The sequence below is a fragment of the Blautia fusiformis genome (assembly GCF_020686995.1).
Lineage (GTDB): Bacteria > Bacillota > Clostridia > Lachnospirales > Lachnospiraceae > Blautia_A > Blautia_A fusiformis.
The window spans coordinates 115,343-230,685 of sequence record NZ_JAJEPT010000004.1; the positions used below are offsets into that span (position 1 = coordinate 115,343).

A 115,343-nucleotide genomic window follows, 5' to 3' on the forward strand; every position below is an offset into this window, starting at 1 on the left:
AGAAGCTTATCAAGCTCTTCAACCGAGAAATCCAATGGACTCATTAAATGTCTCATGTTGTACCTCCAATTATTTACTGGAAATAAGATTCCTTCCAGTTATCATATAATATAACTGTGAGATTTTCAAGAGACTTTCCGAGGATTTTGTCGAAGAAGCCATTCGAAAAAGAGACCGGTAAAAAACCACAGAGGAGCATAGTCCAGCCGGATCACTCCTTTATACTGAAGCGGAACATGAGAATAATCCCAGGGACAGATGTGAAGCTTCTGAAAAAAAGATCCGCTTAAAAATTCCACGAAAAAAATCCCGCAGCTGTAAATGATCCCCCGTACCATAACCGGAAAGCGGGCAAGCTTGTAGTAAGCCGGACGGATCAGTGCTGCAAGTCCGTAAACAGGGAACATCAGAAGAGAGGTTTTGCCCATCATAGTAAAATGTCCGGTGACAAGAGAGTGCAGTCCTGTCCATAAGATCTCCAGACACCAGCCTGTAAAACCACACAGAAAAAAATCCTTCTTTTGCATTTTAAAGCTCCTTCTCATCAGCAGAAATCCTGCGCTTTCCGGAAAAATGTCAGTTTAACTGAATTAAGAAAGTCCCCTGCGGGGCTGCGAATATCCGCCTGGACTTTAAATATATTTAACGTGGAAAAGCGTCTTTAATAGCCTTCCCTGCCTTGAAAAAAATATACACGTGGGTTATAATGAACAAAATTATTACTGCAAAGTGAAAAAGCAGTAATGGATCATCAACACATGCGGAAGGAGAAAACAGACGATGAATTATGAAGAAAGTCGTGCCTACATCAGAGCTGCGGAATTGAAAAAGGGAATTGTTCTGGGACTGGAAAATATGAGAGAACTGATGAGGCGGCTTGGAGATCCCCAGGATGAACTGAAGTATGTTCATGTAGCGGGAACTAACGGAAAGGGTTCTGTGATCGCATATCTGTATTCCGCTTTATCAGGTGCAGGTTACCGGGTCGGAAGATATATTTCCCCGGCGGTCTATTCCTACAGAGAGAGGATGGAGGTTAACGGAGAACCTGTCAGCAGAGAGAAATTTGCAGCATATGTGACAAGGATCGCGGAGGTGATCGATGAGATCGTAAAAGAGGGAAAACCGCATCCGTCAGTATTTGAAATTGAAACTGCAGCCGCATTTCTTTATTTTCGGGATGAGAAATGCGATCTGGTATTAATGGAAGTTGGTATGGGCGGTGATCTGGATGCCACCAACATTATAAGTACTACAGTTCTTTCCATTCTGGTATCCATCAGTATGGATCATACGGCATTTCTTGGAAATACCCTGGGCGAGATAGCAGAAAAAAAGGCCGGCATCATTAAACCGAACAGTCATATGGTAACTGTAAAGCAGCAGCCGGAGGCAGAGGCGGTCATACGAAGAATATGCGCAGAACAGAATGTGCCATACGAGGCAGCAGACCGGGACAGCGCAGAGGTACTGGAAGCATCCATAACCGGCCAGACCTTTCTTTATAAAGGAGAAAAATATACAATATCCCTGGCAGGTGCCTATCAGAAGGAAAATGCGGTGGCAGCGCTCCGGGCACTGGAAATCCTGAATGAACAGGGATATCCCACAACACTGGTCCAGAGACAGGATGGATTGAAACGTACCACCTGGCCGGGAAGATTTGCACTTCTCGGGACAGAACCGGATTTTGTGGTTGATGGAGCTCATAACCCTGCAGCGGCAGACATGCTGGCTGCATCCATTGAACGGTATTTTAAGGGAAAAAGGATCATCTACATCATGGGAATGTTCCGTGACAAGGATTACCGCAAGGTCATCCGGAAAACAGAAAAATACGCAGATACCATCCTGACGATTGCGGCACCGGATAACCCCAGGGCTCTGACCCCGCAGGAGCTGGCAGATGCGGTGCGGGAATTTCATTCTGATGTAAGGCCCTTTGACAACATCGAAGCCGCAGTAGCAGAGGCCTATCAGCTGGCAGGAAAAGAGGATGTGATCATTGCTTTTGGTTCCCTGGCGTTCCTGGGGGATCTTACAGAAATTATCAGGAAACATAACGGAGGAAACCAATGACGGATTTGGAAAGATACAGAGACGAGATCGATGAGATCGACAGTGAGATTGTACGTCTCTTTGAAAAACGAATGAAGGTGAGTGAGGAAGTCGCTGAATATAAAATAAAAACCGGTAAGCAGGTACTGGATCCGGCACGTGAGAGCCAGAAGATCCATACGCTGAAAAACAAGGCCCACGGGGACTTTAACAGCCTCGGCGTGCAGGAGCTTTTCCGTCAGATCATGGCTATCAGCCGTAAGAGACAGTACCAGCTGTTGACAGAGCATGGGATTTACGGAGAGCGCAATTTCACAACTGTGAAGCATGTTCCCCTTGAAAACGCAACGGTTGTGTTCCAGGGTGTAGAGGGAGCCTACAGCTATGCGGCTATGCGGCAGTACTTTGGGAAAAATATCGAAAGCTACCATGTAAAAACATGGAGGACAGCTATGGAGGATGTAACCCATGGCAAGGCCGATTATGCGGTACTTCCTATTGAGAATTCTACTGCAGGTATCGTGGCTGATATCTATGACCTTCTTATGGAGTACAAGCTGTATATCGTAGGCGAGCAGATCATCCGTGTGGATCATGTGCTTCTGGGCATGCCGGATGCACAGATAGGGGATATCAAGGAAGTCTGCTCTCATCCTCAGGGGCTTGCCCAGTGCAAGGCATTTCTGGAGGAAAACCCTTCCTGGAAAAAGAAGGAAGTGGAAAACACCGCAGGCGCGGCCAAAAAGGTCAGTGAGGTGGGGGACAAAGGCGTGGCAGCTATCGCAAGCCGTGAGGCTGGTGAGGTATTCGGTCTGAAGGTCCTTGCAGAAAATATCTGCAGAGAAAAAGCAAACTCTACACGTTTTATTATTGTAAGCAGGAAACCGGAATACGAGGAAAAGGCCGGGAAGATCAGCATCTGTTTTGAGCTGCCTCATGAAAGCGGAACTCTTTACAACATGCTTTCCCATATTATCTACAACGGACTGAACATGACCAAAATTGAATCCCGTCCGATTCCGGGAAAATCCTGGGAATACCGTTTTTTCGTGGATTTCACAGGGAAACTTGGCGAAAGCGCTGTGGAGAATGCGTTAAGAGGAATCGAGGCGGAGGCGAATGTTCTCCGTGTTCTTGGAAACTATTAAGATACAGAGGAGTTAAATTATTATGTTGGCAAGAATTCAGGAATGTATCCTTTACCGTGGATTTTCAAACGGTGAGATACTGGACGATATGACAGAACTTATTAATCTTTATGAAGCAGATGAAGAAGCACTCAAGGCAAGAGAAGACCAGTTTTTCAAAAGTGTCAACGGGCTGGTGGAGCTGGCAGGAATGTACGGTTTTTCCGGAAATATCTGGCATACATATCTTACCTTCCTTTTGGTAAATCATGAGAACGCTTTCAGTATGGCAAGCGAGATACGAGGAGCGATCAAGGGCAGCATTAACGACCTGGCAAAAAATGATTTCCAGATTTTCAAGGAATTGTATGATTTTGACATCACGGTCTTTGATAAAGTGTTCGGAACTGTATGCTGCAGGGTGATCTGTGATTACCAGACACCGGATGAGAACAGCAAGCTCTTTAATACCAGGATCCGTGACCGTATCTGTCAGATGAGCAAAACCCTGGCAGCAGCCACCACAACCGAAGAATTTATGGATGATATGGTATCCTTCTATAAAGATTTCGGTGTTGGCAAGCTTGGTCTCCATAAGGCATTCCGTATCGGTCACGATGAGGAGGGAAAGGTGGAGATCCAGCCTATCACAAGGATCGCACATGTGAAGATCGATGATCTGGTAGGATATGAGATCGCCAAGAAAAAGCTCATTGATAATACAGAGGCATTTGTACAGGGGAGAAAGGCGAACAACTGTCTGCTCTTTGGTGATGCGGGAACCGGTAAATCTTCCAGTATCAAGGGAATCCTGAATCAGTATTATGATCAGGGACTTCGTATCATTGAGGCCTATAAGCATCAGTTCCAGGATCTTAATGAAGTCATCGCCCAGATCAAAAACCGTAACTATCGTTTTATCATTTATATGGATGATCTTTCCTTTGAGGAATTTGAGATCGAATATAAATACCTGAAAGCCGTGATCGAGGGCGGTCTTGAGAAAAAACCGGACAATGTCCTGATCTATGCCACAAGCAACCGGCGTAATCTTGTCCGTGAGCGTGCCACAGATAAGCTGGAGATCGCAGATGACAATGATCTGCATTCCTCCGACACCGTGCAGGAGAAGCTTTCCCTGGTATATCGTTTTGGCGTCCGTATCTACTTTGGCAAACCGGACAAAAAACAGTTCCAGGAGATTGTCCGTACACTGGCAGCTCGTTATGGAGTTACCATGCCGGAGGAGGAACTGCTTCTGAAAGCCAACCAGTGGGAGATCTCTCATGGCGGACTGACCGGACGTGCAGCGCAGCAGTTTATCGATTACATTGTGGGAACAGAGGAAGAAAAAAAGAAATAGTTTACCTGTGTATTGGGGGAAAGGATGAAAAACTATGGCGGTGACAACCTTTGCAGCAATTGATATAGGCTCCTATGAAGTCAGTATGAAGATCTTTGAAATGTCAAAGCGGATCGGCTTCCGGGAGATCAATGATGTCCGTTACCAGCTGGAGCTGGGCCGTGGAACTTATGCTGCAGGACGGCTAGAGATGGAGACTGTGGATGAGCTCTGCGAGATCCTTAATGATTTTAAACGCATGATGGCTGAATTTGGGGTAGAAAGCTGGCGTGCGTGTGCAACAAGCTCTCTCCGTGAGCTGGAAAATCCGGTGATCATCCTGGAGCAGATCTATCAGAGAACTGGTATCCGGGTAGAGATCCTGAGTAATGCGGAACAGCATTTTCTGGGATATAAATCCATTGCTGCCATTGAATCCGGCTTCAAAAAGGCTATTCAGAAGGGGACGGCGATCCTAGATATCGGAGGAGGAAATCTGCAGATCTCTCTCTTTGATAAAGATGCTCTGGTGCTGACCCAGAGTATCCGTATGGGAAGTCTTCGTATCCGCGAACGTCTGAAAGAACTGGAGAAAACAACTCCACATTATGACCGGCTGATAGAGGAATTTATCCGAAATGATCTGATAAGCTTTCAACGTCTTTATCTTAAGGACAAGGAAATCTCCAATCTGATCCTGATGGGAGATTTTCTCACAGATACGATCTTTCAGGACAGATCCGGAGAGAATATCATCACAAAGGAGGAATTCCTGAAGAAATACGAGACCATTGTAAACATGTCCGATCATGACCTTGCCGAATCCATGGAGTTGGAACCGGAATATGCGTCTCTGATCGTGCCGAACATGGTTATCATCCGAAATTTTATAGAAATCTTTCAGGCAGAAGCACTCTGGATCCCGGGTGTTTCTCTTCTGGACGGGATTGCCTATGACTATGCGGAAAAAAATAAATATCTGAAAAGTGTACACAATTTTGAAAATGATATCCTGGTGGCATCCAGGAACATTGCCAAAAGGTATTCCAGTGGAAAGAACCACATTGCAGGAACTACCGATGTGGCACTGGATATTTTTGACAGCACAAGGAAGATCCACGGCATGGGAAAACGTGAACGGCTTCTTTTGCAGATCGCAGTTCTTCTTCATGACTGCGGAAAATATATCAGTATGAGTGAGGTGGCAGAATGCTCTTACCGGATCATCATGGCTACGGAGATCATAGGTCTTTCCACAGAGGAGCGGCAGGTGATCGCTAGTGCGGTGAGGTACAATACCAGAGAATTCGGCTGCTACAAAGAGATCAACCGTGAAACATCCATGAGCAGGGAAAATTATCTCCTGACTGCGAAGCTGACCGCAATTCTCCGCCTGGCCAATGCTATGGACAGAAGCCATTACCAGAAGGTAAAAGCGCTTAATGTAACCTTAAAAGACAGGATCCTTTACCTGGTGGTGGATTCCGCAAGGGATGTTTCTCTGGAGCTGGGGCTTCTGAAAGATAAAAAAGAATTTTTTGAAGAGGTGTTTGGAATCCGGCTTGTAATGAGACGGAAGGGAAGAAGATAACGGAGGAGGTTTTTGTATGAAATTTAAGGAATTTGACAAATCGGAATATTTTGTAAACAGAGAGCTGAGCTGGATCAAATTTGATGATCGTGTGCTCAGTGAAGCCAGAGACAAAAATCTACCTCTGTTTGAGAGACTGAAATTTTTGAGTATCACCTCATCCAATCTGGATGAATTTTATATGGTCCGTGTTGCATCCCTGAAGGATCAGGTTCATGCAGGGTACAAAAAAACAGATATTGCAGGAATGACAGCCAAGGAACAGCTGAAAGCCATCAGCCGGCAGACACATGATCTTGTTCACGTACAGTACAGTACATTAAACCGGTCTCTGGTCCCTGCACTTGAAAAAGCAGGACTTCATGTGATCTTTGAGCACGAGGCATTTTCCGAGAAGCAGAAAGAATTTGTGGATCAGTATTTTGAAGACAATGTATATCCGGTCCTGACACCAATGGCAATGGATTCTTCCAGACCGTTTCCTCTGATCCGTAATAAAACGTTGAATATCGGAGCACTTCTTTCCAAAAAAGATACCAAAAAAGGAAAAGAAGAGATTGATTTTGCCACTGTACAGGTGCCTTCTGTACTTCCGAGAGTAGTGATCATTCCATCTGAGAAAAAAGGCCATACAACCGTAACACTTCTGGAACAGATCATTGAGCGCAACATCGACAAGCTGTTCTTAAGCTATGATGTGATCTGTGCCCATCCGTACAGGATCATGCGTAATGCGGATCTTCCTATTGACGAGGATGAGGCAGAGGATCTTCTGGTTGAGATCCAGAAACAGCTGAAAAAGCGCCAGTGGGGAGAGGTGATCCGCCTGGAAGTGGAAGATAAGATGGATCCGCGGCTTCTGGATATTCTGAAAATGGAGTTTCAGGTTCATGGAGATGATATCTTTTTTATCAACGGACCGCTGGATCTGACCATGCTGATGAAGGTTTATGGTATTGACGGATACGATCAGTTCAAGGAACCGAAATACAAACCGGCAGCAGTGCCTGCATTTCAGAATGATAAAGATATTTTTCAGGTGATCAGGGAGGGTGATGTGTTCCTGCATCATCCGTATATGAGCTTTGATCCGGTGGTGAATTTCGTGCGTCAGGCGGCAAAGGACCCGGATGTACTGGCAATCAAGCAGACCCTGTATCGCGTCAGCGGCAATTCACCCATCATCGCGGCACTTGCTCAGGCCGCAGAAAACGGCAAGCAGGTTTCTGTTCTTGTAGAGCTGAAAGCGCGTTTTGATGAGGAAAACAATATCGTCTGGGCAAAAATGCTGGAAAAGGCAGGCTGTCATGTGATCTATGGTCTGGTGGGCCTGAAAACACACAGTAAGATAACTCTTGTTGTGAGAAGAGAAGAAAACGGGATCCGCAGATATGTGCATCTGGCAACCGGAAACTATAACGATTCCACAGCCAAGCTTTATACAGACTGTGGTATATTTACCTGTGACGAACGGTTTGGAGAGGATGCAACTGCTGTGTTCAACATGCTTTCTGGATATTCCGAGCCGAAGCGCTGGAATCGCCTGATCGTTGCACCGATTTGGATGAAGGACCGTTTTGTAAAAATGATCGAAAGAGAAGCGGAGCATGCGAAAAAGGGAGAAGAGGCTCACATTGCGGCAAAGATGAATTCTCTGTGCGACCCTGAGATCATTGCAGCGCTATATTATGCTTCTTCCTGTGGGGTCAGGATCGATCTTCTGATCCGCGGCATCTGCTGCCTGAAGGTGGGCATTCCGGGTATCAGCGAAAATATCCACGTGCGTTCGATCGTTGGTAATTTCCTGGAGCACAGCCGTATTTTCTATTTCCGCAATGGCGGTTCCGATGAAATTTATATGGGAAGTGCGGACTGGATGCCACGTAACCTTGACCGTCGTGTGGAGATTGTTTTCCCTGTGGAAGATGAGCGGATCAAGGAAGAGATCATGCATGTGCTGGATCTGGAATTCCGTGACAATGTAAAAGCACATATCCTGCAGCCCTCCGGTTTGTATGAGAAGCAGGACAAACGTGGCAAAACGCTGATAAATTCCCAGATGGAATTCTGCAGGGAGGCTACCGAGCGGGCCAAGGCAGCAAAAAAGGAGAAAAAAGAAAAGAAGAGAGTTTTCGTACCGGCTGAACCGGCGGAGGATATTATAAAATAGTAAAAGAAAAGGACAGCCTGTCATATCAATTTATGATACAGCTGTCCTTAAATAATGTTCTCAAAGATTATCCATATTACGTCAATACTGCATGATATTCAGAAAACCTGACAGCATGCGGGCGTTTCTAATAACACTTCTTGCAGGCTTTATACCCTGCAGCTTCAGCCTGGGAGCGTGTCATTTCTGTGGCATTATCCGGATTCATATTTCCACAGTTAGGAATCCGGTGGTACTTGCTTCCGGTAGCGGAGATCCAGACCATATCACCCACTGGCTCCGGATCGGCCTGCACTCCGGTCTGAGGATCTGCAGCAGCCGAATCAGAAGATCCATAGCCGGACGCACCGGAATCCTTATAAGCGGAGGAAGGCTGTGTGCCGGTATCCGATTCATCTCCAGCAGAATAATCATTACAGGGACTCTGGTTCCACTGGATATTGCTTCCGTCGCTGACTGCGATCACCGTACCCTGCTCATCAGTACGAAATACCTGTATTCCCATATCCGCAAGCTTATCCATGGTATCCTTATGAGGATGTCCGTAGGAATTACCGGCGCCGCAGCTGATCACTGCATATTCCGGAACAGTCTGCTGGAGCAGATCCCAGGTGGTGGCAGTGGCAGAACCGTGATGTCCCGGAACGATCACATCGCAGGAAAGATCAAGTCCCAGATTGCAGATCGCTTCCTCCCCGGCAGATTCTGCATCCCCAGTAAAAAGAAAATGGTTATTTCCGTTTTCCAGCCGGATCGCAACAGAATTGTCGTTATCGTTGCTGCTGATCGATTGAGGAGAAAGCACCGTAAATTTCCCGCTTCCGAAAGTAAAATCCGTTCCGGGCTCCGGATGCTGCACAGTTAATCCCTGAGCGGCAACACTGTTTTCAAAAGATTGATAGATCTTTGTATCCTGTACATAATCTGCACCGATCACATTTTTTACGGAAAAGCTGTCCAGGCATCCTACAAGACCAGCCACATGGTCCTCGTCATAATGGGAGGAGATCATATAGTCAATGATGGAAATATTCTGTTTCTGCAGATAGGAAACCACGAAACTGGAATGTCCTCGGTCACCGCCGTCATACAGGAGATTCTGCCCCTGTGACTGGACCAGGATTGAAAGCCCCTGCCCTACATCCAGAAAGTGTACAGCCATTGTTGTGTCAGCAGAAGCAGCCTCGGCTGTGTAAGCAGCAGAGGGAACTCCTGCGACTGTTAGCAGAACAAGCAGCAGAGAAAGAAAAAATGTCTGCAGCTTTCTGCGAAAAGAATGTTTGTGATGCATGAGAAGTCACCCCTTATCTTAAGTATTTTCAGGGGAAATTATAAAACAGAAGAGAAAGAAATGCAAAATAATATATGTGAAAATACAGAAAACAGATAAACAGGAAGAACGAAATTTTTATATGCAATGTTCAGAGCAACGTTTGATAGCGATAACAGGAAAAAGTGAAGTATAACAATCACAAAAAAGCAGTCAGAATAAAAATCCTAACTGCTTTTAGTTGATAGCCAGTACGGGAATCGAACCCGTGTTTCCGCCGTGAGAGGGCGGCGTCTTAACCCCTTGACCAACTGGCCATATTCATTTGTGTCGTTTGCTCTTGATTTCTGTTGTTTCCCGCAACCGACTTCGTTAGTATATAATACTTTCTTACAAAATGCAAGCACTTTTTTTCTTTTTTTGAAAAAAATTTTCACCCTGTTTTTTGACAATTTTTTTGACGGAAAAATCGATTGATGATATGATAGATACAAAACGAAATGGAATAAAAAAATATAAAGAGGAAGAGTATGGATTACAGAAAAAAGAAAAATTTGATATGGAAGGGAGAATCCTTTCTTTTTTTTGTGGTACTGCTGGTTTTTGGCGCGATCTTTGCGGCGATCCACACAGGGGGGCTGATCCAGAAGCAGGACAGTGTACAGCTTCTTAACAAAGGATGGTACTACATAAAAGACGGAAAAAAACAGGAGATCACCCTGCCTGCGGAAATTCCGGCAAAAACAGGTGAAAAGCTGATCCTGTACAATGAAAGTCTGGGAGCGGAAAGCAGAGGAATGACCGTGGTTTCTACAGGAGCCCAGTACGATCTGGTGATACGCCTGAATGGAAAGATCCTGTATGAATATAAGGAGGCCATGTTTTCCAAAAATGTGCAGATGCGTTCCAAGGTGCAGTGCATCGCCGCTCTGGGTAATGACACAGAGGGAAAAGTCCTGACGTTCAGCTATTCTGCGCCTCAGAGAGGAAAATATGTTATAGAGCCGGTATGCATAGGAACTGGAAGTGCAATAGCCTGGTATCAGATCAGAAAAGCAGCCATTCCTTTAGGGGCGGCAACGATCATGATCGTATTAAGTATGATCGCCCTGTGCATCTGCATCTATATGAGAATAAGGCAGATGCCGGACAGACGGTTCCGGGATGTGGCACTGTTCCTTATGATGTGCAGTATCTGGCTGGTGACGGACTCATCACTGGCACAAAGCTACAGTAGATGCCCCGAAGTATTATGTCTCATTTCTTTTTATATGTTCATGCTGCTGGCAGTTCCGATGCTGCGTTTTTTGCAGAATATCGGAAACATGAAAAAATACAGGCTCCTGGATCTTGGAATCTTTACATTTTATCTGAATGCTGTTTTACAGGGAGTTCTGGTGATCCTGGGAGCCTTTGAATTTAAGGATATGCTGTTTGTAACACATATCCTGCTGTTTGTGTGGGTCCTGATATCAGCGGTACTTCTGATCCGGGAGTACCGGAAGCATAAACAGCGTGAGATACATTTGCTTCTCATTGCATATATCATCGTGGGAGCAAGCGGTATCATAGCGCTGATCCTGTACTGGCTGTTCGAGATTTCCTACTATGGATCCATTTTTGAATTGGGAAATCTTGTGTTTCTTGTGCTGGTCATTGCAGACGCAGTCATGATGATGGCAGACAACGTCCGTTACCGTCTGGAATCCCAGGCTTACGAACGACTGTCCAGAGAGGATGGGATGACAGGACTTGAGACGAGAGCCAATTTTGAGAAAAAACTGGAAAGTATTTCCGCAGATATGGGCAGATACCGGGATATCCTTCTTATGTATATCGATATCGATCAGCTTCGCGTGATCAACGAAGAATACGGACGGGCTGCAGGAGACGAGATGGTGGTGATCTCGGCCAGATGTGTGGAGAACGTTTTCCGGGAAAAAGGAACCTGCTACCGCATCGGCGGGGATGAATTTGCGGTTCTGGTCTATGATCCGGAAGTACCGGACGAATTCTGGTCGGAACGCCTGAAAGAAGAACTCCGGAATATCGGGAGAGGATGCAGACATCGTTTTTCGTTGTCCCTGGGATGCAGCCATCTGCGAAATAAGGATGGCTCTCTGAAATCCATGGGAGAATGGAAATATGAGGCAGACAGGAAGCTTTATGAGAACAAAAAGAAGGGGGATTTGAAAAATGGAGTATATTAACTGTTTTCAGATCACATCCCTTGTTTTGGTGACGATGATCGCGATACATTATTTTTCTCATAAAAGACTGAACAATGCGGAAAACAGGAATTTTGTATGTTTTCTGGCTTTCAGCGGCGTTTACGTGCTGCTGGATATGCTGAGTGCGGTGATCGCGGGAGGCGGCAGCAGCGAAGGTTGCAGAATGTCAGCGCTGGTCCTGACGCTCTATTATTTCTGTGATGTCATACTTACCTACGGGCTTTTCTGCTACATTCGGATCATCACCGGAAGACAGAAGGAGAAGTATAAATGGCTGAAAACCGGCTGGGTGGTCCTGCCGGCTGCAATGCTGCTGGCAGTTACAGCAAACTTACGGACGGGATGGCTTTTTTATTTTGACCAGGAAGGTAGATTTATCCGGGGAAGTTTTCATTTTCTGCTCTATGGATATGTATTCATTTTTATGCTGGTGATCGTTGCATTTATGTTACTTTATGGAAAAACAGCAGAAAAAGAAATACGGCGCACCATATGGAGATTTTGGTTTATCGAAGCAGCCTGCCTGTTTCTCCAGATTGCCGCGGAAAGAATACTGCTTACCGGCTTCGGACTTTCTGTAGGACTTTGGCTGATCTATCTTACTATGAACAATCCAGGTGAATATACGGACAGTATGACAGGTTTATTTGACAAACAGTATTTTGACAAATGGATCGGAGAAAAGCTCTATCGAAAAGAAAGCTTTCATCTGCTTGCTGTGGATGCCCGCAATATGAAGCAGATCAACCGGATCTACGGTACCAGAGTAGGAGATCAGCTGCTGATCCGGGCGGCGAAGGGATTTCGGGAGATCACGGATTCAGTGCAGATCTTTCGTATCACAGGCAATTGCTTTCTGGCAGTGCTGGACTCGCTGACAGATTATGAAAAAGCCAGAGACGGCATAGAAGAATTTCTGAAAAAGCCGTTTTTTATCGAAAACGAAAAGGTGTCGTTCCATGCTGCAATCTGCGGGATCATGAATGCGGAAAAACTGGAAAAAGAGGATAGTATTCTTTCTTATATTGAATATATGATCTCTCTGATACAGAACCGTCAGGATACGGTCCTGATCCAGTCGGACAGCAAGATCCTGGAGGGCTTCCGCTATGAGCAGGAAGTGGAGCATTTTCTTCAGAAGGCTGTGAAAGAGGATCTGTTTGAAGTATATTATCAGCCGGTATATTCTATAAAAAACCAGGATTTTATTACTCTGGAGGCACTGAGCCGGCTGAAACATCCTGTTCTGGGAATGATCCCGCCGGATGTGTTTATCGGGATCGCGGAAAAACAGGGAATGATCTCTGCAGTGGGATGTCTTCAGCTTCACAAGGTCTGCCGTTTTATAAAAGAACATGAATATATCATGAAGAAGATCCGGAATGTGAAATTCAATCTTTCTCCTTCCGAACTGATGAAACCCGGATACAGCCATGTGCTTATCGGGATCATACAGGGGTATGGATTAGATCCGGGATATTTTCAGTTTGAGATCACGGAAAACGTAGCAACCGAATACAGCGAAAGCTTCTGCACAGCCATTGATGATTTTGCAGAAGTGGGGATCCACATGTGCCTGGATGATTTCGGTTCCGGTTATGCAAATCTGAACGCAGTTCTTCGCATCCCGTTTTCAGCAGTAAAAATGGACCGTTCTCTTTTGTCCGGGGTCAGCAGCGATCCTCAGACGGCTACCTTTTATCGCAGCATTGTCATGATCCTGCAGCATATGGGATATAAGGTGATCGCAGAAGGCGCTGAGACCGAAAAGGAGGTAAAGCTTCTGGAAAAATGGGGTGTGGATATGATACAGGGATATTATTTTTCCAGGCCCCTGTGCGAGGAGAAGCTTCTGGAAAAAATTTCCTGAAATGATCAGAAACAGGCGGAAAACATGCTTTCATAAAAAGCAGGGGTTTCCGCCTGTTGTATTCAGACAGACACAAATTGCTTGAAGTTTACAGATACTTTTGATAGAATAGATAGGCTGTGGCGGCTGAAGAAAGCGATTTTTCGGAAGACCGGTTCCTTGAACTGCCACGCGTATCTTTTGGAAAAATTGCAGAGAAAAGATGATCATGTGGACTTTACAAGTACATATATTTTGAGTATAATACAAACAAATGTTCGAATATAAAAAAGAAAGGAATCAGTGGAATGGCAAAAAAAGACACTTATGATGCGGGCAGTATCTCTGTCCTGGAGGGCCTCGAGGCCGTGCGAAAGCGCCCCGGTATGTATATCGGAAGCGTATCCAGAAAGGGACTGAACCATCTGATATATGAGATCGTAGACAATGCGGTGGATGAGCACCTTGCAGGGTACTGCAGCCGTATCCATGTAGTTCTTGAGAAGGACGGTTCCTGTACAGTAGAGGATAATGGACGAGGGATCCCGGTGGATATGCATGCCAAGGGAATATCTGCGGAGCGTCTTGTTTTTACAACCCTTCATGCAGGCGGTAAGTTTGACAATTCCGCATATAAGACAAGCGGCGGACTTCATGGTGTAGGTTCTTCCGTAGTGAACGCATTATCTACGTATCTGGATATTAAGATCAGCCGTGATGGCTATATACATCATGACCACTATGAGAGAGGAATCCCTACCATTGAACTGGAAGCAGGACTTCTCCCCAAATTAGGGAAGACCAGAGGTACCGGAACCTGTGTGAATTTCCTTCCGGATCCGGAGATTTTTGAGAAAACAAGATTTGGAGCAGCGGATGTAAAGAGCCGTCTTCATGAGACTGCCTATCTGAATCCGGAGCTTACCATCCATTTTGAGGATCGAAGAGGGGACACTCCTGAGGATATCGAGTATCATGAGCCGGAGGGGATCGTAGGCTTTATCCGTGACCTTAACAAAAATGCACAGCCTCTCCATGATCCGGTTTATTTTAAAGGAGAGGCAGACGGGATCCAGGTGGAGGTTGCTTTTCAGTTTACCAATGAGTTCCGTGAGAACGTTCTAGGATTCTGCAATAATATCTACAATGCAGAGGGAGGAACTCATCTGACCGGATTTAAGACTACCTTCACAACGGTAATGAACACCTATGCACGTGAGATCGGTGTACTGAAGGATAAAGACCCCAATTTTACAGGTGCAGATATCCGAAACGGAATGACTGCTGTAGTCTCCATCAAACATCCGGCACCCCGCTTTGAGGGACAGACCAAGACCAAGCTGGATAACCAGGACGCATCCAGAGCCACCGGCAAGGTAGCAGGAGAACAGCTGGTACTGTTTTTTGACCGAAATCTGGAAACACTGAAGATCGTCCTTTCCTGTGCGGAAAAGGCGGCCAAGATCCGTAAGACCGAGGAGCGTGCCAAGACAAACCTTCTCACCAAACAGAAATACTCTTTTGATTCCAACGGCAAGCTGGCCAACTGTGAGAAAAAGGATCCGTCACTGTGTGAGATCTTTATCGTAGAGGGAGATTCCGCCGGCGGTTCGGCCAAGACAGCCAGAGACCGTAACTATCAGGCGATCCTTCCGATCCGCGGTAAGATCCTCAACGTAGAGAAGGCTACCATCGACAAGGTGCTGGCCAACGCAGAGATCAAGACTATGATCAATGCCTTTGGCTGCGGTTTTTCCGAAGGCTACGGAAATGATTTTGATATCACGAAGCTTCGTTATGACAAGATCGTGATCATGGCCGATGCGGATGTGGATGGTGCTCATATCTCTACTCTGCTTCTGACCTTGTTTTACCGTTTTATGCCGGAGCTTATCTATGAGGGACATGTGTATATTGCCATGCCACCTCTTTATAAGGTAATGCCGAAGAAGGGGCAGGAGGAATATCTCTACGATGACAAGGCTCTTGAGAAATACCGTAAGAGCCATAAACCGGGAAGCTTCACGCTCCAGAGATACAAAGGTCTCGGTGAGATGGACGCCCAGCAGCTCTGGGAGACTACCCTGAACCCTGAGACAAGAATGATGAAGCGTGTGGAGATCGAAGATGCCCGCATGGCCTCCGATGTGACAGAGATCCTGATGGGAAGCGATGTTCCGCCACGTAAGGCCTTTATCTATGAGCATGCAACAGATGCAGAGCTGGATATTTGATTGGGAGAATAAACTATGAATACGAAACAGGACAATATCATCCGCACCGATTATGCGGAGATCATGCAGAAATCATATATTGATTACGCCATGAGCGTTATCATTTCCAGAGCACTGCCGGATGTACGTGACGGACTGAAGCCGGTACAGCGCCGTACCCTTTACGATATGTATGAGCTTGGCATCCGTTACGACCGCCCGTACCGTAAATGTGCCCGTATCGTGGGAGATACTATGGGTAAATATCATCCCCACGGTGACAGCTCCATTTATGATGCGCTTGTAGTCATGGCGCAGGAATTTAAAAAGGGTCGTACACTGGTGGACGGACATGGAAACTTTGGTTCCATTGAAGGCGACGGAGCCGCAGCCATGCGATACACAGAGGCCCGCCTGGAGAAGCTGACCCAGGCGGTTTTTCTGGAAGATCTGGATAAGAACGTTGTGGACTTTATGCCGAACTTCGATGAAACAGAGAAGGAGCCGGTAGTACTTCCGGTGCGTATCCCAAATCTCCTTGTAAACGGAGCAGACGGAATCGCCGTTGGTATGGCTACCAGTATCCCGCCGCATAACCTGGGCGAAGTGGTGGATGCTGTGAAGGCATACATGAAGAATAATGATATCAGCACCCGTGGGCTGATGCGTTATCTCAAGGGCCCGGATTTTCCGACAGGTGGTATCGTAGTAAATAAGGACGACCTTGTAAAGATCTATGAATCTGGAACAGGTAAGCTCCGTATCCGTGGACGGGTGGAAATAGAGAAGCTGAAGGGCGGTCGCCAGCAGCTGGTGATCACAGAGATTCCTTACACCATGATCGGTGCAAACATCGGAAAATTCCTTAATGATATCGCAACCCTGGTAGAGACCAAGAAGACCACAGATATCGTGGATATTTCCAACCAGTCTTCCAAGGAGGGAATCCGTATCGTTCTGGAACTGAAGCGCGATGCAGACGTGGAGAACCTTACCAACATGCTCTATAAGAAGACCCGACTGGAGGATACTTTCGGTGTCAACATGCTGGCAGTTGCAGACGGAAGACCGGAAACACTGGGACTGAAGCAGATCATTGCTCACCATGTGGACTTTGTATTTGAGGTAAATTCCAGGAAGTACACCACCCTTCTTGCCAAAGAGCAGGAGAAACGTGAGATCCAGGAAGGTCTGATCAAGGCTTGCGATGTCATTGACCTGATCATCGAGATCCTCCGTGGCAGCAAGAGCCGTGACCAGGTAAAGAAATGTCTGACCGACGGTATCACAGAAGGGATTAAATTCAAGACCAAGACATCCGAAAAAGCGGCAAAATCCTTGAAATTCACAGAGAAACAGGCCACAGCTATCCTGGATATGCGTCTTTACAAGCTGATCGGTCTGGAAATCGATGCTCTGATGAAGGAGCATGAGGAAACCATGAAGAACATTGCTGCTTATGAGGATATCCTGAATAATTATGACTCCATGGCAGCAGTGATCATGGGTGAACTGGATCAGATCAAGAAGGAATACGGCAGTAAGCGTAAGACTTCCATTGAAAACGCCGAGGAAGCTGTTTATGAGGAGAAGAAGATGGAAGAGACCGAAGTCTGCTTCCTGATGGATCGTTTCGGATATATGCGTCTCATTGACAAGAATGCCTACGAGCGTAATAAGGATGCCGCTCATGCAGAGAGCCGCTATGTCTTTACCTGCATGAATACGGACAAGATCTGTATCTTTACAGATACCGGCAAGCTTCACACCGTGAAGGCAGAGGATATCCCGCTGGTACGTTTCCGTGATAAAGGTGTTCCGGCAGATAATCTGGGTAATTATGATAGTACTTCCGAGCAAATCCTTTATGTGGCACCGCTGAGCCAGGTGGCAGCCTCCACAGTGCTCTTTGTTACAGAGAACGGCATGTGCAAGCTGGTAAAAGGAGAAGAGTTCCGTGCTTCCAAGCGTACCATTGTTTCCACCAAGCTTGCAGAGGATGACCGCCTGGTATTCGTAGGAGCAGCCGATGAGATGGATCAGGTTGTGTTCCAGTCTGAAAAGGGTTACTTTCTCCGTATCATGAAAACCGAGATCTCCGTCACTAAGAAAAACGCTATGGGTGTCCGCGGCATGAAGCTTACCGGTGAAGACCGCATTCACCACGCTTATCTCCTGGAAAGCCGCCAAGAATATGCCATTGAATATCATGATAAGCCGTATGTGCTGAATAAAGTTAAGCTGGCTAAGAGAGATACGAAGGGTGTGAAGCCGAGGGTATAAAAGACGCGAAGAGGATTGCGGATAACTGGCAGATAGGATATGATAGGGTTATATGAAAATGGGAGGCGTTAAAAATGCGATATGATCTTCCGGAAAGAGTTATAAGAGAACTATTTTCATTTGCCACAAAACATTCTGTCAGAAAGATCATCCTCTTTGGGTCCCGTGCAAGAGGAAACAATACAGAAAGAAGTGATGTAGATATTGCTGTATATGGAGGAGATTTTGATTCCTTTTACTGGGATATCAAAGAAAATATCCATTCACTTCTGATGTTTGATGTAATTAATGCAGATGCTTCAATTTCTGAAGAACTCAAAAAAGAAATTAAAAAGGATGGAGTTGTGATCTATGAAAAAGCTTGATAATTTTTCTAATTGTCTTACTATATTAAGAAATGCAGATTTCAAACTTGCGGATAACAACGATATTTACAGAACCGGCGTGATCGGACAGTTCAACCTGACTTTCGAGCTTGCCTGGAAAGCTCTTCAGGAGATCCTGCGACTCCACGGGGCAGAAGGAGCAGACACCGGTTCACCGAGAGAAATCCTGCAGCTTGGCTATAAGCTGGGCTTCGTAAACGATTCAGCAGTGTGGCTGCTCATGCTGAAAAAGCGTAACACATCTGTCCATATATATAATGAGCAGGAAGTAGATGAGATGATCCTGCTCATCCGCGACAGCTTTATTCCGGCTTTTGTGGCTCTTGAGAAAACATTGAGGGAGAAGCTGGCAGAAGCGGAGAGCGACTGGACGTAAATAAAGAGAATACAATTTTACAGAATATATACTTCCCACCGATCAGGTACAATTAACCCGACCGGTGGGGATTTTTTTGCCCTCTTGACAGAAATATGAGCCATCTTTTATAATGAGTTAGACTGAGCTAACACAGCCGCAAATATAAAACAGGTTCAGAAAAAAACAATGACAAAAATAACATATGAATCCACAGAAGAGCTGGGCCACAGCATACCCTTATCCAAAAGAGAAATCGAGGAAGACATACTGGAGGAGCTTTGCTCTCTTGCAAAAAAGGACGCCCTGATCGGAATCTCCGAGATTTGCGGGCGGATGAAGATGAGCAGACGGGAGGTTCTGGCCTGTCTGAAACAGTTGACCGCCCAGGGCTACGTAAAAATCGAAGAAAAAAACATCTGCGTCTGCCCCACAGAGCTGGGACGGATCCGGGGCGAGGAATGCCGCCACCGCCATGAAACCTTCACCCAGCTTCTGGAATATGTAGGAGTAGAAAGCCGCATTGCAGAAGAAGATGCCTGCCGCATGGAGCACGTGGTAAGCGATGAGACCGTGCAGCAGATCTGCAATTTTGTAAATTACGGAAGCACCTTTGAGCATGCTCTTCGGAACACAGACCTCAGATACCGCTATGAGCCGGGGGAATACTCCTTTCTCATGGGAATCTACTACATGGAAATAACCTGTCCAAGAAGACTGGCCGGTGAATTTAAGAATTATAAAGAACAGATCCGCCTTCATGTAAAAAAAGAGGACAGCTATTTTGAACTGTTCTGCACAGCACCGGAGGAAAAAAACTGTTCTCTGGTATGTGGACCCAGAAACCGGCTGGGTAAAAGCCGAAGAAGAAAACGGAAATCCCCGGATCCCAACCGGCGTTTTTGAATACTTTATCCGGCATCAGGACCCCGTAGTGGAAGGAACCGCGCTGGTAGCCTTCTTCTGGACGAGCCAACCTCCAATCTGGATTCCCTGAACGAAGGCATCATCCTGAAATCCCTGAAGGAAGATAAAGCCAACCGTACCGTCGTGCTGGTGTCACACAGAACTTCTACGATGAAAGTAGCGGATGTGGTGTATGAGATGGAGAATGGGAGAGTGTCGTGATATAGATGCTCTTGTGAGAGTAAAATATATTGCGATTTTCGATACACATTTGTTATAATAGCTCCAGGAAACTATTGTGTTAAGTCCAATCTGAAAAGGAGTGCATATGACTTTATATCATGGAAGTAAAGATATAGTAGAGTATCCGGAAATCAGAAAAGCCCGATTTAACAAAGATTTCTACTTTGGCTTCTATTGTACGAACATCGAAAAACAGGCAGAACGGTGGGCGACAAGGTATGGAGAAAAGGGATACATTAACAGGTACGAGTATACAGAAAATACAGAATTAAAAATTCTTAGATTTGAGAAAATGACAGAAGAATGGCTGGACTTTATTATTTCCTGTCGAAGTGGACAAGCACATCAGTATGATATTGTGGAAGGACCGATGGCAGATGATACGATCTACAATTACCTGCAAAACTATCTGGATGGTAAGATCTCAAGATCTGCTTTCTGGGAACTGGTAAAATTTAAGTACCCCACACATCAGATCAGTTTTCATACAGTTTCGGCATTGGATACTTTGGAATTTGCAGGAAGTGAGGTCGTATATGGCGAAAAAAAATAATAACAATTTATTTTTTACCTGTAGCCTGATTGAGTATATAGGACGAAACAGAAAACAACATCGGCGGGAAATCACAGATTATCTTGGCAGAGAAAACATAAAGAGAATATACGATTATGCGGATGTATTTCACTGTGAGCCAATACAAAAAGTTGCAGCAGAGTTTATGGAGCAATGCAATATTCCAGAAGGAAAATTTGACAATGTATCCATGTGCAGATATACGGTTCCGGATTACTGGGATATTGGAGAAGTATATGAGCGATTAATAGAAGACATATATGATGATGCGGAAATCGAAAAAGGAATATGGGATATTTATCATTCCTGGATTGATGCACATATTTCGGACTATAATACAGATTTTTATTATCAGCCGAGAGATTATATAGCAGCATGCTATAAAGCGGGAGAAATCCTGTAAAAGATAAACAGAAATTCAAATCGCAATTAATACTTGCATTTAACAGACATTGGTGTTACAATGAACGAAACTAAGAACTTGTTGGCATAGGAGTGGGCGAGAGCCCGCTCCTATTTGTTGAGAAGGAATTTGTTCAGAAATAGGCAGAAATAGGAAAGGCAGGTGGGAAGCATGAGCAGACGGGAAGAATATGAACAGAAGACAGAGGCGATCCTTACACCGATCGTGGAGTCCAGGGGCTTTGAACTGGTAGATGTGGAGTATGTCAAGGAAGCCGGAACCTGGTATCTCAGAGGCTATATCGACAAACCGGGCGGAATCACAGTCAATGACTGCGAGGACGTAAGCCGTGCATTCAGCGATATACTGGATGAGCAGGATTTCATCGAGGACAGCTACATTATGGAGATCAGTTCTCCGGGACTTGACCGGCCTCTTAAAAAAGAAAAAGACTTTAAGAGAAGCCTTGGCAAGCTGGTGGAGATCCGTACCTACCGGCCCATCGAGAAACAGAAAGAATTCTGCGGTATTTTAAATGCATATGATAGTAACAGTGTGACAATCGATGAAGACGGCACAGAACGTACCTTTGATAAAAAAGATATTGCCCTGATTCGTCTCGCGATCGAATTCTAAAAGAGAATCGAATCTGTAAAATTCAGGAGGAAAAAAGAAAAATGAGCAGAGATTTAAGAGATGCGCTGGACGTTCTCGAAAAAGAGAAAAACATCAGTAAGGATACACTGCTGGAGGCAATTGAGCAGTCACTGATCCAGGCATGTAAGAACCATTTCGGAAAGGCAGATAACGTTCACGTTATGATCGATCCGGAGACCTGTGACTTCAGTGTTTACGCTGACAGAACTGTTGTAGAGCATGTGGAGGATCCGGCGCTGGAGATTTCTCTGGTGGATGCACAGAAAACAAACACGAACGCAGAGATCGGTGATGTTATGAAGGTTGAGATCCAGTCCAAGGAATTCGGACGTATCGCAACCCAGAATGCAAAGAATGTCATTCTTCAGAAAATCCGTGAGGAAGAGCGTAAAGTTCTTTACGATCAGTACTATGGAATCGAAAAAGAAGTGGTAACCGGTATTGTTCAGAGAGTAATGGGCAAAAATGTCAGCATCAACCTTGGTAAGGCAGACGCAGTACTTACAGAGAACGAACAGGTAAAGGGTGAGACCTTCCAGCCAACTGAGAGAGTAAAAGTTTACATTCTTGAAGTTAAGGATACACCGAAGGGACCGCGTATCCTGGTTTCCAGAACACATCCCGGTCTTGTAAAGAGACTTTTCGAGTCCGAGGTTGCAGAGGTAAGAGACGGTACCGTTGAGATCAAGAGCATTGCCCGTGAGGCAGGCTCCCGTACCAAGATCGCTGTATGGAGCAACGATCCGGATGTAGATGCTGTGGGAGCATGCGTTGGTATGAACGGTGCACGTGTAGGTGCAGTTGTTAACGAGCTTCACGGTGAGAAGATCGATATCATCAACTGGGATGAGAACCCGGCGATCCTTATCGAGAATGCATTAAGCCCTGCAAAGGTTATCGCAGTTATGGCTGACCCGGATGAGAAGACCGCACTGGTCGTAGTTCCGGATTACCAGCTTTCCCTTGCTATCGGTAAGGAAGGACAGAACGCACGTCTTGCTGCAAGACTTACAGGCTTCAAGATCGACATCAAGAGCGAGACACAGGCAAGAGAGTCCGGTGACTTCTACGATGATTACGATGAGGAACACGAGGAAGCAGAGGAAGAAATGACAGAAGAGGCTGTTTCCGAAGAGCTTGAAGAAACAGAGGAAGATACAGAAGAGACAGAAACAGAAGCTGAAGAAACAGCAGATGGAGATGCCGAAGAATAATGAAAACGAGAACCAAGATTCCCATGCGTCAGTGTACCGGCTGCAGGGAAATGAAAAGCAAAAAGGAAATGATACGAGTTCTCAGGACATCAGAGAATGAGATCATCCTGGACGCTACAGGTAAGAAAAACGGACGCGGCGCATACCTTTGTTTCTCAGAGGAATGCCTGGAAAAGGCTATCAAAAACCATGGCCTGGAGCGTTCCTTGAAAATGGCAGTTCCGGATGAAGTGTATCAGAACCTCAAAAAGGAGTTTGAATCAATTGAAAAACAATAAGGTTTTATCACTCATCGGACTTGCGACAAAAGCAGGAAAAACAGTGAGCGGAGAATTTTCCACAGAGAAATCCGTAAAAACAGGAAAAGGTTTCCTGGCACTGGTGGCAGATGATGCCTCCGAAAACACAAAAAAGAAATTTCGGAATATGTGTACCTATTATGAAGTTCCGTTATATTTCCTTTCAGACAAAGAGAGCCTGGGCAGAGCAATGGGCAAAGAATTCCGTGCCAGCCTTGCCGTGCAGGACGAAAATTTTGCAAAGGCGATCATGAAGGCGCTGGAAAAAGAATCCGGCAGATAACCTGCATGATACAGGCGTCTGTAAGGAGGTTTGACGATAGAAATGATAAAAGATAAATTCAACAGATCGGGAAAGGAGCAATATAGACAATTGGATACTCCAAAAACAGAAGAAAAGACAACAACGGTGAATACAGAAGGTAACAAATCTGAAGCACCGAAAAAGAAAAAAAATATCATCCGTGTATTTCATGCACAGAATGCCAGCGATGGCGGTAAAGGAAGAAGAAAACCGGCAGCAGGCGAGAGAAAGGGACCGGCACGTCCACAGAACGGCGGTCAGAGAAGCGCAGGAGCAAACACAAGAAACGGTGAGTCCGGTGAGCAGAGAAACGGTCAGAGTGGCCAGAATCGTACTCAGGGCGGAAGACCGCAGGGCAACCGTCCGGAAGGAAGAAGAGACGGAAATCGTGACGGAAGAACCTTCGAGGGAAGAAGAGACGGCGGAAATCGTTTTGGCGGAAACCGTTCCCAGAATGGTGAGGGACGTCCGGCAAGACAGGGCGAGGGAAACAGAGGCCCACGTCAGAATGACGGAAGAGGCGGAAACCGTTTCGGCGGTGGAGCAAACCGTGGCCAGGGAGGTCAGGGCGGAAGCTTTGAAGGAAGAAGAGACGGAGGAAACCGTTTTGGCGGTGGAGCAAACCGTGGCCAGGGTGGCCAGGGCGGACGTTCCGAAGGCGGAAGAGGCGGAGACAACCGTTTCAGCGGAGCAAACCGTGGTGGCCAGGGCGGCGGACAGCGTCCGGGACAGAGAAGAAGCGGTGGCTCTTCAGATGCTGTATTCACTCCGGAGCTGACCAAGACATCCAAGGACAGCAAGCGTGAGCGTGACAGAGAGAATAAGAACAAGAAGAAAGAATTCGAGAAAGGTACCCAGGGCGGACGCAGACCAAATCAGGGCGGACGCAGACCGAATTCCAGAATCCCGAAAGCACTTCAGAAACCGAATCCACAGCCGAAGCAGGAAGAGAAGAAACCGGAGATCAAGGAGATCACCATTCCGGAGAAGCTTACTATCCGTGAGCTTGCGGACGCGATGAAGATGCAGCCGTCAGTGATCGTTAAGAAGCTTTTCATGGAAGGTGTCATGGTAACCGTAAACCAGGAGATCGACTTTGAAAAGGCAGAGGAGATCGCACTTGGCTTTGATATCATTGCTGAGAAGGAAGAAAAGGTGGATGTGATCGCAGAGCTCCTCAAAGAGGACGAAGAGGATGAGGATGATATGGTTCCGAGACCTCCGGTAGTCTGTGTTATGGGTCACGTTGACCATGGTAAAACATCTCTTCTGGATGCCATCCGTAATACAAACGTAACCAGAGGCGAGGCCGGCGGAATCACACAGCACATCGGTGCTTACGTGGTAAATATCAAAGGTCAGAAGATCACATTCCTGGATACACCGGGACATGAGGCGTTCACAGCTATGCGTATGCGTGGTGCCAACGCTACAGATATCGCAGTTCTGGTCGTTGCCGCAGACGATGGTGTAATGCCGCAGACAGTAGAGGCGATCAGCCATGCAAAGGCAGCCGGTGTTGAGATCATCGTTGCCATCAATAAGATCGATAAACCAAGTGCAAATGTTGAGCGTGTAAAACAGGAGCTTTCCGAGTATGAACTGATTCCTGAGGACTGGGGCGGAAGCACCATCTTTGTTCCGGTATCCGCACACACAGGAGAAGGAATTGAGAATCTTCTTGAGATGATTCTTCTTACTGCTGAGGTTTCCGAGCTCAAAGCCAATCCGAACCGTGAGGCAAGAGGTCTTGTTATTGAGGCTCAGCTTGATAAAGGTAAAGGACCGGTTGCTACCATCCTTGTTCAGAAGGGTACTCTTCATGTGGGAGACTTTATTGCCGCAGGTGCATGCAATGGTAAGGTACGTGCAATGATGGATGATAAGGGACGTCGTGTAAAAGAGGCAGGTCCGTCTACTCCGGTTGAGATCCTCGGACTTGGTGATGTTCCTAATGCAGGTGAGATCCTGATGTCCTTTGAGAGCGATAAAGAAGCCAAGAACTTTGCAGGCGCATTCGTTACAGAGAACAAGAGCCGTCTTCTCGAGGAGACCAAAGGCAAGCTTTCTCTGGATAACCTGTTTGACCAGATCCAGGCCAGCGATCTTAAGGAGCTTCCGATCATCGTCAAGGCCGATGTACAGGGATCTGTTGAGGCTGTAAAACAGAGTCTTACCAAGCTTTCCAACGAGGAAGTTATCGTTAAGGTGATCCATGGTGGTGTAGGTGCCATCAATGAGTCTGATGTCAGCCTTGCTGCAACATCCAATGCGATCATCATCGGCTTTAACGTACGTCCGGATACTACAGCAAAACAGCTTGCTGAGCAGGAGGGCGTTGACCTTCGACTTTATAAAGTTATTTATCAGGCGATCGAGGATGTAGAGGCAGCCATGAAGGGTATGCTGGATCCTGTATTCGAGGAGAAGGTTATCGGTCACGCAGAGGTTCGTCAGCTGTTCAAGGCATCCGGTGTCGGAACCATCGCAGGAAGCTATGTGCTGGATGGTACATTCCAGCGTAACTGTAAGGTTCGTATCACACGAGGTGAGGACCAGATCTTCGAGGGTGAGCTTGCATCTCTGAAGAGATTTAAGGATGATGTCAAGGAAGTTCGTGCCGGATATGAGTGCGGTCTTGTATTTAATGACTTTAATGATGTCAAAGAAGAAGATAAAGTCGAAGCATATATCATGGTAGAGGTACCAAGATAGGAGTGATTCGTAATGAGAAAAAACAGCATTAAAAATACACGTGTGAATGGTGCAGTTCAAAAAGAACTCAGCACCATCATACACAGCGAGATCAAGGACCCCAGAATTCATCCGATGACTTCTGTGACAGCTGTTGAGGTGGCACCGGATCTTAAGACCTGCAAAGCTTACATCAGTGTGCTGGGCGAGAAACAGGCCAAGGATTCCACCCTCCGGGGCTTAAAGAATGCAGAGGGCTATGTTCGGAGAGAATTGGCCAGAAGACTGAATCTCCGCAATACACCGGAGATCCGTTTTGTTCTGGATGAGTCTATTGAATATGGTGTAAATATGTCAAAGAAGATCAATGACGTAATGAGTGGGATGGAAACAGAGGAATAGGTGGAAAAAATGAAAAACATTTCAGAAATACTGGAAAATGTAAAAACCGTTGGCATTGGCGGTCACATCCGTCCGGATGGGGACTGCATTGGTTCCTGTATGGCTCTGTATCTCTATATCCGGAAATATTTTCCTGATATAGAAGCAGATGTTTATCTGGAAGACCGGAAACCTGTATTTGATTACATTGACAGAATGGATGAGGTTAAGACAGAAGCAGAAGAAGATAAGGTGTATGATCTTTTTATCACCTGTGATGTCAGCGCACTGGACAGGCTTGCTGTTGCCCGGAAATATTTCGATGCAGCAAAAAAAACAGCCTGCATTGACCATCATGTGAGCAATAACGGATTTGCGGATGTCAATCATGTAAGAGGCGAGATCAGCTCTGCCAGCGAAGTTCTTTACGGACTTCTGGATTCAGACAAGATCGATCGTTCCATTGCGGTTCCTATTTATACAGGAATGGCACATGATACCGGCGTGTTCCAGTATTCTTCCACAACACCGGAAACCATGAGGATCGCCGGAGAACTGATGAAAACAGGATTTGATTTCAGCAGGATCATCGATGAGTCCTTTTACCAGAAAACATATCTTCAGAATCAGGTCATGGGACGTGTCCTGGCAGAGAGTATTCTCCTTCAGGGCGGTAAGTGTGTGGTCGGATATCTGAAAAAACGGGAGATGGATTTCTACAGTGTGGAAGGAAAGGATCTGGAGGGAATCGTGAGCCAGCTCCGTCTGACTGCTGGTGTGGAGGTTGCGATCTTTATCTATGAGATGCAGACGCAGTTCTTTAAGGTATCTCTCCGTTCCAATGGTAAGGTGGATGTAAGCAAGATTGCCGTATTTTTCGGAGGCGGCGGACATGTGCGTGCAGCCGGCTGTGATATGCAGGGCTCCATGTACGATGTGATCAACAACCTTACCGCTGAAATTGAAAAACAGCTTGCAGAGGAGTAAAGATAAGATCATGGACGGAATACTTGTGATCCGAAAGGAAAAAGGTTATACCTCTCATGATGTTGTTGCAAAGCTGCGTGGGATTCTCCACATGAAAAAGATCGGCCATACCGGGACTCTGGATCCGGCAGCAGAGGGAGTACTTCCTGTTGCACTGGGCAAGGGGACCCGGCTGGTGGAGCTTCTTACAGAAAAAGAAAAAACATATGAGGCGGTTTTAAGGCTGGGAGTTTCCACAGATACCCAGGACATGACCGGAGTTGTTCTTTCTGAGAAAACTGTTACCGTCACGGAAGAGGAAGTCCGTGAGGCAGTGGGATCCTTTGTGGGAGAACAGCAGCAGGTCCCTCCTATGTATTCGGCCCTGAAGGTAAACGGAAAGAAGCTTTACGAACTGGCCAGAGAAGGAAAAACCATAGAGCGTAAGCCGCGCCCTGTGGTTTTTTATGAGATAAGGATACTGGATATGGAGCTTCCGCTGGTACGCATAAGCGTTACCTGTAGCAAGGGCACCTATATCCGTACACTTTGCAATGACATCGGAGAAAAATTAGGCTGCGGCGGAGCCATGGAAGAGCTGCTTCGGACCAGGTCCGGAAATTTCACTCTGGAAGAGAGCATGACACTTTCCCAGGTGGAGGAGGCGGTTGCCGATGGGACCATCGGGGAAAAGCTTGTTTCCATCGAGGATGTACTTTCCATGTATCCGGTCCTTACCTGTACACCGGAGGGAGACAGGCTTCTAAATAATGGAAACCCGCTTCCGGAGGAACTGGTACAGGGAGGCAGCAGGGAAGAAAAAGTCCGGATGTATAAAAGCAGCGGAAATTTCACAGGAATATACGGCTGGGATGAAAGAAAACAGAAATACGTACCCATCCGCATGTTTTTTGTATGACACTTTATAAAAACTTGCAGGAGCAGCAGAAGATATGGAATACTTGAAGATCGACGGAGAATTTCCGCGCCTTTCAAAGAGTGCGGTGACACTTGGAAAATTTGACGGCATACACCGTGGACACCAGAAACTGGTGGAGAAGATCCTGGAACAGAAAGAAAAAGGTCTGCAGACAGTCCTTTTTTCTCTTGGCATCGGCAGTCAGATGATCTTTACAAAAGAGGAACGATGTCAGCTTCTTGAGAAAGCAGGCGTGGATGTGCTGATCGAATGTCCGCTGGATAACCGGATCCGTCATATGAAGGCAGAAACCTTTGTTAAAGAGATCCTGGTGGGAGATCTTCAGGCGGAGCATGTTGCAGTGGGAGAAGATTTCAGGTTCGGGTATGAACGCAAGGGAACACCACAGCTTCTGGAGACTATGGGAAGGAAGCTTGGCTTTACTGTGGATGTTGTTCCGAAAGAAATGGAAGGCCGCAGAAAGATCAGCAGTACATTTATCCGTGAGGAACTGAAAAAGGGAAATATGGAAAAGGTTAATGATCTGCTGGGAATCCCCTTTTTTGTGGACGGTGTGATCGAACATGGAAGAGGAATGGGACATAAGGTCCTTCTTCCCACTACCAATATCGTTCCTGCAAAAGAAAAGCTGATGCCGCCAAATGGCGTTTATGATACAGTGTCCCATTTTAAGGACAGAACCCTTTGCGGGATCACAAACGTAGGATATAAGCCAACCATCGGAGAGAAATTCCTGGGTGTTGAGACCTATCTTTTTGACTGTGAGGAGGATCTGTACGGAGAGCCCTGCAGAGTGGAATTCTTTCATTATTCCAGACCGGAGAAGCGCTTTTCGTCCATAGAAGCACTAAAGCAGCAGCTCCTGAAGGATGCAGAAAAGGGAAAGGCTTATTTCCGCAGTCTCGAAAAATAAAAACTTTCGGGAAAAACTTTTCGAAAAAACAGTTTACAGGTCAGAAACCGTGTGCTATACTGTTCGAGGTGAAAAAAGCCAGTATTCAGAAGCCGGAGACTCCGACCACTTCTTAATACCCGGCGTTTGATTAAAATTTCAAGGAGGAAACAACAATGATTTCTAAAGAGAAGAAAACAGCGATCATGAAAGAGTATGCAAGAACAGAGGGTGACACAGGTTCACCGGAGGTTCAGGTTGCAGTTCTTACAGCAAGAATCCAGGAGCTCACAGAGCATCTTAAAACACACCACAAAGATCATCATTCCAGAAGAGGTCTTCTGAAAATGGTAGGTCAGAGACGTGGCCTTCTTGCTTATCTTAAGAAAACAGACATCGAAAGATACCGTGCACTGATTGAGAAATTAGGTTTAAGAAAATAATTGCTACGGGAGGGGCGGATGATTCCATCCGCCCCATTTTAACATGTGTGATAAACACAGACGGAATTACCGCAGGAGTGATTTCCGAGACTACTGAAAAGCCCATTTCCGGTCGAGATCTTTTTCAAAGGAAGTGGTCTTTTCAGTTGTTTCGGGCTCCTGTCAGATATTAATATAATAAGAAAAGGAGAACGAATATGTACAAAAGTTATTCCATGGAACTTGCAGGAAGAACACTGACTGTAGATATCGGACGTGTAGCGAAACAGGCCAATGGTGCTGCTCTTATGCACTACGGTGATACTACAGTCCTTGCTACTGCTACCGCATCCAAAGAGCCGAGAGAAGGGATCGATTTCTTCCCGTTAAGCGTTGAGTATGAGGAGAAGATGTATGCAGTAGGAAAGATCCCGGGAGGCTTCAACAAGAGAGAGGGTAAGGCAAGCGAGCATGCGATCCTTACTTCCCGTGTTATCGACCGTCCGATGCGTCCGCTGTTTCCAAAGGATTACAGAAATGACGTAACTCTGGTAGATATGGTCATGTCTGTTGATCCGGAATGCAATCCGGAGATCCCGGCTATGCTTGGTTCTTCCATTGCAACCTGTATTTCTGATATCCCATTTGACGGTCCATGCGCAACCACACAGGTTGGTATGATCGACGGCGAGTTTATCATCAACCCGACACTTGCACAGAAGGCAGTTTCTGATCTTCAGCTTACGGTTGCTTCTACAAGAGAGAAGGTTATCATGATCGAGGCCGGAGCTAATGAGATCCCGGAAGATAAGATGATCGAGGCTATCTACAAGGCTCATGAAGTGAACCAGGAGATCATCAAATTCATCGACCAGATCGTAGCAGAGTGCGGAAAAGAGAAACATTCCTACGAGTCCTGTGCAGTACCTCAGGAGCTTTTTGATGAGATCAAGAAGATCGTTCCTCCGGAAGAGATGGAGGTTGCCGTATTCTCTGATGACAAGCAGACACGTGAGAATAACATCAGCGAGATCACTGATAAGCTGAAAGAAGCTTTTGCAGACAATGAGGAATGGCTTGCCGTTCTCGGTGAGGCTGTATATCAGTACCAGAAGAAGACTGTCCGTAAGATGATCCTCAAAGATCATAAACGTCCGGACGGACGTGAGATCAGACAGATCCGTCCGCTGGCTGCAGAGACAGATATCATCCCGAGAGTTCATGGTTCTGCCATGTTCACAAGAGGACAGACTCAGATCTGTACCGTTACTACACTTGCTCCTCTTACAGAGGCACAGCGTCTTGACGGACTGGATGAGTTTGAGACATCCAAGAGATATATGCACCATTACAACTTCCCGTCCTACTCTGTAGGTGAGACCAAGCCTTCCAGAGGACCGGGACGTCGTGAGATCGGTCACGGAGCACTTGCTGAGAGAGCACTGGTACCGGTACTTCCTACAGAGGAAGAATTCCCATATGCGATCCGTACCGTATCTGAGACATTTGAGTCCAACGGCTCCACATCCCAGGCAAGTATCTGTGCATCTACCATGTCACTGATGGCTGCCGGTGTACCGATCAGAAAACCAGTTGCAGGTATTTCCTGCGGACTTGTTACAGGTGAAACAGACGATGATTACATCGTTCTTACAGATATCCAGGGCCTTGAGGACTTCTTCGGAGATATGGACTTCAAGGTAGCCGGAACACATGACGGAATCACAGCGATCCAGATGGATATCAAAATCCATGGTCTTACAAGACCGATCGTTGAGGAAGCGATCCGCAGAACAAAAGAGGCAAGAGAATATATCCTGACAGAAGTTATGGAGAAATGTATCGACAAGCCTCGTACAAGCGTTGGTGAGTTTGCTCCGAAGATCATCCAGATCCAGATTGACCCGCAGAAGATCGGTGATGTAGTCGGACAGAGAGGAAAGACTATCAACACGATCATCGAGCGTACAGGTGTGAAGATCGATATCACAGACGACGGCGCAGTTTCCATTTGCGGAACAGACCAGAAGGGTATGGATGAAGCAAAACGTATGATCGAGATCATCACTACCGAGTTTGAGGCAGGACAGATCTTTACAGGACGCGTAGTCAGCATCAAAGAGTTTGGCGCATTCCTTGAGTTTGCACCGGGCAAGGAGGGAATGGTACACATTTCCAAGATCTCCAAACAGAGGATCAACCGTGTTGAGGATGTTCTTACACTTGGCGACAAAGTTAAGGTTATCTGCCTTGGCAAGGACAAGATGGGAAGAATCAGCTTCAGCATGAAGGATGTACCGGAAGAAGCATAAATGATGAGATACCACAATATTACCAAGGACGATATGTTAAACGGAGACGGACTTCGTGTAGTGCTCTGGGTAGCCGGCTGTTCACACGGCTGCCGGGAGTGCCAGAATCCCATTACTTGGGATCCGAATGGAGGCCTGCCCTTTACGGACAGCGAGCGAGCTGAGATATTTGCAGAGCTGGACAAGGATTATATCAGCGGGATCACCTTCTCGGGAGGCGATCCTCTGCATCCTTCCAATATCGCTGAGGTAACAGCTCTTGCACGAGAGATCAGAGAGAAGTATCCGGATAAGACGATCTGGCTGTATACGGGTTCTCTCTGGGAAGAAATCCAGCAGTACGAGATCATCCATTATCTGGATGTATGCGTGGACGGGGAATTTCAGGTGGACAAGAAAGAGGTTCGTCTGAAATGGAAAGGCTCCTCAAATCAGAGGGTGATCGATGTACAGGCGTCACTTCGTGAGAACCGTGTGGTTTTGTACACGGAGTGATCAGAGGTTTTTTTGAAATTACCTATTGGGAGTGGAACGAAAAATGAAAAGAATTGCGAAATTTCACAAGGTAAGTTTTGAACAGTTTGCAAAGGACTGGAAGGATACCTTTGAACAGTATTCAGAAGAGGAGATCCGGAATATCTACGACAGTCTGAAGCTTCCGAAGAGAGCTACGACCGGAAGTGCAGGATATGATTTTTATGCACCTGTGGATGTGACCATGAAGCCAGGTGAGATCGTAAAGATACCGACCGGTATCCGTGTAGAGATGGAAGAGGGCTGGGTTCTGAAATGTTATCCGAGAAGCGGACTGGGATTTAAATTCCGGCTGCAGTTGAATAACACCGTGGGAATCATTGACAGCGATTATTTCTTTTCCGACAACGAAGGTCATATCTTTGCCAAGCTGACTAACGATACAAGAGAAGATAAAACGATCCAGATCCCGGCAGGAACCGGTTTTATGCAGGGGATCTTTGTGGAATACGGAATCACCGTGGATGACGATGCAGATGCAGTAAGAAACGGCGGCTTCGGAAGTACCACAAAATAAAACAAAAGCCCGGAAGGCGGAGGTGTGAAGACCACATACATCCGATTTTCCGGGCTTGTTTTGTGTAGTTACTGCTTTCCGATAAATGCACTGTTTAGCTGAGAGGTGCGTCTGCCTCCTCGTCTGCACGTGCTTTTTCCACGACTGCGTTAAAGGCATTTGCGGCAGCGTCGTACTCTTCATCATCTTCAATGTTTGCCAGCATCGGATCGCCGTTTGCTGTGCGGGAGAAGCTGTAGAGATAAACCTCACCGGTCTCATTCTGGCCGTTCTCATCCAGTGGGAGAAGTGCGATATATTCTTTGTTCTCTACAGGGAAAATAGTAAGGATGGCACATTCTACCTCAGTATCATCATCCATAGTCAGGGTGATGGTATGATGTGCCTCATCTACCCTGCTTTCACAGTTAGCTGTGCAGGAAGCGCAGTCACTTGGTGCACATCCGCTTTTGTTAAATTCATCACTCATAAAAAAATCCTCCGTTCTGCTGCTGCCTGTAAATAAGAGGGCAGCTCTGCATGATATAGAGAACATTTTAACAGATATGACGTAGAACAGCAACAAAATATTTGAGAGCCTGAGAAAACTTTCAAAATATTTTTTGCTTAATCCGACAATGTGAGATATAATAAAAATATGACGAAAAAATGAGGAGAAAATATAAAAATATGAAATTTATTTCCTGGAATGTAAATGGGATCCGGGCCTGTATCACCAAGGGCTTTGAGGAGCGCTTTCATGAGCTGGATGCGGATATTTTCTGTCTGCAGGAGACGAAATGTCAGCAGGGACAGGTGAAGCTGGAACTTCCCGGATATCATCAGTACTGGAACTACGCAAACCGCAGAGGCTATTCAGGTACAGCCATTTTTACAAAGAGGGAGCCATTGTCTGCAGTTTACGGGATTGGGATAGAGGAGCATGATAAAGAAGGACGTGTCATCACGCTGGAATTCGATGAGTATTATTTTGTGACTGTATATACTCCCAACTCCCAGAGCGAGCTCCGCCGTCTGGAATACCGTATGAAATGGGAAGAGGATTTTTTGGCTTATCTTCTGAAACTGCAGGAGAAGAAACCGGTGATCTGCTGTGGCGACCTTAATGTGGCACATCAGGAGATCGATCTCAAGAACCCGAAGACCAACCGCAAAAATGCAGGCTTTACTGATGAAGAGAGAGCCTGCTTTACCAGAGCCCTTGAGAGTGGCTTTATTGATACATTCCGCTATTTTTATCCGGATAAAGAGGGCGTTTACTCCTGGTGGTCCTACCGTTTCCGTGCACGAGAGAAGAACGCCGGCTGGCGTATCGACTATTTCCTTGTTTCCCCTTCCCTGAAAGAAAAGCTTCAGGATGCGAAGATCCACGGAGAGATCATGGGATCCGATCATTGCCCGGTTGAGCTGGATATTGATCTGTGACGGATCCGGCGAAAAGGATTTCTATGGATTTGAATAATAAAAAGAGAAAAGGAGGAGTTGCCTTGGCAAGCCGCAGATTAGGTCGAGTGGAGAAAGGTCAGCCGCTGATACTTGGAGCCAACAAAATGGAGGGCGGTTATAATTTTGCAGTGGAGGCATCGGAGGATTCTGAAGTATCCCTGCTTTTATATAAAAAAAGAGGAGCTGCCGCACCGGTGGAGATCGTTTTTCCAAAGGATTTCCATACAGGACGTGTGTGGGCACTGAAGCTGTGCAGTGCTTCTCTGAAGGAGTTTGAATATAATTATAAAATAGACGGTGAGATCGTGCAGGATCCGTATGCATACGGACTTCACGGGAGAGAGCATTTCGGAGTACCTTACGATCCGGAAAAGGAGGTCCGCTGTCGCTTCCTTAATGAGAATGTTTCCGGCTGGGAAAATGAAACTGCACCGGCAGTAGAATATGAAAATATGATCCTGTACAAGCTTCATGTCCGTGGTTATACGAAGCTTGCCAGAAAGATGGTTTCCCATAAGGGGACTTTTCTTGGCCTGACAGAGATGATCCCTTACTGGAAAGAACTTGGGATCAATGCCATTGAACTGATGCCTGCCTATGAATTCTGTGAGGTTCCGATCAATAAACCGAAGGAAGGCAGTGAACACATCAAGACCCGTCGAAAGGAAAATGTAGTGAATTACTGGGGCTATGCATCCGGCTTCTATTTCAGCCCGAAGAGTGCTTACTGCAGCACCAGAGAACCGGAGCAGGAATTTCGGTATATGATCCGGGAGCTGCACAAGAACGGCATTGCCTGTATCATGGAATTCTATTTTCCGGAGGAAACAGACAGCCTGATGGCTCTTCGAGCTTTGCAGTTCTGGAGAGATTTTTACCATGTAGATGGATTTCATGTGCTGGGAGAGGGCTTTAACCGGGAGATGCTTCTTCGGGATGGAATCCTTTCCGGAGCAAAACTGATCTTCCAGGGCTTTGATTTTGATCATTTTTACAGAGGAAAGCTCCCGGCCAGACGTTGCGGAGCGGAGAGCAATATGAATTTTCTCCAGGATATGCGCCGTTTCCTGAAAAGCGATGAAGGTATGGTGGAGGCTGCAGCATGGCATATCCGTCATAACAGCGAGAATCATGGAGTGATCAATTACATGGTCTGCCAGGACGGGTTTACCATGAATGACCTGGTGAGCTACAATTATAAACATAACGAGGCCAATGGCGAAGGCAATCAGGACGGAAGCAGCTATAATTATTCCTGGAACTGCGGTGTGGAAGGCCCTACCCGTAAGGTTTCCGTCCGTCAGATGAGGGAACGCCAGATCAAAAATGCCTTTCTGATGATGCTGCTGAGTCAGGGTGTTCCCATGATCTATCACGGCGATGAATTCGGCAATTCCCAGAGCGGAAACAATAATGCCTACTGTCAGGATAATGCTACCGGCTGGACAGACTGGAAGGGCCTTTCCAGAAACCAGGGACTGAGGGAATTTGTAAAGGATGCCATTGCTTTTCGTAAAGCCCATCCCGTTCTTCATATGCCGGTGGAACTGAAAGGGGTAGATTATCTGACCAAGGGGTTCCCGGATGTGTCTCTTCACGGGGAACGTGCCTGGTATCTGAGCTATGAGAATACCAGCAGGCTTCTTGGTATGATGTACTACGGAGCCTATGCAAGGGAAAAAGAGGATCTGGAGGCTGCAGAGGATGATTTTATTTACATCGGCTATAATTTCCACTGGGAAAACCGGAGCCTTGCTCTGCCCAATCTCCCGGAAGGCATGTGCTGGAAAAAAATCGCAGATACCTCTCTTCACGGAACAGGATTCTGTCTGGAGGAGGAAGAAGAATATAAAAAATCAATCGAAATAGGCCCCCGCGCCATTGTGGTATTGCTGGGCAGACAGGAGGCGGAGAAAGATGCGATCATGGCACCCGTGGCTGCACTTCAGGACCATCACGAGGCATAAGCTTCTGGTGATGAAATATTGTTTTCGTATCGGGTTATATAAGCAGGGGTTGCTTCATGACCTGTCCAAATATTCCCCGACGGAATTTCTGGTAGGCTGTAAATATTATCAGGGTACAAGAAGCCCCAACAACGCAGAACGTGAGGCAACCGGCGTATCCATGTCCTGGCTGCACCATAAGGGAAGAAACAGACACCATTTTGAACATTGGGTAGACTATTCCCTTGACGGTGAGCATGTGATCATGGGAGCCAGAATGCCCAGAAAATATGTGGCGGAAATGGTCATGGACCGGATCAGTGCTTCCAGAAACTATCTGGGAGAGGAATATACCTATCATGAACCATTGCAGTATTTTCTGAAAAGCAAGGAGAAGCTGTGGTTTATCCACCCACAGACAAAGAAAGAGCTGGAGGGACTTCTCCGGATCCTGGATAAATACGGAGAGGATAAGACCCTGTGGTATATCCGCAATGTATATCTATGTGATAACCGCGGAAAAAAAGTGAAAAGCCCTGGGAAAAAGCTTCGAAATCACAGATAGGGGTGTATTTTTGGCAAGTTGTCTGATATAATATTCAGATATCAGGAGGAAGAATGAATGGATACACCAACAATTGCGAAATACTATAGAGAGAAAGATCCCATGGAGCGCCTGAAGCTTCTGGAGCAGTCCATTGCAGCAGGAGAAGAACCGGAAGAAAACAGGATCCGCAAGGAACTCTGGGAGATCCGTTACAGCGATAAAGCTGAGACTGGTGATACCAGGGCAGACGGTTATCTCGGTCTCTGGATGACCATGGAGTTTAACCGGAATTCCGCTTCCAGATTCTTTGGTACAAGAAGTGCGAAGAAAGAGATAGGCAAGTATCTTAAGAAGCTGAAATTTCAGGAGTTCCAGGAAAAGGGCGGCCTTTATGAGGAGCTTCTTTACCGGGAATGCTGTCATCTGGTTCTGGTCTACATGGATCTCTGTCAGACAGATAAATCCTATAACACAACGATTTTCGGCCTGATCCACATCAAGGAGGACAGTGCGAAGGCCAAGGTCCAGAGAGACATCAGGGAAACAGCTGTGGAGCTTCCGGCTAATCTTGGAATGGAAGCTGAGCTTGGAATCATCACAAGAGCTGCCAGAGAGATCTACAGGCAGTATTATCCCAACGAAGGAAACATTTAGGAGGCCGGAGAGCTTCCGTTTCAGGCTGTCTGACTACTCAGGCAGCCTTTTGTTGCCATGCATCCGATAAAATATTCTGAGATTTTTTGAACGAAGATTCATATCGGGTGTGAAGAGAAACATTCAGGAGGTTACTATTTTATGAATCCCAATCATCTGAACGCATATGAAGTCCTGAAGGAAGAGGAGCTTCAGGATATTCATTCAAAAGGATGGCTTCTGAGACACAAAAAAACAGGAGCCAGAGTGATGCTCATCGAGAATAGTGATGAGAATAAGGTTTTTAACATTGCATTCCGTACACCGCCGAAAAACAGCACAGGTGTTGCTCACATACTGGAACACAGCGTACTGTGCGGCTCCAGGGAATTTCCGCTTAAGGATCCTTTTGTGGAGTTGGTAAAAGGTTCTCTTAATACCTTCCTTAATGCCATGACCTATCCGGATAAGACCTGCTACCCGGTAGCAAGCTGCAATGACCGGGATTTCCAGAATCTGATGCATGTATATCTGGATGCCGTGTTCTATCCGAATATTTACAAAAAAGAAGAGATCTTCCGTCAGGAAGGCTGGAACTACCATCTGGAGAAAAAAGAAGGCCCGCTGAAATACAACGGTGTCGTTTACAATGAAATGAAGGGTGCTTTTTCCTCACCGGACGATGTTCTGGAGAGAGAGATCATGAATTCTCTGTTCCCGGATACCACCTATGGCTGTGAGTCCGGCGGAGATCCGGTAAATATCCCGGATCTCAGTTACGAGGAATTTCTGGATTTTCACAGACAATATTATCATCCGTCCAACAGTTTTATCTATCTCTATGGAAACATGGATATGGAGGAGAAACTGGAGTTTATTGACAGCCATTATTTGTCTGCTTTTGATTCCCTTACTATTGATTCCGAGATCCGGGATCAGGAAGCTTTTGCCCAGGTAAAAGATATCCGGAAAAATTATCCGGTATCAGAGGACGAAGGAGAAGAGGATAACACCTATCTTTCCTACAATATGGTTGTGGGCGAGGCAGCAGATATCAACTTAAGTCTTGCTTTCGAGGTTCTGGATTACGCACTTTTAAGCGCACCTGGTGCACCGCTGAAGCAGGCACTTCTGGATGCAAAGATCGGCAAAGATATCTATGGTTCTTTTGAGGATGGCATCAAACAGACCTATTTCTCCATCGTGGCAAAGGGAGCCAACTTAAGCCAGAAAGAGGAATTTGTCAAAGTGATCCGTGACACCCTCACAAAGATCGCAGAGGAAGGCATCGACAAAAAGGCGGTAACAGCCGGAATCAATTACTATGAATTCCGTTTCCGCGAAGCAGATTTTTCTTCCTATCCGAAGGGGCTGATGTATGGCCTGGATATTTTAAGCAGCTGGCTTTATGATGATACGAAGCCGTTCTGTGAGGTGCAGCTTCTGGAGGGCTTTGAGTTCCTTAAGAAAGCCCTGGAAGAGGGATATTTTGAGGAGCTGATCCGAAAATATCTTCTGGGCAACACTCATGGTGCAATCCTTTCCTTGGTACCGGAGAAGGGCCTTGCAGCAAAGAGGGATAAGGAACTGGAAGAAAAGCTGGAGAATTACAGAAAGAGCCTTTCTGATGAAGAGCTTACCCGGATGGTAGAGCACACCAAAGCGCTGGAGGCTTATCAGGAAGCGGAGGAAGCTCCGGAAGCGCTGACCTGCATCCCCATGCTCTCCAGAGAAGACATCAAAAAAGAGATCACAGGGCTGACAAACGAGGAGCACCATGTGGAGGACAGCTTGTTTCTGTATCATGATGTGTGCACCAATGGTATCGGTTATGCGGATCTTCTTTTTGAGATCCATGACTTTGATGTTGATACAGTCCATTATCTGGGACTTCTGAAATCTGTGCTTGGTGCAGTGGATACGGAGAATTACACGTATGGCGAGCTGTTTAATGAAGTGAATGCGAGAACCGGCGGTATTGCCTATGGGATAGAGGTTTTTGATGATGCCCAGGATACCGATGCATTCCGTGCCATGTTTGCCGTAAGAGGAAAAGCGTTATATCCGGAGATGGATTTCATGTTTTCCATGATCCGGGAGGTTCTTACAACTTCGAAGCTGGATGACACCAAACGTCTCTACGAGATCATTGCCAGAGTGAGATCCAGAGCCCAGGCCAGCCTTGCAAGTGCAGGCCATTCCACCGCCGTTCTCCGTGGTGCTTCCTACGCATCTCCGATGGCGGCATTCCAGGATGAGATGGCAGGAATCGGATATTATCAGTTTATCGAAAAACTGGAGAAGGATTTTGACAGCTGCAAGGATGAGATCGTGAAAAATCTCCGTAAGGTGATGGAAGAGGTCCTTCGTCCGGAGAATTTCTGTGTAAGCTATACTGGAGAGAGAGAATCTCTGGATGTAGTAAAAGCACAGGCTGCCGGGATCAAAAAAGTCTTGTTTAACGGACAGAAGCCGGAGTCTGTGAAGCAGGCCCCCTGCATAAAGAAAAACGAAGCCTTCAAGACTTCCGGCCAGGTCCAGTATGTGGCACAGAACGGAAACTTCCGCAAAAAAGGCCTGGAGTATACCGGTGCACTGGAGATCCTGAAAGTGATCTTAAGCTACGATTATCTCTGGATCAACCTTCGTGTAAAGGGTGGAGCGTATGGCTGCATGAGCGGCTTTAAGAGAAACGGAGAGAGCTTCCTGGTATCCTACCGTGATCCCCATCTAAAGAGAACCCTGGAAGTATACCAGGGAGTGCCGGATTATATCCGTGCCTTTGAGGCAGACGAGCGTGAGATGACAAAATATATCATCGGAACGATCAGCAACAAGGATGTGCCGAGAACTCCGCAGATGCAGGGAAGTATCTCAAAAACCGCATATTTCTCCAATGTTACAGAGGATATGCTCCAGAAGGAAAGAAATCAGATCCTCGGAGCGCAGAAGGAGGATATCCAGAAACTGGCAGCTCTTGTAGAAGCAGTACTTTCCGATGATCAGATCTGCGTAGTAGGAAGTGAGACTGCAATAGAGAAGGCGGAAGATGTATTCATGGAAGTGAAGCCACTGATCGGCTGAGGAGAAACAAAGCCTGCTGTCCGTTAAATGGGATAGCAGGCTGTGAAAGGATTATGAGAGGATAAAGAATGGATAACAATTTTAGATCAGGCTTTGTTGCGATCATCGGAAGACCGAATGTTGGAAAATCCACGCTGATGAACCATCTTATCGGACAGAAGATCGCCATCACATCAAACAAGCCACAGACAACCAGAAACAAGATACAGACCGTGTATACCTGTGATGAGGGACAGATCGTATTTTTGGACACACCGGGTATCCACAAGGCAAAAAACAAGCTTGGAGAATACATGGTACAGGTTGCGGAGAGAACCCTGAAGGAAGTAGATGCCATTATGTGGCTGGTGGAGCCATCCACATTCGTAGGTGCGGGAGAGCGCCACATTGCCGAGCAGCTGCAGAAGGTTGGAGTTCCTGTGATTCTCATCATCAACAAGATCGATACGGTAAAAAAAGAAGAGCTTCTTCCTGCGATCGATACCTACCGTAAGATCTGTGATTTTGCAGAGATCATTCCTTGCTCTGCCCTCCGCGGAAAAAACACACAGGATATCATTCCAAGTATTTTCAAATATCTTCCGTACGGACCGATGTTCTATGATGAAGATACTGTTACCGACCAGCCTCAGCGCCAGATCGCCGCAGAGATTATCCGTGAGAAGGCTCTGCATGCACTGGATGAGGAGATCCCTCACGGAATCGCCGTTGCCATCGACCGGATGAAGAAACGTCCGGGAAGAAGCAACATCATAGATATTGATGCGACCATCATCTGCGAGCGTAATTCCCACAAAGGCATCATCATCGGAAAACAGGGTGCCATGCTGAAAAAGATCGGAAGCAATGCCCGCTATGAGCTGGAGCGTATGCTGGAAGCAAAGGTAAACCTAAAGCTCTGGGTCAAGGTGACTAAGAACTGGAGAGACAGTGATTTCCTGATCAAGAACTTTGGATATGATAAGAAAGAAATCTGAAAATGAGTGATCTGATTACCGTACAGGGAGTGGTACTTTCTGCCATGCCGGTAGGGGATTATGACAAGCGGATCGTCCTTCTCACAAGAGAGAGGGGGAAGATCTCCGCTTTTGCCAAGGGAGCGAGACGGCAGAACAGTCCGTTCATGGCAGCAGCTAACCCGTTTGTATTCGGAAGCTTTACTCTTTATGAGGGAAGGACAAGCTATAATCTGAACCAGGTCAGCGTGCAGCATCATTTTGTGGAGCTGGCCACCCGGCAGCCGGGGGTTTACTATGGATATTATTTTCTGGAGCTGGCAGATTATTTTGGCAAAGAGGGAACGGATGAGAAGGAGATGATGAATCTTCTCTATGTGACCATCAAAGCCATTTTGAATCCTCATATAGAAGACCGGCTGGTGCGCTGTATCTATGAACTGCGGACTATGGTGAGCCAGGGCGTGATGCCGCAGCTGTTTCAGTGTGCGGGCTGCGGGAGAGAGCTTACGGAGGAAGAAACCGGAGAACTTTTTTTCTCCCAGGACGAGCATGGGATCCTGTGTGCGGACTGCAGTAGGATGGCCATGGACAGGAAACGGATCTCAGCGGCTGCCCTGTATGCCATGCGCTACATAGCCGTGTCCCCCCTGGCAAAGCTGTATACGTTTACAGTGCGGGATGATGTGCTGCGGGAACTGGAACGCCACATTTACCGGTATACGGAGCTGAATACAGACAAGCGGTTTAAAAGTCTGGAGATCCTGGAATTGATGAGATAGATCACTGCCGGCTGCGGAATAACCGTAACGATTTATTTTTCAAAAGCAGGACAGGATGCAATGCAAATGGAAATATCCTTGAAAAATCATGAGGATACTAGTATAATAAGACCAAAAATGTAAAAAAGCAGCTTTTTCCGGAGCTTTCCGGACGCATTTGGCGGAACAGCTGCAAGTCAAGAGGAGAGAAATCATGGAAAAGACAATGGAAAAGATCGTAGCTCTTGCAAAAGCCAGAGGATTTGTTTACCCGGGTTCCGAGATCTACGGCGGCCTGGCAAACACATGGGATTATGGAAATCTCGGTGTAGAGCTTAAAAATAACGTAAAACGTGCATGGTGGCAGAAATTCATTCAGGAGTCTCCATACAATGTAGGTGTTGACTGTGCGATCCTTATGAACCCGCAGACATGGATCGCTTCCGGACATCTTGGCGGATTTTCTGATCCTCTTATGGACTGTAAAGAGTGCCACGAGCGTTTCCGTGCAGATAAGCTCATTGAGGACTTTTGTGCAGAGCATGACATTGCCATTGAGGGAAGCGTAGATGCATGGTCCCAGGAGAAGATGATGGACTTCATCAAAGAACACGAGGTAGGATGTCCGAGCTGTGGTAAACACAACTTCACAGATATCCGTCAGTTCAACCTGATGTTCAAGACATTCCAGGGTGTTACCGAAGATGCCAAGAATACTGTATATTTAAGACCGGAGACTGCACAGGGTATTTTCGTAAACTTCAAGAACGTACAGAGAACATCCCGTAAAAAGATCCCGTTTGGTATCGGCCAGATCGGTAAATCCTTCCGTAACGAGATCACACCGGGTAACTTCACATTCCGTACCCGTGAGTTCGAGCAGATGGAGCTTGAGTTCTTCTGCGAGCCGGATACAGATCTTGAGTGGTTTGCATACTGGAAGAAGTTCTGCCTTGACTGGCTGAGTGCTCTCGGACTTAAGGATGATGAGGTTCGTTACCGTGACCATGATAAGGAAGAGCTGAGCTTCTACAGCAAGGCTACCACAGATGTGGAATTCCTTTTCCCATTCGGATGGGGTGAGCTCTGGGGAATCGCTGACAGAACAGATTATGACCTGACACAGCATCAGAATGTATCCGGCCAGGATCTCACATACTTTGATGATGAGAAGAAACAGAAATATATCCCATACGTTATCGAGCCATCACTTGGAGCAGACCGTATGGTACTTGCTTTCCTCTGCAGCGCTTACGATGAGGAAGTTCTGGATGAAGAGAAGAACGATGTCCGTACAGTCCTTCATTTCCATCCGGTACTTGCACCGGTTAAGATCGGTGTGCTTCCGCTTTCCAAGAAGCTTAACGAGGGTGCTGAGAAGATCTACCAGCAGCTTTCCAAGAAGTACAACTGTGAGTACGATGACCGTGGAAATATCGGTAAACGTTACCGCAGACAGGATGAGATCGGTACTCCGTTCTGTATCACTTATGACTTCGAGTCTGAGAATGACGGTGCAGTTACAGTCCGTGACCGTGACACTATGGAGCAGGTACGTGTGAAGATCGATGAGCTTGATGCATACTTTGCTGATAAATTTACATTTTAAGTAAATAAATTTTTTAATAAAAAACCTCCGGTTATTTTCTGGCCGGAGGCTTTTTTTCAATAAGTCTGTTTTTCATCCGCCAGTTTCTTGGCGACATTCCGTATACATTTTTGAAAGCCCGGGAAAAATGCAGCTGATTGGGATATCCGACTGCATTTCCGATATCTGCGATAGACAGGGCTGTGATCTTAAGAAGTTCTGCAGCTTTGGTCATGCGATAGCTGATCAGGAATTCCTGGGGAGAACGTCCGATGGTGTCGTGGAAGATCTTACCGAAGTAGCTTCGGTTCAGGCCGCAGCAGGCTGCGATATCCTCAATGGAAATATCATTTTGGAAATTCTGTTCAATAAAAGAGAGCGCCTCCTTGATATAAAAATCACGGATACTTCCATCCTGTTTCATGCGGACAGTTTCAGTAGAGCGCATAAAGTAATCCAGAAAAAGCCAGGTATGTCCGATAAGATGAAAGGGTGATTCCTGGGAATTATGGCTGATATAAAGCATTTCCTCCATCATTTTCTGGCGGAGATCTGCAGAGTGGCTGTGATAGACCGGATGGTCCGGACTTAAACCTGCAGTTTCCACGATCTCTTTTGCCCGGAGCCCGTCAAATTCCACCCAGGTGTACTCCCATGGAAAGTCGGTATCTGCAATGTAGGTGTTGATCTGACCGGGAAAAAGCATGAAACCCTGGCCGCTTTTTACCTGATAGGTGATGGTCTCTCCTGCGGAATTGTCTGCCATCAGAGTTCCGGTACCGGAGATCACATAATGAAAAATATAATGGTTTCGTGCGGCCGGGCCGAATGAATGTGCCGGAGCGCAGTGCTCCCAGCCGTATTGGTATAGTCCGATATCAACAAAGTTTTCATTTGGAAAAACGGAGAAGAGAAGGTCATTCATATTTTTATCCTTTAGGCGTATGATTTTGTCTGGTTTCAGTAACATTATATATTAAAACAGCAGGGAACTTCAACATATGTATAAAAATGCAATTACAAAAACAGCCTGTAAAATATACTAAAAAGAGGAGGATAATCGATAAAACTTTGTGAGAAAATTAAGTTTCTCGAGAAACTTGTTGATTTTCGATAAATTCGGAATATACTAATTTTAGATAAAAGTAGTGATATAGGCGTAAAATATATCAAAATGCTAGATGACTTTAATGAAGACAGAGAAAAATTGCATTTTGGTATAAAACAAGAAAAACACTGCTATTTATGCAAGCATAAAGCTATGTTAAAATAGCTTTCAGAAAAAAGAAACCAGAGAATAAGTATTGGAGAGCCCGGATAGCCATATCAGTTAAATGGGTGATATCCGACTTATCAAATAAAAGGAAAAGGAAGGAGCATTACAAGATGCGCAACAGAAGTAAATGGATCCTCTGTATGGGACTTGCCTTTACCATGGCAGCTTCCGTTACATTGAGCGGATGCGGCACAGGTAAAAAGGACAGCGGAAAGACAGAGATCGAACTTGTGCAGTATAAACCGGAAGCGGTTAAGGCATTTGAAAAACTGGAAGAAAAATTCAATGCCACTCATGATGATATCCATCTTACCATCGAATCACCAAACGATGCTATGACTGTATTGAAGACAAGATTTATCCGTGAGGATAATCCGGATATCATTGGAATCGGAGGCGATGTTAACTTTTCCAATTTTATTGATTCTGATATGCTGATGGATATTTCCGATTATCAGGGACTGGATTCGATCAAAGATGCATATAAAGAAATTGATAAAGCGCTGGAATTCGTTCCGGAAGACGGAGTCTATGCGGTTCCTTACGTGGCCAATGCCGCCGGAATCCTTTACAATCGTGAGCTTTTCAAGGAGCATGGCTGGCAGATTCCGACTACATGGGATGAATTTATGAGCCTTTGCCAGGAAATTCAGGATGCAGGTATCCAGCCGCTTTATTTCGGATTTAAAGATACCTGGACCTGTCTTGCACCGTGGAATTCTATTGCGGTAGATCTTGCACCAGCCGATGTATGCCGCCAGGTAAACCAGGGAAACACTACTTTTGCAAAAGAGTATAAGGAAGTAGCAGACCGTATGCTGGAGCTTATCCAGTATGGACCGGATGATCCCTTTGCCTATGATTACAATGGAGCCTGCACCGCTTTTGCAAAAGGGGAGGCTGCCATGTATCCCATCGGAAGCTATGCGATCCCACAGATTCAGAGTGTAAATCCGGATATGGATATTGATTCTTTTGTAACACCGGCAAGCAATGATCCGTCAGAAAACAAACTGAATTCCGGAGTTGACCTTCAGTTCTGTGTGATGGATGACTGTGAGAATAAGGAAGCTGCATATGAAGTGCTGGATTTCCTTCTTGAGGATGAGAATATACAGACATATCTGGATGACCAGAAGGCAGTTCCCTGTAAAGAGGGTGATTTCACACTTCCCTCTACTCTGGATGGTATGAAGGAATACATAGAAGAGGGAAGGATGGCCGACTACCAGGATCATTATTATCCTACAGAGATGGCTGTGGATGCACAGATCCAGACCTTCCTGATGAAAAAGGATAAAGATGCATTCCTGAAAAAATTTGATACAGACTGGACAAGATATAACCGTGACATTATCCGTAAAGTACAGGACTATGAGGAGAAGAACGGGGAAGGAGAGAACTGATCATGGGAAAAAAATCTATGAGTGGAAGAAAGCTGACCTTTCTTCTGATCACCATTCCGATCGTGGCATTATTTTTCTGCTTTAACACACTGCCTCTGATCAAGGGTGTGATCTACAGCTTTACGAACTTTAAAGGCTATGGAAGCTATGACTGGGTAGGACTTCGAAACTATAAGGATCTTTTTACAGACAGCCGTGTTGGCGGTTCCTATCTGTTTACCTTTAAGCTGGCCATCGTGGCAACTATCGTAACGAATGTACTCAGCCTGATCCTGGCACTTGGACTGAACAGCAAGATCCGTTTCAAGAGTGCAATGCGTGGAGCTTATTTTATTCCTAATGTACTTGGCGCACTGGTCGTAGGATATATTTTCAATTATTTCTTTACATATATCCTGCCTGCATTCGGAAAGATGGTCGGAAATAAAACATTGTCTTCCAGCATGCTTTCCAGTACGAGCTTGGCATGGGTTGCCATCGTGATCGTGTGTGCATGGCAGTCCATTGCAATGAATACGATCATCTACATTTCCGGTCTTCAGACAGTGCCGGAGGATGTATACGAGGCAGGCGCTATTGATGGTGCTACCGGATTCAGCAAGTTCCGTTACCTGACATTCCCGCTGATCGTTCCGTTTTTCAGCATCAACATGGTTCTCTGTGTGAAAAACTTCCTGATGGTATTTGATCAGATCATGGCTTTGACAAAGGGTGGTCCTGCACAGAGTACAGAATCCATTTCCTATCTGATCTATAACAATGGTATGAGTGGCGGTCAGTTTGGATTCCAGAGTGCCAATGCGGTTATATTCTTTATTGTGATCGTGATCATTTCTGCAGTGCAGTTGACTATCACAGGGAAAAAGGAGGAGCAGCTGTAATGAAAACGAAAGTAAGAGAAAAAGCGAACTGGCCGGTAACGATCCTTCTGATCCTTGGCCTTATCACAGTGGTATTTCCGCTTTATATGACAATTGTGATCGCATTCAAGCAGCCGACAGAGATGACCAACAGTGTAGCCGGGATCCTGTCTCTGCCAGAGAAATTCAGTCTTGCCAATTTCAGGGAAGCTATGGAGGTAACAGACTTCTGGCATTCTCTTGGAAACAGTGTATTGATCACTGTGATCACAGTGGTTCTTGCTATTGTAATTCATTCACTTTTAGGTTATGCTATAGCCAGAAACAAGAGAAGTAAATTTTATAAATTTATCTATCTCTATGTAGTGAGCGGTATGTTTGTTCCGTTTGCTATCCTGATGATGCCGCTTGTAAAGCAGACTGCTGAGATGGGCCTTGATAACAAAGTCGGTGTGATCATTCTTTACACGGTATTTTATATGCCTATGAACGTGCTTCTTTATTCCGGATATCTGACAAACATTCCAATGGCCCTTGAGGAGGCTGCCTGTGTGGATGGAGCCAGCACCTGGAAAACATATTGGAAGATCATCTTTCCGATCATGAAGCCGATGCATGCCACAGTGGCAGTTCTGACAGCACTTGGAACCTGGAATGATGTTATGACTCCATTGGTTATCATGTCCGGATCTACGGGTGGAACCACATTGCCTCTGGCACAGCTGAATTTCCAGACTCAGTTCGGAACAAACTATAACCTTGCGTTTGCCTCTTATCTGCTGGCACTGCTTCCGATCCTTCTGTTTTATCTGATCTGCCAGAAGCATATTTTAAATGGTGTTGTAAACGGTGCCGTAAAATAAAAACACAAGAAAAAGGAGGATTCACATATGGGAATCATCTACTGCGAGAAAGACAGAACGTTTACCCTGCAGACAAAAGAAACTACATATCAGATGCAGGTGGATCAGTACGGATTTCTTCTTCATCTCTATTATGGTAAAAAGGCAGAAGGCTGCATGGATTATCTTCTGACCTACTATGACAGAGGATTTTCCGGAAATCCCTATGATGCGGGAACAGACAGAACCTATTCCATGGACTCTCTTCCACAGGAGCTTTCCTGCTACGGAAACGGAGATTTCCGCAGTGCATCACTGATGCTGGAAAACGGTGACGGAAGCATGAGCTGTGATATGCGTTACAAGAACTATACTATCCGTGACGGTAAATACAGCCTTCCGGGGCTTCCGGCGGTTTATGCAGATAATGATGAGGCACAGACTCTGGAGATCGTACTGGAGGATCCGGCTACTGGCGTGGAGGCCATGCTTCTTTACGGTGTACTTCCGGAACTGGATATCATTACAAGAAGCGTCTATATCCGCAATCAGAGCAGTGAGAAGATCTATGTGAACAAGGTGATGTCCGCAGAACTGGATTTTCTTTACGGAGATTATGACCTGCTTACTTTTTACGGAAGACATGCCATGGAGCGGAATCTGCAGAGAGTACCGGTGGCTCATGGAAGTCAGATGATCGGCAGTGTCCGTGGCACATCCAGCCATCAGTATAATCCGATGATGATCCTGGCAGAGAAGGACACAACAGAGGATCATGGAGGCTGCTATGCTATGTCCTTTGTATATAGTGGAAATTTCCAGGGTGAGGTTCTTAAAGATCAGTACAATCAGACAAGAATGCTCCTTGGTGTACAGGAGGAGTGCTTCCGGTATCCGCTGGAAGCCGGGGAGACCTTCTATGCACCTGAGGTGATCTTAAGCTACACAGATCAGGGAATGAACCGTCTTTCCCAGAATCTGCACAGCTGCATCCGTCATCATATCTGCCGTGGTAAATATAAGACAGAGGTCCGTCCGGTGCTGGTAAACAGCTGGGAGGCAGCATATTTTGATTTTACAGGGGAGACTTTATATAATCTGGCAAAAGAGGCAAGGAGCCTTGGTATCGATATGCTGGTTCTGGATGACGGCTGGTTTGGAAAACGTGACGATGACAACAGTGGTCTTGGGGATTGGTATGTCAATGAGAAGAAGCTTGGAGAGACTCTCGGCGGACTGGTAAAAAGAGTCAATGACCTTGGAGTGAAATTCGGTATCTGGATCGAGCCTGAGATGATCTCTGAGGACAGTGATCTTTACCGTGAGCATCCGGACTGGGCACTTACGATTCCGGGAAGAAAACCAGTGAGATCCAGAAATCAGCTGGTACTTGATTTTTCCAGAAAAGAAGTTGTAGACGGAATCTTTGGACAGATCAGTGCGGTATTGGATAATGCCAATATTGAGTACGTTAAATGGGACATGAATCGAAGCCTGATGGATGTATTTTCCGTAATGACCAAGGATCAGGGACGTGTAATGTATGATTATGTCCTGGGATTGTACGATTTTCTGGATCGTATGGTGAACCGTTATCCGGATCTTCTGATCGAGGGCTGCAGCGGCGGCGGCGGAAGATTTGACGCAGGTATGCTGTATTACACACCGCAGATCTGGTGCAGCGACAACTCCGATGCTATAGACAGGCTTCGGATCCAGTATGGCACTTCCTTCGGATATCCGGTATCGGCCATGGGAGCACATGTATCTGCAGTGCCGAACCATCAGACAGGAAGGATCACTCCGTTACATACCAGAGGTGTGGTTGCTATGTCCGGAACCTTCGGCTACGAGCTGGATCTTCTGAAGCTGACTGAGGAAGAAAAAGATGAGGTCCGCAGCCAGATCGGGGAATTCCGTAAATATGCGCCACTGATCCAGAACGGACGGTACTATCGTCTGACAGATCCGTTTAAGAGTGAGGTCTGTGCATGGGAGATCGTTGGAAATTCTCAGGAAGAAGTTCTGCTCAATGTTGTCATGGAGGAGATCCATGGAAATATGACTGTGAATTATGTGCAGCTTCGCGGCCTTGATGAGAGTGCACTTTATAAGGAACAGACTACCGGCAGGATCTATTCCGGAGCTGCTCTGATGCATGGTGGAATGCCGCTTCCTGCAGAGTTTGGGGAGTACAGAGCTTATCAGTATCATTTTGTGAGAGAATAAGAGCGTATTGAGACAGTAAGATAAATAAAAGGATCCGTCATACAGACAGCTGAAAAAGCTGATGTATGGCGGATCTTTTTTTATCATAGCTCAGTGTACGGTGATCTGATAGCTCTTGATAAATTCCTCATCCGGTTTCAGCACATTGATATTTGCTTTTTCGGAAAGAGGCTTTTCAAAACCACAGTCATCACAGCGTCCCATCCACGGCTCCAGGCATACGAAGGGAGCACCGGGTACGGACCAGATACCGAAATTCGGGAAGCCCTCACTGGTAAGTGTCAGATATGGAGTTCCGTCCGGGAAGAGGATACCGGCCTTTTGGATCTGGCCGTTATCAAAAACAAGAGCGTCTTTATCAAACATATGAGGAGCAATGGAACAGGTTCCGTTTTCAAGGGAAAGTGTATGTGGCTCGTCAGCAAGGACTGTTCCTACAGACGTATCGATAAGGAGATAGGTAAGAGTGTCCAGGCCTTCAAAAGCAAGACGGTAATCACTCTGGGATTCGCCTTCACGTACCGGAACACGGAATGCCGGATGGCCGCCGATGGTAAAATACATAGTTTCAGAATCATTATTAACTACTTCCCAGCATACTTCCAGGTCGTGCTTCTTCAGAGTGTAGGTGATCTTCAGAGCGAAAGCAAACGGATAAACATTCAGGGTTTCTTCAGAGGACTTAAGGACAAAGGAAAGGGAAGTATCGGTGATATCCGTGCAGATAAAATCGCTGTCTCTTGCAAAGCCGTGCTGGCTGGAAGGATATTCCTTTCCGTTCAGACGCCAGATATCTTTGTAGTTACGTCCCACGTTGGGAAAAAGTACAGGCGCATGGCGTTTCCAGTAAGCCGGATCTGCCTGCCAGAGGATCTCCCTGTCATTAGTCTTGTCATAGATGCCGGTGAGTTCAGCACCGTGATCGGAAACGGAAATCTTAAGAAAGCTATTTTCAATCGTTCGTGTCATGATAAACCTCCTGTATGACAGCATTCGGGTAATATTACCTCGGAATTGCTGCATGTTTTTTTCTATTTTAGCACATTTTTCAGATGATAACGAGAAAAATACAATCTGTGAAAAATATAACTGGAAAATCTGTCATATTTCACAAGAGAAATTGCTGTTTTTTGGAAGAATAACCTTGACTAATGAAGGATAAATCTATAAAATAATTATGTGCGTAGAAAACATACATTTTTTATGTTTTAAAGAACAATAATTAGGAGGAAAATGTAAAATGGCAAAATGGGTTTACATGTTTACAGAAGGTAATGCTACTATGAGAAATCTTCTGGGCGGCAAAGGTGCCAACCTTGCTGAGATGACAAACCTCGGTCTTCCTGTACCGCAGGGCTTCACAATCACAACAGAGGCCTGCACACAGTACTATGAGGATGGCAGATCCATCAACGATGAGATCATGGCTCAGATCATGGAAGCAATTACCAAGATGGAAGGAGTTACCGGTAAGAAATTCGGTGACAAAGAAAATCCTCTGCTTGTATCCGTTCGTTCTGGTGCGAGAGCATCTATGCCAGGTATGATGGACACAATCCTCAACCTTGGTTTAAATGAAGAAGTTGTTAACACTCTTGCTGAGAAATCCGGCAATGAGCGTTGGGCTTGGGACTGCTACAGAAGATTCATCCAGATGTACTCTGACGTAGTTATGGAAGTTGGTAAGAAATACTTCGAGGAGCTCATCGATGAGATGAAAGCTAAGAGAGGTGTTAAGCAGGACGTTGAGCTTACAGCTGCTGACCTGCATGAGCTTGCTGACCAGTTCAAAGCTGAGTATAAATCTAAAATCGGTTCTGATTTCCCAACTGATCCGAAGGAGCAGCTGGTAGGCGCAATCAAAGCCGTATTCCGTTCCTGGGACAACCCACGTGCAAACGTATATCGTCGTGACAACGATATCCCATATTCCTGGGGTACAGCTGTTAACGTACAGATGATGGCATTCGGTAACATGGGTGATGACTGTGGTACAGGTGTTGCCTTCACACGTGACCCTGCTACAGGTGCTAACGGTCTGTTCGGTGAGTTCCTTACCAATGCACAGGGCGAGGACGTAGTTGCTGGTGTTCGTACACCTATGCACATCTCCGAGATGGAGCAGAAGTTCCCGGAAGCATTCGTACAGTTCAAACAGGTTTGCGAGACTCTTGAGAAACATTACAGAGACATGCAGGATATGGAGTTTACTGTAGAGCATGGTAAACTGTATATGCTTCAGACACGTAATGGTAAGAGAACTGCACAGGCTGCTCTTAAGATCGCTTGTGACCTCGTTGATGAGGGAATGAGAACTGAGGAAGAGGCTGTTGCAATGATCGATCCTCGTAACCTTGATACACTTCTTCATCCGCAGTTCGATGCAGCTGCTCTTAAAGCTGCTACACCGATGGGTAAAGGTCTTGGTGCTTCTCCAGGAGCTGCTTGCGGTAAGATCGTATTCTCTGCAGAGGACGCTGTTGAGTGGGCTGCAAGAGGAGAGAAAGTTGTTCTTGTTCGTCTTGAGACATCCCCAGAGGATATCACAGGTATGAAAGCTGCTCAGGGTATCCTGACAGTTCGTGGTGGTATGACATCTCACGCAGCTGTAGTTGCTCGTGGTATGGGATCCTGCTGTGTATCCGGATGCGGCGATATCGCTATGGATGAGGAGAACAAGAAATTCACACTTGCTGGTAAAGAGTTCCATGAAGGAGATGCAATCTCCATTGATGGTACAACAGGTAACATCTATGACGGACTTATTCCGACTGTAGATGCTAAGATCGCTGGTGAGTTCGGACGTATCATGGGATGGGCTGACAAGTACAGAACAATGAAAGTTCGTACAAACGCTGATACTCCTGCTGATGCTAAGAAAGCTCGTGAGCTTGGTGCAGAGGGAATCGGTCTTTGCCGTACAGAGCATATGTTCTTCGAGGGCAACAGAATCGATGCATTCCGTGAGATGATCTGCTCTGAGACAGTAGAGGAGAGAGAAGCAGCACTTGCTAAGATCCTTCCGGAGCAGCAGGGAGACTTCGAGAAACTCTATGAGGCACTTGAAGGAAATCCTGTAACAATTCGTTTCCTTGATCCGCCACTTCATGAGTTCGTTCCTACAGAGGAAGAGGACATCAAGAAACTGGCTGATGCTCAGGGCAAGACTGTAGAGCAGATCAAGACAATCATCGCTTCCCTTCACGAGTTCAACCCGATGATGGGACATCGTGGATGCCGTCTTGCTGTTACTTATCCAGAGATTGCTAAGATGCAGACAAGCGCTGTTATCCGCGCAGCTATCAACGTTAAGAAGAATCATCCGGATTGGAACATCAAACCGGAGATCATGATTCCGCTTGTTGGTGACATCAAAGAGCTTAAATATGTTAAGAAATTCGTTGTAGAGACAGCAGATGCTGAGATCAAAGCAGCAGGTTCTGACCTTGAGTACGAGGTTGGTACTATGATCGAGATCCCGAGAGCAGCTCTTACAGCTGATGATATCGCTAAAGAGGCTGACTTCTTCTGCTTCGGTACAAACGACCTTACACAGATGACATACGGATTCTCCCGTGATGATGCTGGTAAGTTCCTTAACGCATACTATGATGCTAAGATCTTCGAGAACGATCCATTTGCTAAACTTGATCAGGTTGGCGTTGGTAAACTCATGAAGATGGCAATCCAGCTTGGAAAACCGGTTAACCCGAAACTTCACGTAGGTATCTGCGGTGAGCACGGTGGAGATCCGTCTTCCGTAGAGTTCTGCAACGAGATTGGACTTGACTATGTATCCTGCTCACCGTTCCGTGTACCGATCGCTCGTCTTGCAGCAGCACAGGCAGCAATCGCTAAGAAGAACGCATAAGTAAGAATACATTTCAGGCTGAAGTTTCAGTCTGAGCATATATAAAGCTTCTGGCAGTCTGTAGAAATACAGATTGTCAGAGGCTTTTTTTCTTTATGATATTTTTTGAAGTATTCCGACGGTTTACGAAAAATAGGATTCATGGTATCATGAAAGAAACAGGGCAGATAAAGCCGGAGGATAAGGAGAATTTTATGAATCAGGAATCACAGACACCTCATAAGAGACGTGTACGATATAAAGGAAAATATCCGAAGAAATTCGAGGAGAAATATAAAGAGCTTCAGCCTGAAAAGTATAAGGATACCATTGAACATGTGATCAGCAAGGGAAACACACCGGCTGGAATGCATATTTCCATTATGGTAAAAGAAATCATTGATTTTTTGGAGATCAGGCCGGGACAGGTTGGATTTGATGCTACACTTGGTTACGGTGGGCATACAAAGGCCATGCTGGAATGTCTGAGAGGTCAGGGACACATGTATGCCACGGATGTGGACCCGGAAGAATCTGCCAAGACAAGAAAACGTCTGGCAGAGCAGGGATTCGGAGAAGATATCCTGACAATTAAACTCCAGAATTTCTGCACCATTGATGAGATCGCAGAGGAAGTTGGAGGCTTTGATTTTATCCTTGCGGATCTTGGGGTGTCTTCTATGCAGATCGACAATCCCAAGAGAGGGTTTTCCTTTAAAGTGGATGGTCCTCTGGATTTAAGGCTGAACCAGGAAACCGGGATCAGCGCAGCACAGCGTCTGGATACCATTTCAAGAGAAGAGCTTGCCGGAATGCTGGATGAGAATTCCGATGAGCCGTACTGTGAGGAGATCGCGAAGGCCATCACAGATGAGATCCGAAGAGGAAACCACATAGATACCACTACGAAGCTTCGTGAAGTCATTGAGAAGACATTGTCTTTCCTTCCTGAAAAAGAGAGGAAAGACACGGTGAAAAAAACATGCCAGAGAGTTTTCCAGGCACTGCGTATTGATGTGAACCGGGAATTCGAGGTCCTCTATGATTTTATGGAAAAACTTCCCGGAGCGCTGAAACCAGGCGGCCGTGTAGCAATCCTTACCTTCCATTCTGGAGAGGACAAGCTGGTAAAGAAAGCCTTAAAGCAGGGTTATAAAGACGGCATCTATTCCGACTATTCAAAAGATGTGATCCGTCCTTCCGCACAGGAATGTGCACAGAATGGGCGCGCCAGATCCACGAAGATGCGCTGGGCTGTGAAGGCCTGAGTGAAGAGTGAAAGAGCAGTTCTGATACAAATACAGAAACAGAAAAATCCTGGAATGCGTTGACATTCGGGATTTTTTTTGCTATGTTATATAAGTTTACATATGATAAAGCTACGGCTTAAACTGAATAGGAGAAAGGGTATGGATGTGGAGGAAAAGAAGGACATTTTTGATAAACTGATGCATCTTCCGGTGCTGAATATATTTGAACCTTTTTATAAGAAACATAAGGAAGTTCTGATGTATCTGTTCTTTGGAGGGCTCACATTTTTTCTGAACATTGCATTGTATGCATGGCTGGATAAGGGCCTGGGCATGAATGCGCTGATTGCCAATGTGATCTGCTGGGTGGTCTGCGTACTGTTCCAGTATTTTACAAACAGGACATGGGTATTCGATGGGCAGGTGGATTCCGCCGCCGGATTTTTAAAGCAGATGGCTTCGTTTTTCGGAGGACGGCTCTTTACTCTGATTGTGGAGGAAGCAATCCTTGCGGTATTTATCACCTGGCTTGGATTTAACAGCATGGCAGTGAAACTTGTTGCTCAGGTGGTTGTGATCGTATTGAATTATGTGATCAGTAAATTGATTGTTTTTAAAAAATAAAAGATAGTTATATTTGTGGAAAAGGAGTTGGACTGAAATTGACAAAGGACAAGACCAATGATATGACCGTGGGAAATCCGGTGAGCCTGATCATCCGCTTTATGATTCCCATGTGTCTCGGAAATATTTTTCAGCAGTTTTATAACATTGCGGATTCCATTGTTGCGGGGCAGTTCCTGGGAGTAGATGCGCTGGCTGCAATCGGAAGCACCGGTTCACTGATGTTTTTTGTTACCGGATGGCTTAACGGACTGAGCAGTGGCTTTGCCATTCTGGTATCCCAGTGGTTCGGGGCGAAGCAATATGATAAGATGCGTCATTACGTAGCTATGTCCATTTATCTGGCAGCAGCCTTTGCCATTGTGATGACCATTGGCTTTGAGGCTTTGAATGAACCGATTCTGCGGCTGATGAATTCACCGGAGGATCTGATGGGATCTGTGAAGGGATATATGGGAATTATTTATGCAGGCCTGATTGTAACAGCGGCATATAATTCACTGGCAGCGTTTCTCCGTGCACTTGGAGATTCAAAATCTCCGCTGTATTTTCTGATCATTTCGGCAGTGATCAATGTGTTCCTGGATATTCTGTTTATTGTAAAAATCGGGATGGGAGTGGAAGGCTGTGCCTATGCTACGGTTATCGCGCAGGCAATTTCCGCAGTCTGCTGCCTGATCTATATTATCAAAAAGTTCCCGATCCTGCATCTGAAGAAAGAAAACTTTGAAGTTTCTTTTACCAGCTTCCGTTATCTGCTGGCCCTTGGTATTCCCATGGGACTTCAGTTTTCCATCACAGCGATCGGAACCATTATTGTGCAGGGTGCGGTAAATATTTACGGTTCTGTATATATGGCAGGATTTTCCGCTGCGGGAAAAATACAGAATATCATTGCAACGGTATTTGTAGCTTTTGGTGCGACGATGGCAACCTATGTAGGACAGAACCGGGGCGCCGGAAAGATGGACCGTGTAAAAGCAGGAATGAAATATACCCAGATCATGGTCCTGATCTGGAGTGTGATCACTATGATCATAATGTTCTTTTTCGGAAAGTACATGACCTGGTTATTTATTGACAAGTCCCAGACGGATGTTATTAATGTTTCTGTTACTTATTTTCATACGGTATTCTGGGCATATCCGTTCCTTGGAAGTATCTTCCTCTACCGAAACGGACTTCAGGGACTGGGATATGGCTTGGTTCCCATGCTGGGCGGTGTGTTTGAACTGGCGGCAAGAAGTGCGATCGTTATGTTTGTTGCAGGAAAAACAAGTTTTGCAGGTGTATGTCTGGCGGATCCTGCCGCATGGATCGCAGCGCTGATTCCTCTGATCCCGTATTATATTTATGTGATGAAAAAGTGGAGCAGGGGAAAAAAGGAAACTGCTGCCTGAGTGGGTATAATACAGAAAATGAAAAGAATAAATTTAGGCTTGCAATTATGGAAGATACAGTTATAATGATATTATAACTGCGGAAAAAACCAGTAAACCGGGATTCCGGGTAAGATTACAGATCCAGAAGGGAGAATATAGATCATGGAAATCACAAAGGAAACAACAATGGGCGAGATGCTTGCATACGATGAGAAGATCGCATACATTCTTATGCAGGAAGGAATGCACTGCATCGGTTGTCCGTCTTCTATCGGTGAGTCTCTTGAGGAGGCATGTATGGTACACGGACTTGATGTAAACGCTGTACTGGCAGACATCCATCATTATGAGGAAACCAAGAAACAGAAATAATCAGCAGTACAATTTATATTAGGACGTACAGATTACGGACCGCAAGGGGATAACGACTGTGCATGTCTTTTTGACATGCCGTCGTTATCCCTTTTTTTGTGAGCAGACGATGAAGAGAGTCTTAAATATCTGCTTGATATGGAGGAAAAAAGCATGTATGTGATGATCGATAATTTCGATTCATTTGTTTATAATCTCAAGGCATATTTTCAGGAGCTTGGAAGAGAGATCCTGGTCAGACGCTGCGACGAGATCACCCTGGAGGAACTGGAAGAGCTGAACCCGGAAGGAATCATCCTTTCTCCGGGACCGAAGCGTCCCTGGGATGCGAAGCTCTGCGTAGATACCGTAAAAAGATTTCAGGGAAGGATTCCTGTTCTTGGTGTCTGTCTGGGCCATCAGGTGATTGGCCACTGTGGGGGAGCAGTAGTGGAAAAGGGTGTGTGTCCCATGCACGGAAAAGTAACAGAGATCCACAACCACGGAACAGGAGTGTTTGCAGGCCTGCCTGAGAAATACAAGGTGACAAGATACCATTCCCTGATCGTGCGGGAAGACAGCATTCCGGAGGAGTATCAGGTGGATGCGCTTTCTGATGATGGTGCTGTTATGGGAATTTCCCATAAAGCATTGCCTATCTATGGTGTTCAATTCCATCCGGAAGCCGTTCTTACGGAATATGGACATGAGCTTCTTGAGAATTTTTGCAGGATCGCGGAGAATTTTCAGAAGGAGGAGTAAAAATATGTACAAAAATCAGCGAAGAATAAAAGAACTGACCCCATATATCTCGGCAGTGGACATTTTTCGGATCTACGAGAGAGAACCCGGAGCAGCGTTTCTGGATTCCTCCCTTGTCAATGAGCTGGGACATTATTCCGTGATCGGAAGATGTCCGTATCTGAAGCTGGTAAAGGACGGAGAGAACTTTACTATCAACGGAAGGCCGGAAACAGAAACAACCTTTGAAGACTATATGCGGGAATATTTAAATACCCATGAGGACAAAAATAGCAGCGGACTTCCCATCGTATCCGGCGCAGTAGGATATTTTTCCTATGATTACGGAAGAAAACAGATGGGAGTACCATCCGGAGAAAAGGATCTTGTGACTGTTCCGGAGGCAGTTCTGACGTTTTATGACTGTTTTATCATAGAAGACTGTCAGGAAAAAAGAACCTATCTTGTGTCAAATGGAATCAGTGCAGACGCTGCAGCAGAAATCGGAGCGATGGAAAAAGCAATCCGGGAATTTACAGAGGCGGGGAAACAGGAAGGATCGGAAACAGGGGAAAAAAAGGAATCCGGAAACAGGATGGTCACGGAAAATTCTCACCGTGAGAAATTCAGGATCCAGGTTCATCCCAATTTTGAAAAAGAAGAATACAAGCAGGCAGTAGACCGGATGATCCGCTATATTATAGAGGGCGATATCTATATTGCCAATATGACGCAGCAGCTGACCATTGAAAGCGAAAAACCACCTCTGGATGTTTTTTATGATCTTCGGAAAAATAATCCGTCTCCTTTCGGCGGATATCTGGATTTCGGAGATTATCAGATCGTCTGTGCATCTCCGGAACGTTTTCTGAAGATGAAAGACCGTCATGTAAATACCCGTCCTATAAAGGGAACAAGAAAACGTGGCGTAACATCTGAGGAAGATGAAATGCTCCGTCGGGAGCTTCAGGATTCCGGAAAAGATAAGAGTGAACTTCTTATGATCGTAGACCTGGAGCGAAATGATCTGAACCGGGTGTGTACACCGGGAAGCGTGAAGGTAACCGAGCTTTTTACAGTGGAAGCATACGCTACGGTTTTTCATCTGGTATCGGATATTGAAGGAAAACTGGAAGAAGGAAAAAATGTTATGGATCTTCTGGAGGCTGCATTCCCCGGCGGTTCTATTACCGGTGCGCCGAAATACCGTGCCATGGAGATCATTGACGAGCTGGAACACGGAAAGAGAAATCTTTATACAGGCTCTATCGGCTACCTGACACTGGACGGAAGCTGTGATTTCAACATCGTGATCCGTACAGCTCTTCATAAAAACGGAAAATATCACCTTGGCGTTGGCGGCGGGATCACAGCAGAGTCAGATCTGGAATTTGAGTACGAGGAAACTCTGCAGAAGGCGAAAGCAATCCTGGATGCACTGCAGTAGAGAAACATACAGAACGGTAAAAGTGAAAGGCTCTGTGGACAGATCAGAGAATCTGACAGGGACACTTCATAAGGAGGTCAAAGGAAATGAACAACATAACCTTAGACGAATGTTTTCAGTTCGGTCTGGGAGCGTTTGAGACCATAGGAATAGAGCAGGGAATCCCCATACTTTTGGAAAAGCATCTGAAAAGACTGGAACGAGCGGCAGATTTCCTGAAGCTGGGTGATCCGGCAGTACGTGGGATCACAGCCAGGAGGATCGAAGAATATCTGGAAGAACAAAAAAAACGCCCGGAGGTGCAGAAAGAATTTGATGGACTGGAACACTGTGCGCTGAAGCTTATGCTTACAAAGGAAAATGCAGTGTATTCTCTTCGTGCCAATCATTATACGCCGGAGAATTATGAAAAAGGCTTTATCATGGATGTCAGCAAGGTAAAACGAAATGAAACATCACCTCTTGTATATCACAAAACCATGAATTACGGAGATTGTATCCTGGAAAAACGTAATGCTACAGCAGCAGGAATGGATGAACGGTTGTTTCTGAATACAAAGAAACAGATATCGGAAGGGACAGTAAGTAATGTATTCTTTGTGCGAAATGGCATGATCTATACACCAAAAGTCAGCTGCGGACTTCTCCCGGGAATCCTCCGTGAATATCTCTGTGACACGGAAGAGGTGGAAGAAACCTATATCTATGTTCAGGATCTTAAATGGTATGAGGAATGCTTTGTCACCAATTCCCTGATGGGAATCATGCCGGTGCGTCAGATCGGAGGAATCCGGTTTGAGGAAGACAAAGTGACAAGGGAGCTGATGAGAAGATATCGGAAGATGGTCAGAGATACTGCGAATAGGAAACAAATCAGATAAATGTTATTGCGAAACTATTACATTCAGGAAAGGTGATGGAATGTGAAGATCCGGCTTTCCGGGAAATGTACCTGAGGATGGAGGTAATATAAACAGGAATTTGGAATGGTACATAGATTTATAACGGAATTTGAATGAAAGTGACCAATACAGTCAGAGATAAGCGTGCATTAACCAGGGAAAGCTAAGGTTGATGCACGTTTTTTGTGCAAACTCAACCAAAAACGTTCATGAATTTTGTGAAGTAATTTGATTGACTTTGAATGAATTTGGAAGTATACTGAGTTCAACAAATGAAAAACAACAAAAAGCGGTCAAAAACCGCAGGATAAAAGATATGGGAGGAGAAAAAATGATCTGCACAGTTACTTTTAATCCGTCTCTGGACTATATCGTTTCCGTGGAGGATTTTAAACTCGGACTTACCAACCGGACAAGCTCTGAGCTGATGCTTCCGGGCGGAAAGGGAATCAACGTTTCCACCGTGCTGATGAATCTTGGAATCGAGAATACAGCACTTGGTTTCATGGCAGGATTCGTCGGAGATGAGATTGTAAGAAAGCTTGAGGAGATGGGAGTGAGATCTGATTTTATCAGGATCCCGGAAGGCGTTTCAAGGATCAACCTGAAGCTGAAATCTATTGATGGAACTGAGATCAACGGAATGGGACCGGAGATCAGCGCTGAAAAGGTTCAGGAGCTGATGAAGAAGCTTGACACACTGAAAGAGGGAGATGTGCTTTTTCTGGCAGGAAGTATTCCTTCATCTATGCCGGATGATATGTATGAGAAGATCATGGCGAGACTGGACGGAAAAGGCGTGATGATCGTTGTGGATGCAACGAGAGATCTTCTTGTAAATGTCCTGAAGTATCATCCATTCCTGGTGAAGCCCAATAACCATGAGCTTGGAGAAATCTTCGGCGTAGAGATTAAGAACCGTCAGGATGTGATCCCTTACGGAAAGAAGCTCCAGGAAAAAGGAGCCAGAAACGTGCTGATCTCAATGGCCGGTGAGGGAGCTGTCCTGGTAGCGGAAAACGGTCAGGTGTTTGAGAAACCGGCGCCGAAAGGAACACTGGTAAACGGCGTAGGAGCCGGAGATTCCATGGTAGCAGGCTTTATGGCAGGCTGGATGGAAAAACAGGATCACGAATATGCATTCCATATGGGAATTTCCGCAGGAAGTGCAAGTGCATTTTCTGAAAATCTTGCCACAAGGGAAGAGGTTCAGGCAGTATATGAACAGGTAACAGAGGGGTAAAGAAGAAAGGAGAAGGGAAGATGAGAATCACAGATCTGCTTGACAAACGAAGCATATCACTGGATGCTGCACCGAAGACGAAATCTGAAGCTCTGGACATGGCCGTAGATCTTATGGTAAAAAGTGAAAAGATCAGCGACAGGGAAGCTTATCGGAAACAGGTGTATTTAAGAGAGGAAGAAAGTACGACAGGAATCGGTGAGGGAATCGCTATTCCTCATGGAAAATGTGATGCGGTAAAGAAACCGGGACTTGCTGCCATGGTAGTAAAAAACGGCGTGGAATTTGAGGCACTGGATGATGAGCCGGTTACCCTTCTTTTCCTGATCGCAGCACCGAATACAGAAGATAACATTCATCTGGATGTACTCAGCAAGCTTTCCGTAATGCTGATGGATGATAATTTTACAGAATCCTTACGCAACGCAGGTTCTGTAGATGAATTTATGGAGATCATCGACAAGGCCGATGAGGAGAAAAAAGATATTGATGAAAGACTGGCAGATACAGGAAGTTCCGAAGGAGCCAGAGCTAAACTGCTGGCAGTTACTTCTTGCCCCACAGGTATTGCCCACACCTACATGGCAGCAGAGGGACTGGAAAAAGCAGCAAAGGCGAAAGACTGTTTCATTAAAATAGAGACACGAGGCTCCGGTGGAGCAAAAAATGTACTTACGGATCAGGAGATCCGGGAGGCAGACTGCATCATTGTAGCTGCAGATGCCAAGGTTCCCATGGATCGTTTCGATGGAAAGAAAGTCATCGAATGTCAGGTTTCAGATGGAATCAGCAAAGCGGACCAGCTTGTTGAACGTGCGATTTCCGGAGATGTTCCGGTATATCATGCAGCAGCAGGCAGTCAGAGCTCTTCCTCAAATGCAAAAGCAGGCGGCGGAGCAGGCCACAAGATCTATATGCAGCTGATGAACGGGGTATCTCATATGCTTCCACTGGTTGTAGGCGGTGGTATCCTGATCGCTCTAGCATTCTTGATCGATGGTTTAAGTGTAGATTTGAGTTCCCTTCCTGCAGACCAGAGAGCAAACTTTGGTACCATCACACCGGTAGCGGCTGTTCTGAAAAACATTGGTGGAACTGCATTTGGTTTCATGCTTCCGATCCTGGCCGGATTTATTGCAATGGCCATCGGTGACAGACCGGCACTTGCAGTTGGACTTGTGGGCGGTATGATCGCGGCAAACGGAAAATCCGGTTTCCTCGGAGCACTTCTTGCAGGCTTCCTTGCAGGATATCTGATCCTTGGACTTCGTAAGGTTTGTGATAAGCTTCCGGAAGCACTGGAAAAAATAGCGCCTGTACTGATCTATCCGGTTGTTGGTGTCCTTCTTATGGGACTCTGTATGACCTTCGTTGTAGAGCCGATCATGGGCGGTATTAATACAGGATTAAATAATGCCTTGACAGGCATGGGAAATTCAAGTAAAGTAATTTTAGGGTTGGTTCTTGGTGGTATGATGGCCATTGATATGGGCGGCCCGTTCAACAAAGCAGCATATGTATTTGGTACAGCAGCTATTGCGGCAGGCAACTATGACATTATGGCAGCAGTTATGGTGGGAGGTATGACTCCTCCGTGTGCCATCGCACTCGCATCCCTGCTGTTTAAAGACAAATTTACAAAAGAAGAGCGTGAGGCAGGACCGACCAACTTTATTATGGGACTTGCATTTATCACAGAAGGTGCGATTCCTTTTGCGGCATCTGACCCGGTCCATGTACTTCCGTCCTGTATCGTCGGTTCCGCAGCAGCTGGAGCAATCTCCATGTTCTTCAACTGTACACTGATGGCACCACATGGCGGAATCTTCGTATTCCCGGTTGTAGGTAATGCAATGATGTATCTGGTCGCACTGGTTGTGGGAACTCTGATCTCAGCTGTACTTCTCGGGGTACTGAAGAAAAAAGTTGCTTAAATTTTTTTAAATTAAAATGAAAACTGGAGGATAAAGAAATGAAAGAATTCAAGTATGTAGTAACAGATAACGAAGGAATCCATGCACGTCCGGCCGGAGAGCTTGTGAAGCTTGTAAAAGGTTTCGAGTCCAAGATCACTATCGAGAAGGACGGCAAGACTGTAGAGTGCAGAAAGCTTCTTGCACTTATGGGACTTGGCGTAAAGAAGGGACATGAGGTTACCTTTACATTCGATGGTGCAGATGAGGATGCAGCATACGAGGCAGTAAGCAAATTCATGCAGGAGAACCTGTAATCTCAGAATGAGTGAACAGAAGGCATCCCGGTCCGGTCGATCGGGATGTCTTTTTTGAAGGAGGAAAAGGAATGCTGACGGAGCAGAGATACGAGATCATACTCGGCCTTCTCAGAGAAAAAAACAGTGTTACGGTAACAGAACTGAAAGATATCCTGGATGCATCGGAATCTACGGTCCGCAGAGACATCACGGCGCTTTACAAGGCGGGGAAGCTGACCAGGGTTTTTGGCGGTGCGGTGGCGCTGGAACATACTGTCAATGCCTATGAGCCTACCGTAGCCCAGAAAGTTGAGCTGAATATTGAAGAAAAAAAGAAGATCGCAGCCTATGCGGCAGCTCTGATCCGTCCGGAAGATTTTGTGTATCTGGATGCGGGAACGACTACCGGATATATGCTGGAGCATCTGGAAGGCTCCGGGGCGACTTTTGTCACCAATGGTGTTTCCCATGCCAGGGCTCTGGCTCAGATGGGAGTCCGTGTGCTGCTGATCGGCGGAGAACTGAAGGGATCTACGGAAGCTGTGATCGGAAGTCAGGCCATGCAAATGCTGAAGAATTATCATTTTACAAAGGGCTTTTTCGGGACCAACGGGATGACTCAGAGAGAAGGCTTTACCACGCCGGAATCCAATGAAGCACTGGTAAAGCGAACCGCCATGGAGCAGTGTCTGGAAAAGTACGTAGTGTCTGACAGCTCCAAATTCGGACAGATCAGTGCGGTGACGTTCTTTTCATTTGACGGAGCAGTGATCCTGACGGAAAGCTGTTCCAAAGAATATAAAGATTGCAGAAATATACAGATCGTATCATAGAAAGATCACAAATAAAAAACCGGTTTGGAAGAAATTCTTCGTAAACCGGTTTTTTGTTTGTTGAGGATCTGTTTCAATCTTCCTTGGAGATCATGGCTTCCAGATCTTCTACGGAAATGTCTTTTTTGTGCATCAGCTTGAGCAGACGTTTCAGTTCGGCAGCTTCCTTTGCCTTTTTTTCAGCTTTGCGGATCTCATCCAGCTGAGCTGCCAGTGCAGTTTTTTCATCCTCCAGCGCTGCTATCTTTTCGGTGCAGGCAGCAATCTTGGAATCTACTTTGGAAATTTTCTCATTGAGTACTTCTATCTTTGTACGTCTCTGTGCCATATGAAACCTCCTGATAAAAATATTACTTCTTATACACTATACAATAGCATAAACGACGATGAAATACAATTGTGAATTGATGTGCAATATGTTATCATGAATGTATATAATATTTCAGAAACGCAGGAAAATACTATGGATAAAGATAAGGGTGTATTTATGACTGCCCGGGAAGTAAATATGGAAATAGAAATGCTGAAGACGGTTTTTGACATTGTAAGACTGGTGGATGTTAGCCGTACAGCTCCGGTAAATATTGGCTCAGACGATTGCTCTTATGAAGCAGAACATAAATGCTTTGCAGTGTGGAATAAAGGCAGAAGATGTGAGAACTGTATTTCTGCCAAAGTTTTTGCCCGTAAAAACAGAATGACGAAATTTGAGTTCGTCAATGATGACATTTACCAGGTGATCGCCAAATATGTGGTTATAGACGGGACACCTCTTGTTATGGAAATGGTCTTTAAAATGACGGATAAGATTTTTCTGGGAGCTTACGGAAGCGGGCCTCTGATCGATAAGATCAGCAAATTCAATCGAGAATTATATGAAGATCCGCTGACTGGTGCCAGAAACCGGAGATATTTTGAGGAACAGCTGAAATCCCTGGATAAGATGGGGGCTATAGCTATGATCGACGTGGATAATTTTAAACAGATCAATGACAGCTATGGCCATGTAGCCGGAGATGCGGCGTTGTGCACCATTGTCAGAACGATTTTTGATCATGTGCGGGCAGATGACGTGGTACTGCGTTATGGAGGAGACGAATTTCTTCTGATGTTTGAAGAAATTCCGGAAAAGGTATTTCAGCAGAAGCTGGAAGATATTCGGAAAGAGATCGCAATAGCAGATGTGCCGGAATACAAAGAAATCCGGATTTCCACGAGCGTTGGAGGTGTATATGGAAGCTGTAAGGTCAGAGATGGAGTGGTAGAAGCGGACAAGCTTCTCTATCAGGCCAAGCGGCAAAAAAACTGTGTTGCTTACAAGCGGATCTGACGGAAATGGCAGAATTATGTAACAGACGCAAAAGATATTTCTTTGGCAGGTAAATGGAGAAGAGAGATATGAAGATAATCGCAAGGATCAGAAGTGATTTTCCGACAAAATTCGGAATCCCACGTCAGAGCGGTCGAGTGGAAGAACTGACAGCCTGTATTGTTTTTGAACCGGAATATCGGGTACGTGAAGCGGTAAAGGGACTGGAAGATTTTTCGCATATCTGGCTGCTGTGGGAGTTTTCACAGTCGATCCGTGAGAACTGGTCCCCTACGGTACGTCCGCCACGTCTGGGCGGAAATGAAAGGATGGGCGTATTTGCCACCAGATCGCCCTTCCGCCCCAATCCTGTAGGCTTATCCTGTGTGAAGCTTAAAAAGATCGACATGGAAAGTAAAGAAGCTCCGGTACTGATCGTATCCGGTGCGGACCTGATGGACGGAACCCCCATCTATGATATCAAGCCATATCTGCCTGTGGCAGACTGTTATCCGGAAGCACTGGGCGGCTTTGCGACGAAGGTGGAGCAGCATTTTCTGCAGGTGGAAATCCCGGAAGAATGGAAGGCAAGGATCCCGGAGGACAAGCTTTCTGCATTGGAAGGTGTGCTCAGAGAAGATCCGAGGCCTGCCTACCAGAAAGATCCGGAGAGGATATACGGAATGCCTTTTGCAGGAATGGATGTTCGTTTTCAGGTAAAAAACGGCATACTTACAGTGTGTGAGATCACAGAATATAAAAAATCAGACAAAATTTAAAAATACCTTTGACAAACTTTTTAAGTGATGATATTATAATAAATGAGTTAGCAAACACTAACTCATTATTTTAAAAATGGAGTTAGTTTAAAATAACATTGAAACAGTCATATAAAAGTTCAGAGATCAAAGGAGAGTGAATTATGAGCGTTGTAATTGTAGGTGGTAATGAAAGAATGGTATGTCAGTATGAGGATATCTGTAAAGGCTTCGGATGCAAGGCGAAAGTCTTTGCCAAGGAAAAAGGAGCCATGAAGAAAAAGATTGGGGTGCCGGATCTGATGATCCTGTTCACAAGTACTGTTTCCCACAAAATGGTAAACTGCGCAGTAGAAGAAGCAAAGAAAAAATCCATTCCGGTATGCCGCTGTCATACAAGCAGCGCGGCAGCTCTTGAGAACATTCTGAAGCAGTACTGTGCATAAGAAACCGGTCAGGAGATACTTTTCTCTTGTATAATTTGACTTTTTTGCAGAAATGTTACAGAAAGGCTTGCAAAATTACAAATTATTCAATAAAATAGCCGTAGGTTTCTGTGGTAAAGCGTTGCAGTGAATGGTGGAAATGCAGCGCTGGAAGTCGAAATTACAGGTGAGAGGTGTTATCATGAAAAAAGTTGTAAAATTCGGTGGAAGTTCTCTTGCAAATGCGGAGCAGTTCCAGAAAGTGGGCGATATCATCCGCAGCGATGAGAGCCGCCGTTATGTAGTTCCGTCAGCTCCGGGAAAGAGATTTGACGAGGATATCAAAGTGACTGATATGCTTTATGGATGTTATGACGCAGCATCTAAAGGGGAGGATATCACTGAGAAGATTAATGCGATCAAGGCGCGATATTATGAGATCATCAAGGGTCTCGGACTGAGCCTTTCTCTTGAGGAGGAGTTCAGGAAGATCGATGAGGATTTCCGTGCACAGGCAGGAATCCAGTATGCGGCATCCAGAGGAGAGTTCCTCAATGGTAAGATCATGGCTGCATACCTTGGATATGATTTTGTGGATGCAGCTTCTGTGATCCGTTTTGATAAAGCCGGTAATCTGGAAGCGGAGGAGACCAATAAACTCCTTTCCAAAAAACTCAGCAAATCCCAGCATGCGGTTATTCCGGGATTTTACGGCGCATGTGCAGATGGCACGGTAAAGACATTTTCCAGAGGTGGTTCTGATGTGACCGGATCTCTGGTTGCCAAAGCTATTCATGCAGATATTTATGAGAACTGGACGGACGTTTCCGGTTTTCTTGTAACGGATCCGCGCATCGTTCACAATCCGGAGCCTATCGAGGCGATCACATACAGAGAACTTCGTGAGCTTTCCTACATGGGAGCTACTGTTCTTCATGAGGATGCCATTTTCCCGGTTCGTAAAGAGGGAATCCCGATCAATATCCGTAACACAAACAGCCCGGAGGATAAAGGTACTCTGATCGTAGAGAGCACCTGTAAGAAGCCGAAATTTACTATTACCGGTATCGCCGGAAAGAAAGGCTTCTGCTCTATTAATATCGAGAAATCCATGATGAACAGTGAGATTGGGTTCGGACGCAAGGTGCTTCAGGTATTTGAAGATCAGGGGATCAGCTTTGAGCATGTACCATCCGGAATCGATACCATGACTGTATATGTTCATCAGGACGAATTTGAGGAGAAAGAGCAGCAGGTTATCGCAGGTATCCACCGTCTGGTACAGCCTGATTTTGTGGAGATGGAATCTGACCTTGCACTGATCGCAGTTGTTGGTCGTGGAATGAAATCCCAGAGAGGCACTGCAGGAAGGATCTTCTCTGCTCTTGCCCATGCAAATGTAAATGTAAAAATGATCGACCAGGGTTCCAGTGAGCTGAATATCATCATCGGCGTAGAGAACCGTGATTTCGAAAAAGCAGTCAGAGCAATCTACGATATTTTTGTTCTGACACGGATATAAACAAAATCCGAAAACGGATTTTGTTTATAAGGAAGTAGCGAAGCGGATTCCGAATATCCGATCGATTAAATCCGGAAACGGATTTTGTTTATATCCGATTGATTAAATCCGCCGCAGGACAGTATATTACACGTCCTGCGGCGGATTTTTTTGGACTAAAAATAATACAATCAAATTCAACAGGATTTCCAAAGGAAAGACAAAGATATTGTACATTGTGTCGAAAAATGCTTGATATGAAATAAACAGTATTGACAAAAACTTAACTTTTGTGTAAAACTGACATATAAAAAAATCAGAAAGGCAGGCAGTCAGCCATGGAGAAACAGATCAAACTGGATGAAAAAAGTGCACAGGAGTTTGTCAGCGCAGCCAGCAAATGTAAATTTGATATTGATGTATTTTATAACCGTATTATCATTGATGCAAAGTCGATCCTCGGACTTTTGAGTCTGGATCTGACAAAGACTCTGACAGTAAAGTGTTACGGAGAAGATGAGGATTTTAATCGTGTTCTTTCCAAGTATGCAGCAGGTTGAGAAATATGAATAAAGAAAAACGGTGATAAAAGGGCGCAGTTCATGAGAAGAAAAGCAGAACATGCGTCCTTTTTATTATGGGAAGCTTTCGGATCATATTTTATGGTATAATCCTGGTATAGCATGGAAAAAGAATAGCTGCCGGGCTGGAATTCCGGCAGCTGCCGGGAGTGAAAATATGGAAAAACCAAGAGTGCGGATTTCTGTCAGAAATCTTGTGGAATTTATACTGAGGAGCGGAGATCTGGATAACAGCAGCGGGACATCCGGAGATAAGGAAGCCATGTTAAAAGGCGGAAGGCTTCACCGCAAGATACAGCGGAGTATGAAGGGCGATTATCGGGCAGAGGTTTCTCTGAAAAAAGAAAGTGAATACGACGATGTGGTCATTCAGGTCGAGGGCCGTGCAGACGGGATCTTTACAGAGGACGGAGCCGTTTATATTGACGAGATCAAGGGAACTTACGGAAATGTCCAGGCAATGGACATACCAGTAGCGGTTCACCGTGCCCAGGCTATGTGTTACGGACTGATCTGGGGAGAAAAAGAGGGGATTTCAGAAATCCACATTCAGATGACCTACGCTCATCTTGAGACGGAAGAAACCAGGAGATTTCGTGAGGATTTTTCCATAGAGGAACTTAAAGGCTGGTATCAGAAGCTTCTGGATGCCTATCACAAATGGATCGCATATTCCCTTAACTGGAAAAAAGAGAGGAATGCATCCATGAAGGATCTGCAGTTTCCGTTTCCATACAGAGAAGGGCAGCGGGATATAGTTAGTGGTGTGTACCATACGGTTTCCAGCGGGAAGACCTTATTTGTTCAGGCGCCTACCGGTGTGGGAAAAACCATGTCTGCCATTTTTCCGTCCGTGCGCGCCATCGGTGAGGGAAAAGGTGAAACACTTTTTTATCTTACCGCAAAAACCATCACAGGAACTGTGGCGCAGGAGGCATTTCACATCCTGCGGGAAAAAGGTCTGAAATTCAAGGTAACGGCGATCACGGCAAAGGAAAAGCTGTGTTTTCAGGATACTCCGGAATGTACACCGGAGAAATGTCCTTATGCAAAGGGGCATTTTGACCGGGTAAATGATGCGGTTTATGAGCTCTGGACCACTGAAGAGGTATATTCCAGAGAAGTGATCCGTGCTCATGCAGAAAAATGGCAGGTGTGCCCTTTTGAAATGTGTCTGGATCTTTCAATCTGGGTAGACGGGATCATCTGTGATTATAATTACGTGTTTGATCCCAATGTTCATCTGAAACGTTTTTTCGGGGAAAATATTTCCGGGGATCATATTTTTCTGATCGATGAGGCACATAATCTGGTAGAACGTGGCAGAGAGATGTACAGTGCCGGTATTTCCCGTCAGAGTCTGGTAGCACTTCGAAAGAAGATAAGAAAGAGGTTTTCAAAACTGGCCAGAACACTGGATAAAGCAAATCGCCAGATGATGGAACTGGAAGAGAATCTTGCGGAAACAGGAAAAGGGTATCAGGTGCTTCCCAATCCCGGAGTACTGCCGATCACATTTCTCACGATATCAGGTGAACTGGAAGAAATACTGGAGGAAAAAGAACTGGAAGAAGAACTACGCAGGGAAATACTGGAATTTTATTTTATAGTGCGTGATTTTTTAAATGTTTCAGAGCTGGTAGATGAAAATTATGTAGTATATACCGAAAACAGCGCAGAAGAAGGATTTCGTCTGAGGCTGTTCTGTGTGAACCCGGCAGAAAATCTGGGAGAATACCTGAAAAAAGGGAAAAGTGCTATTTTCTTTTCAGCTACAATGTTTCCCATGCTCTATTACCGGGAGCTTTTGACAACAGACCGTGATGCCTATGGGATTTATGTGCAGTCTCCTTTCCCAAAAGAAAACCGCAGGATTCTTATCGGCAGCGACGTAAGCAGCCGGTATACCCGGAGAAATCGTGCAGAATACCGGAAGATCGCCGGATATATTGCCAGATGTGTCTGGCAGAGGCAGGGAAATTATATGGTGTTTTTTCCGTCGTATCGTCTTATGGAAGACGTACTGCAGGTTTATGAGGAAGAATTTTCCGTAGACTGGGTGCGCTGCGTGTGTCAGACACCAGATATGACAGAACAGGAACGGGAAGGATTTTTGGAGGAATTTCAGGAACGGGAAGGTACCCTGGTAGGGTTCTGTGTCCTTGGAGGGATTTTTTCTGAGGGTGTTGATCTGACAGGGGAAAGTCTGATCGGGGCAGTGATCGTAGGAACCGGACTTCCCCAGATCGGCAGTCAGCGTGAGATCCTGAAAGAGTATTACGATAAAAAGAATCACTGTGGTTTTGATTATGCATATCGCTATCCGGGTATGAACAAGGTGCTTCAGGCCGCCGGGCGCGTGATCCGCACAAAAGAGGATAAAGGCGTGATATTGCTTCTGGATGACCGCTTCTGGGATCGGGATTACCAGGAAATCTTTCCCAGGGAATGGCAGGACCGTACAGGCTGCAGGCTGGATACGGTAGAAGGTGCAGTGGAGACGTTCTGGAAGAGGTTTACTTGACAGAACGGAGAAATCCGATATACTTATAGAGTCTTTATCTGGAAAATCACTGGAGGAATGTGTGGATGCCGGATCAGGACAAGAAACTGTAAAATAGGATCATAAGAAAAGTGAAAGAAGTATATGAGACGAAAAAAAATATATAAAGCATTGGCATTTTGTCTGAGCACAGTGATGCTCGCACAGCCGGTTTTTGCGACAACAGTGCAGCAGACGGCACAGGGAAGCCTTGGTTCTGTTACGGAGGAGTCCCAGATACTTCCAATTCCCGGTGAAAACGGGAAATATATTCTGAAAAGCAATGGCTTTTACTGCCTGAATGAAGATGGAACCAAAGAAAATACTCCGGCAGTGTATTATTTTGATCATTTTGAGATCGACGGAACGGTTTTTGATGGATATTATTATCACGACGAAAGCGGTAAATTTACAGCGGGAAACTCGCATATGGTCCAGATCACCGATCTGAAGGCTCCGGCAAAAGACGGCAGCGGTGAGGAAGTTTCTTTTGACGGCTGTTATATGGTAAACAATCTGGGAAAACTCAGCGCCTCTCCACAGGTACGTTATATGGATGAGCTGGTGGTGGACAAAACAACATACAACGGGCTGTATTATTTTGATGAATATGGAAAAATGGTCACAGATCCAGGTATCCATTATCTGGAAATGAATGCTGCAGGACAGATGTTTGACGGATATTATTATTTTGGCGGAGAAAACGGCGTTCTGCTCCAGGAAGAGGGAGAGACTCCGGAGGGATTTTCCGTGGATAAATCCGGAAAAGTCGAGACGAAAGATCTGGGAATGGATGGCCTTGAGAAACGGCTTGCAGATCTTCTTGGAACCTATGAGGGTACATGGAGCGTTTATGTAAAGGATCTGACCAGTGATCAGGAGTTTGAACAGAACAGTCAATCACTGTACTCAGCCAGTCTGATCAAAGTGTTTGTCATGGCCCAGACCTATGCCAACATGGATACAGTCCTTCAGAGCGAAGCGGCAAAAATGAAAAAAGATGTTACAGATCCGTCCGTATCCACAAAGGTCAATGATCTTCTCTGGAATATGATCACAGTCAGTGACAATGAATCCTTTAATGAGCTGGTACGTCTGCAGACAGCATCGGGTGTTTTTAAGGACGGAGCACAGGCTGTAAATGGATTTCTTGCGGAACAGAAATTTGCAGATACTTCCGTTCAGCACATCTTAAGCCCGTCCTCTTCAAAGGACGTCGGCCTCGGCGGCAGGAACACCACTTCCGTAAAAGACTGCGCAGAGCTTCTTTTCCGGATCTATAAAGGAGAATGTGTATCGAAAGAAGCTTCGGAGGCTATGCGTAATCTGCTTCTGAATCAGCAGGTTACTACTAAGATCCCCAGCGGGATATCTGCGTCCGTGGAAATTGCAAATAAGACTGGAGAAACGGATACGGACCAGCATGATATCGCCATTGTATATGGAAAAAAGACTACATATATCCTCTGTGTGATGTCAGAAGACTGTAAACCTGGGGACGCAGTTTCGCATATCCGGGATATTTCCGGTATTGTTTATAATTATCTGAATATGGACCTTGACCAGGGGTGATCTGTGAGTTAGAATAAAAAACAGCTGAGCAAGATCCTGATGGATATTTCCGACAGAGAAGTATCCGAAATGTTCGTGAAAGGAGAATTCTATTATGAAGACAGTACATACAGACAAAGCACCTGCAGCAATCGGACCATACTCCCAGGCTATCATCCATGGAGATACGCTTTACACATCCGGTCAGATCCCGGTGGATCCGGCAACCGGAGAGGTAGTTGGAACAACCATCGAGGAGCAGGCTGACCGTGTTATGAAGAACCTCGGAGCAGTTCTGGAAGCTGCCGGCTCCAGCTATGAGAATGCAGTCAAGACAGTATGCTTCCTTGCAGATATGAACGATTTTGCGGCATTTAATGAAGTATATGCCAAATATTTCGTAAATAAACCTGCACGTTCCTGTGTTGCAGTCAAGACACTGCCAAAGAACGTTCTCTGCGAGGTAGAAGTGATCGCAGCAATCTGATGATTTGATAAAAAATCCCTGTTGTCTGATTTCAGTCAGACGCGGGGATTTTTTTCGTGGGGATAAAGTATTTTTCTCTGTTTTGGAGCAATCTCTTTTTGTGTGTTTTCAGGCGTTAAAACGGTAATGTTTTTTCTTGTGTAAAGTAGAGCGCTGTAGTATAATAAAACCAGTTTTTTAGGATACGTATAAAAGCTTAATAAGGATGATCGGCAAACCAGATGAAAGTCTGGGACGCAAAGCTATAGGGCCTGTAAAATGGCAGCCAGTTGCATGAAATGAGGTGCACTGTCTGTGAGACGGTGTTTTTTTTATCGTTAGCTTTACGGTTGTCGTAGCTGTCTGCGTTATGCTGGTGATTTCTCTTGTTATGCGTAGAAATCAGCAGGAAGCGATCCGTGTGGAGCGGGAAAATAATGCGAGGCTGGAAACCGTAAATACAGATATGAAAAAAACAAAAAGGATAGTTAGGGATAGATGGAAAATGAAAGGAAAAAGAGTGATTGCAGGCATTCTGCTTGCGGGCATCTTAGCAGTCACCCTGTCAGGGTGTAAAAACACAGATAACACGAAAGAAGAACCAGAAAAGCCTGTTATTACCCTTGGCAGCGATAATTATCCACCATACAATTATCTGAATGAGGATGGTGTACCGACGGGTATAGATGTAGAACTGGCTACAGAAGCTTTCGAGAGAATGGGATATCAGGTGAAGGTTGTCCAGATCAACTGGGAGAAGAAAAAAGAACTGGTAGAGAGTGGAGAGATTGATTGTATCATGGGATGTTTTTCCATGGAAGGGCGCCTTGACGATTACCGATGGGCAGGACCATACATAGCAAGCCGTCAGGTGGTCGCTGTAAATGAGAACAGTGATATCTATAAACTGAGTGATCTGGAGGGAAAGAATCTGGCTGTTCAGTCCACAACCAAACCGGAAAGCATCTTTCTGAACCGGACAGATGAAAGAATCCCCAAATTGGGAAATCTGATCAGTCTTGGACATCGGGAACTGATCTATACGTTTCTTGGGAAAGGATATGTAGATGCAGTTGCCGCACACGAGGAATCTATCGTTCAGTATATGAAGGATTATGATACAAGCTTCCGTATCCTGGAAGAGCCTCTTATGATCACCGGAATAGGTGTCGCTTTTGCAAAAGATGATGACAGGGGAATCTGTGAGCAGATGGATCAGACACTGGCGGAGATGCGTCAGGATGGCACATCCCTGAAAATTATTGAAAAATATCTGGATGATCCCCAGAAGTATCTGGAGGTGGATGATCTTGGATATTAAGAGAAAGACAAAAGGAAAACGAATCCAGCTGCTCGGAGGTCTGCTCGGAATCTGTGTGGCTGTAGTCTCTCTGTTTTATTTCTTCTACGCAGAAAAAGCGGAAGCAGAGAAAAGACTGGTGGAGATCGTAAACTATGTCAAAGTGCAGTGCTCAACCTACACCCATTATAATGAATCTTCGGAATCCAAAAGTCTTTTACGTGCCATTGAAAGTGCCAGACAGATGAGTACAAATATTAGCATGGAAACAGAAAACGGCGATCAGCTAAGCCAGGATTTGCTGAAAGAAAACCTGCAGACTCTCTGGGTGGATGGCATCATAGTGCTGGATAAAGAAGGAAAGATGGACTGTGAATACAGTATGGAGGAGTCTCTGACTAATGAGATCACGGAGTATCTGCAAAAAGAAATTATCATGGATTTTGCCGGATATGAAGAAAGATCTTATTCAGAACGGTTTGCCAGGAAAGATGGATCCTATATTGACATTGCAGCCTGTGCCAGAAAAGATGTGCCAGGTATCGTTGCAATCTATTACTACACATCTCCTGAATTTACCAGAAATTATACCCTGACGATACAAGAGCTTTTAAATGGTTATAGTGTCCAGAAAGATGGAACGATCATTGTTGCAGATGATGGGATCGTTGTTGCCAGTAATGATGAGAGGCTGTTAGGGCAGAATACAGCCGACAACGAAGTTGTTCAGGCAATGAAAAAGCATACAGACAGTCAGCACATTTATCATTTGAAGAATGAAGGAACCAGATGCTACGGAATCATGCTGAAGCAGCGGGATTATTATATTTATGCGTATCTTCCGGATACGGAAGTGTTTCATAATCTTCCATTAAATGTAGCAGGTGTTATTTTTATTTATCTTCTGATATTCAGTATATTCTGGTTCTGGGCATATAGAACCAATCTGACACACCGGAAACAGGAACAGGAAAAAGACGAAAAATATAAGGCAGAACTTCTGATAGCTGCAAAAAAGGCAGAGGCTGCCAATGAGGCAAAAACAGAGTTTCTCCAGCGGATGAGCCATGATATCCGGACTCCGATCAATGGAATCTGCGGCTTGGTCGATATGGCAGACCATTATGCAGATGATATGGAGAAACAGACGGAATACAGGACAAAGATTAAAGAGGCATCCAATCTGTTGCTGGAGCTGGTAAATGATGTTCTGGATATGAGTAAGCTGGAGTCCGGTGAGATCGTTCTGGAGGAGATCCCATTTAATCTGAGAAGTATTTCCAGGGAAGTATTTGTTGTGATCGAGCAGGTGGCAGCAGAACAGAATATCCGGATCATGTGGGAGAAAAAAGAAATCATACACCGGAATCTTATTGGAAGTCCGGGGTATGTGAAACGTGTGATGATGAATATCCTGTCCAATGCAGTGAAATATAACAGAGAAAACGGACATATTTATCTTAGCTGCATGGAAATCCCATCCGAACAGCCAGGAATGACGACAATGGAATTTATCTGCCGGGATGCAGGAATCGGAATGACTGAGGAGTTCCAGAAACATATTTTTGAACCATTTGCACAGGAACATACAGGAAGCCGTACAAAATTTCCAGGAACAGGCCTGGGAATGGCGATCGCAAAGAATCTGGTCGAGAAAATGGGTGGAACCATTACCCTCGAAAGTGAATACGGTGTAGGGACTACATTTGTGATCCGGGTTCCATTTAAGATAGATCTGGATGCGGATAAACGTGAAGAACAGAAGGATATATCAGAAAAATCTATAAAGGGACTGCATATTCTTCTGGCAGAAGATAATGAACTGAATATGGAAATCGCTGAATTTTTGCTTCAGAATGAAGGGGCTGACGTGACAAAAGCATGGAATGGTCAGGAAGCGGTTGAGCTGTTCAGAAAAAGTGGACCTGGTGGATTTGATGTCATTCTTATGGATATTATGATGCCGGTCATGAATGGTTATGAAGCTACAAAGATGATCCGGTCTCTGGACAGAGAGGATGCAAAAGAAATACCGATCATTGCAATGACAGCAAATGCGTTCACGGAGGACAGAATAAGAGCAAAAGAAGCAGGGATGGATGAACATATTGTTAAGCCTGTTGATGTGGGGTTACTGATAAAAGTAATTCATAAATTGGTGAAATATAATGGATATGGCAGTGACAAATAAGCAGTGAAATATAGATAGGAGGACAAAATCATGACAATACAGGAATGCTATGAAGCTATCGGAGGAAATTATGAAGAGGTTTTAGGACGCCTTCAAAGCGAAGCACTGATCCGGAAATTCACATTAAAGTTCCTTGAGGATCCGAGTTACCTGCAGTTAAAACTGGCATTGGAAAATAAAAATTATGAAGATGCTTTCCGCAGTGCACACACACTGAAAGGGGTTTGTCAGAATCTTTCTTTTGACCGTCTGTAAGAGGTTAGTAATGAGTTAACAGAACTTTTGAGAGATAGAACCGGAGCGCAGCCTGGGATATCGGAGGCAATGGAAAAAGTAACAGAAGTATATGAGAGGATGATTGAAGAAATAAAGAAGGGACTGTCGAATTAAGTGATGCGACACGACGTTCGATCTTTGACCAGGTGCTTGGAACATCATAAACCCATTGGATAAAGGAAATAAAAAAATATGGATAAAAGACAAAAGATCCTGATTGTAGACGATTCAGAATTTAACAGGGATATGTTGAAGGAGATCCTCGGAGAAACTTATAATTACCTGGAAGCGGAAAATGGAAATCAGGCAATTCAGATGATAGGAGAAAATATAGGAATTGATCTGATGCTTTTAGATATCAATATGCCACAGATGAATGGTTTTGAAGTCTTGGAAATAATGAAAAGAAGCCAGTGTATTGCTGAAACTCCTGTAATTATGATATCTTCGGAAGATGCCGTTGATACTATGCGTAAGGCATATGAGCTGGGAATCACGGATTATATCACACGACCGTTTGATTCTGTGATTGTAAAGAAAAGAGTTCAGAATACCCTGGGACTCTATATGAAGCAAAAGCATCTGATTAATGTGGTTTATGATCAGGTTTACGAAAAAGAAGAAAATAATAATATTATGATCCGGATCCTGAGTAATGTACTGGGATCACGTAACAGTGAGAGTAGAGAACATATCCTGCATATTAAAACAGCAACAGAACTGATGCTGAGACAACTGGTAAAAATAACAGATGCTTATCCTATGACAGAGGCAGATATTTCTTTGATCACAACAGCATCTTCTCTTCATGATATCGGTAAGATCCGTATTCCGGAAGAAATCCTGAACAAACCTGGCAGACTTACCGATGAAGAATTCAGAATTATGAAAACTCATAGTGAACTTGGTGCAGATATGATCCAGGATATGCATTTCCCAAAAGACAATTCATTGGTACGTGCTTCATGGGAAATCTGCAGATGGCATCATGAAAGATGGGATGGAAAAGGTTATCCGGATGGACTGAAAGGAGAAGAAATACCAATCTCCGCACAGGTGGTGTCGATCGTTGATGTTTATGACGCACTTACAAGTGAAAGATGTTATAAGAAAGCATTTGATCATGACACAGCGATCCAGATGATCCTGGATGGGCAATGCGGACAATTTAACCCCATCCTCCTTAAGTGCCTGAAAGAGCTGCGTCTTCAGCTTTCGAAAATGCTTGATAAAGAGAAGGATGACAATAGCTATTACCATGAAGTGCAGAGACTTTCAAATGAAATACTCAGCGACAGATCTTTACCGAACCCAAATTATTCACAGAGTATTCTCAGGGTCATGAAGGAAAAGGTTGATTTCTTCAAAGCGAACAGCGGCATGGGTTCAATTGATTACAATACAAGTTCCGGTCAGCTGACTATATTAAACGGAAAACAGCAGATATTATATCAGAGAAATAATCCGGATTTTGATCTGTTCAAAGAATTCGGAGTAAATGAAGAAGATGTTCATCATATTCAGGGTTTATTACATCAGACATCTGTACAAAATAAAGAAATCTCTGTGCAGATAAAAGCAAGGGTGGAAAATGACCGCCAGATGTATAAACTGAAATTGCATACATTGTGGTCGCCTTTAAAGAAGGATGGATACATTGGGATCGTTGGATATTTTGATATTGTAAAATAGAAAAATGCAAAGGAAGCTCAGAAGGAGGATCCTAATGAAAAAGAAAATCCGGCACTGGCTGGAATTACTATTCTTGCTATGACTGCCAATGCCTTTGATGAGGATAGAAAGAAAGCACTGAAATGTGGTATGGATGGGTTCTTGTCCAAACCAATTGTCATAGAGGAATTGATCATCATCCTGCAGAAGAACCTGGATTAGGTGTCCGGAGTATTAGAAAAACCGCACAAATAAAGGAAATAAAAATATGGATAAAAGTAGGAAAAAATCAACCGTACTATGTGCAGGTATATTTGTGTTTCTGGGAATATGGATGGTATTGACAGTACCTTGCCGGGCTGCTGAGACGAACAACGATGAAAAGCAGTCACAGATCATCCGTGTCGGCTCATTTGAGGATACTTTTAATTATGTCGATAAAAACGGTGTAAGACGAGGATATGGATACGAACTTATGCAGGCTTTGGCAGGTTATACCGGATGGAAATTTGAGTATGTGAAATGTGACTGGTCTGACTGTTTTGATAAACTTGAAAATGGTGAGATCGATATCATGGGTGATATCTCTTACACCGATGAACGTGCACAAAAGATGCTTTTCCCGGATGAACCGATGGGGGAGGAAAAATATATCCTTTATGCTGATTTATCGGATACGGATATTGGAATGTCTGATTTCAAGTCTCTGGATGGGAAACGTGTAGGTGTGCTCATGGATACAGAACCTGAGATCATGCTGACAGAATGGGAAAATAAGAATGGCATACATACAGAACATGTAAATGTGAATAATGATGATGATGTCGAAAAGAAATTAGCAAATCATGAGATCGACTGTTTTGTATCTCTGGAGGAATCGATCTGGTCTGAACAGGGAATATCATCCGTTACCACGATTGGCAAATCAGGCATATATTTTGCAATAAATAAAGAACGCAGCGATATCAAGACGGAGCTGGACTATGCTATGCGTCAACTGGAACAGGATAGTCCCTTTTTTAAGGCAGATCTGTATAAGAAGTATTTTACACTTGATTATATTCAGGTTCTTACAGGTAAAGAAAAGGTCTGGGTGGAAGAACATGGAGGTATCCAGATAGGATTTTTGAACAATGATCCGGCAATCTTTTCCATGGATGAAGAGACTGGAAAACTTACCGGTATGCTGGCGGAATATATCTCCTATGCCAAAGATTGTCTGGGAAATCAGACACTGGAATTTAATATACATGCATATGATGATTATGATGAAATGATTCAGGCGCTGCAGAATCGTGAGATTGACATGATTTTTTATGCCGGCAGGAATCCATATTTTGCAGAACAAAACGGATATGCACTTACAAACACAGCCTGGACTTACAGTTTGATGGCGGTAACTGATGAGGAAAAATTTGATGAGAATAAGGTGCATACTGTAGCTGTGCCAAAGGAAAAATATGCCTTAAAACAGCATATTGCATTCAGTTATCCTGAATGGAAGCTTGTAGATTGTGATTCGCTTGACAATGCAGCAGATATGGTCATCCAAGGAAAAGCAGACTGTTTCCTCATGGGAGCAAGCCAGGCGCTGATATATGATAACAGTCAAAAGTTCAAGAGTGTTCCACTTACAAAAACAATGGAGGCATGCTTTACTGTAAGAGAGGGAGAGGGAAGCCTTTTATCAATACTGAATAAAACTATAAAGGCCATGCCGTCTGACATGCTTACAAGTGCACTTGCTATCTATGACAGTACTGCAGATAAAGTAACATTTTCTGATTTCATAAAAGACAATCTGCTTGTTTTTTTGGCTACGGTAGGATTTTTGGCACTCAGCATCATTGGTATTATCCTCGTACTTTTGCGGAAGGCAAGGAAAGCAGAAGCTGTCGCAAAGCTTGCGGCAAAGGATACAAAAAAACTCAATGACAAACTGGAAATCGCTTTGAAAAAAGCAGAGGATGCCAGTCTGGCAAAGACTCGTTTTCTTAACAATATGTCACATGACATCCGTACTCCTATGAATGCAATTCTGGGTTATGCACAGCTTATGGAGGAAGAACTAAAAGAAAAGGATCTGCCTGAAACTTCAGATCATCTGGAAAAATTGCAGCAGTCTGGAAATCTTCTTCTGTCAATCATAAATAATGTACTTGATATGGCTCGGATTGAGAGCGGAAAGATGGAAATTGATGAGAACTATGGCCGGATTGAAGATATCCGGCAGACTTTATTTGAAATATTTGGTGATGAAGCAAAGAAAAAGAATATTGCACTTCATTACACAATAAATGTGGAGCATGAGCATATACTGACAGATACTACCAAGGTAAAAGAAATATTTGTCAATATCCTGAGCAATGCCATAAAATATACCCCATCCGGTGGTTCTGTTATGATAAACATAGACGAATTAGTATGTGATGAGCCCGGGTACATGATGGTAAGGACCAGGGTGAGCGATACCGGAATCGGTATGAGCCAGGATTATCTGACAAAGATTTTCGATGCATTCACGCGTGAGCGAAACACTACAAAGAGCAAAATCACAGGAAGCGGATTGGGAATGTCAATCGTAAAGAGATATGTTGATCTGCTCGGCGGAACAATAGATGTAGAGAGTGAGCCTGGAAAGGGCAGCACCTTTACTGTAACATTAAAACACAGGATAGCGGATGAAAGCTATTATGTAAAAAAACATGATGAAGGCTCTGGAACAGCCAGTAAAATCCTTGAAGGCAAGAATATCCTTTTGGCAGAGGACAATGATCTGAATGCAGAGATTGCAGAAGCAATACTTGAGCGTGCCGGCCTTAAAACAGAACGTGTGGAGGATGGCATTCAGTGTGTAAATAAGATAACAAAAATGCCGGTGGGAACATATGATATGATCCTCATGGATATCCAGATGCCCCGAATGGACGGTTATAAAGCAACACAGGCAATCAGGCACTTACCGGATAAGGATAAGGCATGCATACCGATCGTTGCAATGACGGCAAATGCATTTGAAGAAGATAAGCGGGATGCTGTTGCAGCTGGAATGAATGGTCATATTGCAAAGCCGATCCAGATTGATAAACTGCTGTCGATGTTAGCGGAAGTTTTAAGGCAGTAAGAAAACTAATAATTTCGTGTTATACTGAATGGAGTGGTCATTCTTTCTGTATTGAAAAAACAGGAAAACTTACAGACTGGGAAGGACAACAGCATGAACGCAAACAGACTGCGTTCATGAGCAAGTAGCGAAAGCGGATTGCGAATGTCCGCTTTACTGGATGATAAAGAGGAAATGAATGAACAGAAAGATAGAAAAACAGATAAGAAAAAAGAGTAAGAATAATAGAGTATGTTTGAGCATTTTTGCATTTGTCATGCTGCTTTTTGTACCGTTTTTTGTTTATGCGTCGGAAACAAAAAGTGATGGGAATACAACTCAGGTAATAAAGGAAGAAAATAAAACCGTGAGAGTTGGCTATTTCCCATATGCCAATTTTCAGGAAGGCGGCTATGGGGAACACAAGCAGGGAGCAGGCTATGAGTATCTCCAGAAGATTTCGTATATAACTGGCTGGAAGTATGAATATGTCTATGGCTCATTTAAAGAGTGTCTGGATATGTTGGCAGATGGAGAAATAGATATACTTGGAAATGTCAGTTACACACCGGAAAGAGCAGAATCTATAGATTACTCAACCTATGCCGCAGGAACAGAAAGATATTGGATCTATACCCGGGAAGATCATACAGATCTTATGGATGGTGATCCAAAGCAGATGAATGGCTGTCGTATTGGTGTAGCAGATGGAAGCTATCAGAAAGAACTTCTGGAAAAATGGCTGGACAGCAATCAGATCCAGGCAGAGGTGGTTGTTTGTAAAGGCTATGATGAAATGATAGAAAAACTGGATGCAGATGAACTGGATGCACTTGTGATCCCAGTGCTGTCTGTCAACAGCGATTTTATTGCCATTGCCAATATCGGTGCAAGTGACTGTTATTTCGGTGTATCAAAATCCAGACCAGATCTGTTAAAGGAATTAAATTCTGCCATGGAAGAAATCAACAATACAGAAACGGACTACAGCAGCAAGCTGTATGCCCGTTATGAAGGAAAAGCGGTCATAAACTATGCACTCAACAAGGAAGAAAAACAATGGCTGGATGCACATGAAAATACGATCCGCGTGGGATATCTAAAGGATAATCTTCCTTTTTGTGGTGAAGAAAATGGGAAACTCACAGGAATTCTTGGAACTGTTCTGGATACTGTTCAGGAAAAATATAAAATTACGATCAAGGCAGTTCCATGTTCCACGGGAGTAGAGATGAATGAGGCATTGCAATCTGGCAAAATAGATATTGCCGGTCCTATCATTCAGGATTTTTATACACAGGAACAGTTTCAAGTGGTTTTGACGGATGCAATCTTTGATATTACGCCGGTTGTTATTTACAAGGGAAAAGAATATAGCAGCAGTCTCTCTACGGTCGCAGTGACAGAGACCTCACTGTATTCTGGATTGATGGTGTCCCTTCTTTTTCCAGATGCAGAAATCAAACAATATGATACACAGGAAGAATGCCTGGAGGCTGTAGCAAATGGAAAAGTGGGAGCAACTGTCGTTCCATCCTCAAAGATCAATATTCTTAATGAAAGTCCACTGACCCAAAGTCTGTCATTTGCAGAGATGGCAAAACGGCAGGAATTAGGAATGTTCACGACGAGAGAAAACAGAAGAGCAGCTACCATTATCAATAAAGCAATTGAGCAGTCATCCAATGTTTTAAATGGTGTTGTCCTTGCACAGAATTCTGTTTCAGAAAAGGAAATGACCTTGAAGGATATCCTTGCTGAGCATGCAGGCTTAGTTATCGGAGTTTCGTTTGTGATTATTTTTGTACTGCTTCTTCTGGTTTATTCTCTTTCCGTGAGTAGAAAAAAACAGATGGAAGCCCTGAAAGAAGCACAGAATGCAAATGCGGCGAATATTGCAAAAACGACATTCCTGAACCATATGTCTCATGATCTCAGGACACCAATGAATGCAATTGTTGGATTTACAGATATTGCCATGAAGAGGAAACCGGACAAAGAGGTGGAGAATTGTCTGAAAAAGATCAGGCAGAGTTCAGAATATCTGATGACACTGATCAACGATGTGTTGGATATCAGCCGCATTGAAAGTGGTAAACTGGAATATAAACCGGTACCGACAGATCTCAGGGATATGATAAATACTGTTTTGTCGATCGCAAAGGGATATATGGAAAATCGTGACCTTAATTTGTATGTTTCAAGAGAAAAACTAAAAACTCCTTATGTGATGGTAGATGAACTCAGAATCAGGGAAGTATTGCTCAACATTATCAGTAATGCAGTCAAATTTACAAAAGACGGAGGCACCATTTCATTCGCTGCAGAAAACGCTCCGGGTAATGATGAGAATCATATAATTGTACGCTATCGTATATCAGATACCGGAATTGGTATGAGTGAGGAGTTCCAGACCAGAATATTTGATGAGTTCAGTCAGGAAAATGGTGGGGCAAGAACCAGCTATAAGGGAGCCGGACTGGGAATGGCCATTGCCAAACAGTATGTAGATCTTATGGGTGGAAAAATTGAGGTCAGCAGCAGAAAGGGTATTGGCTCAACATTTACGGTAGAAATTCCCCTGCTTATAGCAGAACAGATACTGTCTGAAAAGGAAGAAAAGTTAAGGAAAGATATGGATTTACATGGTCTGCATGTCCTTTTGGCAGAGGACAATGATTTAAATGCAGAGATAGCAGCAGCTTTGCTGGAAGAACAAGGGATGATCGTAACTAGGACTGCCGATGGAAAATCTGCCTTGGCACAGTTTTGCAATACAGCTCCGGGGACCTTTGATCTGATTTTGATGGATATCATGATGCCGGAAATGAATGGCTATGAAACGACAAAAGCTATCAGAAATCTGTCGGAGCGTCCAGACGGAAAGGAGATCCCTATTATTGCAATGACAGCAAATGCATTTGCAGAGGATGTACAGGCTGCTTTGCATGCCGGAATGGATGACCATGTGGCGAAGCCGGTTGATATGAGGATTTTAATATCTGTCATCACAAAATATATAGAACGGTAATGTCAATGCTGCGTGGATTTCGGAAGTGGGAGAACAGTTCGATATATATATCGGCTGTTCTTTTTTTATTTTTGGACGTTAAAACGGTAATGTTTTTCTTGTATATAGTAGAGCACTATAGTATAATAAAACCAGTTTTTTTGTATACGTGTAAAAGCTATAATAAGGAAATCGGCAAACCAGATGAAAGTCTGGGACGCAAAGCTACAGGGCCTGTAAAATGGCAGCCAGTTGCATAAAATGAGGTGCACTGTCTGGTTGGCAGTGCTTTTTTTGAGGAATGATTTATCAACAGGAGATGATCTTCCCGATATTTGTACACAGACAGTTTATGATCCAAACATCAATGACATGAGTGGATTGATAAGCTGCTGTTGATGTTAGCGGAAGTTATAAAGCAACAAGAAAACTGCTGCAACTGTCATTCCATCTTCAAAGATTAATATTCTTAATGAAAGTTCGCTGACCAAAAGTCTGTCATTTGATTTCCTGTAGGAAAGTAAATGAATATTATTTAAGGTTTGGGATAAATTGTGAAATGCAGACAAACAAGAAAAGTAAAAATATAATAGGTATTATACAGAGTTTCCTTATATTGATATTAGTAGTTCTTATTATTTTTATGATGATTCAGATTAGTAGGCTGCAGGGGACAGCACGCGTAATAAATTATGCAGGTCTGGTACGTGGAGCTACACAGCGTGAAGTAAAATTAGAAATTACAGGAAACCAAAATGAAGAATTAATTAAATATTTGGATGATATTCTTCTTGGATTGAGATATCAGGATGGACATTATGATCTGGTAAAACTCAATGACGAAGAATACCAGGAAAAATTGCAAATCCAGAGTGATTACTGGGATAAATTGAAAACAGAAATTGAAGCAGCAAGAAACAAGGGATACGAAAATACAGACATTGTTAATATGAGTGAAATATATTTTTCGATGGCAGATGAAACTGTCTCTTCCGCAGAAAGCTATTCAGAAAAGATCGCTGTAAAGATTCGTACTATAGAGCTTTTGTCGGCACTTGATATGTTGAGTCTGGTGATATTGGTTATTATGCAGACTCTAAGGGCAATGCAGATGGCAATGCAAAACAGACTGCTGGAACAGAAAGCATTCATAGATGCCCATACTGGGCTGCCAAATAAAAATGCCTGTAATGATCTTCTTAATAAAAAAGATATAATTACAGATCCTACAGCTTGCATAATGTTTGATTTAAATAATTTAAAAACTGTAAATGATACAATGGGACATTCCGCAGGAGATCAGTTAATAATAAATTTCGCAAAGCTTTTGCGCAGTGTTATTCCAGAAAAGGATTTTGTTGGAAGATATGGCGGAGATGAGTTTATAGCAGTCATTTATCATACAAGCGAGGCGAAAATTAAGGAAATATTAAAATCCTTGAACAGAGAAAAAGACAGATTAAATAGTTATGAAAATCAAATACCAATCGACTATGCATGCGGATGGGCATTATCCTCCGATGATATGTCGTGTACAATGCAGATGTTATTGGATGCTGCAGATGCTTATATGTATAAAAATAAACAGATATGCAAGAAATATAATTAGCTTTCAGCTCAGAGTAGATAAAAGATAATAGACGCGATCAGACGAAATATTGTTTTGCGTAGAAACACTGGAAATCCTTGAAAACAAAGGATTCTTGGTATAAGATGAAACAAGTCAAAGCACGTTATTGCGTAAAAAAAGAAAGCAATATATTTATACCGTGAAGTCTGGAAAGTGTTGATTTTAAAGCATTTTTGGATGTGTGGGATGCTTTGAAAATATGATTTTGTGACAATTTTGTGACAAACGGCGGAAAAATCACGGATTTACAAAGACGAAGCATATTGATTTCATGATCGGCATATGCTATAATGCCAGTAGGCAAAAAAGATATGACGATGTTCCATGTGAACAAAGAACGAACCCCCGTATGTACCACCAATACATGCGAGGGTTCTTCTCTTTTTATTTCAGTGGTTGAGCATCCACCAGGCTATTCGTTGTCCTTGTTATGACTGTCTAACCATTTGCAAATGAGATGGCAAGTCACACCTGCCGCAACAGCCACTAAAAAAGATATGACTATTTCCATGTGTTCACCTCCCCCCGTTGCCGGGTCTCGGTTGGACAACGCAGTCAGTATAACACAACTTAGAACAGAATGGAACATATAAAAATACCCGGTGCAAATTAATGTACCGGGTGTTTCTTTGGCCTTTTTGTCAATTCTTGATGTTTTTGTTTTAACCATTCTTCATACTGCTTTTGAGTTTGAATAGAAGAGTTATAGTCATTAGGGCAAGGAGAAACTTTCTTTCCCTTAATCAAATCTCTGTAATAGTAGGATTCTTTTTGCGTTTCCGGTCGTTATATTGCTTTTGAGCTTTTTTGTCAGCAGAACATTTAGGGCAAAAATTTACACGTTTACAGAATGAAATGAAAAAGCTTGAAAATGTAATGTAATAATCAGAGCCATTCCCTTTATTGGGCGTGGCTTTTTATTATGACAATTTTTGTGACAAACAAAAGAAAATAGACGCAACCAGACGAAACATTGTTTGGCGTAGAAACACCGGAAATCCTTGAAAATAAAGGATTTTTGCTATATGATGAAACAAGTTGAACTCTATCATTGCGTAATAAAAAAAAATCCTGTATAATACCAAACTGTAATATTGTATCATTCAGCGGACAGAGAAATACGCTGTGAATCATTAAAAGAAGTCAGGAGGACATAAGTACATGCGAGTCGATGCGGACGATTTTGCCCGACCTTGCAGCTGCGGGAGGGAGCACCACATAGACGTTAGAGAAATTGTAATTGAATCAGGAGCTATCGGGAAACTGGAAAAGGAAATGTCAGACGGTGATCTGAAAGAATGTATTTCCCCGCTTCTGATCTGTGACACGAACAGTTACAAAGCTACAGAGGAACTGATGGAGGATATCTACGACCGGTGTCAGGTACTGATCCTGGATGCTGAAGGTCTTGAGGCAGATGAGCGTGCCGTGGAGATCGTGGAGAATTATATGGAAGAGGACATCGATCTTGTTCTTGCAGTTGGAGCGGGGACGATCCATGATCTCAGCCGTTTTGTCGCCCATCAGTACCGGATCCCTTTTGTCTCTGTGCCCACCGCAGCCAGTTCAGACGGATTTACTTCCACAGTAGCAGACATGACCTGGAATGGTGTAAAAAAAGTATTTCAGGCATCTGCGCCACTTTTTGTTTTTGCGGATACGGATATTTTTGCTAAGGCGCCTGCAAGGCTTACAGCAGCCGGGGTGTCGGATATTCTGGGAAAATACATTGCGCTGGCAGACTGGAAGATAGCAAGTATTCTTGTGGATGAATACTATTGTACAGCGGTGGCAGACCTGGAAACAAAAGCGATCCGGACTGTTAAGGATAATCTGAAAGAAATTGCAGCAGGAGAGAAAGATGCATGTGAGAAGCTGATGTATGCGCTGATCCTTTCCGGACTGGCCATGCAGATGACAGGAAACTCCAGACCGGCATCCGGGGCGGAGCACCATATGGTCCACCTCTGGGATATGGAAGTGGTCAATGGTCACCTGGATGCTCTTCACGGGGAGAAGGTTTCTGCAGCAACCATGCTGGTCCTTCTGGAATATAAAAAGCTTGCAGATGCTATCCGAAGAGGAGCCTGCAGAGTGCATGCCTTTACAGACGGAGACACAGAACTCCTGCAGGAGACCTTCGGCAGAAAAGGGATTCTTGGAGCACTTGAAAAAGAAAACACCCCGGAACTTCTGGACGATGTAAGCACAGAAACACTTTCCGGTGCACTTCCGGAAATCCTTAAGATCATAGATCTTCTTCCTGCAGTTACAGATATGCAGGAGATGATGAGTATCGTTGGCTGCGTGAGCAGAGTCCGGGATATCGGACTGCCGGGAAAAGCGATCGAGGAGAGTCTCAGACTTGCACCGTATACAAGAAGAAGGCTGAGCCTTCTGAGACTTCGGAAGATGCTCACATACTGAGCAGGAACAGCTCATAAAAGGTTCTTTTGACTTGACATAAATTTCAGGAAAGGCAGTGATGAACGGTTTGATGAGAGTAGGAATGGGATATGATGTACATAAACTGACAGAGGGCAGGAAGCTGATCCTTGGTGGTGTTGATATTCCCTGGGAAAAAGGTCTTTTGGGCCATTCGGATGCGGATGTTCTGATCCATGCGATCATGGATGCACTTCTGGGAGCTGCGGCTCTTGGAGATATCGGAAAGCATTTTCCGGATACAGACCCTGCATATAAGGGAATCTCCAGTGTGAAACTTCTGGTGCATGTTGCCGGATTACTGAAGGAGAATGACTATGCGATCGGAAATATCGATGCCACCATCATTGCTCAGAAACCGAAGATGGCACCACATATTCCGACGATGAGAGAAAATATCGCAGAAGCACTTGGGATTAAAATATCACAGCTGAATATCAAGGCGACCACAGAGGAAGGCCTTGGATTTACAGGACAGGGAGAGGGAATCTCCTCACAGGCGATCTGCTCCCTGTACAGAATCGGGAAATTGGAGGAAGAGTAACATGAAGATTTTTAACACACTGACACGCAGAAAAGAGGAATTTGTACCTCTGGAAGAAGGAAAAGTAAAAATGTATGTCTGCGGACCTACGGTATACAATCTGATCCATATCGGAAATGCCCGCCCTATGATCATTTTTGATACGGTGCGCAGATATATGGAATATAAAGGATATGAAGTAAATTATGTATCCAACTTTACCGATGTAGATGACAAGATCATTAAGAAGGCCATTGAAGAGGGCGTTTCCGCAGAGGAAATCTCTACCCGTTATATCAAAGAGTGCAAGAAGGATATGGCAGATATGAATGTAAAACCTGCTACAACTGCACCTCAGGCTACACAGGAGATCCAGGGCATGATCGACATGATCCAGACTCTTATTGATAAAGGATATGCATATCCGGCAGCTGACGGGACCGTTTATTTCCGTGTAAAGAAATTCAAAGAGTATGGCAAGCTTTCTCATAAGAATCTGGATGATCTCCAGTCAGGATTCCGTTCTCTTAAGGTATCCGGTGAGGATCAGAAGGAAGATCCGTTAGACTTCGTGCTTTGGAAACCAAAGAAAGAGGGCGAGCCGTCCTGGCCATCACCGTGGTGCGACGGACGTCCTGGCTGGCATATTGAGTGCTCTGTTATGTCCAAGAAATATCTCGGAGAAGAGATTGATATCCATGCAGGCGGTGAGGATCTGATCTTCCCGCATCATGAGAATGAGATCGCACAAAGTGAGTGCTGCAATGGTAAGATTTTTGCAAGATACTGGATGCATAATGGTTTCCTGAACATCGACAACCGCAAGATGTCCAAATCTCTCGGAAATTTCCGTACCGTTCGTCAGATCGGTGAACAGTATGATCTTCAGGTTCTCCGTTTCTTTATGCTGAACGCACATTACAGAAGTCCGCTGAACTTCAGCGCAGATCTGATGGAGGCAGCAAAGAACTCTCTGGAGCGTATCCTTGAGGCGGCAGGCAAGCTCAGCGACCGTAAAGACAATGGGGCGGCAGAGAATATTACAGAGGAAGAGCTTGCGCTTCTCAAAGAGGCAGAAGGTTTTGTTACCAAATTTGAAGCGGCCATGGATGATGATTTTAATACTGCAGATGCACTTGCGGCAATTTTTGAGCTTGTAAAATTTGCCAACACAAACGTAGACGAGAACAGCTCAAGGGAGTTTGCCGGTGGTCTTTATGAGGAACTTTTTAAGCTCAGTGATGTGCTGGGACTGAAAATCGAGAAAAAAGAAGAGATTCTTGACAAAGAGATCGAGGATCTGATCCAGGAACGCCAAGCTGCAAGAAAGGCAAAGGATTTCAAGAGAGCAGATGAGATCCGAGATGAGCTCCTGAAAAAAGGTATCATCCTTAAAGATACAAGAGAAGGTGTGAAATGGCAGAGAGCTTAAAGAAACTGAAAGAGCTGTTTGATCTGAAAGACGCAGACCTTCGGACTTATTCGCCGCTGACGCTGGCCTATATCGGGGATGGTGTTTATGAGCTGGTGATCCGTACTATTCTTGTGAAAAAAGCGAATTGTCCGGTAAATCGTCTCCACAAAAAAGCTAGCAGCCTTGTAAAAGCATCTGCGCAGTCGGGTATGATGGAGATCCTCGAACCACTTTTGACAGAAGAAGAAAAAAGTGTATATCGAAGAGGAAGGAATGCGCATTCCGCTACCATGGCCAAACATGCCACCATGGCGGATTACCGGCGTGCCACAGGGTTTGAGGCGCTGATGGGATATCTTTACCTGAAAGAGGATTTTTCAAGGATACTGGAACTGGTCCATGCAGGACTTGAGAAGGAGGAAATTTAAATTGACTGAAATGATAGAAGGAAGAAATGCGGTCCTTGAGGCATTTCGTTCCGGTAAATGTGTTGATAAACTGTTTATTCTGGATGGCTGTCAGGACGGACCGGTCCGCACCATCGCAAGAGAAGCCAGAAAACATGATACCATTGTAAAATTTGTTCCAAAGGAACGATTGGATTCCATGAGCGAGACAGGTGCACATCAGGGTGTGATCGCACAGGTTGCGGCTTATGATTATTCTACAGTGGAAGATATCCTGAAAAAAGCAGAAGATAAGGGAGAGCCTCCGTTTATCATTCTTCTTGATAATATTGAAGATCCTCATAATCTGGGAGCTATCATCCGTACCGCAAATCTCGCAGGTGCTCATGGTGTGATCATTCCCAAACACAGAGCAGTAGGACTGACTGCTACGGTTGCAAAGACGTCGGCAGGCGCACTGAATTATACACCGGTTGCCAAGGTTGCTAATCTGGGACAGACTATTGATGAACTGAAAGAAAAAGGCATCTGGTTCGTATGTGCAGATATGGACGGAGAGGTGATGTACCGTCAGAATCTGACAGGACCTATTGGCCTTGTGATCGGAAATGAGGGAAATGGTGTAAGCCGCCTTGTAAAAGAGAAATGTGATTTTACTACCGCGATCCCGATGAAAGGGGATATCGATTCCCTTAACGCTTCTGTAGCAGCAGGGGTGCTTGCTTTTGAAATCGTGAGACAGAGACTGTCAAAATAAATACATCAAATACAGCCATAGCTGTTCGGAGAAAAAATGTGCCGATATAATGAGATGACGGATGAAGCTCTTATCAAAAGACTTCGTGCAGGGGAATCTGCAATTGCAGATTATCTGATGGAAAAGTATAAAGGTCTGGTCAGAAAAAAAGCCCGTGCCATGTTTCTGATAGGTGGGGACACAGATGATCTGATACAGGAGGGGATGATCGGACTGTTTAAGGCAGTCCGTGATTACCAGTCAGACAGGGAGTCGTCTTTTCAGTCTTTTGCAAATATATGTATTGACAGACAGATATATACTGCAATTAAAAGTTCAAACCGCCAGAAACATCAGCCACTGAACACTTATGTGTCTTTAAGCGACGGAGAGGCGGAGGAAAACTTCAGAGATTCCTGTGTGGAGCATGATAATCCGGAATCGATCCTGATCGACCGGGAAAATGTGGCGGCTCTTGAAAATGAAATGAAAAAGAGCTTGAGCCCTCTGGAAAACAGGGTACTGCAGTTGTATCTGGATGGAAATGGATATATGGATATTGCCCAGATCCTTGGAAAAACACCGAAATCCATTGATAATGCACTGCAGAGGATCCGTGGGAAAATTAAAAGCTATTTTTGAGAAGAGTAAATACCTCTTTCCTTTTGAATATAAAAGTATTAAAATAATATTCATAAGGAGCAGAATAAGAAAGGAGACCAAATTATGGCAAAGATCAATAAATATTGGGGACTTGTTGCAGTAGGAGCGCTTACCGCTGCCGCAGCAGGAGCTATCGCAGCACTTGTATCCAGACGATCTGTATGCGAAGAAGACTTTGAGGATGATTTCGAAGATCTTGATGATTTCAAGGATGACGAGAAGAAGGAAGAAAAAGAAGAGAAAGAAGTCTTCCAGGACTGGGACAAGACTGCATCTGAGACTGTAGAAGTTTCCAAAGAGGCAGAGGATGCTGAAGAGGCACCAACAGAAGCAGAAGAGGAAACACCTGCAGATGATGAATCGGAGGCCGAAGCGGAAGAAGAGACAGAAGCAGAAGAGACAAAGACAGAAGAGTAAAAAGAGAATCCTGCGTGCTGTGTCTGTGAGCGACAGCACACAGGATTTTTTGTGCTATAATCATGAAAATATGAATTTTTAAAAAAATAAAAATAATGTATTGACAATATGACAATCATCTGATAATATAAACAACTGTGAGCGGCACAAACGTCGCGAAACAAGCTGCTGTGGCTCAGTCGGTAGAGCGTCGCCTTGGTAAGGCGGAGGTCACGGGTTCGATTCCCGTCAGCAGCTTTTTTTGTGTCTAAAAACAGACAATTTTTTGTTTAGATAAAGGTTTTGCGGGTTTCAAAAATTCCGGATTTATGATAAGATAAAACATCAGGATGATATTTAGGAGGGAAAGCAATGGAGAACGAAACAGTTTCCAAAAACTTTATTGAAAATATTATAGACAAAGATCTTGAAGAAGGCGTTTATGACACCGTGCATACACGTTTCCCACCGGAACCTAACGGCTATCTTCATATCGGACATGCGAAATCCATTCTTTTAAATTATGGATTGGCTCAGAAATACAACGGAAAATTCAATCTCCGTTTTGATGATACCAACCCTACAAAGGAGAAATCCGAATTTGTAGAGTCCATCAAGGCTGACGTGAAATGGCTTGGTGCAGACTGGGAAGACAGACTTTTCTTTGCATCTGATTATTTTGATCAGATGTATGAGGCAGCAGTGAAACTTATTAAGAAAGGCAAGGCCTTTGTCTGCGACCTGACTGCAGACCAGATCCGTGAGTACCGAGGAACTCTTACAGAGCCAGGTAAAGAGAGCCCGTACAGAAACCGTACTGTAGAAGAGAATCTTCAGCTTTTTGAAGAGATGCGTGAGGGCAAATACGGAGATGGCGAGAAGGTTCTCCGTGCCAAGATCGATATGGCATCACCGAATATGAACATGCGTGACCCGGTCATTTACCGTGTAGCCCGCATGACACATCACAATACAGGAGATAAATGGTGCATCTATCCGATGTACGACTTCGCTCATCCAATCGAGGATGCCATTGAGGGTGTGACACATTCTATCTGTACTCTGGAGTTTGAGGACCACAGACCGCTTTATGACTGGGTGGTAAAGGAACTGGAATATCCGCACCCACCGAAGCAGATCGAGTTTGCAAAGCTGTACCTGACCAACGTTGTTACAGGTAAACGTTATATCAAGAAGCTTGTTGAGGACGGCATCGTAGATGGATGGGATGATCCGAGACTAGTATCCATCGCCGCACTTCGCCGCCGTGGATTTACACCGGAGTCTATCCGTAAATTTGTAGAACTCTGTGGTGTTTCAAAGGCGAACAGTTCTGTAGATTATGCAATGCTCGAGTACTGCATCCGTGAGGACCTGAAGCTGAAACGTCCGCGTATGATGGCGATTCTTGATCCGATCAAGCTCGTGATCGATAACTATCCGGAAGGACAGGTTGAGTATCTTGAAGCTCCGAATAATATGGAGAATGAGGAACTTGGAACCAGAAAGATTCCGTTCAGTGGAGAACTTTATATTGAACGTGATGATTTTATGGCAGAGCCTCCTAAGAAATACAAACGTCTCTATATTGGAAATGAAGTTCGTCTTATGAATGCATATTTTGTAACCTGCACAGGTTATGAGGCAGATGACGACGGAACGATCCGTGTAGTCCACTGTACCTATGACCCGGAGACCAAGGGCGGAAATGCACCGGACGGACGTAAGGTAAAAGGAACGATCCACTGGGTGGAAGCATCCAATGCAGGTAAAGTTGAGGTAAGACTTTACGAGAATATCGTAGATGAAGAAAAAGGTGTTTACAATAAAGAAGATGGTTCTCTTAATGTAAATCCGAATTCTCTTACAGTAACAAGTGCTTATGTAGAGCCGGAGCTTCTGAAAGCAAAAGGTTATGACAGCTATCAGTTTGTACGTAACGGTTTCTTCTGCGCAGATATCCATGACTCCAGGGAGGGAGCACCGGTATTTAACCGCATTGTATCTCTGAAGAGCTCTTTCAAATTACCGAAAGCATAAAAACTGTCAAAAAGAATACGAAACATATGACAGCAGTACACCGTGAACAGGTATCAGGGTGTACTGCTTGTTTTGTTTTATCGTCATCAGGAATAAATGGATAAGTACAAAATGCTCCTGCAACGATTTCGGTTGCGCCCATTTACAGAAACGGTTATACTGATAACACAGGAAAGAGAGGAATTACACATGAAGAAAATCGTGCTTGCTTCCGCATCTCCCAGGAGGCGGGAACTTTTAAGCCAGGTAGGAGTCGCCTTTGAAGTGAAGCCTGCCAGCGGGGAAGAACGGATCACCAGTGCAGAGCCTGCGAAAGTGGTGGAGGAACTTTCTCGTCAGAAAGCTATGTTTACGGCATACGCGCTGGAGGAAGAGGAGAACCGAGATCTGAGAGATGTGGTTGTGATCGGTGCAGATACCGTTGTATCTTATGAGGGTAAGATTTTAGGTAAACCGGCAGATGAGACAGCTGCAATAGAGATGCTCGCTATGCTGCAGGGGAATACACATCAGGTATATACCGGTGTAACTTTGCTGATAAGAGAAAAAGGGAGATGGAAAGCTCATACCTTCCATGAGTGCACAGATGTGAGCTTTTATCCGGTGACAGAGGAAGAAATAAAGGAATATGTAAACAGCAAAGACCCAATGGACAAAGCCGGAAGCTATGGGATCCAGGGCGCCTGGGGAGCCTATGTGAAGGGAATCCGTGGTGATTATAACAACGTGGTGGGACTGCCTGTGGCAAGACTGATCTATGAGACAAAAAAACTGGGAATGAACCTGAGAGGATGAAAGACAAAATGATAAAAGCTTGTATATTTGATCTGGATGGAACAATTGCGGATACACTGGAATCTATGGCATATGTGGCGAATGAGATCATGGAAAAGTTTTCCCTGAAACCACAGCCGGCAGATAATTTTCGTTATTACAGCGGTGAAGGTGCAGATATGCTGATCAGAAGATGCCTGATCGATGCAGGAGATCCGGAGCTGGTACACTACGAAGAAGTCAGGGAACTTTATCGCAGGAAATTTGATGAAGATCCGCTGTATAAAGTTGTGCCATATAAAGATATGCCGGAAACCCTTCAGAAGCTGAAACATACAGGCCTTAAGATGGCTGTATGCTCCAATAAGCCTCATGTTGCGGCGCAGAAAGTGGTAAAGGCGATCTATGGCGATCTGTTTGATGAGGTGATGGGACAGCAGGAAGGGATCCGCAGAAAGCCGGCACCGGATGGTCCGCTGAAGATTGCAGAAGATTTCGGCGTAAAGCCGGAAGAATGTATGTATATCGGAGATACAAAGACAGATATGCAGACAGGAAGTGCTGCCGGAATGTATACCGTTGGTGCACTATGGGGATTCCGTGACAGAGAAGAGCTTGAAAATAACGGTGCAGATATTGTAGCAGCTGTACCTGGTGATCTGTTTACTATTTATGAGGAGAAGCAGCATGATTAAGATGGTTGCCAGCGATCTGGATGGAACGCTGCTTATCGGTGGAAGACAGACGCTGCCGGAAGAGATCTTTCCGCTGGTAAAGGAACTGAAAAAAATGGGAATCCTCTTTGTGGCAGCCAGTGGCAGACAGTATGCCAATATGAGGAATCTTTTTGCGCCGGTAAAGGACGAGATGGCATTTATCAGTGAAAATGGCGGGCTCGCTGTCCAGAATGAGAAGCTTCTGTACTGCGACAGCTTTGACAAAGAACTGGTCAGAGAGATCATTCAGGTAATATGGGAAAAGCCCGGAGCGGAATTTTCCTGTTCTACAAAGGATTTTTATTATATCATGCCCAAGACAGAACATTATCGCCATCTGATGATCGAAGAAGTAAAAAATCAGTGTAAGATCATAAAGAGTTTTGATGAGATCACAGAGCCTTGTATGAAGGTTGCAGTTTATGAGAGAGAAGGAATGACGGAGGAATCCATCCAGTACTGGAGAGAACGGTTCAAAGACAGATGTACTGTTGTGACATCCGGATTTGCGTGGGTGGATTTTGTTCCATTTACCACGAACAAAGCAAAAGGGATCCGTAAATACCAGGAACTTTTGGGAATCGGACCGGATGAATGCATGGCGTTCGGGGATGAATACAATGATATTGAAATGATGAAATCTGTAAAATACAGCTTTGCCATGAAGCATGCGAAGCCAGGGGTAAAGGCGGCGGCTTTCTACGAGACAGAGAAGGTGGAACCAGTACTTCGCAGACTGATTGCGGCGGGCGGAGATATAAAGGAGGTACTTTAATATGTACAAGAAAGAATATGTCCAGACATTTCTGGAAAAACAGGGTCAGCTTTTTGATGAGCCGGTAGCAGAGGATTTTGAGGAGGCAGAGGAATTTCTCGAGGATTGCATGGCAGTTGTGCTGGATTCCCTGAAGGATGTTAAAAAATATCTGGATGGAATGGGCGCAGATGTGGAGGGGATTTCCCTGAAGGAGCTGGAAGAAGAAAGCGAAGTATTTAAACTCCCGGACGGAAAATATATGATCGTAGAAGGCTGACGGAAAGCAGGGATTACACCTCTGAAAATTAAATATGATAAACTTGCATCAGCAAAAAGAAAGCCCTGCGTAGAAAGGGTAAATGTGGGGAAAATAAAATGATGTAAAGGAGGATGGGATATGAAAAAAAGCAGAGTGCTGGCAGTCGTCATGGCTGTGCTTATGATTGTAACGCTGCTTCCATCGATGGTATTTGCCACTGCAGCTCCATCTGGAAATCTTGATGGAAAGCTGAAGGTCAAAGGAACACTTGCGATCGGGTCTACCTTAAGTGCAGATTACTCAAAGGTCAAGCCGGAGGGGATCACAGATGATAATGTGAGTTTTTCCTGGTCATTAAAAGACGGAGACCTTCTTACAGAGGTAGGAACTGACAAGACTTATAAAATCGATGAAAAAGATCTGGGTATTCCGATCGTTCTGAAGATCACCGGAAAAGAAGAGACGGGAGTCAGTGGTGAGCTTACGGTGACGACCCAGGAGGTTTCCGAAACAGAGGAGGAAGCCAAAGCACTGGCAGAAAAGAAAAAGGAAGAAGCCAAAGCAGCAGGAGAAGATCCGGATGCGGAGGAAAGTGAAGCTTCGGAGTCTTCAGAGAACACGCCGGATACAGAAGCTGGAACGTCAGAGGAGCCTGATAGTGCTCAGCCTGAGGAAACCATAGAGCCGGCAGAAGAAACGGAGTCTGCGGATGTGCAGGAGAATACAGATGTACAGGAACCTGCAGATACCCAGGAGCCTGCTGAAAACTCTGTTATAGAAGTAAACGGAGAACAGTCAGGGTCTCAAAATACCGATGAGACAGATGCATCCGGAGACAATCAGACGGAGACGCCAGCTTCCGCAGATACAGCAGCAGACGCTACCGAAAAAAATGAGGAACCGACATATTCGGCATCTGCATATACGGAAGATGGAAGTGGAATTCTGGATTTTGGTTCCGTGGAAGAGGGATATACGGAAATTCCGGAAGCACAGATGGTTACTATCACAAATAACGGAACCGGAGATCTTAATTTTAAAGAGATCGCCCCGGAGAATTTCATGGCTGCGGATATTAACGATGCGCCATTAAAGAGTGGTGAAAGTGTTGCTGTGTGGGTAAAACCACGAGAAGGTCTGAAGGCTGGAGAATACAAAGATCTGATCACGTATCATACAGAAGAAGGTGCCGATGTCTTCTTTGAAGCGGACTTTACAGTAAAAGAACCGGAAAATAAAAAAGCCGAAGATAATGAAAGTAATGAGCAGACAGATCCTGGGGAAACATCGGACCCTGCAACGGAAAAAATATATAAGCTAACTGCGGATCCGACAGAACTGCCTTTTGATGATCTGACTGCCGGTTATGAAAAGGTAGAAACAACAGGTACAGTCACGATCAAAAACGAAGGTACAGAAGCTGTGACGTTAGTACAGCCTGAGTCGGAGTTTTTTGATATTGCGCCGGTCAGTGAAGTGGAGAGCAGCGGAAAAATCCAGTTGGCGCAGGGAGGAGAGCAGACCTTTACCGTACAGCCTAAGCTTGGACTCTCTGCAAAAGATGATCCATACGTGGAAGAGCTTGTATTTGCTTCTGATGAAAGCACGGAAGCATCTGCTACAGTGACGGCTTCGGTTATGGTAAAGACAGAAACACCAAAAACAGTTACTGCAACAGTGAAACCGGAAGGCCCTCTGAAGTTTGGAACACTGGAACAGGGCTATGAGACTGCGCCGGATGCAAAGCCTGTAACCGTAGAGAATACAGGTACAGAGGCTATCCGGATCCAGCTTTCTGCTCCGGAGGATTATGAGGTGGGAGAGCCTTCTGCGGAAGTGCTCAATCCCGGAGATAAGGCGGCAACCTTTACCGTACAGCCCAAGACTGGTCTTCAGGCCGGAGATCACAGTGATACGATTTCTGTGACAGATCAGAATACCGGAAACACACTGGCTGAAGTCCGGCTGGAATTTACAGTTTCGGAGCCGGAACCGGAACCCAATCCCGGTCTTTCGGTAACAGACAGTCTGGAGTTTGGAACTAAAGAGGAAGGCTATAAGGAACTTCCTGATGCGAAGAAAGTTACAGTTACCAACACCGGAAATACAAAGATCGTTTTGAAACAGCCTTCATCAAATGCATATACAATTGGTACACTTTCCGCCACAGAGCTGGAAGCAGGAGATAATGCAACCTTTAGCGTACAGCCGGTCAGCGGACTTTCACAGGGGGAATATCTGGAAGACATTGTGATCGCCAATGATGCAAATGTGGAAGCTTATGTAAACGTTCATTTCAGCGTTACAAAGAAAAAAACAGATAACAGTAAGAAGGCGAATAACCTTACAGGTATCAAAAAGCCATCCGATATCAAAGATCTTCCCAATGGAACCCAGAAAACCCAGAAAGCCCTGAAGCTTCCGGGAACAGTAAAGATCACTACAACAAAGGGAGAGCAGAAGGCATCTGTTAAATGGGATGTTAAGGGATCTTCTTATGATCCGTCTTCTGCAGAACGTCAGATATTTAATGTAAAAGGTACTGTCATTCTTCCGGAGGGGGTTAAGAATCCTAACAAGATCAGTACAGTGATCGCAGTAAGTATTACAGTAAATGGATATCAGGGCACGGAAGCCGCTGCATCGGACAATAAGATCACAGGAATTGATTCCAATGGCAAGTATGATACCAATACAAAGATCACCTTTACAGCATCTGGTGCAGGGATGGATAATACAAACCCGCGTAAGGGAGATACCAGATATCAGCCGAAGAGCTGGAAGATCACAGAGACCCGTACCTGGGATGGAGAGCCTTATACTGCAACATTCCGTGTCAGCAAGCCAGGAAAATATACTCTGAAAGTTACCTTTGGACAGCAGAAATATGACGGCTCCAGCTGGAAGGATACCGGTACACAGTCAGAAAGTACGGTTACTTTTACGGTATCACAGGCAGCAGTTCTTACTGCGACTCCGAGTCCGGCAGTGACACAGACAAATCAGAAATCTGCAGTGCAGACGGGAGACAGTACACCGATCATGACATTTGTGATCATTTTGATCGTGGCTGTGGTATGTATTGGAGGAATCCTTGTATATCGTAGAAAGAAAAAATAAGAACAGAATGTAGAAGATAGTTTTACAGCACCCTCCGTACAAAAAAATGTACGGAGGGATTTTTTTGCACATAGAGATCCGTTTTACATGCTGTTGCTAGCACTCTATAATGATGAGTGCTAAATTTTTCTTGACTTTTGTAAAAAGTCGTATTAGTATATATTTATTGAAAAAAACAACAGGTTTCCGACTCTGTCGGAACATCAGAAATAAAAACAAAAATAAAAACAAAAGGAGAGTGACATATATGTCAGCAAAACATGGCAGTTTATCAATCAACAGTGAAAACATTTTTCCGATTATCAAGAAATGGTTATATTCCGACCATGATATTTTTGTAAGAGAGATGATCTCCAACGGATGCGATGCGATCACCAAACTGAGAAAGCTGGAAGTTATGGGAGATTATACATTCCCGGAAGGTTACAAACCGGCTGTAAATGTTATCGTTGATCCGGATCAGAAAACTTTGAAGTTTATCGATAACGGTATTGGTATGACAGCAGATGAAGTAGAGGAATATATCACACAGATCGCTTTTTCCGGTGCCACAGAGTTTCTTGAGAAATATAAGGATAAAACAACGGATGATCAGATGATCGGTCATTTCGGACTTGGATTTTATTCTGCATTTATGGTTGCAGATGAAGTTCATATCGATACTCTCTCTTACAAGGAGGGTTCCACACCGGTACATTGGACCTGTGACGGTGGTACGGAGTATGAGATGGCAGACGGAAACAAAACAGAACCGGGAACAGAGATCACTCTTTTCCTCAATGAGGAAAGCCTGGAGTTTGCCAATGAATATCGTATGAGAGAGGTTATTGAGAAATACTGTTCTTTCATGCCGGTAAATATCTATCTTTCCAAAGCAAATGCTGAACAGGAGTATGAAACCATCGATGAGGCAGATCTCCGTGAAGATGACGTGGTAGTTGAACATATCCATGAGGACGCCAAGACGGAGGAAAAGGAGAATGATAAAGGCGAGAAAGAAGTTGTGGAAGTTTCTCCTGCCAAAGATAAAGTAAAGATCAATAAACGGCCGGTATCCTTAAGCGATACACAGCCGCTCTGGATGAAACACCCAAATGAGTGCACGGATGAAGAGTATAAAGAATTTTACCGTAAGGTATTTATGGATTACAAGGAACCGCTGTTCTGGATCCATCTGAACATGGACTATCCGTTCAACCTGAAAGGTATCCTGTATTTCCCGAAGATCAGGACAGAGTATGATTCCATTGAGGGAACCATCAAGCTTTATAATAATCAGGTATTTATTGCAGATAACATCAAAGAGGTGATCCCGGAATTCCTTCTTCTTCTGAAAGGCGTGATCGACTGTCCGGATCTTCCACTGAATGTTTCCCGTTCTGCACTGCAGAATGATGGTTTTGTGAAAAAGATTTCTGAATACATCACCAAGAAAGTAGCAGATAAGCTCACCGGAATGTGCAAGACAGACAGAGAGTCTTATGAGAAGTACTGGGATGATATCAGCCCGTTTATCAAATTTGGATGCATCAAGGATGCGAAATTTGGTGAGAAGATGAATGATTATATCCTCTTTAAGAATCTGGATGGCAAATATCTTACCCTGAAAGACTGCATTGAGGAAAATAAAAAAGAAGAAACAAAAGCAGCTGAAGAGGAGAAGACAGAGGAGAAAGCTTCTGAAGGATCCCAGAATGAGGAACCGGAAAAAACGGTGATCTATTATGTGACCGATGAGGTACAGCAGAGCCAGTACATTAATATGTTCCGTGAAGCGGGTAAAGATGCTGTACTGCTGAAGCATGTGATCGATTCACAGTTTATTTCCCATCTTGAACAGCAGGATCAGACGATCCAGTTCAAGAGAATTGATGCAGATCTGACAGAAGAGCTTCGTGAAGACGGAGAAGCGGATGAAGCAACAGTCAAGACACTTACTGAGGTGTTCCGTAAGAATCTTGGCAAGGATAAACTTGAAGTAAAAGTAGAGAAGCTGAAAAATGAGGGAACTGCAGCGATGATCACTCTTCCTGAGGAGAGCCGCCGTATGCAGGATATGATGAAAATGTACAATATGTACGGAATGGATCCGAATATGTTCGGTGGTCAGGAAGTACTTGTACTGAACGCAAATCATCCTCTTGTAAGATTTATAGCAGAAAATCAGGGATCAGAGTATGTTCCGGTGATCTGTGAACAGCTTTATGATCTTGCAATGATGAGCCATAAACAGCTTTCTCCTGAAGAAATGACAAAATTTGTAAAGAGAAGCAACGATATCCTTATGGTCCTTACAAAATAAAACGACATATAAAATGATCGAAAGGCTTTGCCCGTAATGGGGCGAAGCCTTTGTTTTTTTATAACAATATGTGTATCTTTAACACAATTAGAGGAATTTTAAATAAAATAATAGATATTAAATAAAAATAACCTGTAAAATATGACTAAAAATTTAAATAAGTATCTAATATGTATAAAATAAATTTTCGGAAGAAAGCGAAAAATATAGATAAGTGTCGTATTATACATAAGGGAGTGCTTTTAAAAAGAGAAAAAAATGAAATGGAGGAACAAATGTATGAAAAAGGTGTATGAATTGATCAGAAGACTTGGTGCAAATTCGAAATACAAAGGATATTTTTTCGTTGCGGAAGCGGTAAAGATTTCCATGGGGTATCAGTATAAACCATTGCGGATCACAAAGGATATTTATCCATACCTGGCGCGGAAGTACAGATCAACACCTACCAATATTGAGCATGATATCAGAACAATGGTAAATGTGTGTTGGGAAGGAAATAAAAAACTGCTGGATGAGATTGCAGGATATCCTCTAGAATACAAGCCTACCAACAGTGAATTTATTGATATGCTTGCGTATTACCTGAGGGAAATAGAAGAAGAGAATTGACTATAGCCTTTCAAAAAGAATCTGATTCCTGGACAGAAAGCTCAGGATCATATCATCCCAGAGCTGCTCCGGGCGTTTATCCATAGAGAATGTTTTGAGAGAGGTTCCGGTAGTACAAAGAAGGCTGTTATTTTTAAATTGAAGATTTAAGAATAGTCCGTCAATCTGTTCGGAGGAAATTCCGAAATCTGTATTTCTCATTGCAGCTTCAACTCCACTCCGACTTAAATGTAGCACGATCCTGAAGCTTAAGGGCGTACGCTTACCGCGGATCACAGACCAGCAGAAAGGTCTGATGTCCTTCCAGAGAGAATGTGTCCGGCCGTGCTCTGTGAGTCTGTTCATGCTGTCTGTATCAAAAAAATCTTTCTGAAGCCTGCCATCAATGGTAAAAGTATTAAAAGTAGTCACAGTCGCTTCGGACAGACAGAATTTGTCAAATACTTCTCCTATAAAAAGTTTGTTTGTGAAATCCCGGATATCGGTGATCTTTAATGCAAGCATGCCGCACTTCCTTTCTTTTATGTGATCGCGTGTAGACATTATATCTCAGATAAAGAAAAAAGGACAGACTTTTTAAAAAACTCTTTTCAAATATCTGTTTATGTGATACGATAGATGTGGTATTGAATACTACATATAATGGAAAAGAGGACGATATAATTGAGCTATAAGATTGCGATAGATAGCTGTGGGGAGCTTTTAGATGAATGGAAAAATGACGGCAGGATTGAATCCATACCACTGACGCTGACGGTGGGCGGTGAGAATATTATAGATGATGAGAATTTCGATCAGAAAGATTTTTTAAAGAAGGTTGCGGCCTGCCCGGAATGCCCCAAGTCTGCATGCCCTTCTCCGGAACGCTATATGAAGGCATATGAGTGTGATGCGGAACACATTTATGCGGTGACGCTATCGGCAGAATTGAGTGGTTCCTATAACAGTGCGATTCTTGGAAAAAACCTGTTCCTGGAAGAGCAGCCGGAGAAAAAGGTTCATGTATTTAATTCCAAATCTGCATCCGGTGGTCAGAGTCTGATTGCCATGAAGATCGTGGAGTGTGAAGAAAAGGGACTTTCTTTTGAAGAAGTAGTAAGTGAAGTAGAGAAATATATTGAAGAGATGAACACATTTTTTGTGTTGGAGAATCTGGAAACTCTGCGCAAGAACGGACGTTTGGGCAGAGTGAAAGCTCTGGTGGCCAGTGCACTGAAGATCAAGCCGGTTATGGGAGCTACTCCGGAAGGAACGATCTGTCAGCTGGATCAGGCCAGAGGCATGAATAAAGCAATCGTAAAAATGGTGGATCACATTGGAGAGAAGGGGATCAACATCCCGGAAAAGACAGTTGCCATCACTCATTGCAACTGTCCGGAAAGAGCGAAGATGCTGGAGGAGGCTATCCGTGAGAAACTGCACCCAGCAAAGATCGTAGTTATGGATACTGCCGGTGTCAGCAGTATGTATGCCAACGATGGTGGCGTTATCGTAGCAGTCTGATCAGAGAAAATCTCCAGTTCAGAAAATTATCACATTTCTTCAGGGAGTTGCCGCTTTTCTTTTGAAAACAAGTGTGCTATAATGAACGAAGTACTGAAGCGGCAAAGGAGAAAGACAATGAGCCAGAAGAAAGTTGACAAATATAAAAACAACAAATACTCGCGAAACAGTGCCCTGAAGAAGGAACGCGCAGAATTTGTACTTGAGATGGCGGCATGGATCCTCATCGCGGTTCTGCTTGTAGGCTGGATCGGATATTCCGCATATGCCAAGATCCAGGCGAAGGAAGCCAGTGTGAAGGTGGATACTGTGATGGATACTTCTGCATTGACAGATTATATTTCCGGATTATCTTCAGACAGTGCGGAATAGAAAACACATATGAAATGATGGGTTCCCGGGATGTGTTGAAGCATCCCGGGGATTTTTATATACAGGATAAATATAATGCAATAAAAAACGGGTCTGCCATAAAGCAGCCCCGTTTTGACTTATACGTTTTTTATGGTTATAGAATTATAACTTTGTAACGTTAGCAGCCTGCATTCCGCGAGCGCCCTCAGTTAAGTCGTAGGATACAGCCTGTCCTTCTTCAAGAGATTTGAAGCCTTCACCGTTGATAGCGGAGAAGTGTACGAATACATCCTGTCCGTCCTCACCTGTGATAAAACCATAACCTTTTTCTGCGTTGAACCATTTTACAGTTCCCTTGTTCATTTTGTGTTACCTCCATAAAAATAAAAAAAATTAAAATAGCCTTCTGATGATAATAAAAAATCACCAGATTTTACAGACTATATTCATGTAAATATAATCTCTAAAAACTAGTGATTTTACATTAAATATCTTGCCATGTTCTGATTATATAACCCGTGTTTTGAAATGTCAAGGAGAAAATTCCAACAATTCCGGGGTGTAAAAAGAGGCGAAATTGCTTTGTAAAAAAAATCTTTATAAATAGAGAGATTTCGTGTATGATATAGGAGAATACAAGCGGATTGAAGGATCTGCTTTGAAAATACAGGATGAGAGGAGAACAGAAATGGGGATTCTGATTCGAGGAGGCCGGATCGTGGATGCGGCTACAGATACGGATAAAACAGGCGATATTTATCTGGAAGACGGAATCATTGCGGAAATAGGCCAGAAGCTGAAAAAGAAAGACGGCGACCGTGTGATTGATGCGAAAGGAAAGCTGGTCATGCCGGGAATTATCGACCTTCATGTCCATTTTCGTGATCCGGGCCAGACACATAAGGAAGATATCAAGAGTGGTGCTGCTGCGGCAGCACGTGGTGGTGTGACAACTGTAGTTGCTATGCCAAATACAACTCCCACTATTGATAATCCGGACCGGGTAAACTATGTACATAACAAGGCGGCGCAGGTTTCCGGTATTCATGTACTTCAGGCAGGTGCAGCCACCATGGGAGAAAAAGGTACTGAACTTGCAGATATTGCCGGAATGGTGAAAGCAGGGATCCCGGCAGTGTCCGAGGATGGTAAATCTGTGATGAATACAGCACTTTGTAAAGAAGCAATGAGGATCGCAGCAGAATGTGGCGTGCCATTTTTTGACCATTGTGAAGATATCGATCTGCGTGGAGATGGATGCATGAATGAGGATGAGAACGCCAAAAGACTGGGGCTTCCCGGAATCTGCAATGCAGTGGAAGATACCATTACAGCCAGAGATATCATTCTGGCGCTGGAGACAGGAGTCCATCTTCATCTCTGCCACTGTTCCACTTATGGGGATGCTCAGATGATGAAGATCGTAAAAGAGAAAGGATACGACAATATCACAGCTGAAGTATGCCCGCACCATTTTATCCTTTCATCCGATGATATTAAAACAGATGACCCGAATTACAAGATGAATCCGCCGCTCCGTACACCGAAGGATGTGGAAGCGCTGAAACAGGGCCTGAAGGACGGTACCATCGAGGTGATCAGCACGGACCATGCACCGCACAGTGCACAGGAAAAAACAGGTTCTATGAAGAATGCACCATTTGGGATCGTAGGTCTGGAAACAAGCCTTCCGCTCACCTATACAGAGCTGGTGGAAAAAGATGTGATCACACTGAAACAGATGGTTGAGAAGATGTGCCTGAACCCGGCGAAAATCCTCGGGCTTGACAGAGGAACTCTCCAGAAAGGCCATCCGGCAGATGTGATCATCGTGGATACGGAGCAGGAGTATGCTATCGATAAAAATAAATTTGTTTCCAAAGGACATAACACACCGTTTGATGGCTGGAAAGTAAAGGGAAAAGTGCTTTATACCATCTGTGACGGAAAAATTGTATTTAAAAACCAGGAGGAGAAAGAATCATGATTAACAAACTGATCAGCAATATCCGCAAAACAAATGCACCAATCGTTGTAGGACTGGATCCTATGCTGAATTATATTCCGGAGCATATCCAGAAGAAGGCTTTTGCAGAGTTTGGAGAGACTCTGGAGGGCGCTGCAGAAGCAATCTGGCAGTATAACAAAGGGATCGTGGATGCGACCTGTGATCTGATCCCGGCAGTGAAACCACAGATCGCCATGTATGAGCAGTTTGGTATCCCGGGACTGATCGCATACAAGAAAACGGTTGAGTATTGTAAATCCAAAGATCTGGTTGTGATCGGTGATATCAAAAGAGGTGATATCGGTTCCACATCTGCAGCATATGCAGTTGGCCATCTGGGACAGGTTCAGGTAGGTTCAAAAAAATATGCAGGTTTTGATGAGGATTTTGCAACGGTCAATCCATACCTTGGTTCTGATGGTGTGAAACCTTTTATGGACGTATGCAAGGAAGAGAAAAAGGGTATTTTTGTTCTGGTCAAAACTTCCAATCCATCAAGTGGTGAGTTCCAGGATCGTGTCATCGACGGCCGCCCGCTCTATGAGCTGGTAGGTGAAAAGGTTGCACAGTGGGGCGATGAGCTTATGGGTGATGGATATAGTTATGTTGGTGCTGTTGTAGGTGCGACCTATCCGGAAATGGGAAAGGTGTTAAGAAAAATCATGCCGAAGACATTTATCCTTGTTCCCGGATATGGTGCTCAGGGTGGAAAGGGCGCAGATCTTGTCCATTTCTTTAATGAAGACGGACTTGGTGCTATCGTAAACTCTTCCAGAGGAATCATCGCTGCATACAAGCAGGAGAAATATAAAGAGTTTGGCGCTGAAAATTACGCAGATGCTTCCAGAGCGGCAGTAAAAGATATGATCGCGGATATCAGCGGTGCGCTGGAGAACAGATAATACAGGAGGCATTTTATGAGTACATCAGAAAATAAAAAAACAAAAAAGCCCTGTAAGATACTCAGCCAGGAATGTATTGGTACAGATATTTACAGTATGTGGCTGGATGCAGGTGAGATTGGAAAAAATGCAGTGCCGGGACAGTTTGTATCACTTTACAGCCGTAATGGCGGTAAACTTCTGCCAAGACCCATCAGTCTCTGTGAGATCGATAAAGCAGAAGGAAAACTGAGACTGGTATATCGCGTTACAGGAAAAGGAACCGGTACTGAGGAATTTTCCAAACTTCATGCAGGGGTCCCCATTGAGACTATGGGACCTCTGGGAAATGGCTTTCCACTGGATGCAGTAAAAGGCAAAAAAGTGTTTCTCATGGGTGGTGGAATCGGAATTCCGCCGATGCTGGAAACTGCTAAACAGCTGGACGCAGAAAAGATCATGGTTCTCGGATACAGAGATGAGCTGTTTTTGAATAAAGAATTTGAAGCTTACGGAGATGTCTATGTGGCAACAGAAGACGGCTCTGCAGGAACAAAGGGAAATGTTATGGATGCTATCCGTGAGAACGATCTTGAGGCAGATGCGATCTTTGCCTGCGGACCTGCCCCGATGCTCCGTGCCATCAAGGCATATGCGCTTGAAAAGGGAGTTCCGTGCTGGATCTCCATGGAAGAGCGTATGGCCTGTGGCGTAGGCGCGTGTCTTGCCTGTGTGTGCAAATCCAAAGATGTGGATCCTCATTCTCATGTTCATAACAAGAGAGTATGTAAAGACGGACCTGTATTCCTGAGCACGGAGGTAGAGCTATGAACAGAATGAATGTAAATCTTGCCGGCGTAGAACTTAAGAATCCGGTGATGACAGCGTCCGGAACATTTGGTTCCGGAACGGAATACAGTGAATTTGTGGATCTGAACAGACTTGGTGCGGTTGTGACAAAGGGCGTGGCAAATGTACCATGGCCGGGAAATCCTACACCGAGAGTGACAGAGACAGCATCTGGAATGCTCAATGCCATTGGTCTTCAGAATCCGGGGATTGATGTTTTCTGTGAAAGAGATATTCCGTTCCTTAAAAAATATGATACAAAGATCATCGTCAATGTCTGTGGCAAATCTGCAAAGGATTATTGTGAGGTTGTAGAACGTCTTGGAAACGAACCTGTGGATATGCTGGAGATCAATGTTTCCTGCCCGAATGTCAAGGAAGGCGGAATTGCCTTCGGTCAGAATCCGAAAGCTCTTGAAGAGATCACAAAAGAAGTAAAGAAATATGCAAAACAGCCGGTGATCATGAAGCTGAGCCCAAATGTAACCGATATTACCGAGATGGCGAAAGCAGCAGAAGCTGGCGGTGCAGATGTTCTTTCTCTTATCAATACCCTGACAGGCATGAAGATCGATATCAACAGACGTACATTTGCACTGGCAAATAAAACCGGTGGAATGTCCGGCCCTGCAGTAAAACCGGTAGCTGTCCGTATGGTATATCAGGTGGCAAATGCAGTATCCCTTCCTATCATCGGTATGGGAGGAATCGCAACTGCTGAGGATGCTCTGGAATTTATCATGGCAGGTGCTACTGCAGTGTCTGTGGGAACTGCAAACTTTTTTAACCCTTATGCTACTGTGGAGATCGCAGATGGTATTCAGGCATTTCTTGAAAAACAGAAAGTGGAAGATATCAATGAGCTGATCGGAGTAGTGAAATAACGGAGTATTGCCGTATTTGCAATTCTGTTGTTCATATGTTAGAATTAACAGGATAAATAAAGGGATTTTACACTGGAATTGCAGCAGAGTGTGGATCCTGGGTTTGTCGTATATATGAAAAACATGGAGGATTAGATAAATGGAACAGTATAAGCAGGAATTTATTGAATTTATGATTGACTGTAATGTCCTGAAATTTGGAGATTTTACTACGAAATCAGGAAGAAAGACACCATTTTTTGTAAATACAGGATTTTACCGTACCGGTGCGCAGCTTCGCAAGCTGGGACAGTATTATGCAAAAGCGATAGAAAGCAAGTTCGGACTGGATTTTGATGTGCTGTTTGGACCGGCATACAAAGGAATTCCGCTTTCTGTAGCAGCAACTATGGAGATCAGTGAAATGTACGGAAAGGATATCCGTTACTGTTCCAACCGTAAAGAAGTGAAAGACCACGGAGATAAAGGAATTCTTCTTGGCAGTCCGATCCAGGATGGGGATAAGGTAGTGATCATTGAGGATGTTACGACCGCAGGAACATCCATTAAAGAAACACTTCCGATCATCAAAGCACAGGGAGATGTAAATCCGATAGGCCTTGTGGTTTCTGTTGACCGTATGGAACGTGGCCAGGGAACAAAGAGTGCGCTCAAAGAGATCGAGGAAACCTACGGTCTTCAGACTACAGCTATTGTAACTATGGCAGAGGTTGTTGAGCATCTCTACAACAAAGAATACAAAGGCCGTGTTGTGATCGATGATAAGCTGAAAGCTGCCATTGATGCATATTATGACCAGTACGGCGCAGAATAATATTGTTATAAAAGGTCATAAAAGAGCGGCGGATTCCGAAGGTCCGCTTTTACTGGGAGGACGCAGCCTTATGAATGAAAAAATTTATAAAACTATGGCGAGCAGCGGGGCGGGAAGCCTTGCACTCGGTATTGTCGTTCTGGTGACGGGACTTGTCACAGGAATTCTGATGATCGTGAACGGTGCGAGACTGCTCAGAAGAAAATCAGAGATATTAATCTAATATGATCTGAAAAGCCGCACGTTGTTCCGTGTGGCTTTTCGGACTATTTAAGCAGGGGAGAATATTGGAAAAAGGGACAAAACGCAGAGTAAAAAAACTCGGGACAGCTTTTTTTGTATTGTATGTTCTTACTCTTGTGTATCTTCTGTTCTTTTCAGAAGGATACGGAAGAGTGGCAGATGCAGAAAGAGAATACCGTTACAATCTTGTTCCGTTTGTGGAGATCAGGCGTTTCTGGACTTATCGAAAAATAGTGGGTACATTTGCGCTTTTCACAAATGTTTTTGGAAATGTGCTGGGATTTGTGCCATACGGATTTATTCTTCCGGTAATAACCGGAAAAATGCGAAATAGTTTTTTTATCATATTATCCGGATTTGTTATCAGTCTGACGATAGAAGTGATCCAGTTGATCACAAAAGTTGGCTGCTTTGATGTGGATGATATGATATTGAATACTCTGGGCGCAGCGCTTGGATATGGGATTTATGCAGCCTGCGACAGGATTAGGAGAAAAATTAATGGCAAGAAGATATAGATATGCATTTGCAAAAAAAAGAGAAGCTTCCAAGGGAAAATGGTCTGTAGGACTTGCGGTGGCTTCCCTCGTGCTGTTTATCGCGGCAGTTGTGCTTGCACTCTTTTTTGATGGAAAGCTCGGGGGCCTGATCGGCGGAACCGGGCTTTTTGCCATGCTGCTTTCTGCATATGGGTTTACACTGGGGCTTTCCAGCTTTTCGGAAGAAAACCGGAAACACAGGACGAGCATGGTCGGGTCTATTTTGAATGGAGTGATCCTGGTTATCTGGCTGGGACTTTTTTTATCGGGGGTATAACAGATGGATAAAAAAGAACGCTTAAAAAAACAGCTGGACTTTATTATGGAAATAGATAAAGTCAAGAATATTTTCCGTCAGACGTATCTTGCAGACGGAAAGCGGAAAGAGAATGATGCGGAGCATTCCTGGCATCTGGCGTTGATGGCAGTGCTTTTAAAGGAATATTCCAATGTGGAAGTGGATCTTTCGAAGGTGATTCCTATGGTACTGGCGCATGATCTGGTAGAAATCGATGCAGGTGATACCTATGCATATGATGAAAAAGGAGCGACAACCAAGGAATACAGGGAGAAGCAGGCAGCAGAACGGATCTACGGACTATTGCCGGAAGATCAGGGACAGTGGTTAAAAGCATTATGGGAGGAGTTTGAGTCTTACGAAACCCCGGAGGCGAAATTTGCCCATGTGCTGGATAATTGTCAGCCATTGTTTCTCAATGATGCTTCCAACGGGAAAAGCTGGGAAGAGCATCAGGTGAAGAAAAGTCAGATTTATAAGAGAAACCGGAAAACGGGAGAAGGTTCTGAAGTGATCTGGGAATATATGAAAGAACTCGTTGACAAACACATTGCCCTGGGGCATGTGATCGATGATGAAAAAGATGGGAGATGAAGTCTTGGAAGAATGCATGAAAGAACGTTATGGACTTGCTAAGGAACGGATCCGTGAGATCATAACAGAAGAAACCGTAAAAAAACCGTTTGGAGATTTTTTCAGAAACAGGGCAAAGTTTCTTTCCATGGCAGCAGATGTGATGGATGAGAGCTCAGCAGAGCTTACGATGGAGGAGTTGAAGGAGAGAAATCATTGCTTTTATCAGGATATTCTCCTGGAAAATTATGAAAGCAGCTATGGAAATCCGGCGTATGCAGTAAAGCAGTTGGGAGAATACGGAAAAGCCTTCAGTTTTCTGTATGCAGAGATCGCAGGAACTGTAGCTTATGCACATGAGAAAAGGCTGTGGGATATGATCGTATCCATGGAACTGTTTCTGGAAGTATATTCTGCATTTTGCGAGGAAGAACTTCCGGAGGCTGCAACAGTGGAAGGGATTCTCCGTTCCTATGTGAATGATTACTGCCAGGATATGATGGAGCAGAGGATACGGGAAGGTGTAGATCCGGAGCTTGACTTTGCGGCAGATATCATCATGAATTCGGATCTTTCCGATCTGAGATATCTGTATCGCTATGGCGAGTTTGTTTCAGAAAATGAAACAGGAATTGCAGAGTTTCTGAACTCCCTTTCTCAGGAAGAAATCGATAAGATGGCTTTTACCTATACAGAAGGCTATCGGATCGGATTTATCACCGGACGGAAGGATATCACAAAAAAGAAAACAGTAAATATCCGATATAGTCTTGGCTTCGAACGGATGGTAAAAGCAGCGATCCTTCAGTTTGAAAAAATGGGTCTGAAGCCGGTGATCTATCGCCATGCAACACATGTGGTAAATAAGAGAGGGGCAGTGAGAGTAGGCTATACAGGCGGCGTTGCCAATCCGCAGTACGACTACGATCATCGTCAGGACAGTGCATTGTTCCTGGATGGGGATTTTGTTCAGCGAAAACTTCGGGCTATGCAGACTTCCTATGAGAAGTACAGAGAACTGGCAGAAGTACATGGCGGTCCGGCCTGCATTGATACATTTGGAGAAAATCCTTTCTCTCCGGTAAGTAAGCCGGAAGCTTATGCATTAAGCGAGATGCAGCAGAAGCTTCAGACGGAGCTTGACAATGAATCCGGACAGATCGTAAACCGATACATCAAAGGTGATGAGAGAAGTTTTACGATCATTGCATATCCGGTTCCTGAGATTGGTGGAAATTATGAGGAAATTTTCCGTGAGATCGTAAAGATCAATACATTGGATTACCATCTCTATCAGGAAATCCAGCAGACGATCATCAATACCCTGGATACCTGTGAGTGGGTGGAAGTCAAAGGACGTGGAGACAATGAGACGGA

General features: G+C 44.6%; 102 protein-coding genes, 2 tRNA genes, 2 pseudogenes and 2 riboswitches (2 of these 108 running past the window's edge). Of the genes and pseudogenes, 96 read left to right on the forward strand and 10 right to left on the reverse strand.

Going from position 1 to position 115,343, the window contains the following annotated elements:
- Both pyrB and LKD46_RS05115 read right to left on the reverse strand, forming a co-directional pair.
- Positions 1–56 carry the beginning of an aspartate carbamoyltransferase gene (pyrB, locus tag LKD46_RS05110; protein WP_022426605.1) on the reverse strand. Its footprint begins 868 nt before the window's first position, so 56 of the gene's 924 nt are visible here — the first part of the coding sequence; the start codon lies at positions 54–56; its stop codon lies off the left edge, out of view.
- Between the two features lie 69 nt (positions 57–125).
- Positions 126–527, reverse strand: a complete 402-nt coding sequence (locus LKD46_RS05115; RefSeq protein WP_022426606.1) for a putative ABC transporter permease — start codon at positions 525–527, stop codon at positions 126–128.
- Positions 528–780: 253 nt separating this feature from the next.
- Between LKD46_RS05115 and LKD46_RS05120 the strand changes: the two genes are divergently transcribed.
- The 5 genes from LKD46_RS05120 to LKD46_RS05140 are packed head-to-tail and all read left to right on the forward strand — an operon-like array spanning position 781 to position 8,288.
- Positions 781–2,079, forward strand: a complete 1,299-nt coding sequence (locus tag LKD46_RS05120; RefSeq protein WP_021650330.1) for a bifunctional folylpolyglutamate synthase/dihydrofolate synthase — start codon at positions 781–783, stop codon at positions 2,077–2,079.
- Complete coding sequence (gene pheA, locus LKD46_RS05125; RefSeq protein WP_110102022.1) at positions 2,076–3,206, forward strand: prephenate dehydratase; 1,131 nt, start codon at positions 2,076–2,078, stop codon at positions 3,204–3,206. The genes LKD46_RS05120 and pheA overlap by 4 nt, the downstream gene beginning before the upstream one ends.
- A 25-nt stretch (positions 3,207–3,231) precedes the next feature.
- Positions 3,232–4,548: an ATP-binding protein gene (locus LKD46_RS05130; RefSeq protein ID WP_044960616.1), complete on the forward strand. Its 1,317-nt coding sequence runs from the start codon at positions 3,232–3,234 to the stop codon at positions 4,546–4,548.
- 34 nt (positions 4,549–4,582) lie between these two features.
- Positions 4,583–6,118 (forward strand): Ppx/GppA phosphatase family protein, encoded by a 1,536-nt coding sequence (locus LKD46_RS05135; protein WP_021650327.1) that lies wholly within the window; start codon positions 4,583–4,585, stop codon positions 6,116–6,118.
- Positions 6,119–6,134: 16 nt separating this feature from the next.
- Positions 6,135–8,288 carry an RNA degradosome polyphosphate kinase gene (locus tag LKD46_RS05140; protein WP_110102020.1) on the forward strand — a complete coding sequence of 718 codons (2,154 nt, stop codon included), beginning with the start codon at positions 6,135–6,137 and terminating at the stop codon, positions 8,286–8,288.
- A gap of 127 nt (positions 8,289–8,415) precedes the next feature.
- On the opposite strand, the gene LKD46_RS05145 is transcribed toward LKD46_RS05140, so the two are convergent.
- Together LKD46_RS05145 and LKD46_RS05150 are read right to left on the reverse strand one after the other, a co-directional pair.
- Positions 8,416–9,579: a ComEC/Rec2 family competence protein gene (locus tag LKD46_RS05145; protein ID WP_021650325.1), complete on the reverse strand. Its 1,164-nt coding sequence runs from the start codon at positions 9,577–9,579 to the stop codon at positions 8,416–8,418.
- Positions 9,580–9,803: 224 nt separating this feature from the next.
- Positions 9,804–9,875: transfer RNA gene (locus LKD46_RS05150), tRNA-Glu, on the reverse strand.
- 213 nt (positions 9,876–10,088) lie between these two features.
- Here LKD46_RS05150 and LKD46_RS05155 point away from each other — a divergent pair.
- The 23 genes and pseudogenes from LKD46_RS05155 to LKD46_RS05265 all read left to right on the forward strand — a co-directional run bounded on the left by LKD46_RS05155 (position 10,089) and on the right by LKD46_RS05265 (position 33,133).
- Complete coding sequence (locus tag LKD46_RS05155) at positions 10,089–11,768, forward strand: GGDEF domain-containing protein (RefSeq protein WP_118368566.1); 1,680 nt, start codon at positions 10,089–10,091, stop codon at positions 11,766–11,768.
- Positions 11,755–13,659, forward strand: a complete 1,905-nt coding sequence (locus LKD46_RS05160; RefSeq protein WP_118368567.1) for an EAL domain-containing protein — start codon at positions 11,755–11,757, stop codon at positions 13,657–13,659. Before LKD46_RS05155 ends, LKD46_RS05160 begins: the two co-directional genes overlap by 14 nt.
- Positions 13,660–13,946: 287 nt before the next feature.
- The gene (locus tag LKD46_RS05165) at positions 13,947–15,872 is read left to right on the forward strand and encodes a DNA gyrase/topoisomerase IV subunit B (protein WP_022426613.1); all 1,926 of its coding nucleotides are present in this window, start codon (positions 13,947–13,949) and stop codon (positions 15,870–15,872) included.
- Positions 15,873–15,887: 15 nt separating this feature from the next.
- Positions 15,888–18,134 carry a DNA gyrase/topoisomerase IV subunit A gene (locus tag LKD46_RS05170; protein ID WP_118368568.1) on the forward strand — a complete coding sequence of 749 codons (2,247 nt, stop codon included), beginning with the start codon at positions 15,888–15,890 and terminating at the stop codon, positions 18,132–18,134.
- Positions 18,135–18,208: 74 nt separating this feature from the next.
- A complete protein-coding gene (locus tag LKD46_RS05175) occupies positions 18,209–18,499 on the forward strand; it encodes a nucleotidyltransferase family protein (RefSeq protein WP_021650318.1) in 291 nt (96 codons plus the stop codon).
- Positions 18,486–18,896, forward strand: coding sequence for an HI0074 family nucleotidyltransferase substrate-binding subunit (locus LKD46_RS05180; RefSeq protein ID WP_022426615.1), 411 nt, complete (start codon positions 18,486–18,488; stop codon positions 18,894–18,896). Before LKD46_RS05175 ends, LKD46_RS05180 begins: the two co-directional genes overlap by 14 nt.
- Positions 18,897–19,064: 168 nt before the next feature.
- Positions 19,065–19,781, forward strand: coding sequence for a metal-dependent transcriptional regulator (locus tag LKD46_RS05185; RefSeq protein ID WP_110102011.1), 717 nt, complete (start codon positions 19,065–19,067; stop codon positions 19,779–19,781).
- Positions 19,782–19,832: 51 nt separating this feature from the next.
- A pseudogene (locus tag LKD46_RS16720) lies at positions 19,833–20,003 on the forward strand (ABC transporter ATP-binding protein); the annotation flags it as partial.
- Between the two features lie 106 nt (positions 20,004–20,109).
- A complete protein-coding gene (locus tag LKD46_RS05195; protein WP_022426617.1) occupies positions 20,110–20,577 on the forward strand; it encodes a DUF3990 domain-containing protein in 468 nt (155 codons plus the stop codon).
- Positions 20,561–21,001: a hypothetical protein gene (locus LKD46_RS05200; RefSeq protein WP_021650313.1), complete on the forward strand. Its 441-nt coding sequence runs from the start codon at positions 20,561–20,563 to the stop codon at positions 20,999–21,001. The genes LKD46_RS05195 and LKD46_RS05200 overlap by 17 nt, the downstream gene beginning before the upstream one ends.
- 171 nt (positions 21,002–21,172) lie before the next feature.
- Complete coding sequence (locus LKD46_RS05205) at positions 21,173–21,637, forward strand: ribosome maturation factor RimP (protein WP_021650312.1); 465 nt, start codon at positions 21,173–21,175, stop codon at positions 21,635–21,637.
- Between the two features lie 41 nt (positions 21,638–21,678).
- Positions 21,679–22,872, forward strand: a complete 1,194-nt coding sequence (nusA, locus tag LKD46_RS05210; RefSeq protein ID WP_110102010.1) for a transcription termination factor NusA — start codon at positions 21,679–21,681, stop codon at positions 22,870–22,872.
- On the forward strand, positions 22,872–23,150 hold the full coding sequence (gene rnpM / locus LKD46_RS05215; protein WP_110102009.1) for an RNase P modulator RnpM: 279 nt from the start codon (positions 22,872–22,874) through the stop codon (positions 23,148–23,150). The genes nusA and rnpM overlap by 1 nt, the downstream gene beginning before the upstream one ends.
- Positions 23,137–23,454, forward strand: coding sequence for a L7Ae/L30e/S12e/Gadd45 family ribosomal protein (locus LKD46_RS05220; protein ID WP_021650310.1), 318 nt, complete (start codon positions 23,137–23,139; stop codon positions 23,452–23,454). The genes rnpM and LKD46_RS05220 overlap by 14 nt, the downstream gene beginning before the upstream one ends.
- Positions 23,455–23,496: 42 nt before the next feature.
- A complete protein-coding gene (gene infB / locus LKD46_RS05225) occupies positions 23,497–26,190 on the forward strand; it encodes a translation initiation factor IF-2 (protein ID WP_110102008.1) in 2,694 nt (897 codons plus the stop codon).
- A 12-nt stretch (positions 26,191–26,202) separates the two neighbouring features.
- Positions 26,203–26,571, forward strand: coding sequence for a 30S ribosome-binding factor RbfA (gene rbfA / locus LKD46_RS05230; RefSeq protein WP_015525797.1), 369 nt, complete (start codon positions 26,203–26,205; stop codon positions 26,569–26,571).
- 9 nt (positions 26,572–26,580) lie between these two features.
- Positions 26,581–27,537 (forward strand): DHH family phosphoesterase, encoded by a 957-nt coding sequence (locus tag LKD46_RS05235; protein ID WP_110102007.1) that lies wholly within the window; start codon positions 26,581–26,583, stop codon positions 27,535–27,537.
- 7 nt (positions 27,538–27,544) lie between these two features.
- Positions 27,545–28,435, forward strand: a complete 891-nt coding sequence (truB, locus tag LKD46_RS05240) for a tRNA pseudouridine(55) synthase TruB (RefSeq protein ID WP_408611430.1) — start codon at positions 27,545–27,547, stop codon at positions 28,433–28,435.
- Positions 28,436–28,469: 34 nt separating this feature from the next.
- Positions 28,470–29,369: a bifunctional riboflavin kinase/FAD synthetase gene (locus LKD46_RS05245; protein ID WP_015525800.1), complete on the forward strand. Its 900-nt coding sequence runs from the start codon at positions 28,470–28,472 to the stop codon at positions 29,367–29,369.
- Between the two features lie 155 nt (positions 29,370–29,524).
- The gene (gene rpsO, locus LKD46_RS05250; RefSeq protein ID WP_015525801.1) at positions 29,525–29,791 is read left to right on the forward strand and encodes a 30S ribosomal protein S15; all 267 of its coding nucleotides are present in this window, start codon (positions 29,525–29,527) and stop codon (positions 29,789–29,791) included.
- 197 nt (positions 29,792–29,988) lie between these two features.
- A complete protein-coding gene (locus LKD46_RS05255) occupies positions 29,989–32,082 on the forward strand; it encodes a polyribonucleotide nucleotidyltransferase (RefSeq protein WP_044961197.1) in 2,094 nt (697 codons plus the stop codon).
- A gap of 3 nt (positions 32,083–32,085) precedes the next feature.
- Positions 32,086–32,577: an anaerobic ribonucleoside-triphosphate reductase activating protein gene (nrdG, locus tag LKD46_RS05260; RefSeq protein ID WP_044961222.1), complete on the forward strand. Its 492-nt coding sequence runs from the start codon at positions 32,086–32,088 to the stop codon at positions 32,575–32,577.
- Positions 32,578–32,620: 43 nt separating this feature from the next.
- The gene (locus LKD46_RS05265; protein WP_015525804.1) at positions 32,621–33,133 is read left to right on the forward strand and encodes a dCTP deaminase/dUTPase family protein; all 513 of its coding nucleotides are present in this window, start codon (positions 32,621–32,623) and stop codon (positions 33,131–33,133) included.
- Positions 33,134–33,227: 94 nt separating this feature from the next.
- Here LKD46_RS05265 and LKD46_RS05270 read toward each other — a convergent pair whose 3' ends face one another.
- Positions 33,228–33,602, reverse strand: a complete 375-nt coding sequence (locus LKD46_RS05270) for a DUF1292 domain-containing protein (protein WP_110102005.1) — start codon at positions 33,600–33,602, stop codon at positions 33,228–33,230.
- Positions 33,603–33,802: 200 nt separating this feature from the next.
- Between LKD46_RS05270 and LKD46_RS05275 the strand changes: the two genes are divergently transcribed.
- The 8 genes from LKD46_RS05275 to LKD46_RS05310 all read left to right on the forward strand — a co-directional run bounded on the left by LKD46_RS05275 (position 33,803) and on the right by LKD46_RS05310 (position 44,115).
- Positions 33,803–34,558 carry an exodeoxyribonuclease III gene (locus LKD46_RS05275; RefSeq protein WP_110102004.1) on the forward strand — a complete coding sequence of 252 codons (756 nt, stop codon included), beginning with the start codon at positions 33,803–33,805 and terminating at the stop codon, positions 34,556–34,558.
- Positions 34,559–34,620: 62 nt separating this feature from the next.
- The gene (locus LKD46_RS05280; protein WP_227573899.1) at positions 34,621–36,546 is read left to right on the forward strand and encodes a Type II secretory pathway, pullulanase PulA and related glycosidase; all 1,926 of its coding nucleotides are present in this window, start codon (positions 34,621–34,623) and stop codon (positions 36,544–36,546) included.
- Entirely contained in the window at positions 36,497–37,090 is a 594-nt protein-coding gene (locus LKD46_RS05285) for a DUF5662 family protein (protein ID WP_021977109.1), read from the forward strand. The genes LKD46_RS05280 and LKD46_RS05285 overlap by 50 nt, the downstream gene beginning before the upstream one ends.
- A gap of 57 nt (positions 37,091–37,147) precedes the next feature.
- Positions 37,148–37,726, forward strand: coding sequence for a DUF6553 family protein (locus LKD46_RS05290; protein WP_110102003.1), 579 nt, complete (start codon positions 37,148–37,150; stop codon positions 37,724–37,726).
- A gap of 141 nt (positions 37,727–37,867) precedes the next feature.
- On the forward strand, positions 37,868–40,789 hold the full coding sequence (locus LKD46_RS05295; protein ID WP_110102002.1) for an insulinase family protein: 2,922 nt from the start codon (positions 37,868–37,870) through the stop codon (positions 40,787–40,789).
- Positions 40,790–40,857: 68 nt separating this feature from the next.
- Complete coding sequence (gene era, locus LKD46_RS05300) at positions 40,858–41,766, forward strand: GTPase Era (protein WP_015525809.1); 909 nt, start codon at positions 40,858–40,860, stop codon at positions 41,764–41,766.
- Positions 41,767–41,768: 2 nt separating this feature from the next.
- Entirely contained in the window at positions 41,769–42,527 is a 759-nt protein-coding gene (recO, locus tag LKD46_RS05305; RefSeq protein WP_110102001.1) for a DNA repair protein RecO, read from the forward strand.
- A 193-nt stretch (positions 42,528–42,720) separates the two neighbouring features.
- Positions 42,721–44,115 (forward strand): glycine--tRNA ligase, encoded by a 1,395-nt coding sequence (locus tag LKD46_RS05310; protein ID WP_092069375.1) that lies wholly within the window; start codon positions 42,721–42,723, stop codon positions 44,113–44,115.
- A 31-nt stretch (positions 44,116–44,146) separates the two neighbouring features.
- Here the strand turns inward: LKD46_RS05310 and LKD46_RS05315 are convergent, their stop codons facing one another.
- On the reverse strand, positions 44,147–45,019 hold the full coding sequence (locus LKD46_RS05315) for an AraC family transcriptional regulator (protein WP_022426301.1): 873 nt from the start codon (positions 45,017–45,019) through the stop codon (positions 44,147–44,149).
- A 461-nt stretch (positions 45,020–45,480) separates the two neighbouring features.
- Between LKD46_RS05315 and LKD46_RS05320 the strand changes: the two genes are divergently transcribed.
- The 4 genes from LKD46_RS05320 to LKD46_RS05335 are packed head-to-tail and all read left to right on the forward strand — an operon-like array spanning position 45,481 to position 50,707.
- Positions 45,481–46,776, forward strand: coding sequence for an ABC transporter substrate-binding protein (locus LKD46_RS05320; RefSeq protein ID WP_015525814.1), 1,296 nt, complete (start codon positions 45,481–45,483; stop codon positions 46,774–46,776).
- Between the two features lie 2 nt (positions 46,777–46,778).
- Positions 46,779–47,657, forward strand: coding sequence for a carbohydrate ABC transporter permease (locus LKD46_RS05325; RefSeq protein ID WP_110102000.1), 879 nt, complete (start codon positions 46,779–46,781; stop codon positions 47,655–47,657).
- Positions 47,657–48,499, forward strand: a complete 843-nt coding sequence (locus LKD46_RS05330; protein ID WP_015525816.1) for a carbohydrate ABC transporter permease — start codon at positions 47,657–47,659, stop codon at positions 48,497–48,499. The genes LKD46_RS05325 and LKD46_RS05330 overlap by 1 nt, the downstream gene beginning before the upstream one ends.
- Positions 48,500–48,526: 27 nt before the next feature.
- On the forward strand, positions 48,527–50,707 hold the full coding sequence (locus LKD46_RS05335) for an alpha-galactosidase (protein ID WP_110101999.1): 2,181 nt from the start codon (positions 48,527–48,529) through the stop codon (positions 50,705–50,707).
- Positions 50,708–50,797: 90 nt separating this feature from the next.
- Here the strand turns inward: LKD46_RS05335 and LKD46_RS05340 are convergent, their stop codons facing one another.
- Positions 50,798–51,676, reverse strand: coding sequence for an aldose 1-epimerase family protein (locus tag LKD46_RS05340; protein WP_015525818.1), 879 nt, complete (start codon positions 51,674–51,676; stop codon positions 50,798–50,800).
- A 271-nt stretch (positions 51,677–51,947) separates the two neighbouring features.
- Here LKD46_RS05340 and ppdK point away from each other — a divergent pair, with 271 nt between their 5' ends.
- The 12 genes from ppdK to LKD46_RS05400 all read left to right on the forward strand — a co-directional run bounded on the left by ppdK (position 51,948) and on the right by LKD46_RS05400 (position 65,542).
- Positions 51,948–54,578: a pyruvate, phosphate dikinase gene (ppdK, locus tag LKD46_RS05345; RefSeq protein ID WP_059085207.1), complete on the forward strand. Its 2,631-nt coding sequence runs from the start codon at positions 51,948–51,950 to the stop codon at positions 54,576–54,578.
- Positions 54,579–54,772: 194 nt separating this feature from the next.
- Positions 54,773–55,825, forward strand: coding sequence for a 16S rRNA (cytosine(1402)-N(4))-methyltransferase RsmH (rsmH, locus tag LKD46_RS05350; RefSeq protein WP_129974628.1), 1,053 nt, complete (start codon positions 54,773–54,775; stop codon positions 55,823–55,825).
- Positions 55,826–55,966: 141 nt separating this feature from the next.
- Positions 55,967–56,431 (forward strand): GtrA family protein, encoded by a 465-nt coding sequence (locus tag LKD46_RS05355; protein WP_015525821.1) that lies wholly within the window; start codon positions 55,967–55,969, stop codon positions 56,429–56,431.
- A 62-nt stretch (positions 56,432–56,493) separates the two neighbouring features.
- Positions 56,494–57,831, forward strand: a complete 1,338-nt coding sequence (locus tag LKD46_RS05360; RefSeq protein WP_110102117.1) for an MATE family efflux transporter — start codon at positions 56,494–56,496, stop codon at positions 57,829–57,831.
- 144 nt (positions 57,832–57,975) lie between these two features.
- On the forward strand, positions 57,976–58,185 hold the full coding sequence (locus tag LKD46_RS05365; RefSeq protein WP_021650997.1) for a DUF1858 domain-containing protein: 210 nt from the start codon (positions 57,976–57,978) through the stop codon (positions 58,183–58,185).
- 153 nt (positions 58,186–58,338) lie between these two features.
- Positions 58,339–58,926, forward strand: coding sequence for an anthranilate synthase component II (locus tag LKD46_RS05370; RefSeq protein WP_110101997.1), 588 nt, complete (start codon positions 58,339–58,341; stop codon positions 58,924–58,926).
- Between the two features lie 4 nt (positions 58,927–58,930).
- Entirely contained in the window at positions 58,931–60,352 is a 1,422-nt protein-coding gene (pabB, locus tag LKD46_RS05375; protein ID WP_110101996.1) for an aminodeoxychorismate synthase component I, read from the forward strand.
- Between the two features lie 86 nt (positions 60,353–60,438).
- On the forward strand, positions 60,439–61,233 hold the full coding sequence (locus tag LKD46_RS05380) for an aminotransferase class IV (protein WP_110101995.1): 795 nt from the start codon (positions 60,439–60,441) through the stop codon (positions 61,231–61,233).
- 352 nt (positions 61,234–61,585) lie between these two features.
- Entirely contained in the window at positions 61,586–62,497 is a 912-nt protein-coding gene (gene pfkB / locus LKD46_RS05385) for a 1-phosphofructokinase (RefSeq protein ID WP_110102115.1), read from the forward strand.
- Positions 62,498–62,517: 20 nt separating this feature from the next.
- Positions 62,518–64,431, forward strand: coding sequence for a PTS fructose transporter subunit IIABC (locus tag LKD46_RS05390; protein ID WP_015525830.1), 1,914 nt, complete (start codon positions 62,518–62,520; stop codon positions 64,429–64,431).
- 38 nt (positions 64,432–64,469) lie between these two features.
- The gene (locus tag LKD46_RS05395; protein WP_015525831.1) at positions 64,470–64,727 is read left to right on the forward strand and encodes an HPr family phosphocarrier protein; all 258 of its coding nucleotides are present in this window, start codon (positions 64,470–64,472) and stop codon (positions 64,725–64,727) included.
- 71 nt (positions 64,728–64,798) lie between these two features.
- The gene (locus LKD46_RS05400) at positions 64,799–65,542 is read left to right on the forward strand and encodes a DeoR/GlpR family DNA-binding transcription regulator (RefSeq protein WP_044961183.1); all 744 of its coding nucleotides are present in this window, start codon (positions 64,799–64,801) and stop codon (positions 65,540–65,542) included.
- A gap of 73 nt (positions 65,543–65,615) precedes the next feature.
- Here LKD46_RS05400 and LKD46_RS05405 read toward each other — a convergent pair whose 3' ends face one another.
- Positions 65,616–65,870, reverse strand: coding sequence for a hypothetical protein (locus LKD46_RS05405; RefSeq protein ID WP_110101994.1), 255 nt, complete (start codon positions 65,868–65,870; stop codon positions 65,616–65,618).
- 135 nt (positions 65,871–66,005) lie between these two features.
- Between LKD46_RS05405 and LKD46_RS05410 the strand changes: the two genes are divergently transcribed.
- From LKD46_RS05410 to LKD46_RS05565, 32 genes and pseudogenes are all read left to right on the forward strand, one after another.
- Positions 66,006–66,872: a GGDEF domain-containing protein gene (locus LKD46_RS05410; RefSeq protein ID WP_227573900.1), complete on the forward strand. Its 867-nt coding sequence runs from the start codon at positions 66,006–66,008 to the stop codon at positions 66,870–66,872.
- 68 nt (positions 66,873–66,940) lie between these two features.
- Complete coding sequence (gene tsaA, locus LKD46_RS05415) at positions 66,941–67,630, forward strand: tRNA (N6-threonylcarbamoyladenosine(37)-N6)-methyltransferase TrmO (protein ID WP_227573901.1); 690 nt, start codon at positions 66,941–66,943, stop codon at positions 67,628–67,630.
- Between the two features lie 143 nt (positions 67,631–67,773).
- Positions 67,774–68,055, forward strand: coding sequence for a DUF2325 domain-containing protein (locus LKD46_RS05420; RefSeq protein WP_015525835.1), 282 nt, complete (start codon positions 67,774–67,776; stop codon positions 68,053–68,055).
- 181 nt (positions 68,056–68,236) lie between these two features.
- Positions 68,237–69,556 (forward strand): aspartate kinase, encoded by a 1,320-nt coding sequence (locus LKD46_RS05425; RefSeq protein WP_227573902.1) that lies wholly within the window; start codon positions 68,237–68,239, stop codon positions 69,554–69,556.
- A gap of 317 nt (positions 69,557–69,873) precedes the next feature.
- Complete coding sequence (locus LKD46_RS05430; protein WP_144095845.1) at positions 69,874–70,095, forward strand: HPr family phosphocarrier protein; 222 nt, start codon at positions 69,874–69,876, stop codon at positions 70,093–70,095.
- Between the two features lie 178 nt (positions 70,096–70,273).
- Positions 70,274–72,640, forward strand: coding sequence for an ATP-dependent DNA helicase (locus LKD46_RS05435; protein WP_227573903.1), 2,367 nt, complete (start codon positions 70,274–70,276; stop codon positions 72,638–72,640).
- A gap of 123 nt (positions 72,641–72,763) precedes the next feature.
- A complete protein-coding gene (locus tag LKD46_RS05440) occupies positions 72,764–74,230 on the forward strand; it encodes a serine hydrolase (RefSeq protein ID WP_227573904.1) in 1,467 nt (488 codons plus the stop codon).
- Between the two features lie 94 nt (positions 74,231–74,324).
- Complete coding sequence (locus tag LKD46_RS05445) at positions 74,325–74,696, forward strand: RidA family protein (protein ID WP_180214274.1); 372 nt, start codon at positions 74,325–74,327, stop codon at positions 74,694–74,696.
- Between the two features lie 201 nt (positions 74,697–74,897).
- Positions 74,898–74,973: riboswitch (cyclic di-GMP riboswitch) on the forward strand.
- Between the two features lie 207 nt (positions 74,974–75,180).
- Entirely contained in the window at positions 75,181–75,996 is an 816-nt protein-coding gene (locus tag LKD46_RS05450; protein ID WP_110102110.1) for a substrate-binding periplasmic protein, read from the forward strand.
- Entirely contained in the window at positions 75,980–78,166 is a 2,187-nt protein-coding gene (locus LKD46_RS05455; protein WP_110101991.1) for an ATP-binding response regulator, read from the forward strand. The genes LKD46_RS05450 and LKD46_RS05455 overlap by 17 nt, the downstream gene beginning before the upstream one ends.
- Before the next feature lie 30 nt (positions 78,167–78,196).
- Positions 78,197–78,421, forward strand: coding sequence for an Hpt domain-containing protein (locus LKD46_RS16635; protein ID WP_330409171.1), 225 nt, complete (start codon positions 78,197–78,199; stop codon positions 78,419–78,421).
- 213 nt (positions 78,422–78,634) lie between these two features.
- On the forward strand, positions 78,635–80,134 hold the full coding sequence (locus LKD46_RS05465) for a response regulator (protein WP_110101990.1): 1,500 nt from the start codon (positions 78,635–78,637) through the stop codon (positions 80,132–80,134).
- A gap of 3 nt (positions 80,135–80,137) precedes the next feature.
- Positions 80,138–80,335 (forward strand): annotated as a pseudogene (locus tag LKD46_RS16725) (hypothetical protein); the annotation flags it as partial.
- Positions 80,336–80,381: 46 nt separating this feature from the next.
- Positions 80,382–83,237 carry a transporter substrate-binding domain-containing protein gene (locus LKD46_RS05475; RefSeq protein ID WP_110101989.1) on the forward strand — a complete coding sequence of 952 codons (2,856 nt, stop codon included), beginning with the start codon at positions 80,382–80,384 and terminating at the stop codon, positions 83,235–83,237.
- 178 nt (positions 83,238–83,415) lie between these two features.
- Positions 83,416–86,247 (forward strand): response regulator, encoded by a 2,832-nt coding sequence (locus tag LKD46_RS05480; RefSeq protein ID WP_110101988.1) that lies wholly within the window; start codon positions 83,416–83,418, stop codon positions 86,245–86,247.
- Between the two features lie 163 nt (positions 86,248–86,410).
- Positions 86,411–86,486, forward strand: a riboswitch (cyclic di-GMP riboswitch).
- A gap of 299 nt (positions 86,487–86,785) precedes the next feature.
- Entirely contained in the window at positions 86,786–87,835 is a 1,050-nt protein-coding gene (locus tag LKD46_RS05485) for a GGDEF domain-containing protein (RefSeq protein ID WP_110101987.1), read from the forward strand.
- Positions 87,836–89,017: 1,182 nt separating this feature from the next.
- Complete coding sequence (locus LKD46_RS05490; RefSeq protein WP_110101986.1) at positions 89,018–90,283, forward strand: sn-glycerol-1-phosphate dehydrogenase; 1,266 nt, start codon at positions 89,018–89,020, stop codon at positions 90,281–90,283.
- Between the two features lie 70 nt (positions 90,284–90,353).
- Entirely contained in the window at positions 90,354–90,845 is a 492-nt protein-coding gene (gene ispF, locus LKD46_RS05495; RefSeq protein ID WP_044961210.1) for a 2-C-methyl-D-erythritol 2,4-cyclodiphosphate synthase, read from the forward strand.
- Position 90,846: 1 nt separating this feature from the next.
- Positions 90,847–92,256 carry a cysteine--tRNA ligase gene (cysS, locus tag LKD46_RS05500; protein ID WP_021650981.1) on the forward strand — a complete coding sequence of 470 codons (1,410 nt, stop codon included), beginning with the start codon at positions 90,847–90,849 and terminating at the stop codon, positions 92,254–92,256.
- Complete coding sequence (locus LKD46_RS05505) at positions 92,241–92,666, forward strand: Mini-ribonuclease 3 (RefSeq protein ID WP_021650980.1); 426 nt, start codon at positions 92,241–92,243, stop codon at positions 92,664–92,666. Before cysS ends, LKD46_RS05505 begins: the two co-directional genes overlap by 16 nt.
- Before the next feature lie 10 nt (positions 92,667–92,676).
- A complete protein-coding gene (gene rlmB, locus LKD46_RS05510; RefSeq protein WP_227573913.1) occupies positions 92,677–93,402 on the forward strand; it encodes a 23S rRNA (guanosine(2251)-2'-O)-methyltransferase RlmB in 726 nt (241 codons plus the stop codon).
- A 36-nt stretch (positions 93,403–93,438) separates the two neighbouring features.
- A complete protein-coding gene (sigH, locus tag LKD46_RS05515) occupies positions 93,439–94,023 on the forward strand; it encodes an RNA polymerase sporulation sigma factor SigH (RefSeq protein WP_110101985.1) in 585 nt (194 codons plus the stop codon).
- A gap of 84 nt (positions 94,024–94,107) precedes the next feature.
- Positions 94,108–94,461, forward strand: coding sequence for a hypothetical protein (locus LKD46_RS05520; protein WP_059085171.1), 354 nt, complete (start codon positions 94,108–94,110; stop codon positions 94,459–94,461).
- A 164-nt stretch (positions 94,462–94,625) separates the two neighbouring features.
- Positions 94,626–94,698: transfer RNA gene (locus tag LKD46_RS05525), tRNA-Thr, on the forward strand.
- Between the two features lie 114 nt (positions 94,699–94,812).
- Positions 94,813–96,480, forward strand: coding sequence for a glutamine--tRNA ligase/YqeY domain fusion protein (locus tag LKD46_RS05530; RefSeq protein ID WP_015525883.1), 1,668 nt, complete (start codon positions 94,813–94,815; stop codon positions 96,478–96,480).
- A 189-nt stretch (positions 96,481–96,669) separates the two neighbouring features.
- Complete coding sequence (locus LKD46_RS05535) at positions 96,670–97,275, forward strand: Maf family protein (protein ID WP_022426223.1); 606 nt, start codon at positions 96,670–96,672, stop codon at positions 97,273–97,275.
- A gap of 8 nt (positions 97,276–97,283) precedes the next feature.
- The gene (locus LKD46_RS05540; RefSeq protein WP_044961208.1) at positions 97,284–97,949 is read left to right on the forward strand and encodes an HAD family hydrolase; all 666 of its coding nucleotides are present in this window, start codon (positions 97,284–97,286) and stop codon (positions 97,947–97,949) included.
- Positions 97,942–98,745, forward strand: a complete 804-nt coding sequence (locus LKD46_RS05545) for a Cof-type HAD-IIB family hydrolase (RefSeq protein ID WP_015525886.1) — start codon at positions 97,942–97,944, stop codon at positions 98,743–98,745. Before LKD46_RS05540 ends, LKD46_RS05545 begins: the two co-directional genes overlap by 8 nt.
- Before the next feature lies 1 nt (position 98,746).
- The gene (locus tag LKD46_RS05550; RefSeq protein WP_015525887.1) at positions 98,747–99,004 is read left to right on the forward strand and encodes a hypothetical protein; all 258 of its coding nucleotides are present in this window, start codon (positions 98,747–98,749) and stop codon (positions 99,002–99,004) included.
- Positions 99,005–99,124: 120 nt separating this feature from the next.
- Positions 99,125–102,106 carry an LPXTG cell wall anchor domain-containing protein gene (locus LKD46_RS05555; protein ID WP_227573905.1) on the forward strand — a complete coding sequence of 994 codons (2,982 nt, stop codon included), beginning with the start codon at positions 99,125–99,127 and terminating at the stop codon, positions 102,104–102,106.
- A gap of 247 nt (positions 102,107–102,353) precedes the next feature.
- Complete coding sequence (gene htpG / locus LKD46_RS05560; protein WP_110101984.1) at positions 102,354–104,408, forward strand: molecular chaperone HtpG; 2,055 nt, start codon at positions 102,354–102,356, stop codon at positions 104,406–104,408.
- A 279-nt stretch (positions 104,409–104,687) separates the two neighbouring features.
- Entirely contained in the window at positions 104,688–105,020 is a 333-nt protein-coding gene (locus tag LKD46_RS05565) for a sporulation initiation factor Spo0A C-terminal domain-containing protein (RefSeq protein ID WP_110101983.1), read from the forward strand.
- Here LKD46_RS05565 and LKD46_RS05570 read toward each other — a convergent pair whose 3' ends face one another.
- A complete protein-coding gene (locus LKD46_RS05570) occupies positions 105,021–105,524 on the reverse strand; it encodes a DUF5721 family protein (RefSeq protein ID WP_022426217.1) in 504 nt (167 codons plus the stop codon).
- A 159-nt stretch (positions 105,525–105,683) separates the two neighbouring features.
- Between LKD46_RS05570 and LKD46_RS05575 the strand changes: the two genes are divergently transcribed.
- Together LKD46_RS05575 and LKD46_RS05580 are read left to right on the forward strand one after the other, a co-directional pair.
- Complete coding sequence (locus LKD46_RS05575; RefSeq protein WP_021650968.1) at positions 105,684–106,523, forward strand: DegV family protein; 840 nt, start codon at positions 105,684–105,686, stop codon at positions 106,521–106,523.
- Between the two features lie 117 nt (positions 106,524–106,640).
- Positions 106,641–106,895, forward strand: a complete 255-nt coding sequence (locus LKD46_RS05580; RefSeq protein ID WP_015525893.1) for a hypothetical protein — start codon at positions 106,641–106,643, stop codon at positions 106,893–106,895.
- A gap of 144 nt (positions 106,896–107,039) precedes the next feature.
- On the opposite strand, the gene LKD46_RS05585 is transcribed toward LKD46_RS05580, so the two are convergent.
- Positions 107,040–107,240, reverse strand: a complete 201-nt coding sequence (locus LKD46_RS05585; RefSeq protein ID WP_015525894.1) for a cold-shock protein — start codon at positions 107,238–107,240, stop codon at positions 107,040–107,042.
- A gap of 325 nt (positions 107,241–107,565) precedes the next feature.
- Between LKD46_RS05585 and LKD46_RS05590 the strand changes: the two genes are divergently transcribed.
- The 10 genes from LKD46_RS05590 to LKD46_RS05635 all read left to right on the forward strand — a co-directional run.
- A complete protein-coding gene (locus LKD46_RS05590; RefSeq protein ID WP_022426216.1) occupies positions 107,566–108,864 on the forward strand; it encodes a dihydroorotase in 1,299 nt (432 codons plus the stop codon).
- Complete coding sequence (gene pyrF, locus LKD46_RS05595) at positions 108,861–109,787, forward strand: orotidine-5'-phosphate decarboxylase (RefSeq protein WP_118516102.1); 927 nt, start codon at positions 108,861–108,863, stop codon at positions 109,785–109,787. Before LKD46_RS05590 ends, pyrF begins: the two co-directional genes overlap by 4 nt.
- Before the next feature lie 15 nt (positions 109,788–109,802).
- Positions 109,803–110,597 carry a dihydroorotate dehydrogenase electron transfer subunit gene (locus LKD46_RS05600; protein WP_227573906.1) on the forward strand — a complete coding sequence of 265 codons (795 nt, stop codon included), beginning with the start codon at positions 109,803–109,805 and terminating at the stop codon, positions 110,595–110,597.
- Positions 110,594–111,499: a dihydroorotate dehydrogenase gene (locus LKD46_RS05605; RefSeq protein WP_227573907.1), complete on the forward strand. Its 906-nt coding sequence runs from the start codon at positions 110,594–110,596 to the stop codon at positions 111,497–111,499. The genes LKD46_RS05600 and LKD46_RS05605 overlap by 4 nt, the downstream gene beginning before the upstream one ends.
- A gap of 139 nt (positions 111,500–111,638) precedes the next feature.
- Positions 111,639–112,313 (forward strand): orotate phosphoribosyltransferase, encoded by a 675-nt coding sequence (gene pyrE, locus LKD46_RS05610; RefSeq protein WP_015525899.1) that lies wholly within the window; start codon positions 111,639–111,641, stop codon positions 112,311–112,313.
- Between the two features lie 70 nt (positions 112,314–112,383).
- Positions 112,384–112,536 (forward strand): hypothetical protein, encoded by a 153-nt coding sequence (locus LKD46_RS05615; protein WP_022426215.1) that lies wholly within the window; start codon positions 112,384–112,386, stop codon positions 112,534–112,536.
- 64 nt (positions 112,537–112,600) lie between these two features.
- Positions 112,601–113,074 carry a VanZ family protein gene (locus tag LKD46_RS05620; RefSeq protein WP_227573908.1) on the forward strand — a complete coding sequence of 158 codons (474 nt, stop codon included), beginning with the start codon at positions 112,601–112,603 and terminating at the stop codon, positions 113,072–113,074.
- Positions 113,058–113,372 carry a hypothetical protein gene (locus tag LKD46_RS05625; protein ID WP_118516099.1) on the forward strand — a complete coding sequence of 105 codons (315 nt, stop codon included), beginning with the start codon at positions 113,058–113,060 and terminating at the stop codon, positions 113,370–113,372. The genes LKD46_RS05620 and LKD46_RS05625 overlap by 17 nt, the downstream gene beginning before the upstream one ends.
- 3 nt (positions 113,373–113,375) lie before the next feature.
- Positions 113,376–113,987: an HD domain-containing protein gene (locus LKD46_RS05630; protein ID WP_227573909.1), complete on the forward strand. Its 612-nt coding sequence runs from the start codon at positions 113,376–113,378 to the stop codon at positions 113,985–113,987.
- Positions 113,968–115,343 carry the 5' portion of an aminopeptidase gene (locus LKD46_RS05635; RefSeq protein WP_408611431.1) on the forward strand. It continues 706 nt past the right edge of the window, so the window shows 1,376 of its 2,082 coding nt (coding positions 1–1,376); it begins with the start codon at positions 113,968–113,970; its stop codon lies beyond the right edge, outside the window. Before LKD46_RS05630 ends, LKD46_RS05635 begins: the two co-directional genes overlap by 20 nt.

What these genes read in the sequence shown, in the direction of transcription:
- LKD46_RS05410 (WP_227573900.1), top strand. Translation starts at nt 66,006, where the DNA reads ATGGATAAAGATAAGGGTGTATTTATGACTGCCCGGGAAGTAAATATG.
- LKD46_RS05135 (WP_021650327.1), top strand. Translation starts at nt 4,583, where the DNA reads ATGGCGGTGACAACCTTTGCAGCAATTGATATAGGCTCCTATGAAGTC.
- LKD46_RS05475 (WP_110101989.1), top strand. Translation starts at nt 80,382, where the DNA reads ATGGATAAAAGTAGGAAAAAATCAACCGTACTATGTGCAGGTATATTT.
- LKD46_RS05540 (WP_044961208.1), top strand. Translation starts at nt 97,284, where the DNA reads ATGATAAAAGCTTGTATATTTGATCTGGATGGAACAATTGCGGATACA.
- LKD46_RS05630 (WP_227573909.1), top strand. Translation starts at nt 113,376, where the DNA reads ATGGATAAAAAAGAACGCTTAAAAAAACAGCTGGACTTTATTATGGAA.
- pfkB (WP_110102115.1), top strand. Translation starts at nt 61,586, where the DNA reads ATGATCTGCACAGTTACTTTTAATCCGTCTCTGGACTATATCGTTTCC.
- LKD46_RS05450 (WP_110102110.1), top strand. Translation starts at nt 75,181, where the DNA reads ATGAAAGGAAAAAGAGTGATTGCAGGCATTCTGCTTGCGGGCATCTTA.
- LKD46_RS05340 (WP_015525818.1), bottom strand. Translation starts at nt 51,676, where the DNA reads ATGACACGAACGATTGAAAATAGCTTTCTTAAGATTTCCGTTTCCGAT.
- LKD46_RS05615 (WP_022426215.1), top strand. Translation starts at nt 112,384, where the DNA reads ATGAATGAAAAAATTTATAAAACTATGGCGAGCAGCGGGGCGGGAAGC.
- LKD46_RS05115 (WP_022426606.1), bottom strand. Translation starts at nt 527, where the DNA reads ATGCAAAAGAAGGATTTTTTTCTGTGTGGTTTTACAGGCTGGTGTCTG.
- rbfA (WP_015525797.1), top strand. Translation starts at nt 26,203, where the DNA reads ATGAGAAAAAACAGCATTAAAAATACACGTGTGAATGGTGCAGTTCAA.
- LKD46_RS05365 (WP_021650997.1), top strand. Translation starts at nt 57,976, where the DNA reads ATGGAAATCACAAAGGAAACAACAATGGGCGAGATGCTTGCATACGAT.
- LKD46_RS05605 (WP_227573907.1), top strand. Translation starts at nt 110,594, where the DNA reads ATGAACAGAATGAATGTAAATCTTGCCGGCGTAGAACTTAAGAATCCG.
- LKD46_RS05120 (WP_021650330.1), top strand. Translation starts at nt 781, where the DNA reads ATGAATTATGAAGAAAGTCGTGCCTACATCAGAGCTGCGGAATTGAAA.
- LKD46_RS05570 (WP_022426217.1), bottom strand. Translation starts at nt 105,524, where the DNA reads ATGCTTGCATTAAAGATCACCGATATCCGGGATTTCACAAACAAACTT.
- infB (WP_110102008.1), top strand. Translation starts at nt 23,497, where the DNA reads ATGATAAAAGATAAATTCAACAGATCGGGAAAGGAGCAATATAGACAA.
- pyrF (WP_118516102.1), top strand. Translation starts at nt 108,861, where the DNA reads ATGATTAACAAACTGATCAGCAATATCCGCAAAACAAATGCACCAATC.
- LKD46_RS05175 (WP_021650318.1), top strand. Translation starts at nt 18,209, where the DNA reads ATGCGATATGATCTTCCGGAAAGAGTTATAAGAGAACTATTTTCATTT.
- LKD46_RS05180 (WP_022426615.1), top strand. Translation starts at nt 18,486, where the DNA reads ATGAAAAAGCTTGATAATTTTTCTAATTGTCTTACTATATTAAGAAAT.
- LKD46_RS05295 (WP_110102002.1), top strand. Translation starts at nt 37,868, where the DNA reads ATGAATCCCAATCATCTGAACGCATATGAAGTCCTGAAGGAAGAGGAG.
- nusA (WP_110102010.1), top strand. Translation starts at nt 21,679, where the DNA reads ATGAGCAGAGATTTAAGAGATGCGCTGGACGTTCTCGAAAAAGAGAAA.
- tsaA (WP_227573901.1), top strand. Translation starts at nt 66,941, where the DNA reads ATGAAGATAATCGCAAGGATCAGAAGTGATTTTCCGACAAAATTCGGA.
- LKD46_RS05555 (WP_227573905.1), top strand. Translation starts at nt 99,125, where the DNA reads ATGAAAAAAAGCAGAGTGCTGGCAGTCGTCATGGCTGTGCTTATGATT.
- LKD46_RS05380 (WP_110101995.1), top strand. Translation starts at nt 60,439, where the DNA reads ATGAACAACATAACCTTAGACGAATGTTTTCAGTTCGGTCTGGGAGCG.
- LKD46_RS05565 (WP_110101983.1), top strand. Translation starts at nt 104,688, where the DNA reads ATGAAAAAGGTGTATGAATTGATCAGAAGACTTGGTGCAAATTCGAAA.
- LKD46_RS05520 (WP_059085171.1), top strand. Translation starts at nt 94,108, where the DNA reads ATGGCAAAGATCAATAAATATTGGGGACTTGTTGCAGTAGGAGCGCTT.
- LKD46_RS05600 (WP_227573906.1), top strand. Translation starts at nt 109,803, where the DNA reads ATGAGTACATCAGAAAATAAAAAAACAAAAAAGCCCTGTAAGATACTC.
- rpsO (WP_015525801.1), top strand. Translation starts at nt 29,525, where the DNA reads ATGATTTCTAAAGAGAAGAAAACAGCGATCATGAAAGAGTATGCAAGA.
- LKD46_RS05455 (WP_110101991.1), top strand. Translation starts at nt 75,980, where the DNA reads ATGATCTTGGATATTAAGAGAAAGACAAAAGGAAAACGAATCCAGCTG.
- LKD46_RS05585 (WP_015525894.1), bottom strand. Translation starts at nt 107,240, where the DNA reads ATGAACAAGGGAACTGTAAAATGGTTCAACGCAGAAAAAGGTTATGGT.
- LKD46_RS05440 (WP_227573904.1), top strand. Translation starts at nt 72,764, where the DNA reads ATGAGACGAAAAAAAATATATAAAGCATTGGCATTTTGTCTGAGCACA.
- LKD46_RS05550 (WP_015525887.1), top strand. Translation starts at nt 98,747, where the DNA reads ATGTACAAGAAAGAATATGTCCAGACATTTCTGGAAAAACAGGGTCAG.
- LKD46_RS05485 (WP_110101987.1), top strand. Translation starts at nt 86,786, where the DNA reads ATGCAGACAAACAAGAAAAGTAAAAATATAATAGGTATTATACAGAGT.
- LKD46_RS05335 (WP_110101999.1), top strand. Translation starts at nt 48,527, where the DNA reads ATGGGAATCATCTACTGCGAGAAAGACAGAACGTTTACCCTGCAGACA.
- LKD46_RS05330 (WP_015525816.1), top strand. Translation starts at nt 47,657, where the DNA reads ATGAAAACGAAAGTAAGAGAAAAAGCGAACTGGCCGGTAACGATCCTT.
- LKD46_RS05170 (WP_118368568.1), top strand. Translation starts at nt 15,888, where the DNA reads ATGAATACGAAACAGGACAATATCATCCGCACCGATTATGCGGAGATC.
- LKD46_RS16635 (WP_330409171.1), top strand. Translation starts at nt 78,197, where the DNA reads ATGACAATACAGGAATGCTATGAAGCTATCGGAGGAAATTATGAAGAG.
- sigH (WP_110101985.1), top strand. Translation starts at nt 93,439, where the DNA reads ATGTGCCGATATAATGAGATGACGGATGAAGCTCTTATCAAAAGACTT.
- cysS (WP_021650981.1), top strand. Translation starts at nt 90,847, where the DNA reads ATGAAGATTTTTAACACACTGACACGCAGAAAAGAGGAATTTGTACCT.
- LKD46_RS05545 (WP_015525886.1), top strand. Translation starts at nt 97,942, where the DNA reads ATGATTAAGATGGTTGCCAGCGATCTGGATGGAACGCTGCTTATCGGT.
- LKD46_RS05370 (WP_110101997.1), top strand. Translation starts at nt 58,339, where the DNA reads ATGTATGTGATGATCGATAATTTCGATTCATTTGTTTATAATCTCAAG.
- pyrE (WP_015525899.1), top strand. Translation starts at nt 111,639, where the DNA reads ATGGAACAGTATAAGCAGGAATTTATTGAATTTATGATTGACTGTAAT.
- LKD46_RS05290 (WP_110102003.1), top strand. Translation starts at nt 37,148, where the DNA reads ATGGATACACCAACAATTGCGAAATACTATAGAGAGAAAGATCCCATG.
- recO (WP_110102001.1), top strand. Translation starts at nt 41,769, where the DNA reads ATGAGTGATCTGATTACCGTACAGGGAGTGGTACTTTCTGCCATGCCG.
- LKD46_RS05265 (WP_015525804.1), top strand. Translation starts at nt 32,621, where the DNA reads ATGAAAAGAATTGCGAAATTTCACAAGGTAAGTTTTGAACAGTTTGCA.
- LKD46_RS05390 (WP_015525830.1), top strand. Translation starts at nt 62,518, where the DNA reads ATGAGAATCACAGATCTGCTTGACAAACGAAGCATATCACTGGATGCT.
- LKD46_RS05505 (WP_021650980.1), top strand. Translation starts at nt 92,241, where the DNA reads ATGGCAGAGAGCTTAAAGAAACTGAAAGAGCTGTTTGATCTGAAAGAC.
- LKD46_RS05465 (WP_110101990.1), top strand. Translation starts at nt 78,635, where the DNA reads ATGGATAAAAGACAAAAGATCCTGATTGTAGACGATTCAGAATTTAAC.
- LKD46_RS05530 (WP_015525883.1), top strand. Translation starts at nt 94,813, where the DNA reads ATGGAGAACGAAACAGTTTCCAAAAACTTTATTGAAAATATTATAGAC.
- pabB (WP_110101996.1), top strand. Translation starts at nt 58,931, where the DNA reads ATGTACAAAAATCAGCGAAGAATAAAAGAACTGACCCCATATATCTCG.
- LKD46_RS05185 (WP_110102011.1), top strand. Translation starts at nt 19,065, where the DNA reads ATGACAAAAATAACATATGAATCCACAGAAGAGCTGGGCCACAGCATA.
- LKD46_RS05590 (WP_022426216.1), top strand. Translation starts at nt 107,566, where the DNA reads ATGGGGATTCTGATTCGAGGAGGCCGGATCGTGGATGCGGCTACAGAT.
- LKD46_RS05255 (WP_044961197.1), top strand. Translation starts at nt 29,989, where the DNA reads ATGTACAAAAGTTATTCCATGGAACTTGCAGGAAGAACACTGACTGTA.
- LKD46_RS05195 (WP_022426617.1), top strand. Translation starts at nt 20,110, where the DNA reads ATGACTTTATATCATGGAAGTAAAGATATAGTAGAGTATCCGGAAATC.
- LKD46_RS05310 (WP_092069375.1), top strand. Translation starts at nt 42,721, where the DNA reads ATGGAAAAGACAATGGAAAAGATCGTAGCTCTTGCAAAAGCCAGAGGA.
- LKD46_RS05355 (WP_015525821.1), top strand. Translation starts at nt 55,967, where the DNA reads ATGGATGTGGAGGAAAAGAAGGACATTTTTGATAAACTGATGCATCTT.
- pheA (WP_110102022.1), top strand. Translation starts at nt 2,076, where the DNA reads ATGACGGATTTGGAAAGATACAGAGACGAGATCGATGAGATCGACAGT.
- LKD46_RS05320 (WP_015525814.1), top strand. Translation starts at nt 45,481, where the DNA reads ATGCGCAACAGAAGTAAATGGATCCTCTGTATGGGACTTGCCTTTACC.
- LKD46_RS05270 (WP_110102005.1), bottom strand. Translation starts at nt 33,602, where the DNA reads ATGAGTGATGAATTTAACAAAAGCGGATGTGCACCAAGTGACTGCGCT.
- LKD46_RS05400 (WP_044961183.1), top strand. Translation starts at nt 64,799, where the DNA reads ATGCTGACGGAGCAGAGATACGAGATCATACTCGGCCTTCTCAGAGAA.
- LKD46_RS05160 (WP_118368567.1), top strand. Translation starts at nt 11,755, where the DNA reads ATGGAGTATATTAACTGTTTTCAGATCACATCCCTTGTTTTGGTGACG.
- LKD46_RS05425 (WP_227573902.1), top strand. Translation starts at nt 68,237, where the DNA reads ATGAAAAAAGTTGTAAAATTCGGTGGAAGTTCTCTTGCAAATGCGGAG.
- nrdG (WP_044961222.1), top strand. Translation starts at nt 32,086, where the DNA reads ATGAGATACCACAATATTACCAAGGACGATATGTTAAACGGAGACGGA.
- LKD46_RS05145 (WP_021650325.1), bottom strand. Translation starts at nt 9,579, where the DNA reads ATGCATCACAAACATTCTTTTCGCAGAAAGCTGCAGACATTTTTTCTT.
- LKD46_RS05275 (WP_110102004.1), top strand. Translation starts at nt 33,803, where the DNA reads ATGAAATTTATTTCCTGGAATGTAAATGGGATCCGGGCCTGTATCACC.
- rsmH (WP_129974628.1), top strand. Translation starts at nt 54,773, where the DNA reads ATGAATCAGGAATCACAGACACCTCATAAGAGACGTGTACGATATAAA.
- LKD46_RS05580 (WP_015525893.1), top strand. Translation starts at nt 106,641, where the DNA reads ATGAGCCAGAAGAAAGTTGACAAATATAAAAACAACAAATACTCGCGA.
- LKD46_RS05435 (WP_227573903.1), top strand. Translation starts at nt 70,274, where the DNA reads ATGGAAAAACCAAGAGTGCGGATTTCTGTCAGAAATCTTGTGGAATTT.
- LKD46_RS05445 (WP_180214274.1), top strand. Translation starts at nt 74,325, where the DNA reads ATGAAGACAGTACATACAGACAAAGCACCTGCAGCAATCGGACCATAC.
- LKD46_RS05165 (WP_022426613.1), top strand. Translation starts at nt 13,947, where the DNA reads ATGGCAAAAAAAGACACTTATGATGCGGGCAGTATCTCTGTCCTGGAG.
- LKD46_RS05420 (WP_015525835.1), top strand. Translation starts at nt 67,774, where the DNA reads ATGAGCGTTGTAATTGTAGGTGGTAATGAAAGAATGGTATGTCAGTAT.
- LKD46_RS05140 (WP_110102020.1), top strand. Translation starts at nt 6,135, where the DNA reads ATGAAATTTAAGGAATTTGACAAATCGGAATATTTTGTAAACAGAGAG.
- LKD46_RS05395 (WP_015525831.1), top strand. Translation starts at nt 64,470, where the DNA reads ATGAAAGAATTCAAGTATGTAGTAACAGATAACGAAGGAATCCATGCA.
- LKD46_RS05315 (WP_022426301.1), bottom strand. Translation starts at nt 45,019, where the DNA reads ATGAATGACCTTCTCTTCTCCGTTTTTCCAAATGAAAACTTTGTTGAT.
- htpG (WP_110101984.1), top strand. Translation starts at nt 102,354, where the DNA reads ATGTCAGCAAAACATGGCAGTTTATCAATCAACAGTGAAAACATTTTT.
- LKD46_RS05430 (WP_144095845.1), top strand. Translation starts at nt 69,874, where the DNA reads ATGGAGAAACAGATCAAACTGGATGAAAAAAGTGCACAGGAGTTTGTC.
- LKD46_RS05625 (WP_118516099.1), top strand. Translation starts at nt 113,058, where the DNA reads ATGGCAAGAAGATATAGATATGCATTTGCAAAAAAAAGAGAAGCTTCC.
- LKD46_RS05360 (WP_110102117.1), top strand. Translation starts at nt 56,494, where the DNA reads ATGACCGTGGGAAATCCGGTGAGCCTGATCATCCGCTTTATGATTCCC.
- LKD46_RS05205 (WP_021650312.1), top strand. Translation starts at nt 21,173, where the DNA reads ATGAGCAGACGGGAAGAATATGAACAGAAGACAGAGGCGATCCTTACA.
- LKD46_RS05480 (WP_110101988.1), top strand. Translation starts at nt 83,416, where the DNA reads ATGAACAGAAAGATAGAAAAACAGATAAGAAAAAAGAGTAAGAATAAT.
- LKD46_RS05490 (WP_110101986.1), top strand. Translation starts at nt 89,018, where the DNA reads ATGCGAGTCGATGCGGACGATTTTGCCCGACCTTGCAGCTGCGGGAGG.
- ispF (WP_044961210.1), top strand. Translation starts at nt 90,354, where the DNA reads ATGAGAGTAGGAATGGGATATGATGTACATAAACTGACAGAGGGCAGG.
- ppdK (WP_059085207.1), top strand. Translation starts at nt 51,948, where the DNA reads ATGGCAAAATGGGTTTACATGTTTACAGAAGGTAATGCTACTATGAGA.
- LKD46_RS05200 (WP_021650313.1), top strand. Translation starts at nt 20,561, where the DNA reads ATGGCGAAAAAAAATAATAACAATTTATTTTTTACCTGTAGCCTGATT.
- LKD46_RS05535 (WP_022426223.1), top strand. Translation starts at nt 96,670, where the DNA reads ATGAAGAAAATCGTGCTTGCTTCCGCATCTCCCAGGAGGCGGGAACTT.
- LKD46_RS05245 (WP_015525800.1), top strand. Translation starts at nt 28,470, where the DNA reads ATGGAATACTTGAAGATCGACGGAGAATTTCCGCGCCTTTCAAAGAGT.
- era (WP_015525809.1), top strand. Translation starts at nt 40,858, where the DNA reads ATGGATAACAATTTTAGATCAGGCTTTGTTGCGATCATCGGAAGACCG.
- LKD46_RS05155 (WP_118368566.1), top strand. Translation starts at nt 10,089, where the DNA reads ATGGATTACAGAAAAAAGAAAAATTTGATATGGAAGGGAGAATCCTTT.
- LKD46_RS05235 (WP_110102007.1), top strand. Translation starts at nt 26,581, where the DNA reads ATGAAAAACATTTCAGAAATACTGGAAAATGTAAAAACCGTTGGCATT.
- LKD46_RS05285 (WP_021977109.1), top strand. Translation starts at nt 36,497, where the DNA reads ATGCGATCATGGCACCCGTGGCTGCACTTCAGGACCATCACGAGGCAT.
- rlmB (WP_227573913.1), top strand. Translation starts at nt 92,677, where the DNA reads ATGATAGAAGGAAGAAATGCGGTCCTTGAGGCATTTCGTTCCGGTAAA.
- LKD46_RS05405 (WP_110101994.1), bottom strand. Translation starts at nt 65,870, where the DNA reads ATGGCACAGAGACGTACAAAGATAGAAGTACTCAATGAGAAAATTTCC.
- LKD46_RS05325 (WP_110102000.1), top strand. Translation starts at nt 46,779, where the DNA reads ATGGGAAAAAAATCTATGAGTGGAAGAAAGCTGACCTTTCTTCTGATC.
- rnpM (WP_110102009.1), top strand. Translation starts at nt 22,872, where the DNA reads ATGAAAACGAGAACCAAGATTCCCATGCGTCAGTGTACCGGCTGCAGG.